General features: G+C 59.8%; 111 protein-coding genes, 2 tRNA genes and 4 pseudogenes (1 of these 117 cut by a window edge). 68 read left to right on the plus strand and 49 right to left on the minus strand.

The genetic code is table 11. From position 1 onward, the window contains the following. Positions 1-72: 72 nt before the first annotated feature. Genes M0808_RS24375 through M0808_RS24385 form a run of 3 tightly spaced genes read right to left on the minus strand, consistent with a single transcriptional unit; the run spans position 73 to position 3,276 of the window. A complete protein-coding gene (locus tag M0808_RS24375; protein WP_247842736.1) occupies positions 73-1,002 on the minus strand; it encodes an alpha/beta hydrolase fold domain-containing protein in 930 nt (309 codons plus the stop codon). Positions 1,003-1,039: 37 nt separating this feature from the next. Then, positions 1,040-2,296, minus strand: a complete 1,257-nt coding sequence (locus tag M0808_RS24380; protein WP_247842669.1) for an MFS transporter — start codon at positions 2,294-2,296, stop codon at positions 1,040-1,042. Between the two features lie 47 nt (positions 2,297-2,343). Beyond that, positions 2,344-3,276, minus strand: a complete 933-nt coding sequence (locus M0808_RS24385; protein ID WP_240795652.1) for a DMT family transporter — start codon at positions 3,274-3,276, stop codon at positions 2,344-2,346. A 99-nt stretch (positions 3,277-3,375) separates the two neighbouring features. Between M0808_RS24385 and M0808_RS24390 the strand changes: the two genes are divergently transcribed. Next, a complete protein-coding gene (locus M0808_RS24390) occupies positions 3,376-4,242 on the plus strand; it encodes a LysR substrate-binding domain-containing protein (RefSeq protein WP_098968353.1) in 867 nt (288 codons plus the stop codon). A 49-nt stretch (positions 4,243-4,291) separates the two neighbouring features. Here the strand turns inward: M0808_RS24390 and proP are convergent, their stop codons facing one another. After that, positions 4,292-5,794: a glycine betaine/L-proline transporter ProP gene (gene proP, locus M0808_RS24395; protein ID WP_027613786.1), complete on the minus strand. Its 1,503-nt coding sequence runs from the start codon at positions 5,792-5,794 to the stop codon at positions 4,292-4,294. Between the two features lie 230 nt (positions 5,795-6,024). Between proP and M0808_RS24400 the strand changes: the two genes are divergently transcribed. Beyond that, positions 6,025-8,229, plus strand: a complete 2,205-nt coding sequence (locus tag M0808_RS24400) for an OsmC domain/YcaO domain-containing protein (protein WP_247842670.1) — start codon at positions 6,025-6,027, stop codon at positions 8,227-8,229. Positions 8,230-8,401: 172 nt separating this feature from the next. Continuing rightward, positions 8,402-8,566, plus strand: coding sequence for a hypothetical protein (locus tag M0808_RS24405; RefSeq protein ID WP_247842671.1), 165 nt, complete (start codon positions 8,402-8,404; stop codon positions 8,564-8,566). Between the two features lie 347 nt (positions 8,567-8,913). Here M0808_RS24405 and M0808_RS24410 read toward each other — a convergent pair whose 3' ends face one another. Beyond that, entirely contained in the window at positions 8,914-9,195 is a 282-nt protein-coding gene (locus M0808_RS24410) for a hypothetical protein (protein ID WP_247842672.1), read from the minus strand. 88 nt (positions 9,196-9,283) lie between these two features. Here M0808_RS24410 and M0808_RS24415 point away from each other — a divergent pair, with 88 nt between their 5' ends. Continuing rightward, positions 9,284-9,772 carry an ATP-binding protein gene (locus M0808_RS24415; protein ID WP_247842673.1) on the plus strand — a complete coding sequence of 163 codons (489 nt, stop codon included), beginning with the start codon at positions 9,284-9,286 and terminating at the stop codon, positions 9,770-9,772. A 103-nt stretch (positions 9,773-9,875) separates the two neighbouring features. On the opposite strand, the gene M0808_RS24420 is transcribed toward M0808_RS24415, so the two are convergent. Then, the gene (locus tag M0808_RS24420) at positions 9,876-10,115 is read right to left on the minus strand and encodes a hypothetical protein (protein WP_247842674.1); all 240 of its coding nucleotides are present in this window, start codon (positions 10,113-10,115) and stop codon (positions 9,876-9,878) included. 65 nt (positions 10,116-10,180) lie between these two features. Further along, positions 10,181-10,657, minus strand: a complete 477-nt coding sequence (locus M0808_RS24425; protein ID WP_027613790.1) for a hypothetical protein — start codon at positions 10,655-10,657, stop codon at positions 10,181-10,183. A gap of 320 nt (positions 10,658-10,977) precedes the next feature. Between M0808_RS24425 and M0808_RS24430 the strand changes: the two genes are divergently transcribed. Beyond that, positions 10,978-12,897 carry a tyrosine-protein phosphatase gene (locus M0808_RS24430; RefSeq protein WP_247842675.1) on the plus strand — a complete coding sequence of 640 codons (1,920 nt, stop codon included), beginning with the start codon at positions 10,978-10,980 and terminating at the stop codon, positions 12,895-12,897. A gap of 539 nt (positions 12,898-13,436) precedes the next feature. Here the strand turns inward: M0808_RS24430 and M0808_RS24435 are convergent. The 7 genes from M0808_RS24435 to M0808_RS24465 form a co-directional block, all read right to left on the minus strand. Beyond that, positions 13,437-14,411: an AraC family transcriptional regulator gene (locus M0808_RS24435; protein ID WP_210559170.1), complete on the minus strand. Its 975-nt coding sequence runs from the start codon at positions 14,409-14,411 to the stop codon at positions 13,437-13,439. A gap of 1,093 nt (positions 14,412-15,504) precedes the next feature. Then, entirely contained in the window at positions 15,505-16,233 is a 729-nt protein-coding gene (locus M0808_RS24440) for a peptidoglycan recognition family protein (RefSeq protein ID WP_247842676.1), read from the minus strand. Beyond that, the gene (locus M0808_RS24445) at positions 16,233-16,775 is read right to left on the minus strand and encodes a PAAR domain-containing protein (RefSeq protein WP_247842677.1); all 543 of its coding nucleotides are present in this window, start codon (positions 16,773-16,775) and stop codon (positions 16,233-16,235) included. Before M0808_RS24445 ends, M0808_RS24440 begins: the two co-directional genes overlap by 1 nt. Before the next feature lie 214 nt (positions 16,776-16,989). After that, positions 16,990-17,352 (minus strand): hypothetical protein, encoded by a 363-nt coding sequence (locus tag M0808_RS24450; RefSeq protein ID WP_247842678.1) that lies wholly within the window; start codon positions 17,350-17,352, stop codon positions 16,990-16,992. A gap of 363 nt (positions 17,353-17,715) precedes the next feature. Then, positions 17,716-18,186, minus strand: coding sequence for a MaoC family dehydratase (locus tag M0808_RS24455; protein WP_247842679.1), 471 nt, complete (start codon positions 18,184-18,186; stop codon positions 17,716-17,718). A 26-nt stretch (positions 18,187-18,212) separates the two neighbouring features. Continuing rightward, on the minus strand, positions 18,213-19,055 hold the full coding sequence (gene panB, locus M0808_RS24460; protein ID WP_003224363.1) for a 3-methyl-2-oxobutanoate hydroxymethyltransferase: 843 nt from the start codon (positions 19,053-19,055) through the stop codon (positions 18,213-18,215). A 25-nt stretch (positions 19,056-19,080) separates the two neighbouring features. After that, entirely contained in the window at positions 19,081-19,698 is a 618-nt protein-coding gene (locus tag M0808_RS24465; RefSeq protein WP_098968506.1) for a LysE family translocator, read from the minus strand. Between the two features lie 179 nt (positions 19,699-19,877). Between M0808_RS24465 and M0808_RS24470 the strand changes: the two genes are divergently transcribed. From M0808_RS24470 to M0808_RS24485, 4 genes are all read left to right on the plus strand, one after another. Continuing rightward, positions 19,878-20,330, plus strand: a complete 453-nt coding sequence (locus M0808_RS24470) for an Lrp/AsnC family transcriptional regulator (protein WP_045122414.1) — start codon at positions 19,878-19,880, stop codon at positions 20,328-20,330. A gap of 55 nt (positions 20,331-20,385) precedes the next feature. Next, entirely contained in the window at positions 20,386-21,258 is an 873-nt protein-coding gene (locus M0808_RS24475) for an AraC family transcriptional regulator (RefSeq protein WP_098968368.1), read from the plus strand. A gap of 117 nt (positions 21,259-21,375) precedes the next feature. Further along, positions 21,376-22,644, plus strand: a complete 1,269-nt coding sequence (locus M0808_RS24480) for a DUF1479 domain-containing protein (protein WP_348773061.1) — start codon at positions 21,376-21,378, stop codon at positions 22,642-22,644. Between the two features lie 367 nt (positions 22,645-23,011). Further along, entirely contained in the window at positions 23,012-23,263 is a 252-nt protein-coding gene (locus M0808_RS24485) for a DUF2790 domain-containing protein (RefSeq protein ID WP_098968370.1), read from the plus strand. 45 nt (positions 23,264-23,308) lie between these two features. On the opposite strand, the gene M0808_RS24490 is transcribed toward M0808_RS24485, so the two are convergent. After that, positions 23,309-24,253 carry a LysR family transcriptional regulator gene (locus M0808_RS24490; protein ID WP_247842681.1) on the minus strand — a complete coding sequence of 315 codons (945 nt, stop codon included), beginning with the start codon at positions 24,251-24,253 and terminating at the stop codon, positions 23,309-23,311. Between the two features lie 87 nt (positions 24,254-24,340). On the opposite strand from M0808_RS24490, the gene mug reads away from it, so the two are divergent. The 7 genes from mug (at position 24,341) to M0808_RS24525 (ending at position 29,514) form a co-directional block, all read left to right on the plus strand. Then, positions 24,341-24,862, plus strand: coding sequence for a G/U mismatch-specific DNA glycosylase (gene mug / locus M0808_RS24495; protein ID WP_247842682.1), 522 nt, complete (start codon positions 24,341-24,343; stop codon positions 24,860-24,862). Positions 24,863-25,237: 375 nt separating this feature from the next. Then, positions 25,238-25,579, plus strand: coding sequence for a hypothetical protein (locus tag M0808_RS24500; RefSeq protein WP_098968373.1), 342 nt, complete (start codon positions 25,238-25,240; stop codon positions 25,577-25,579). A gap of 174 nt (positions 25,580-25,753) precedes the next feature. Continuing rightward, positions 25,754-26,149: a hypothetical protein gene (locus M0808_RS24505; protein WP_134786170.1), complete on the plus strand. Its 396-nt coding sequence runs from the start codon at positions 25,754-25,756 to the stop codon at positions 26,147-26,149. A 24-nt stretch (positions 26,150-26,173) separates the two neighbouring features. Continuing rightward, a complete protein-coding gene (locus tag M0808_RS24510) occupies positions 26,174-26,557 on the plus strand; it encodes a DUF1801 domain-containing protein (protein WP_247842683.1) in 384 nt (127 codons plus the stop codon). A gap of 137 nt (positions 26,558-26,694) precedes the next feature. Continuing rightward, positions 26,695-26,769 (plus strand) — tRNA-Gln (locus tag M0808_RS24515). Positions 26,770-26,942: 173 nt separating this feature from the next. Then, positions 26,943-27,323, plus strand: coding sequence for a RidA family protein (locus M0808_RS24520; RefSeq protein WP_202371273.1), 381 nt, complete (start codon positions 26,943-26,945; stop codon positions 27,321-27,323). A 202-nt stretch (positions 27,324-27,525) separates the two neighbouring features. Further along, positions 27,526-29,514 carry a U32 family peptidase gene (locus tag M0808_RS24525; protein ID WP_096796873.1) on the plus strand — a complete coding sequence of 663 codons (1,989 nt, stop codon included), beginning with the start codon at positions 27,526-27,528 and terminating at the stop codon, positions 29,512-29,514. 27 nt (positions 29,515-29,541) lie between these two features. Here the strand turns inward: M0808_RS24525 and M0808_RS24530 are convergent, their stop codons facing one another. The 6 genes from M0808_RS24530 to M0808_RS24555 form a co-directional block, all read right to left on the minus strand. Next, positions 29,542-30,510, minus strand: coding sequence for a Dyp-type peroxidase (locus M0808_RS24530; protein ID WP_247842684.1), 969 nt, complete (start codon positions 30,508-30,510; stop codon positions 29,542-29,544). Between the two features lie 68 nt (positions 30,511-30,578). After that, entirely contained in the window at positions 30,579-31,844 is a 1,266-nt protein-coding gene (locus M0808_RS24535; RefSeq protein WP_247842685.1) for an FAD-dependent oxidoreductase, read from the minus strand. Positions 31,845-31,846: 2 nt separating this feature from the next. Next, complete coding sequence (locus M0808_RS24540) at positions 31,847-33,424, minus strand: aldehyde dehydrogenase (NADP(+)) (RefSeq protein WP_247842686.1); 1,578 nt, start codon at positions 33,422-33,424, stop codon at positions 31,847-31,849. A gap of 58 nt (positions 33,425-33,482) precedes the next feature. After that, positions 33,483-34,430, minus strand: a complete 948-nt coding sequence (locus M0808_RS24545) for a dihydrodipicolinate synthase family protein (protein WP_027613817.1) — start codon at positions 34,428-34,430, stop codon at positions 33,483-33,485. A 50-nt stretch (positions 34,431-34,480) separates the two neighbouring features. Further along, a complete protein-coding gene (locus M0808_RS24550; RefSeq protein WP_247842687.1) occupies positions 34,481-35,407 on the minus strand; it encodes a 4-hydroxyproline epimerase in 927 nt (308 codons plus the stop codon). A 22-nt stretch (positions 35,408-35,429) separates the two neighbouring features. Continuing rightward, positions 35,430-37,058: an APC family permease gene (locus M0808_RS24555; protein ID WP_247842688.1), complete on the minus strand. Its 1,629-nt coding sequence runs from the start codon at positions 37,056-37,058 to the stop codon at positions 35,430-35,432. Positions 37,059-37,258: 200 nt separating this feature from the next. On the opposite strand from M0808_RS24555, the gene M0808_RS24560 reads away from it, so the two are divergent. Continuing rightward, positions 37,259-38,032 carry an AraC family transcriptional regulator gene (locus M0808_RS24560; protein ID WP_247842689.1) on the plus strand — a complete coding sequence of 258 codons (774 nt, stop codon included), beginning with the start codon at positions 37,259-37,261 and terminating at the stop codon, positions 38,030-38,032. A gap of 9 nt (positions 38,033-38,041) precedes the next feature. Here the strand turns inward: M0808_RS24560 and phnE are convergent, their stop codons facing one another. The 5 genes from phnE to M0808_RS24585 form a co-directional block, all read right to left on the minus strand. After that, the gene (phnE, locus tag M0808_RS24565) at positions 38,042-38,809 is read right to left on the minus strand and encodes a phosphonate ABC transporter, permease protein PhnE (RefSeq protein WP_003224391.1); all 768 of its coding nucleotides are present in this window, start codon (positions 38,807-38,809) and stop codon (positions 38,042-38,044) included. After that, a complete protein-coding gene (locus M0808_RS24570; protein ID WP_150367874.1) occupies positions 38,806-39,633 on the minus strand; it encodes an ABC transporter permease subunit in 828 nt (275 codons plus the stop codon). The genes phnE and M0808_RS24570 overlap by 4 nt, the downstream gene beginning before the upstream one ends. Beyond that, positions 39,627-40,424: an ATP-binding cassette domain-containing protein gene (locus tag M0808_RS24575; RefSeq protein ID WP_247842690.1), complete on the minus strand. Its 798-nt coding sequence runs from the start codon at positions 40,422-40,424 to the stop codon at positions 39,627-39,629. The genes M0808_RS24570 and M0808_RS24575 overlap by 7 nt, the downstream gene beginning before the upstream one ends. Continuing rightward, positions 40,421-41,284, minus strand: coding sequence for a putative selenate ABC transporter substrate-binding protein (locus tag M0808_RS24580; protein ID WP_223008582.1), 864 nt, complete (start codon positions 41,282-41,284; stop codon positions 40,421-40,423). Before M0808_RS24580 ends, M0808_RS24575 begins: the two co-directional genes overlap by 4 nt. Positions 41,285-41,441: 157 nt before the next feature. Continuing rightward, positions 41,442-41,840 carry a RidA family protein gene (locus M0808_RS24585; protein ID WP_247842691.1) on the minus strand — a complete coding sequence of 133 codons (399 nt, stop codon included), beginning with the start codon at positions 41,838-41,840 and terminating at the stop codon, positions 41,442-41,444. 122 nt (positions 41,841-41,962) lie between these two features. Here M0808_RS24585 and M0808_RS24590 point away from each other — a divergent pair, with 122 nt between their 5' ends. Next, entirely contained in the window at positions 41,963-42,907 is a 945-nt protein-coding gene (locus M0808_RS24590) for a LysR family transcriptional regulator (RefSeq protein WP_247842692.1), read from the plus strand. 74 nt (positions 42,908-42,981) lie between these two features. After that, a complete protein-coding gene (locus tag M0808_RS24595; protein WP_247842693.1) occupies positions 42,982-44,142 on the plus strand; it encodes a radical SAM protein in 1,161 nt (386 codons plus the stop codon). Here M0808_RS24595 and M0808_RS24600 read toward each other — a convergent pair. Beyond that, a complete protein-coding gene (locus tag M0808_RS24600; RefSeq protein ID WP_247842694.1) occupies positions 44,124-45,011 on the minus strand; it encodes a LysR substrate-binding domain-containing protein in 888 nt (295 codons plus the stop codon). The genes M0808_RS24595 and M0808_RS24600 overlap by 19 nt on opposite strands. A 135-nt stretch (positions 45,012-45,146) precedes the next feature. On the opposite strand from M0808_RS24600, the gene M0808_RS24605 reads away from it, so the two are divergent. From M0808_RS24605 to M0808_RS24625, 5 genes are read left to right on the plus strand one after another with little or no spacing between them, the layout of a single operon-like run. Continuing rightward, complete coding sequence (locus tag M0808_RS24605; protein ID WP_247842695.1) at positions 45,147-46,199, plus strand: agmatine deiminase family protein; 1,053 nt, start codon at positions 45,147-45,149, stop codon at positions 46,197-46,199. Between the two features lie 3 nt (positions 46,200-46,202). After that, positions 46,203-47,111 carry an N-carbamoylputrescine amidase gene (gene aguB / locus M0808_RS24610; protein ID WP_247842696.1) on the plus strand — a complete coding sequence of 303 codons (909 nt, stop codon included), beginning with the start codon at positions 46,203-46,205 and terminating at the stop codon, positions 47,109-47,111. A gap of 1 nt (position 47,112) precedes the next feature. Continuing rightward, positions 47,113-48,216, plus strand: a complete 1,104-nt coding sequence (locus tag M0808_RS24615; RefSeq protein WP_247842697.1) for an extracellular solute-binding protein — start codon at positions 47,113-47,115, stop codon at positions 48,214-48,216. 47 nt (positions 48,217-48,263) lie between these two features. Then, complete coding sequence (locus M0808_RS24620; protein WP_247842698.1) at positions 48,264-49,385, plus strand: agmatine deiminase family protein; 1,122 nt, start codon at positions 48,264-48,266, stop codon at positions 49,383-49,385. Between the two features lie 50 nt (positions 49,386-49,435). Beyond that, a complete protein-coding gene (locus M0808_RS24625; RefSeq protein ID WP_247842699.1) occupies positions 49,436-50,458 on the plus strand; it encodes a GlxA family transcriptional regulator in 1,023 nt (340 codons plus the stop codon). A gap of 25 nt (positions 50,459-50,483) precedes the next feature. On the opposite strand, the gene M0808_RS24630 is transcribed toward M0808_RS24625, so the two are convergent. After that, on the minus strand, positions 50,484-51,518 hold the full coding sequence (locus M0808_RS24630) for an alpha/beta hydrolase (protein WP_247842700.1): 1,035 nt from the start codon (positions 51,516-51,518) through the stop codon (positions 50,484-50,486). Between the two features lie 301 nt (positions 51,519-51,819). On the opposite strand from M0808_RS24630, the gene M0808_RS24635 reads away from it, so the two are divergent. Continuing rightward, entirely contained in the window at positions 51,820-52,233 is a 414-nt protein-coding gene (locus M0808_RS24635; protein WP_247842701.1) for a cupin domain-containing protein, read from the plus strand. Positions 52,234-52,239: 6 nt separating this feature from the next. Here M0808_RS24635 and M0808_RS24640 read toward each other — a convergent pair whose 3' ends face one another. Further along, the gene (locus M0808_RS24640) at positions 52,240-53,259 is read right to left on the minus strand and encodes an AraC family transcriptional regulator (protein WP_247842702.1); all 1,020 of its coding nucleotides are present in this window, start codon (positions 53,257-53,259) and stop codon (positions 52,240-52,242) included. Positions 53,260-53,349: 90 nt separating this feature from the next. Next, a complete protein-coding gene (locus M0808_RS24645) occupies positions 53,350-54,045 on the minus strand; it encodes an SDR family NAD(P)-dependent oxidoreductase (RefSeq protein ID WP_027613831.1) in 696 nt (231 codons plus the stop codon). Positions 54,046-54,484: 439 nt separating this feature from the next. Here M0808_RS24645 and M0808_RS24650 point away from each other — a divergent pair, with 439 nt between their 5' ends. From M0808_RS24650 to M0808_RS24660, 3 genes are all read left to right on the plus strand, one after another. Next, on the plus strand, positions 54,485-55,981 hold the full coding sequence (locus tag M0808_RS24650) for a sensor domain-containing diguanylate cyclase (protein ID WP_098968397.1): 1,497 nt from the start codon (positions 54,485-54,487) through the stop codon (positions 55,979-55,981). A 375-nt stretch (positions 55,982-56,356) separates the two neighbouring features. Further along, the gene (locus M0808_RS24655) at positions 56,357-56,578 is read left to right on the plus strand and encodes a hypothetical protein (protein ID WP_098968507.1); all 222 of its coding nucleotides are present in this window, start codon (positions 56,357-56,359) and stop codon (positions 56,576-56,578) included. A gap of 162 nt (positions 56,579-56,740) precedes the next feature. Beyond that, the gene (locus M0808_RS24660; RefSeq protein WP_247842703.1) at positions 56,741-58,867 is read left to right on the plus strand and encodes a TonB-dependent siderophore receptor; all 2,127 of its coding nucleotides are present in this window, start codon (positions 56,741-56,743) and stop codon (positions 58,865-58,867) included. Positions 58,868-58,934: 67 nt separating this feature from the next. On the opposite strand, the gene M0808_RS24665 is transcribed toward M0808_RS24660, so the two are convergent. After that, a complete protein-coding gene (locus M0808_RS24665) occupies positions 58,935-59,474 on the minus strand; it encodes a GAF domain-containing protein (protein WP_027613840.1) in 540 nt (179 codons plus the stop codon). 217 nt (positions 59,475-59,691) lie between these two features. On the opposite strand from M0808_RS24665, the gene M0808_RS24670 reads away from it, so the two are divergent. Together M0808_RS24670 and M0808_RS24675 are read left to right on the plus strand one after the other, a co-directional pair. After that, positions 59,692-59,922 carry a hypothetical protein gene (locus tag M0808_RS24670; protein ID WP_027613841.1) on the plus strand — a complete coding sequence of 77 codons (231 nt, stop codon included), beginning with the start codon at positions 59,692-59,694 and terminating at the stop codon, positions 59,920-59,922. Positions 59,923-60,005: 83 nt separating this feature from the next. Then, positions 60,006-60,245 carry a hypothetical protein gene (locus M0808_RS24675; protein ID WP_027613842.1) on the plus strand — a complete coding sequence of 80 codons (240 nt, stop codon included), beginning with the start codon at positions 60,006-60,008 and terminating at the stop codon, positions 60,243-60,245. A gap of 19 nt (positions 60,246-60,264) precedes the next feature. Here the strand turns inward: M0808_RS24675 and M0808_RS28600 are convergent. Continuing rightward, positions 60,265-60,409, minus strand: a pseudogene (locus M0808_RS28600) (LysR family transcriptional regulator); the annotation flags it as partial. A gap of 215 nt (positions 60,410-60,624) precedes the next feature. Between M0808_RS28600 and M0808_RS24680 the strand changes: the two are divergent. Together M0808_RS24680 and M0808_RS24685 are read left to right on the plus strand one after the other, a co-directional pair. Next, the gene (locus tag M0808_RS24680) at positions 60,625-61,047 is read left to right on the plus strand and encodes a hypothetical protein (protein ID WP_247842704.1); all 423 of its coding nucleotides are present in this window, start codon (positions 60,625-60,627) and stop codon (positions 61,045-61,047) included. Positions 61,048-61,727: 680 nt separating this feature from the next. Continuing rightward, entirely contained in the window at positions 61,728-62,177 is a 450-nt protein-coding gene (locus tag M0808_RS24685; RefSeq protein ID WP_247842705.1) for a hypothetical protein, read from the plus strand. Positions 62,178-62,359: 182 nt separating this feature from the next. Here the strand turns inward: M0808_RS24685 and M0808_RS24690 are convergent, their stop codons facing one another. Together M0808_RS24690 and M0808_RS24695 are read right to left on the minus strand one after the other, a co-directional pair. Next, the gene (locus tag M0808_RS24690; protein ID WP_247842706.1) at positions 62,360-62,650 is read right to left on the minus strand and encodes a hypothetical protein; all 291 of its coding nucleotides are present in this window, start codon (positions 62,648-62,650) and stop codon (positions 62,360-62,362) included. Positions 62,651-62,875: 225 nt separating this feature from the next. Next, a pseudogene (locus M0808_RS24695) lies at positions 62,876-62,989 on the minus strand (FAD-dependent oxidoreductase); the annotation flags it as partial. Positions 62,990-63,172: 183 nt separating this feature from the next. On the opposite strand from M0808_RS24695, the pseudogene M0808_RS24700 reads away from it, so the two are divergent. From M0808_RS24700 to M0808_RS24725, 6 genes and pseudogenes are all read left to right on the plus strand, one after another. Then, positions 63,173-63,461, plus strand: a pseudogene (locus M0808_RS24700) (TolC family protein); the annotation flags it as partial. 36 nt (positions 63,462-63,497) lie between these two features. Further along, positions 63,498-64,040, plus strand: coding sequence for a redoxin domain-containing protein (locus M0808_RS24705; protein ID WP_150370648.1), 543 nt, complete (start codon positions 63,498-63,500; stop codon positions 64,038-64,040). A gap of 11 nt (positions 64,041-64,051) precedes the next feature. Then, on the plus strand, positions 64,052-64,591 hold the full coding sequence (locus M0808_RS24710) for a thioredoxin domain-containing protein (protein ID WP_103367061.1): 540 nt from the start codon (positions 64,052-64,054) through the stop codon (positions 64,589-64,591). A 98-nt stretch (positions 64,592-64,689) separates the two neighbouring features. Continuing rightward, entirely contained in the window at positions 64,690-65,826 is a 1,137-nt protein-coding gene (locus M0808_RS24715) for a low temperature requirement protein A (RefSeq protein WP_247842707.1), read from the plus strand. Positions 65,827-66,017: 191 nt separating this feature from the next. Then, the gene (locus tag M0808_RS24720) at positions 66,018-66,320 is read left to right on the plus strand and encodes an antibiotic biosynthesis monooxygenase (protein WP_247842708.1); all 303 of its coding nucleotides are present in this window, start codon (positions 66,018-66,020) and stop codon (positions 66,318-66,320) included. 193 nt (positions 66,321-66,513) lie between these two features. Beyond that, positions 66,514-66,696: pseudogene (locus M0808_RS24725) on the plus strand (potassium transporter); the annotation flags it as partial. Positions 66,697-66,734: 38 nt separating this feature from the next. Here the strand turns inward: M0808_RS24725 and M0808_RS24730 are convergent. The 6 genes from M0808_RS24730 to M0808_RS24755 all read right to left on the minus strand — a co-directional run bounded on the left by M0808_RS24730 (position 66,735) and on the right by M0808_RS24755 (position 70,559). Next, the gene (locus M0808_RS24730) at positions 66,735-67,718 is read right to left on the minus strand and encodes an LLM class oxidoreductase (protein WP_247842709.1); all 984 of its coding nucleotides are present in this window, start codon (positions 67,716-67,718) and stop codon (positions 66,735-66,737) included. A 581-nt stretch (positions 67,719-68,299) separates the two neighbouring features. Beyond that, complete coding sequence (locus tag M0808_RS24735) at positions 68,300-68,554, minus strand: hypothetical protein (RefSeq protein ID WP_247842740.1); 255 nt, start codon at positions 68,552-68,554, stop codon at positions 68,300-68,302. Next, positions 68,551-69,096 carry an NADAR family protein gene (locus M0808_RS24740; protein ID WP_150368138.1) on the minus strand — a complete coding sequence of 182 codons (546 nt, stop codon included), beginning with the start codon at positions 69,094-69,096 and terminating at the stop codon, positions 68,551-68,553. Before M0808_RS24740 ends, M0808_RS24735 begins: the two co-directional genes overlap by 4 nt. 11 nt (positions 69,097-69,107) lie before the next feature. After that, entirely contained in the window at positions 69,108-69,908 is an 801-nt protein-coding gene (gene sseB, locus M0808_RS24745) for an enhanced serine sensitivity protein SseB (protein WP_247842710.1), read from the minus strand. Positions 69,909-70,072: 164 nt separating this feature from the next. Continuing rightward, positions 70,073-70,294 carry a hypothetical protein gene (locus M0808_RS24750; RefSeq protein WP_247842711.1) on the minus strand — a complete coding sequence of 74 codons (222 nt, stop codon included), beginning with the start codon at positions 70,292-70,294 and terminating at the stop codon, positions 70,073-70,075. Positions 70,295-70,471: 177 nt separating this feature from the next. After that, positions 70,472-70,559, minus strand: a tRNA-Ser gene (locus M0808_RS24755). Positions 70,560-70,682: 123 nt separating this feature from the next. Here M0808_RS24755 and M0808_RS24760 point away from each other — a divergent pair. Together M0808_RS24760 and M0808_RS24765 are read left to right on the plus strand one after the other, a co-directional pair. Continuing rightward, a complete protein-coding gene (locus M0808_RS24760; RefSeq protein WP_027613775.1) occupies positions 70,683-71,354 on the plus strand; it encodes a Bax inhibitor-1/YccA family protein in 672 nt (223 codons plus the stop codon). Between the two features lie 419 nt (positions 71,355-71,773). Next, a complete protein-coding gene (locus M0808_RS24765) occupies positions 71,774-73,132 on the plus strand; it encodes a hypothetical protein (protein WP_247842712.1) in 1,359 nt (452 codons plus the stop codon). A gap of 43 nt (positions 73,133-73,175) precedes the next feature. Here the strand turns inward: M0808_RS24765 and M0808_RS24770 are convergent, their stop codons facing one another. Together M0808_RS24770 and M0808_RS24775 are read right to left on the minus strand one after the other, a co-directional pair. Continuing rightward, positions 73,176-73,502 (minus strand): YceK/YidQ family lipoprotein, encoded by a 327-nt coding sequence (locus M0808_RS24770; RefSeq protein ID WP_027613773.1) that lies wholly within the window; start codon positions 73,500-73,502, stop codon positions 73,176-73,178. A gap of 60 nt (positions 73,503-73,562) precedes the next feature. Further along, positions 73,563-74,000, minus strand: a complete 438-nt coding sequence (locus M0808_RS24775) for an Lrp/AsnC family transcriptional regulator (protein WP_027613772.1) — start codon at positions 73,998-74,000, stop codon at positions 73,563-73,565. Positions 74,001-74,150: 150 nt separating this feature from the next. Here M0808_RS24775 and M0808_RS24780 point away from each other — a divergent pair, with 150 nt between their 5' ends. Further along, positions 74,151-75,047, plus strand: a complete 897-nt coding sequence (locus M0808_RS24780; RefSeq protein WP_247842713.1) for a DMT family transporter — start codon at positions 74,151-74,153, stop codon at positions 75,045-75,047. On the opposite strand, the gene M0808_RS24785 is transcribed toward M0808_RS24780, so the two are convergent. From M0808_RS24785 to M0808_RS24795, 3 genes are all read right to left on the minus strand, one after another. Continuing rightward, on the minus strand, positions 75,034-76,923 hold the full coding sequence (locus M0808_RS24785; protein ID WP_247842714.1) for an acyltransferase family protein: 1,890 nt from the start codon (positions 76,921-76,923) through the stop codon (positions 75,034-75,036). The genes M0808_RS24780 and M0808_RS24785 overlap by 14 nt on opposite strands. A 79-nt stretch (positions 76,924-77,002) precedes the next feature. Continuing rightward, positions 77,003-78,043, minus strand: coding sequence for an FUSC family protein (locus M0808_RS24790; protein WP_247842737.1), 1,041 nt, complete (start codon positions 78,041-78,043; stop codon positions 77,003-77,005). A 46-nt stretch (positions 78,044-78,089) separates the two neighbouring features. Continuing rightward, entirely contained in the window at positions 78,090-79,715 is a 1,626-nt protein-coding gene (locus M0808_RS24795; protein WP_027613768.1) for an NADP-dependent glyceraldehyde-3-phosphate dehydrogenase, read from the minus strand. 372 nt (positions 79,716-80,087) lie between these two features. Here M0808_RS24795 and M0808_RS24800 point away from each other — a divergent pair, with 372 nt between their 5' ends. The 14 genes from M0808_RS24800 to M0808_RS24865 all read left to right on the plus strand — a co-directional run bounded on the left by M0808_RS24800 (position 80,088) and on the right by M0808_RS24865 (position 94,289). Continuing rightward, positions 80,088-80,441: a c-type cytochrome gene (locus M0808_RS24800; RefSeq protein ID WP_139054499.1), complete on the plus strand. Its 354-nt coding sequence runs from the start codon at positions 80,088-80,090 to the stop codon at positions 80,439-80,441. Between the two features lie 76 nt (positions 80,442-80,517). Further along, entirely contained in the window at positions 80,518-81,846 is a 1,329-nt protein-coding gene (locus tag M0808_RS24805) for a D-arabinono-1,4-lactone oxidase (protein ID WP_247842738.1), read from the plus strand. Positions 81,847-81,920: 74 nt separating this feature from the next. Then, entirely contained in the window at positions 81,921-83,129 is a 1,209-nt protein-coding gene (locus M0808_RS24810; protein ID WP_247842739.1) for a DSD1 family PLP-dependent enzyme, read from the plus strand. A gap of 274 nt (positions 83,130-83,403) precedes the next feature. Then, positions 83,404-84,015: a transposase gene (locus M0808_RS24815; protein ID WP_098963896.1), complete on the plus strand. Its 612-nt coding sequence runs from the start codon at positions 83,404-83,406 to the stop codon at positions 84,013-84,015. A 57-nt stretch (positions 84,016-84,072) separates the two neighbouring features. Continuing rightward, positions 84,073-85,671 (plus strand): ShlB/FhaC/HecB family hemolysin secretion/activation protein, encoded by a 1,599-nt coding sequence (locus tag M0808_RS24820; RefSeq protein ID WP_247842715.1) that lies wholly within the window; start codon positions 84,073-84,075, stop codon positions 85,669-85,671. A 12-nt stretch (positions 85,672-85,683) separates the two neighbouring features. Continuing rightward, on the plus strand, positions 85,684-87,483 hold the full coding sequence (locus M0808_RS24825) for a MotA/TolQ/ExbB proton channel family protein (RefSeq protein ID WP_247842716.1): 1,800 nt from the start codon (positions 85,684-85,686) through the stop codon (positions 87,481-87,483). Between the two features lie 11 nt (positions 87,484-87,494). Next, positions 87,495-87,920: a biopolymer transporter ExbD gene (locus M0808_RS24830; RefSeq protein WP_003224462.1), complete on the plus strand. Its 426-nt coding sequence runs from the start codon at positions 87,495-87,497 to the stop codon at positions 87,918-87,920. 3 nt (positions 87,921-87,923) lie between these two features. Further along, positions 87,924-88,628 carry an energy transducer TonB gene (locus tag M0808_RS24835; protein WP_027613761.1) on the plus strand — a complete coding sequence of 235 codons (705 nt, stop codon included), beginning with the start codon at positions 87,924-87,926 and terminating at the stop codon, positions 88,626-88,628. Between the two features lie 39 nt (positions 88,629-88,667). After that, on the plus strand, positions 88,668-90,365 hold the full coding sequence (locus M0808_RS24840; protein ID WP_247842717.1) for a putative porin: 1,698 nt from the start codon (positions 88,668-88,670) through the stop codon (positions 90,363-90,365). An 18-nt stretch (positions 90,366-90,383) separates the two neighbouring features. After that, on the plus strand, positions 90,384-91,013 hold the full coding sequence (locus M0808_RS24845) for a DNA repair protein (protein ID WP_247842718.1): 630 nt from the start codon (positions 90,384-90,386) through the stop codon (positions 91,011-91,013). A gap of 17 nt (positions 91,014-91,030) precedes the next feature. After that, on the plus strand, positions 91,031-91,501 hold the full coding sequence (locus M0808_RS24850; protein ID WP_098963901.1) for a YbjN domain-containing protein: 471 nt from the start codon (positions 91,031-91,033) through the stop codon (positions 91,499-91,501). Continuing rightward, complete coding sequence (locus M0808_RS24855; protein ID WP_247842719.1) at positions 91,498-92,445, plus strand: peptidylprolyl isomerase; 948 nt, start codon at positions 91,498-91,500, stop codon at positions 92,443-92,445. Before M0808_RS24850 ends, M0808_RS24855 begins: the two co-directional genes overlap by 4 nt. A 161-nt stretch (positions 92,446-92,606) precedes the next feature. Continuing rightward, the gene (locus M0808_RS24860; RefSeq protein ID WP_139054509.1) at positions 92,607-93,587 is read left to right on the plus strand and encodes a LysR family transcriptional regulator; all 981 of its coding nucleotides are present in this window, start codon (positions 92,607-92,609) and stop codon (positions 93,585-93,587) included. 192 nt (positions 93,588-93,779) lie between these two features. Continuing rightward, positions 93,780-94,289: a GNAT family N-acetyltransferase gene (locus M0808_RS24865; RefSeq protein WP_134786273.1), complete on the plus strand. Its 510-nt coding sequence runs from the start codon at positions 93,780-93,782 to the stop codon at positions 94,287-94,289. Positions 94,290-94,309: 20 nt separating this feature from the next. On the opposite strand, the gene M0808_RS24870 is transcribed toward M0808_RS24865, so the two are convergent. Then, on the minus strand, positions 94,310-95,002 hold the full coding sequence (locus M0808_RS24870; RefSeq protein ID WP_247842720.1) for an aspartate/glutamate racemase family protein: 693 nt from the start codon (positions 95,000-95,002) through the stop codon (positions 94,310-94,312). Between the two features lie 205 nt (positions 95,003-95,207). Here M0808_RS24870 and M0808_RS24875 point away from each other — a divergent pair, with 205 nt between their 5' ends. Then, positions 95,208-95,699 carry a hypothetical protein gene (locus M0808_RS24875; RefSeq protein WP_247842721.1) on the plus strand — a complete coding sequence of 164 codons (492 nt, stop codon included), beginning with the start codon at positions 95,208-95,210 and terminating at the stop codon, positions 95,697-95,699. 133 nt (positions 95,700-95,832) lie between these two features. Here M0808_RS24875 and M0808_RS24880 read toward each other — a convergent pair whose 3' ends face one another. Both M0808_RS24880 and ccoN read right to left on the minus strand, forming a co-directional pair. Continuing rightward, positions 95,833-96,051: a CcoQ/FixQ family Cbb3-type cytochrome c oxidase assembly chaperone gene (locus M0808_RS24880; RefSeq protein WP_096797626.1), complete on the minus strand. Its 219-nt coding sequence runs from the start codon at positions 96,049-96,051 to the stop codon at positions 95,833-95,835. Positions 96,052-96,069: 18 nt separating this feature from the next. Beyond that, positions 96,070-97,497, minus strand: coding sequence for a cytochrome-c oxidase, cbb3-type subunit I (gene ccoN / locus M0808_RS24885; RefSeq protein WP_027613751.1), 1,428 nt, complete (start codon positions 97,495-97,497; stop codon positions 96,070-96,072). 353 nt (positions 97,498-97,850) lie between these two features. On the opposite strand from ccoN, the gene M0808_RS24890 reads away from it, so the two are divergent. From M0808_RS24890 to M0808_RS24905, 4 genes are all read left to right on the plus strand, one after another. After that, complete coding sequence (locus M0808_RS24890; protein WP_247842722.1) at positions 97,851-99,524, plus strand: nitrite/sulfite reductase; 1,674 nt, start codon at positions 97,851-97,853, stop codon at positions 99,522-99,524. Beyond that, positions 99,521-100,000 (plus strand): DUF934 domain-containing protein, encoded by a 480-nt coding sequence (locus M0808_RS24895; RefSeq protein ID WP_096797324.1) that lies wholly within the window; start codon positions 99,521-99,523, stop codon positions 99,998-100,000. Before M0808_RS24890 ends, M0808_RS24895 begins: the two co-directional genes overlap by 4 nt. A 306-nt stretch (positions 100,001-100,306) precedes the next feature. Then, on the plus strand, positions 100,307-101,281 hold the full coding sequence (locus M0808_RS24900) for a hypothetical protein (RefSeq protein WP_247842723.1): 975 nt from the start codon (positions 100,307-100,309) through the stop codon (positions 101,279-101,281). A gap of 328 nt (positions 101,282-101,609) precedes the next feature. Then, a complete protein-coding gene (locus tag M0808_RS24905) occupies positions 101,610-102,281 on the plus strand; it encodes a DUF3313 domain-containing protein (RefSeq protein ID WP_139054513.1) in 672 nt (223 codons plus the stop codon). 124 nt (positions 102,282-102,405) lie between these two features. Here M0808_RS24905 and M0808_RS24910 read toward each other — a convergent pair whose 3' ends face one another. Further along, positions 102,406-102,831 (minus strand): YciI family protein, encoded by a 426-nt coding sequence (locus tag M0808_RS24910; RefSeq protein ID WP_247842724.1) that lies wholly within the window; start codon positions 102,829-102,831, stop codon positions 102,406-102,408. Positions 102,832-103,402: 571 nt separating this feature from the next. Between M0808_RS24910 and M0808_RS24915 the strand changes: the two genes are divergently transcribed. From M0808_RS24915 to M0808_RS24950, 8 genes are all read left to right on the plus strand, one after another. Then, a complete protein-coding gene (locus M0808_RS24915) occupies positions 103,403-103,771 on the plus strand; it encodes a DUF6124 family protein (RefSeq protein WP_135295699.1) in 369 nt (122 codons plus the stop codon). Between the two features lie 50 nt (positions 103,772-103,821). Beyond that, a complete protein-coding gene (locus M0808_RS24920) occupies positions 103,822-104,523 on the plus strand; it encodes a PAAR domain-containing protein (RefSeq protein ID WP_247842725.1) in 702 nt (233 codons plus the stop codon). Further along, complete coding sequence (locus M0808_RS24925; RefSeq protein ID WP_123587948.1) at positions 104,523-105,221, plus strand: hypothetical protein; 699 nt, start codon at positions 104,523-104,525, stop codon at positions 105,219-105,221. Before M0808_RS24920 ends, M0808_RS24925 begins: the two co-directional genes overlap by 1 nt. Further along, on the plus strand, positions 105,208-105,672 hold the full coding sequence (locus tag M0808_RS24930; RefSeq protein ID WP_236645243.1) for a hypothetical protein: 465 nt from the start codon (positions 105,208-105,210) through the stop codon (positions 105,670-105,672). Before M0808_RS24925 ends, M0808_RS24930 begins: the two co-directional genes overlap by 14 nt. Before the next feature lie 230 nt (positions 105,673-105,902). Further along, positions 105,903-106,403: a thiol peroxidase gene (gene tpx / locus M0808_RS24935; RefSeq protein WP_003224497.1), complete on the plus strand. Its 501-nt coding sequence runs from the start codon at positions 105,903-105,905 to the stop codon at positions 106,401-106,403. Positions 106,404-106,578: 175 nt separating this feature from the next. After that, positions 106,579-107,886, plus strand: a complete 1,308-nt coding sequence (locus M0808_RS24940) for an MdtA/MuxA family multidrug efflux RND transporter periplasmic adaptor subunit (protein WP_027613731.1) — start codon at positions 106,579-106,581, stop codon at positions 107,884-107,886. Then, on the plus strand, positions 107,883-110,984 hold the full coding sequence (locus M0808_RS24945) for an MdtB/MuxB family multidrug efflux RND transporter permease subunit (RefSeq protein WP_247842726.1): 3,102 nt from the start codon (positions 107,883-107,885) through the stop codon (positions 110,982-110,984). Before M0808_RS24940 ends, M0808_RS24945 begins: the two co-directional genes overlap by 4 nt. Positions 110,985-111,120: 136 nt before the next feature. Further along, positions 111,121-113,809: the 5' portion of an efflux RND transporter permease subunit gene (locus M0808_RS24950; protein ID WP_027613729.1), read on the plus strand. It continues 419 nt past the right edge of the window; only the first 2,689 of its 3,108 coding nucleotides appear in the window; the start codon lies at positions 111,121-111,123; its stop codon lies beyond the right edge, outside the window.

Raw genomic sequence — 113,809 nt, forward strand, 5'->3', positions numbered from 1 at the left:
GAAACCCCAATTGCGAAAGCAGTTGGGGTTTTGTTTTGCCCGCAGGAAATTATTTTCCTGCCAATACAGGCCCTAACTGCTTGTTTTTGCCCTGATCTGACGCGAAATCCAAGCCCGACTGTAGGCCAAAACACGACTAGCCATGGTGGTCGGAAAATGGATAAAGCCATGGGCGGACGAGGGCAGTAGATGGATTTCAACCGGTGCTGACCGTTGCCAGCGCTCAGCCAGTTCCAGCGTGTCATCGCGCAGCGGATCCAGTTCACCGGTGAACATCAACGCCGGTGGCAATCCGCTCAAGTCGCCGTACAGCGGAGACAGTGGCGCCTGCCGGCGTTCATCATCGCTCAATCCTGGAGTCAACAAGCGTAGCGCCTCGACCATTCCCGGGCCGTCGAGTACCAGCGTTTCAGCAGGTGCTGCGTGCACGCTTGGGGTGCCGGCGAGATCGTAAACGCCGTAATAGAGCAGGGCGCCGCTGACCCGCTGCAGCAGATCGGATGATGCTTTGAGCGCTAACAGGGTGGCAGCTGCCAGATGCGCGCCTGCCGATTCGCCGACAACGATTACCGGCAGGCCGACGAACTCCGTGCAATCATCGCTCAGCAGCCAGCGTGCGGCGCACAGACAATCCTGCATGAGATCCTCAACTGGCGTATTGACTGCCAACCGATAGTCGACCGATACCACCGCCACGTTGCATGCCTTGACCATGCCGATATTAAGGTCGTCGTTCATCCGTGCATTGCCGATCACCCAGCCGCCACCGTGGTAATCCAGCACCACACCTTGAGCCTTTCCTTGCGGGCGGATGATTCGGACGGGTACTGACACACCTTGCGAATACACCACAGTGTTTTGCGCATGAAGATCATGCTTGAGCGTTTTATCCGCGCTGACAATCTGACTGGCACGCAGCAATGCCTGGATCAAACGCGGCGTCAGCCGATTGCGGATGCGAAAACGCGGCAGCCAGGCGAGCTTGCGATTGAAGCGTTGCATCTGTGCCAGATCACTATCGCTGAACTCAAGCACATTCTTAGCCAAATCTTTCCTCCTCAGGTTGCAGCACCGGCTCAATATTCCCCACCCGCGGCAATGTCTCAGGTACCGCCAGCCACAACAGCACAAACGCCACTCCGGCAATCACCGCCAGGGTCAGAAATGCCGCGTTGTAACCGGCCTCCTGCAGCACAATGCCCGCCACGCTGGCACTCAATGCTGCGCCCAGACCAAACACCGTCGAGAGAGCGCCGAGGCTGATGTTGAAGTGTCCAGTGCCCAGCGTCAGGTCTTTCACTACCACCGGGAACAGCGCACCGAAGATCCCCGCGCCGACGCCGTCGAGCATCTGCACCGCTACCAACCAGTAAGGGTCGGCGGATAACGTATAAAGCACGCCACGCAGCGGCAGAATCAGGAAGCCTGCGAGTAGCAGCGGCTTGCGTCCCCACACATCGGCTTTGGCCCCGACCAGCAAGGCGACCGGCACCATGACCAGTTGTGCGGTAACGATACAGGCCGAGGTCAGTGGCGTCGCCATCTGCAAGTTGACCTGCGCCAGTTTCTGGCTCACCAGTGGCAGCATCGCTGCGTTGGCCAGGTGAAAGAGGGCGCAGCAGATGGCGAACATCAGCAGCGCCCTGTTGGTCAGCAACACCGCCAATCCCGAGGGCGCTTTATTGTGTGTAGTGTCGCTGGGGTCAAGGCCCCGGGCCAGATCATGGTTGATCGCGTTGGCATCGACGAAGCTCACGGCGATAACACTGCACAGCGCCATGACCGCCATCAGATAAAACACCGCCACCGGCCCGAACAGGTACGCGAATCCACCGGCCAGCAGCGCCGCGCAGGCGTTGCCGGCATGGTTGAAGGTCTCGTTGCGTCCGGTGCGTCGGGTGAACGCGCGCGGCCCGGTGATGCCCAGGGTGATCGCCGAAATGGCCGGAGCAAACACCGATGCCGCGGCGGCGCTCAGCGCTTGGGTGATCGCTACCAGACTGAAGGACGTCACGAAGGGCAACACCACGCAACTGCCGGTCACCAGTAACGCGGCAATCGCGATCACTGCTCGTTTACTGCGTGTGTTGTCGACCAGGGCACCGGCGGGCGTCTGGGTGACAAGGGCGGCAATGCCAGCGAGGGTCATCACCAGCCCGATGCTGGCCGGCTCCCAGTGATGAACGGCCAGCAGGTAAATGGCCAGATACGGCCCGAGACCATCGCGCACATCGGCGAGGAAGAAATTCAGGCTGTCCAGCGAGAGGTTGTTGCGACGATTGGTATGAGTGACCACGCTGGCATCTTCAATAAACGAGGTTCGGCGAAATGCCTCAACCTCCGCTAAGTCAGTGACTTGTCGCCAGCGGATTTAGTTTCCTGGCGAATGCCGACGGCACACACTTTTTCGCTCGGCGCTCGCCCCAGCAATGGCAACCCGACCAGGGTCAGACCGATACCGAGTAGCGCGCTGGCACTCAGCGGATCGTCGAACTGCATCCACGCCCACAACAATGTCACCGGTGGCGTCAGAAACAGCGCGCCACTGATGCGCTGTATGCTGAATTGCTGCAAGCACAGCCAATAAAATCCGTAGCCACCAAACGTCGAGAAGATCACCAGCCACAGCACGCCACTGACGAAATCCGCAGTGATGGGCGGGCGCAATTCACCCTCAAGGCCAGCCAGCAGCGCAAATACAGGAATCACCGCGCATACCTGAATGAACAGCGCCGTGGTGGCCGGTATTGCAATGCCCGGCCGGGCTTTCTCAAACAAGGTGGCCGCCGCCAGCGACAATACCGCCAGTAACGGTAAGCTGTAGGCCCACAACCCCGCACCGGCCCATTCGACACTCGCGGCGCTGGCCAGCAGCATGCCGATCACGCACAGCGCCACACCCAGCCATTGCCAGCCACGTGTGCGCTGGCCTGGGACGCTGCCGGCCAGCAGCACGATCGTCAGCGGCAACAGATTGGCAAACAGTGACGCAGTGCCAGGCGTGACGCCAAGTTGAATCGAGGCGGCAATCGGTCCGATGTAGCCACCCATCGCGAATAGCCCAAGCAGTGCCTGATGCCACATGTCCTTGCCGCGTAAACCACGCAAGCCGGCCCAGGCGAACGGCAGCAACAGCAATGCCGCCAATACAAAACGCCACAACGAGGCCAGGTATACGCTGCCCTGATCGGCGACGTAGCGATAGCCAATGAACCCCGAACTCCAGCTGACCACCATTGCCATCAGCAGTAAAAAACGAACAGGCATGACGTTCATCGCATGGCACCTGACAGAGGAATGAGTTCGATGATATGAATCAAGCACTGATGCATTCAAACGATACGATCCGCACCACTGATGCAGGAATTCTCAAGCATGGCCGAAGCCCTTGATATCGAACTGTTGCGCACCTTTCAGGCAATCGTGCGCTTCGGGCAATTTCTCGCCGCCGCGAGTTTCCTCAACAAGAGCCCGTCAGCGGTCAGCCTGCATGTGCGGCGTCTGGAAGCGCTGGCGGGCGGGCGCTTGCTGGAGCGCGATAACCAGACGGTCAACCTCACGCCACTGGGTCGACGCTTCGCCCTGCAGAGCGCCGATTTGCTACGCCATCACGATCAATTGCTGGCGAGTTTCAGCACGCCGCTGGCCAGCGGGCGGGTTCGCCTGGGGATTTCCGAGGAATACGCCGGCGCGGTCCTGGGCTGTACGTTGCCGCACCTGTCGGCAGATTTTCCGCACATCGAGCTGGAAGTCGAAACGGGTGCCAGCGGTCGGTTGAGTGCGCGTCTGGAACGCGGGCAACTGGATCTGGCGTTGCTGGTGGTCGTCGCAGACGCGCCGCCATCGACGCGTTGCGTAAGGATGCTGGGCCTGACCCAGCCCGTGTGGGTCGCCGCGCACAATTACACGCAGGATCTCACCCGGCCGGTACCGCTGGCCTTGCACGGCAAGGGTTGTCCCTATCGCAGCGTTGCCGTGGATGCATTGAGCGAGCAGGGACGCCGGTGGCGCGCAGTGATTGTCAGCGCCGGTGCCAGCGCGCTGGAAACAGCCATCGAGGCCGGACTGGCGGTGGGCATTGTTGATCGTGCGCAAGTGCGACCCGGCATGCGCGTGTTGAGCAGTGAGGAGGGGTTACCCGAGTTGCCGCTGCACGAGTTGCGCCTGATGCAGGCACCGGGTGAATTGAGTGAGGCGGGGGAGGTTCTGGTGCGCTTGATCGGTGACGGCTTCGTGTTGTGACGCGTTGAGCGACGGCGGCCTCCGGGCAGGGCCGCCGTCAGTCATTACATCAGTTGATGCGCGGATGCTGCTGCACCAACTCCTTGCGCTTGGCTTCCAGCTCGGCGATTTCGGCGTCGATGTCTTCGATTTTCTGCTCGATGTTGTCGTGGTGTTCCTTGAGCAGTTCCTTGGCTTCCTCAAGGTCCGACGCCGCCGGTGCAGCACCGCGCAGCGGTTTGTTGGCGGTCTCTTTCATGGTCACGCCGGTGATCAGGCCGACCACGGCAATCACCATCAGGTAGTAGGCCGGCATGTACAGGTTGTTGGTGCTTTCCACCAGCCAGGCCACGGCCGTCGGGGTCAGACCGGCGATCAACACCGAGACGTTGAACGCGGCGGCCAGCGCGCTGTAGCGGATGTGTGTGGGGAACATCGCCGGCAGGGTCGAAGCCATGACGCCGATGAAGAAGTTCAGCAATACCGCGAGGATCAGCAGGCCGGAGAAAATCAGGCCGATCTTGCCGCTGTTGATCAGCATGAACGCGGGGATCGCCAGCAGGAACAGACCGATGCTACCAACCACAATGAAGGGCTTGCGGCCGATCTTATCGCTGATAAAACCAATCGCCGGTTGCACGAACAGCATGCCGACCATGATCGCGATGATGATCAGCACACCACGGTTTTCGCTGTAGTGCAGGTTGTGCGACAGGTAGCTCGGCATGTAGGTCAGCAGCATGTAATAGGTGACGTTGGTCACCGCTACCACGCCAATGCAGGTCATCAGACTGCGCCAGTGTTTGGTCGCGACTTCCTTGAACGAGACCTTCGGCCCGCCCGCCAGACCTTCGCGGTCGCCTTCTTCGAGTTTCTCGACGTGCTGTTGAAACGCCGGCGTTTCTTCCAGCGCATGCCGCAGATAAAGGCCGATCATGCCCAGCGGCAGGGCGAGGAAGAACGGCAGACGCCAGCCCCATTCAAGGAATTTCTCTTCGCCGATGATCGTTGAAATCAGCACCACCACACCGGCGCCGAGGACGAAACCGGCAATCGAGCCGAAGTCCAGCCAACTGCCAAGGAAACCGCGCTTGCGGTCGGGCGCATATTCGGCGACGAAAATCGAGGCGCCGGTGTACTCACCGCCGACCGAGAAGCCCTGAGCCATTTTCGCCAGCAACAGCAGGATCGGCGCCCAGATGCCGATCGACTCATACGACGGTATCAGGCCGATGGCGAAGGTACTCAGCGACATGATCACGATGGTCGCGGCCAGCACTTTCTGCCGCCCGTATTTGTCGCCCAGCGCACCGAAGAACAGCCCGCCCAACGGACGGATCAGGAACGGCACCGAGAAGGTCGCCAGCGCTGCGATCATCTGCACGCCAGGATCGGCGCCGGGGAAGAATATCTTGCCCAGTGCATAGGCGACGAAGCCGTACACCCCGAAGTCGAACCATTCCATGGCGTTGCCCAGTGCGGCAGCGGTGATCGCCTTGCGCATCTTGGCGTCGTCGACAATCGTGATGTCTTTCAATCCGATGGGATTGACCTTGTTTTTCCTTGATTTCATGCGGGTCACTCATAGCTGAACGGATTCGATGCCATTGTTTTGCTGGCATGGGTTCTTTCCGTCAGATACAAGAAGACACGAAAAAATTCACTGCTCAGGGCATTTTTGTCGTTCGCACCCGCCAAGACGCAGCAGAGCCCACCCGGCGGCGATTACGCAAAAGCACAAGACGTCAGGCTGAAAACCCGGATAATGGCCGCCAATTCGTTTCTGCTCTCTGGTAAACCCGCATGGAAATCAAGGTCAACTTTCTCGACAACCTTCGACTTGAAGCCAAGTTCGACGACTTCACGGTGATCGCCGATCAGCCCATTCGCTACAAGGGCGATGGCTCGGCACCGGGGCCGTTCGACTACTTCCTGGCGTCGTCGGCCTTGTGCGCGGCTTACTTCGTGAAGCTGTACTGCGAAACGCGCAATATCCCGACCGAGAATATTCGCCTGTCGCAGAACAACATCGTCGACCCGGAAAACCGTTACAACCAGATCTTCAAGATCCAGGTCGAACTGCCGGCGGACATTTCCGAGAAAGATCGTCTGGGCATCCTGCGTTCGATTGATCGCTGCACGGTGAAGAAGGTTGTGCAGACCGGTCCCGAGTTTGTGATCGAGGAAGTCGAGAACCTCGACGCCGATGCGCAGGCCTTGTTGATTCCGCATTCGACTTCCGAAGCCGGCACCTACATTGCCGGTAAAGATCTGCCGCTGGAGCAGACCATCGCCAACATGTCGGGGATTCTCGCCGATCTGGGGATGAAGATCGAAATCGCCTCGTGGCGCAACATTGTGCCTAACGTATGGTCGCTGCACATCCGTGATGCGCATTCGCCCATGTGTTTCACCAACGGCAAAGGCGCGACCAAAGAGGGCGCGCTGGCCTCGGCACTGGGCGAGTTCATCGAGCGCCTGAACTGCAACTTCTTCTACAACGACCAGTTCTGGGGCGAGGACATCGCCACCGCCGAGTTCGTGCATTATCCGAACGAGCGCTGGTTCAAGCCGGGCCCGAAAGACGAGCTGCCGGCAGAGATTCTCGACCCATACTGCCTGGACATTTACAACCGCGACGGCGAGCTCAAAGGCTCGCACCTGTTCGACACCAACTCCGGCAACACCCAGCGCGGCATCTGCTCGCTGCCGTTCGTGCGCCAGTCGGATGGCGAGGTGGTGTACTTCCCGTCGAACCTGATCGAAAACCTGTTCCTGAGCAACGGCATGAGCGCCGGCAATACCTTGGCTGAAGCCCAGGTGCAATGTCTGTCGGAGATCTTCGAGCGCGCGGTCAAACGCGAAATTCTCGAAGGCGAGATGGCTTTGCCCGACGTGCCGCAGGAAGTGCTGGAGAAGTACCCAAGCATTCTCGCCGGGATCAACGGCCTGGAAGAGCAGGGCTTCCCGGTGCTGGTCAAGGACGCGTCGCTGGGCGGTGAATTCCCGGTGATGTGCGTGACCCTGATGAACCCGCGCACTGGCGGCGTGTTCGCCTCGTTCGGCGCGCACCCAAGCCTGGAAGTGGCGCTGGAACGCAGCCTGACCGAACTGCTGCAAGGCCGCAGTTTCGAAGGCTTGAACGATCTGCCGCAGCCGACATTCTCCGGCCAGGCAGTGACCGAACCGAACAACTTCGTCGAACACTTTATCGACTCCAGCGGTGTGGTGTCGTGGCGCTTCTTCAGTGCCAAGTCTGACTTCGAATTCGTCGAGTGGGACTTCTCAGGTCAAGGCGAAAACTCCAACGCCGAAGAAGCCGCAACCCTGTTCGGCATCCTTGAAGACATGGGCAAAGAAGCCTACATGGCGGTCTACGACGACCTCGGCGCCAATGCCTGCCGGATCCTGGTGCCGGACTACTCGGAAATCTATCCGGTGGACGACCTGATCTGGGACAATACCAACAAGGCCCTGCAATTCCGTGCCGACATCCTCAACCTGCACAGCCTGAGCAAGGTCGGTCTGCGCAACCTTGCTCAAGGCCTGGAAAACAGCGAGCTGGATGATTACACCGACATCACCACGCTGATCGGTATCGAGTTCGACGACAACACGCCGTGGGGCAAACTAACGATTCTGGAACTGCGCCTGCTGATCTACCTCGCCCTGCAGAAATTCGAACAGGCCAAGGATCTGGTCGAAGCCTTCCTGCAATACAACGACAACACCGTCGAACGCGGCTTGTTCTACCAAGCGGTGAACGTGTGCCTGGAAATGGAACTGGACGAGGATCTGGAACTGTCCGATTACGAGGCCAACTTCCGCCGCATGTTCGGCGACGAGCGCATGGACGCGGCGATCGGTTCGGTCAATGGCAGCGTGCGTTTCTACGGTCTGACGCCGACCAGCATGAAGCTCGAAGGGCTGGATCGTCACCTGCGTCTGATCGACAGCTACAAGAAGCTACACGCGGCGCGCGCCAATGCGGCGGGTTTGAATCGCTGATAGCAGACGGTCACTTCTGCTGAGTAAACCTGTCGTGAGGGGATTTATCCCCGATGGCGCGCAAAGTGGGCCGGGCTTCTTCAACCAATAGAGAAGCGGGCCTGCTACGCAGTCCATCGGGGATGAATCCCCTCACCACAAGTGATTATTGTGGGGACATGGAGATTCAAGGATGGAAGAGAAGGTCGTGAAGTCGAAGCGGCTCAACTTTCTGGTGGCTGACGTCGAGGTGGATTATGAAGGTGTCGGCGATTTCTACGATGTTGCCGGCAGTGGCAACGTCGGTGCATTGGCCGGCGTGCTGGAAGGTTTCAAGGAGGTTTACGGCGGGTTGTAGGTGGGCGGCAAAATGACTCTCACGAATACTGCTGTGTACTTGAACGCCAACGCCATGAACCGCATGGTTCAGGGCGGCACACTGGACGCCAATCCCGTCTCCGCCGCAAAACCTGCGGGAACCCGCCGCTAATTCTGAGTCCACTGCACAACCCCATGTGGGAGCGAGCCTGCTCGCGAAGAGGGCGTGTCAGTCGCCATCGCTTTGGCTGACAGATCGCATTCGCGAGCAAGCTCGCTCCCACATTGGATTTCTGGCAGCCGCCAATCCTGAGTCCACCCAATAACCCTGTGGGAGCTGGCTTGCCAGCGATAGGGCCGTTTCAGCCAACATCATTATCGGTGCCGTCAGCGCTTGCACTGCGCCTGCACCACCTGGCAAGTGTTCGGCGTCCCTCCGGAGCGGCTCGCATAACGCATGCAGTTATTCATCGATTTCTTGCGCGCCATGCTCAAGGTGTCGCCCCAGGCCAGACCGCCTTCGCCGGAAGTGGGCACGGCTTTGGCGTAGCAGTTCGAGCCGTTGGTGGCGTAGCGCTTGCTCGAACAGCCGGCCGTCAGCGCCATGGCAGTGGCGAGCAGGGTAAGTAGCACCCAGGACGAGCATTGGCGTGCGGTGATTGTGGTCATCTGGGTTCCTCGTTGGGTCATGCGCATCAATTGCCTCGCCGACAGGCGTTGGGCATTATCCAGCAATCGACATAAGGAAGCGTCCCCAATGCGTGCACCCACACTACACCTGATGTGCGGCAAGATCGCCTCGGGCAAATCGACACTGGCCCAATTACTGGCTGAGGAGCAGCGCGCGCTGGTGCTCAGTGAGGATCAGTGGCTGGTGCGGCTGTATCCGGAGCAGATCAAATCCGTTGCGGATTACCTTCGATGTGCGCGGCAGATTCGCGGCGTGCTGGGGCCGTTGGTGATCGATGTGCTTACCGCGGGAGTGAGTGTGGTGCTGGATTTTCCAGCCAATACCGTGGCGGATCGGCAGTGGCTGCGAGGGCTGGCGGATACTGCAAAAGTGCCGCATTGCCTGCACTATCTCGCGGTGGATGACGATACTTGCCGCGCCCGGCTACATGCACGCAATGCGCTGGCCGAACATGAGTTTGCGGCGTCGGATGCAGAGTTTGATTTGATCTCCAGCTACTTTCAGGTGCCGGAGTCGGGCGAGGAGCTGGAGATCGTCATGCACCGCAATCGCTAGCAGGCTAGCTCCCACGTTGGATCTCTGGCAGCCGCCAACCCTGAGCTCACCGCAAAAAACTGTGGGAGCTGGCTTGCCAGCGATAGGGCCGTGTCAGTCGCCATCACTTTGGCAGGCTCGCCCCAATCGCCAGCAGGCCAGTTCCCACAATGATTTCCACCGCCTGATCCACGGAGAGACTCGTGGTGTCGAGCCGAAGGATCGGCTGCGTCCAGGCCTCATATTCGTGATTCACAACAGAAAACCAACTCGGTGATGTCAGCCCCGTGACGTCTGATTGCCGCTGCTCAACCCGACGACGATGCTCACGTCGATCCGAGCAAATCACTTCGATGTTGAGCAACGGCGCACCCGAGCGAGCCGCGATGTCGGCCCACGTCGCGTGCAGAAGTGGATGAAGAACTTGACCTACAAAGCCCACATCCGAACCAGGGCAAATTGCAGATCCACAGTGACGCATGTCCGGCCATCCACCCATTCATCTTCGCGAAGGCGACGTCCGGTATTGGTTTCGCGCTCGCCTTTAGCGATGACCAGGACGAACAGGCGGGTAGGGCACTCGAAAGAGCGCAACCGATCAACATCGGCCCGCACCGACCAATCGCCTTCCAGGCACTTCGCCTGCGAGACATCGCCCAGGCATTTGATTTCGGCGACCATCCTCGGCGCGCCGTTGTCGTCCAATGAGTACAGGTCCGCTTTGCGTCGGTCGCCTATCGGCAGATCCGTCCAGATCTCGATCTCATCTTCGAACCAGGCTTGCAGACTGATCTGGGCTTGAATCCAATGCTCGCGGCAACTGTTGAGTTGCAGCACTTGCTCAAGATTCTTCTCCATGCCTTGAAAGGCGCGCTCGAACAAACCGAGCCATTGAGTGGTGTCCATTTCACATTTCCTGTGTCAGTCCATTTGGGGGAGGGATTATGGACGGAATCGCCTTCAACCGAAAACTCCACATTCATCACCGAACCCTGTAGGAGTGAGCCTGCTCGCGATAGCGGTATATCGCTGACATTTGCGTTGTCTGACACACCGCTATCGCGAGCAGGCTCACTCCTACAGTGGCTCTCCGGCAGATACGGACAAAAAACGCAGCCCACGGCCCAATCGCGCAGGCATTTGCGTGCGCAGTCGTTCTGTCATATTCAGTATCAGTTGATTGCAGATAGTAGCCAGCCCAACGCTAATTCCAATGAGGCTGCACTGTGTTTCAACGTCTTGTGTGTTCGCTGTCCGTTCTGAGCCTGTCCATCGCCGCCGCCCACGCCGCCGAGCCTGTGGTGCTCGACACGCCGCGCCTGCAAAGCATCGACAATTTTCGTGATGTCGCCGGCCTGACTACTGCGTATTCCACCGCCCACGACGGCACCATGCGTAGCGGCGTGTTTTACCGCTCCAACGCGATCACGCCGTCGGCAGCGGATCTGGCGACCCTCAACAGCCTCGGCATCAAAGCCGTCTACGACCTGCGCACGCCGAGCGAAATCGCCGGCACGCCGGACACGATGCTGACCGGCGCGACCTACCAGAACATCGACATCATCGGCAGCACCACCTCGGGTGCGAACATCACCACCGTGTCGTTCAAAAGCGCCGCCGACGCCATCGCCATGATGGAGCAGACCAACCGCGCCTTCGTCAGCGACGCCGGGATGCGCGGTCAATTCGGCAAGCTGTTCAACGAACTGGCTACCACCGACGGCGCACAATTGTTCCATTGCACCGCCGGCAAGGACCGCACCGGCTGGACCGCCGCCGTGCTGCAGAGCATCGCCGGGGTCGACAATGCGACCATCATGGCCAACTACCTGGCGACCAACGACTACACCGCCGCCCGCGTCGCCGCGACTCTTAAAGCAATGCCGCCAAGCATGGCTTCGGTGTACGCGCCGCTGCTCGGCGTGCAGGCCAGTTACCTCCAGGCCGGTCTGGATGAGGTCACCGCCGAATACGGCAGCATGGACAACTACCTCAAACAAGGCCTCGGCCTGTCCCAGGAAACCATCTACGTGTTGCGCGGCAAACTGGTCGAGTACAACAGCCTGCCGGGTCAGGCGGGGTTGATCGGCAACGCCGCTGCCGGTGCCCAATTGCTCCGCGAGTTGCAGAACACCAGCCTGTCCGGCACCTACAGCGCCTACAACTACTACCTGCAATCGGCGATCGACGCCGGCACCCTCGGCGGTGTCGAGTCCCAGGTCGGCGGCCAGGTTCACGCCGACGCCGCCAGCTACCTGCTGCGGCAGAACGCGTTGATCGAACAAGCCGCCGCACCGTACGCCAGTGGCACCGATCTGAAAGTCGGCCAATACCGCTTGTGGACCACCGCACTCGCCGGATACCTCGGCACCGACGGCTCGTCCCACGCCGAGAGCAGCAACGAACACAGTCAGGGCCTGATGGTTGGTATCACCCAGCGCTTCTCCGAACAACTCAGCGCACATGGCGGCTTCGGCTACAGCAAAGGCACTGTTGGCGGCGCGGGCGGCGAGGCCGATACCGATTTCACCTTCTTCAACCTCGGCGCGCGCTACGGCTTCACCAGCCTGGAACGCGGGCTGTTCGTCGACGCCAACGCCAGCGCCGGCTACGTCGATTACGACAGCAAACGCGAACTCGGTGGCGGCCTCGGCACCGCGAAGGGCGACACCCACGGCAACCTCACCGGCACCACGCTGGCGCTGGGTTACCGCGCGCCGGTCAACGGCATGATCCTCGAACCAAGCCTCGGCTTGCGCGTCAGCCACCTCGACCTCAAAGGCTTCAAAGAGAACGGCAGCGAACTGGCACTCGACGTCGACGACAACACCGCCACCCGCCGCAGTGCCGTCGCCAACCTCAACGTGGCGTTCGCCCCGGTAGCGATGGGCGCGTGGCAACTGGTGCCGGGCGTACGAGTCGGCTACGAACGCACCCTGGGCAACAACGACGTCAACAGCCAGGGCCACCTTCTGGGCCTCGACATCGAACAACGCGCCACCTTCGACAACCGCGACCAGTTCAGCGGCGGCGTCAACCTGATGGCAAGCCTCGGCGCGGTCAGCGTCGGCGCAGAAGTCGGTGCCAGCGGCGGCGGTGACAGCCACGGTTTCAGCGGCAGCCTCAAGGCCAGTTACGCGTTCTAAAGCAGGGACAACCGCGCAAGGTCAAGGACGACCACCATTGACAAAGCACCAGCAAAATATGGTGGAGCAGGGAACGGCCAACCCTGAGTCACCGCAAAAACTTGTGGGAGCGGGCTTGCTCGCGAAGAGGCCGTGTCAGTCACCATCACCTCGCCTGACCCACTGCATTCGCGAGCAAGCCCGCTCCCACATTCAGATCCCGGCCAGCCGCCAAACCTGAGCCCATCACATCAGTCGTGTCACCGACCAGCGCCAGTCTTGAGTCCACCAACTAACCCTGTGGGAGCGAGCTTGCTCGCGAAGGCGCCATGTCAGCCAACATCACCTTGGCTGACCCATCGCATTCGCGAGCAAGCCCGCTCCCACATTCAGATCCCCGCCAGCCGCCAAACCTGAGTCCAGCACATCAGCCGTGTCACCGACCAGCGCCAGTCTTGAGTCCACTGCATAACCCTGTGGGAGCGGGCTTGCTCGCGAAGGCGCCATGACAGCCAACATCACCATCAACTGATCCACCAGCATCCCCGCCGATAAACCAATCAACCCCGCCCTCTCAGATGCGCCGGACTCACCCCATACGCCTGCTGAAAATACTGACAAAACCGCCCGACATTACTGAAGCCAAAGCGCAACGCCACCTCCGTCACCGACGCCGAATGCCGCTGCCCCAGCGCCTCGAAAGCGCGCTCCAGCCGCACCTGCCGCTGATACGCCACAATCGACATCCCGACAAACTGCCGAAACCCATCCTGCAATGCGCGCTGACTGGCATTGCTCAACCGCGCCAACTCAACCCCACTCACCAACTGCTCGGGATGCGCCTGAATAAACTCCATCGCCAACTTCACATGCCGCGGCGCCACCCTCGGCGCCGGCTGGCGCAACGCCTCGGTAAAATTGTGCGGCCACGCCTCCAGCACCGCATCAATCAACATCTCGCGCAACCGCGACGGCATCAGCGTCCCGCTGTTGAGCAACAGATCAAACTCCGTCCCCGTCGCCAGATCAATCAACGCCTTGATCCCGCCAAACGCTGCCGAGTGCAGATCCACCACCGGCTCAAACACAATCTTCTGCACAACCGGCCGCCCCAACAACGCCGCCAACCGCTCAGTCAACTGCCCCCGATTCACCGAAATCCCGTGCTGCGCGTGATTGTCGAGAAACCGCATCGAGCGGATATCCGCCTTATCAATCGCCAACCCCACTTGCGCCACACCGACGGACTCGGTGCGGTGGTTGAACACAATCTTGCCCGCCGTGGGAATCACAAAAGTGATCTCGTCCTGCGGGTCGGGGAAGGTGACGGTGAAATCACCGTGGTAATGCATACGCCGGAAACTGACCCCGTCGTGCCGCCCGTAGACGCCGCCGATGATGATGTTGGAGGGGATCGGCGGGGTGTCGGCGTAGCGATTGCCGAAGAGCCGGGAGAAGAGGGCGCCGAAGTCTTCGGAGTGGAGGTTTTCGGAGCGGAGGATGATTTTTTGGCGGGGTGGGGCGACGGAGTACACCTTGGGGCACCTTTTGTTGGGGCTCTTAAGTAAGTGGGGAGGAGGCGCAGGGGAGGTTAGCAGGTTGGGGGTGACAGGTTTGTGACGGGAGATTGAGCCACTGGAGGCAGGTTTCCTTTCGACCAATAACCCCCAGGTATATCCAGCAGCAGTCAGATACTTCAGGTTGTTCTTGCTTAGGTTTTATCTAAGGCTTCTTAAATATCTGTTCTGTCATTTTCGTGGTTGGAATGATCAATGACTTTGTGTAATAGGTTTTATATCCATACGCAGTAATGCTTACCTTGCAGGGTATGAAAGCCTTATTGGCTAGTAGCGGTCGGACGGCTTCGTAATCATTCAGATCGAGTTGCGTCCCGTAGGGTCTAGCGTTGTAGAAAACAAGCTCTGAGGTGAAAGTGTAATTTGGTCTGGTTTGGCTGCTCGCATTCACCAGGCCTTCAGCCTTTATATTGATTGAATGCTTGGACGAAAAATCCATATCGCCGTCTAGTGAGCAGATCAGCGTTGGCGTGAGCTGATTAGAGTTCTCGAAATCATTGAATGCGCTAGCCAAATCTACTGTTGAAGTGAATTTCACAGTAAAAAGATTATTCGGTCCTAATTCGAAAGACGATAAAGTAAGGTCGGCGGGCGGGATGTTGGCTGTTTTTACACAGCCAGCGCAGAGAAGTAATGTCAGGTAAACGAAGCCGCGATATAGATTCATTGGCCGAAAATACCATTGATGGAATCAAAAATCAGATCGAGCGCTGATTTTGCTTCCTGAACAGGTTGAATGAACATCCAGTTATTCGGCTTGTCTTGTTTTATCTCTTTGCGCACATTTCAATTTCAGCTTGTGTTGACACTTTTGTGTCAATACCTAATCTGTATTTGCAATAGTCAATGATGTCCTGCCTTTGCTCGTTCGTGAGTTTTTCTACTCGACGGTAATTCCCATCGTTTGCATGGATGTTTGTAAATTTCACACGCATGCTTGGATCCTTCTTAATGAAGAAAACTCGATTGAACTCACCATCAGATACTTCGTTATAGAAGCCCACGTTCAGGATGATTAAAAGCGAGACCAATCCTGCAAATATAAAATATTTCATTCCGCGCCTGGCTTCGGTGGTGGTAGAAGTCCGGTCTTGGTGCGGATGTTTCTGACAAGCTCCATGCCAATGTTGCCGGGACAGATTTTTCCTTCACTGACTTGGCCGGGGTACTCCCGGTGGCCGCCAAAATTCTTGATCAGAAAAACGCCTTTAAGCACTTTGATCAAGCGCAGTAAAGAGTCAATCTGTGCCGCAGGTATGACGTTTGTTGTGCTGACCCCGAAGTACTCCAGGGTTTCCCTGCCTTTCGCAACGATGTCTCCGCCTTCCTCTGCAGTAGTCAGGTTTTCCAGAAGCACTATCCCGATCACGCCTGTGTTGAATAGGTGAACGTTCGACCCTAGAAATCTGATGTCACGTCCTTCGAGAACCGTTCCGTCGCATGCGATTCCATAGTGGTAGCCGATATCATCAAAGCCGTTGCCCATGTGGTGGGATTGAACGCCTTTCATTTGCTTGCTTCCGCCAGGAGTACATTCGTATGAGCGCCCGGCATGGTGCAGAGCAATCATTGAATAATCCCAATCCTTTTCCATGTCAGGTTTGGCCTTGGCCGCTCCCCAACTGGAGCGTTCGGTAAAGATGCCGCCTTCCTTTCGGATATTTTGAATGATCGCCTCGCGTGTCGCCGCACGATCATCGACTTTTACCGGGATAGGGCACATGAACTCGCCGGGCTTGATTTTTTGAGCGGTCGCTTTCGTTGAGAAGTTGTCAGCCATTACTGCCCCTCCGACAGTTCGTCGAGTGTTCTTGCCGGAGCATTAAATATGACGTGCAGAGAGATTTTTGAGTCTTTCGATGGCGCCTTCACGTGAGCAACTCCATTTGCGTCCGTGACGCCCGTGACTTTTACCCCGTCGATGGTTGCAACAAAATCCCTGAGTGCCAATGGCTCACCGGTCTCGCTATTGAGCACGCTGAATGATTGACCAAAGGTATTAGGCAGGACTAACGGAAGTGGAGGCGTAAACGGCGCGGGAGTATGTGAGTTGCCAATGATTACGGTACCGGAGCCACTGATGACATTGTTGCCATGGGCTCCCGTGCTACCCAAGGTTGCTGCGGGCAAGCCATTGATGAGAACCGTGGAGGCGACGTTTCCGACAATTGCGCTCCCACATGCGCTCTTGTCAGTTTGTCGGGCGGCAGCCAAGCCATCGAAGAAAACGTCAGGAGACCCGGAGGCTATTGGATTGACTCCATGCCCTGGTAGTGGGCAGGACGTGGGATCGGTAATACGAGCGGCAGGTTTGCCCGACATCTTGAACATCCTTGTAGAAGTAACGGCAGTCGAAGTCTGGCATAGAGGCAGGCTGCAAACCATAGCAGGGCGATCTTGAGCTTTCGGAGCGAGATGTTGGGAATCTGAGAATTCGCCTATCGGTTCGTCCTGAAGGCAGATGCCTAACGCGTTCCTGTTTCTGGTTAGTCCCTCCGTGGCGGCCTATTTAACGCCGCCATGGAGAGAGCGTTCGTTATGCCATCGGCACAACATTATCCAACGCCTGATTCACCGCCAGTTCCCCCAGCATCACCACCTGCGCAATGCCCAGCAGCGGCTTGCGAATCGGCCCCTCCACCAGCGCGGCCACATCCCCCAACATCACCGTCGCCGAACCCAGCGATTCACTGGCGTTCGCCAGCAGTTCCTCGGTGGCGATTTTGGGGTTGGCGAGGAACATGGCGTTGGGTGTGTAGGGCATGGCCATGATTTGGCTGGCGGGGTTCAGGTAATGGTCGAGGGCGCGTTCGGCGGCTTCGCTGAGTTTTCGGGAATCGGGAGATTCGTAGGGGGAGACCGTTTCGGTTTCGGGCGGGTTTGGTGTGACTTTGAACATGGTGACGCTCCATATGTGGCTAAGGGAACCATCACATTCGCTACCAAACGAGGGTGGTGGCCATTACGAAGGTTGGTAGACCGGCACACATGGAAAAACCGGCGCGCTCGAAAGCGCCCTGCGCATGGCCACCATTAAGACAGGCGCCGGAAGGCATCTGCGTAAGGTGACGTTTTGCGCCATGTGTGAAACCGGGCTACCAAACCCGATCGCTGCTTTTCAGCGACCGACCCACGATAGAACCCGCACTCTGGGCGCACAAGCCGGCGGATTCTGGCGTAGTCGTAGGCAATGGCGCAAGGCGTTGTAGCCTCGGGGACGTAACACCGGGTGTCGTATAAACAACGCTGTTTAAACACGTCATCACGCGCCATTGGTAGGGTCGCCCTCGGCCAACATGTGTTTCATGTATTCGCGCTCGGGTGCGCCGGGCAGGACGCCGGTGGTGGTGGCTTCGAGCACGGTGATGTGTTGTTCGTTGACGACGCTGACTTCAGCTGTTGCGTGGCCTCGCTCGTCGATGCCGGTGATGAGCCAGTGGCAGGTGATGGTTTCGCCGGGATAGACGGGGCGTTTGAACTGGAGATTCATGCCGGTGGCGAGCCAGCCGATCTGGCCGCCGATTTCGGTCATCAGGCTGGCCGTTAGCAGGCCGTGGGCGATTGGCGCTTTGAATGCTCGCAGTTGCGCATAGTGCGCGTCGCAGTGGACGGGGTTGTAGTCGCGGGACAGTTGCGCGAAGTGATGGACGTCGTCGGGTGTGAAACGGCGGACGACGTTGAAGCGGTCGCCCACCTTGAGGCCGTCGGCGGCGCGTTGTCTCGGGGTTTGCATGGGGGCCTCCTGCTGCTGGCGGTTGGTTAAAAGGTGTGTTCGGGGCCGGGGAAGGTGCCGGCCTGTACGTCGTCGGCGAAGTCTCTGGCCGCCGTTTGCAGGACGCTGCGCAGGTCGGCGTACTGTTTGACGAAGCGCGGCAGACGTCCCTGGCGCAGGCCGGCCATGTCTTGCCAGACCAGCACTTGCGCGTCGCACTGATTGCCGGCGCCGATGCCCACAGTGGGGATCGCCACCGCTTGAGTGATCGCTGCGCCAACGTCGCCGGGCACCATTTCGATCAGCAGGGCGAACGCGCCGGCGGCTTCCAGCGCTTTGGCGCTGTCGATCAGGCGCTGCCCGTCTTCGCCCCGACCTTGTACACGATAGCCGCCCAATTGATGTTCCATCTGCGGGGTGAAACCGATGTGGGCCATGACCGGGATGCCCGAGACGCTGAGCTTGGCGATGTGTGGCAGCAATTCGACACCGCCCTCGATCTTCACCGCATGGGCGCCAGCCTCCTTCATGAAACGCACGGCGGTTTGCAGGCATTGTTCGGGTGAAACCTGGTACGAGCCGAAGGGCAGGTCGGCGATGACCAAGGCCCGCCGGGTTGATCGGGTGACGGCGCGCACCAGCGGGAGCAGTTCGTCGACGGTCACGGCCAAGGTCGAGTCGTTGCCAAACACGTTGTTGGACGCTGAGTCGCCGACCAGCAGGACGGGAATGCCGGCGTCCTCGAAAATTACTGCGCTGTACATGTCGTACGCGGTCAGCATCGCCCATTTGCGCCCTTCGACTTTCATCTGTTTGAGCTGCGGGATGCGCAGGCGTGTTGCCGGCTTGGTTAGGGCAGTGGTGTCGTAGGGTGAGGTGTGTTCGGTCATTGGCAGATCTCGTCAGGAGGAAGAATCAGGCGTGCAGCTGTTCGATCAGCAGCCCCAGCGCAATCGCAATCATGATCAGCCCTGAAACTCGACTGACCCTGCGTGCCGCTGCAGGCCGGGCGCGCAGTACCACCTGTGAGCCAAACCCGACCAGCAGATAGATCACCGCGCAACTGGCGGTATGCACCAGGCCGAGCGCGACCATTTGCAGCGGCACGGGCCACGGCGCGCCGGCGTCGGTGAATTGCGGCAACAGGGCGAGAAACAGCAAGAACACTTTCGGGTTGAGCCCGCTCACGCAAAGACCCTTCAAGGCCCAGCGCGCCCATGAGTCGCTGGTCTGGCTCGCTGCGGCGTGCGGAGTGGAAGGGCGGGCGAACAGATTGGCGCCCAGCCACAGCAGGTAACCGGCGCCGGCTACGGTCAGTGCTGTCAGGGCCAGCGGATGTCCGGCGATCAGCGTGCCTACCCCGGCCGCCACAATCAGCGTCGCGAGTAAGTGCCCGGACAGCAGACCGCCCACGGCGGGGAGTACGACGCGGTGCTTCAAGCCTGCGGAAATCGCGTAGGCCCAGTCGGCGCCGGGGGTGATCACAAACAGAATCGATACCGCCCAGAAAGCGGCGAATACGCTGAAGGTCATGGCGTCACCCATGGCCGTTGACGTGGCGTTGCTTTGCTCATGTTGGTTTTCCATCAATCAAGTGCCGCGCCGGTTGCAGCGGTGCGGCAGTTTTTGGTTGAGGGAGAATAAGCAAACTCGGCTAGAATATTTTTCCAAAGATGGTCGTCATGGCGCATCAGATTAGAAGGTTTTATTGCGTGGACAGAACTGATCGGAAGATTCTTGCTGAGCTGCAAAAGGATGGTCGGCTGTCGGTCACCGAACTGGCCGATCGCGTGGGCCTGAGCCTTTCACCCTGCCACCGCCGCGTGCGGGCGCTGGAAGAGTCCGGGGTGCTGCTCGGCTACCGGGCAAAACTCGACCCCGCCGCGCTGGGCCTGAACTTTTCCGCGATGGTCTTCGCCACGTTGCGCGAAGGCGACCGGCAAGCGGTGGAGGCGTTCGAGGCGGCGCTGGTGGAGATTCCGCAGGTGGTGGATGCGCAACGGTTGTTCGGCGAACCGGATTATTTGCTGCACGTCATCGCTCAGGATTTGCCAGCGTTTCAGCGCCTGTATGACGAGTGCCTTTCGACTTTGCCGAATGTGCAGCGGCTGACCTCGACGCTGGTGATGAAGCGCGTGGTGCAGGATCGACCGTTGCCGTTGTAAACAGAGTGATACGATCGGGGCGTGCCTCCCACGCCACAGAGCAGAATCGTCCACCATGAAACCCAGTTTCGAAAAAATCCCCACCGAAGCCACTGCCTCCTGGACGCTGCTGAACCGGCGCCTGCCAGGGGCAATTCCGTTTGAGTGGCACCACCACCCCGAGTACGAACTGACGCTGACCTTGAACAGTCGTGGCCATCGCTATATCGGCAATGACGTCGCGGCTTACGATGACGGCGATCTGATTCTGGTCGGGCCGAATGTGCCGCATAGCTGGTCGTCGGCGGAGCGGGTCGACGCCGGGCAACCGCATGTGGCGTTGGTGATCTGGTTTTCGGCGGCGTGGGCGGAGTCGCTGGTGACGTTGTTTCCGGAGATGGGGTCGCTGCGGCAATTACTTGTGGCGGCGCGGCAGGCGTTGAGTTTCAGTGCGGCAGCGTCGCGGGAGATTCGGCCGCTGATCGAGGCGATGGTTGAGCAGGAGCCGGCCGAGCGTTTGATCGCGCTGTTGACCGTGTTGAGCAAACTGACGCGGGATGTCGATGCCAGGCGAATCCTCTCTGCGTCGGACTCGCAGGCTGGCAGCCAGATTGTTGAAGACCCGCGCATCCACCGGGTTCTGGATTATTTGCATGGTCACTACGCCCAGGCCATCAGCATTCCAGCGTTGGCCGAGATGGCGTGCGTCAGTGTGTCGGCGTTCCATCGGATGTTCCGCCGTCATACGCGCTGCACGGCGTTGGACTACATCGTACGGCTAAGAGTCGGACACGCCTGTGCGTTGTTGATGCAGGGGAATACGACGGTTTCGCTGATTGCCGACGAAGTAGGGTACTCGTCGCTGGCGCTGTTCAATCGGCAGTTCAAGGCGTTGAAGGGGCTGACGCCTTCGGAGTTTCGTCGTCAGCACGGTCATCACTTTCAGTAAGCAGCGCGCCGCTACAACGCCACAATCGTATTACTTGACGCGGCAAATCAGGCTGCCGCCGACACCATCGGAAGTGGTCCCATACCTGCACCAACAACAAGGTCTGCAGGTCCCCCGATGAGCAAATACCAGGCATTCGAGAGCGCAACGCTTCCGGAGAATTACCGCGAAAGTATCGTCAAAATGAAACGCACCTTGCGCGCGCAGATCGGCGATGTGCAGGGGCTGTTTGCCGAGGTCAGTGAGTTTATTGCCGGCGAGATTGCGTCGATCAAAGCCCAGGAGGCGCAGACCGGGTCGGGCTGGCCGGTGCTGGAGTTCGCTGACATCGCCGCTGGCACAGTGACTGCCGAGCAACTGGCGTTGATCAAGCGTCGCGGTTGCGTGGTGATCCGCAATCACTTCCCCCGCGAGCAGGTGTTGCAGTGGGACCAGGGGTTACTGGATTACCTCGACAAGAACCGGTTCGATGCGTTTTACCGTGGGCCGGCCGACCAGTTTTTCGGCAATCTTGAGGCGTCGCGGCCGGAGATTTTTCCGATCTATTGGTCGGCGGCGCAAATGCAGTTGCGCCAGCATGAGCGGATGGGCACGGCGCAGGCGTTTCTCAATCGGTTGTGGAAGACTCATTCGCACGGTCAGGACTGGTTCAATCCGGACATCAACGCGCTGTATCCGGATCGGGTACGTCGGCGTCCGCCGGGCACGCACTCGAAAGGCCTTGGCCCGCACACCGATTCCGGGGCGCTGGAGCGCTGGCTGCATCCGGCGTATTTGAAGGTCTTCGACAAAATCTACAGCAACGACTTCGCGGCCTACGACCCGTGGGATGCGGCGTTTCGTACCGAGGTGGATGAATACGCCTACAAGGACACGGTGAAGTGTTCGGCGTTTCGCACGTTTCAGGGCTGGACTGCGCTGTCGGACATGCAGGCCGATCAAGGCGTGCTGCACACCCTGCCGATCCCCACGGCGATGGCGTACCTGCTGCTGCGGCCGCTGCTCGATGACGTGCCCGAAGACGAGTTGTGTGGGGTGGCGCCGGGCAAGGTGCTGCCGGTATCGCGGCAATGGCATCCGCTGCTGATCGAGGGGCTAAGTCCGATTCCGGATGTGCAGGCCGGCGATTCGGTTTGGTGGCATTGCGATGTGATCCATAGCGTCGCGCCGGTGGAGAATCAGCAGGGCTGGGGCAACGTGATGTACGTGCCGGCGGCGCCGATGTGTGCGAAGAATCTGCGCTATGCGCGGGATGTGTTCAGGGCGTTTGAGCGGGGTGCTTCGCCGGATGATTTTCCGCGGGAGGATTATGAGCGCTCGTGGGTGGAGCGTTTTGCTGTGGAGAGTCTGAATTCGATGGGGCGTGCGGGGCTTGGGCTGGAGTAGGTATTTGGAAATTGCGGCCGATTCGCGGCCCCTTCGGACGGTGTGATGTTTCGTTAAACCTTTCGCCATGGGTGTTGTGTTGTCTGATCGCTGGCGGTGGTCTCGGGTAGTTTGTTGGTTGAGCTGGCGCCTTCGCGAGCAAGCCCGCTCCCACAATGGTCTTGCGGTGTTCGCGAATGTGGTGGCGGGCACAAAACCTGTGGGAGTGAGCCTGCTCGCGAAAAGGGCACCCACGGTGTCTGGACTTATTCATCACCATTCTGGACACAGTGTTTGTCCAGCCGACCGATTTTTGCCGTGCGCTTGAACCCCTAACATCGTCTCCACTCCGTGAACAAACACGGTTCCCCACGAGACGGTGAACATCATGAAACTTGCAAAAATCGCTCTTCTTCTGGCCCTAGGCGGTATCGGCGCGCAAGCCTTTGCGGCGGATGAAACCGCACAAGTCGAGGCGTACAACTCCGCCAGCCAACTCGACATCGCTCACGTGGTGTCGATCTCCGACACTGCCAATCAGTGCGGCGCGGTGCCGGTGCAGATGACTTATGACGACTCAACCGGCGCGCAACACGTCGTGCAATACCAAGTGATGGGCAGCGGTTGCTCTAACGGTTAATGGTCGATGCCGGTGCTGGAGGGTCGACACTCCAGGTCTGCGGCACTAAGCATCAGCGAGTTGCTTGGCCCCAGCCATGTCTTCATCCGATGCCAACAGTTGCGGGATGGCGGTTTTCAGGAACTCCACCCAGGTCTTGATTTTGGCGTCGACGAATTTGCGCGACGGGTAGATCGCGAACAGGTTGTATTCCTCCAGGCGGTACTGCGGCAGTACCCGCACCAGTGTTCCTCCGACCAATCCTTCGACGGCTGATGCCAGCGGCTGAATGCCGATGCCCATGCCATTTCTGATCGCCGTGGCCATGCCGTCGGCGGTGTTGATGTGGAACGGCGAGTCGGGGATATTCTGGGTTTCCATGCCTTGTGGCCCTTCGAACACCCAGTTTTCTGCGGGCATCACCGTGTTGACGATGCGCAGGCAGTCGTGCGCGGCGAGGTCGGCGGGTGTGGCGGGGTGGCCGCGTTTGGCCAGGTACGACGGCGAGGCGCAAAGGATGCTGTAAGTGGTGCCCAGGCGTTGCGCGATGAAGCCGGAATCGGGCAGGTCGCGGGCTAGCACGATGGACATGTCGTAGCTTTCTTCCAGCAGGTCGGGCAGGCGATTGCTCAGGGTCAGGTCGAACATCACCGTCGGATGAATCTCGCGGTAGCGGGCGATCGCATTGATCACATAGTGGTTGCCGATGGCGGCCATGGCGTGGATCTTCAGACGCCCGACCGGCAAGGTCTGGGCGGTGCCGGCTTCGTCATCGGCCTCGCGCAGGTCATCGAGAATTTTCTCGGCGCGCTGCAAATAACGCACGCCGGCTTCGGTTAGGGCGAGGCGGCGGGTGGTGCGGTTGATCAGGCGCGTGTGCAGCCGGGCTTCGAGGCTGGAGACGGCTTTGGAGACGTTGGTCGTGGTGGTGTCGAGCACATCGGCCGCGGCGGTGAAGCTGCCGCTCTGGGCCACGGCGACGAAGCAGCGCAGGGTCTGAATGACGTCCATCGTTGTTGTTGGCTCTGTGGCTGGGATGGCCATTCTAGGGTTTGCCGTGGGGAGTGGTGCAAATGTTTGCGAACGAGGGGCGGGCGCATGGCGGGTGAAGGGCTTGAGGACATTCTGGCGCCGGGGCTGTCGGTGGTGTTCTGCGGGATCAATCCGGGATTGCTCGCGGCGGCGCAGGGGCATCATTTTGCCGGGCGCGGCAATCGCTTCTGGCGCACCTTGCATCTGGCCGGGTTCACCCCGCATGAAGTGCGGGCGGAGGACGATCGAAGTCTCCTGCAATTTGGCTGCGGTTTGACGGCGGTGGTCGAGCGGCCGACGGCGCGGGCGGATCAATTGGCGGCGCAAGAGTTCGCCGCTGCCGCCCTGAGCTTTGAGCAGAAGATCACCCGCCATGCGCCGCGCTTTGTGGCGTTTCTTGGCAAGGCTGCGTATGCGGCGTTGACGGGGCAGAAGGTGGTGGCGTGGGGGCCGCAGGCGAAGACCTTCGGTGGCGCGCACGTGTGGGTGTTGCCGAACCCGAGCGGGAGGAACCTCGCGTTCAATCTTCAGCAGTTGGTCGACGCTTATCGTCAACTGCAGGTGGCGTCGTCAGCGTCGAAAATATAAACACCACCACTGCGCAAAAAGTTGCGCAGTTGCTTCGCCAAATTCACCCGAGAATTCCCTTCAAGCCTCTCTAAATCAAGCCCTCCAGCCAAGTGCGCAAGAAGTTGCACAGTACTGCGCAACTTCTTGCGCACTTTTTTCTGTTTATCGAAATTTTAAACGCCTAAACGCAAAGGCATTGCCGCCAACCCCTTGATCCATAATGGCTAGGTGATGGCTGGCACGGAGTTTGATCTCTGAGCAGGCACCCGGACAGGCAATGGTGCCTGTCGGTTGTGTATTTTCAGGGTAGAAGAGCATCCCCATGGCCTAAAACAGGGTGGGCATACATCATCGTATTCAAAATGTATGAAAACCAAGCTGGGGATCTGATCAATGCAAAAGCCTGAAGCTGTTTATCCGGACGAAGCGCAGAAAGAAATCTGTAGTAAATATGGAATGCCTGTGCAACCGCCTGAAGAGCTGGTTGCGGTTGCTATCGAATCGCTTGGCCAGTCGCCTATCTACGGCACAAGAGTGCAATTGCCTACGGACGGCAATATCAGTTGGTTCATTCACTGCGGTGAGTACTCGGCGGCGGATGATTTTTACAAGCCTGTCCATGTTCACCACCTGAGTGAAATGCTGCCCCAGACTGTGAATTATCTTTGTTTGCCCACCGGCGCAAATTTCATCATCGATACAGCTGGCTATGGAGATGTCTGGATGGCCGATTAAGAAATATTGAAGCCGTTTGCCCACCGGTTCCACGTTTTAATTGATCTCGTGAATCAAGATTGGAAGATCAGAGGCTGGGTCAAAGGGCTGACAACATGAAGTCGCAATTGATCGCGTTCTCGTGGTTTGAAAATGACCTGATATCACTCTTCAATACTATTTAAAGGACTAAACATGAAAAACACCGCTGTGATCCTCGCACTGGCTGCCACTTTAGGCGCCTCTTCCCTGGCCCGCGCAGAAGCACCAGATCCAGCTACCCTGAAAAGCATGTATGACAGCGGTCGCAACATGTCGGGCCTGATCAAGCATTGCGTCGACAAGGGCTACCTGAAAGCGGACAGCACGGAAAACGCCAACAAGATGGTGGCGTTCGTTGCGAATATGCCGGGCGAGTTCGACAAGGCCGATGGCGACAAGAACGAAGGTCGCGGTCGCAAGGGCGAAGTGTTGGCCGACGGTCAATACAAGAGCCTGGAAGGCAACCTGCCGCCGGATCTGAGCCTCAAGCAATGGTGCGAGCAAGCGGATCAAGGGATGCGTGAGGGGCTCAAGCAAATCGGCTTGTAAACCACATCGAAGAGACCACTTGCCATGAAATCCGAAATACCACCCATCGACGCTTCGGCACTCATCGACGCTCGAATCGCCGAACTGGACGATTGGCGCGGAGCGATCCTCGGCGAGATTCGCAAGGTCATACACCAGGCCGATCCCGAGGTCATGGAGGAGTGGAAGTGGCGCGGCGTTCCGGTGTGGTCGCGGGGCGGGATCATTTGCACCGGGGAGACTTACAAGGCGGCGGTGAAGATGACCTTCGCCAAGGGCGCGGCGCTGGCTGATCCTGCGGGGTTGTTCAACGCCAGCCTTGAGGGCAACACCCGCCGGGCGATTGATTTTCATGAGGGCGACAAGGTCGATGAACAGGCCTTGCAAGCGCTGATTCGCGAGGCGATTGCGCTGAATTTGTCGAAGTGAATCGTTGCGCTTGCCTTGGGTCAGAAATAACTGGCTGTTTTAAAACAATTTTTTTTGCACTCAGGGCTTCCCAGATCAAAAAAAGGTTGGTAAATTGCGGCCCATTCTCGCAGAGCTTGTTACAGAGCTTGAGATACAGGGGCGTCGCCAAGCGGTAAGGCAGCAGGTTTTGATCCTGCCATGCGTTGGTTCGAATCCAGCCGCCCCTGCCATATTCAGAAAAAACGCCAGTCCGAAAGGGCTGGCGTTTTTTTATGCGCGCGATTTGTGGCTGGGGGCTGACAGTTGCCTGAGTCGGAGCGGGGGACTGATGTAAACTGCCCGCGCGAAAGTCCCGGTGCGTTGCTGGCCGGCGACCCTCAATCTCTCAAGACAAGAGACTTTCATGGCTAATCAAGACCTCAGCTTCACCCCTGATCCGGATGCAGATTCGATTTCCTCCGACGTCGTCGGTTTCAACGGCATTCTGGTTTCGACCCAGATCCCGACCCGCGCCGACGGCAGCCTGGAGCTGGGCGACATCACCCTGCAAAGCGAATGCACCCTGCAGGCGTTGAAAGTGGCGCTGGAACGGGCGGGCAGTTCGATGGATCGGGTCATGCACCTGACCATCTACCTCACCGACATGGCTGACCGTGCGGCATTCAACGAAGTCTACCAGCGCTTCTTCGCCAAGCCGTGGCCGGTGCGCGCCGCTGTGGGCGTGGCGTCGCTGGCGGTGGAAGGCATGCGCGTGGAAGTCACCGCAATGGCCGCCAAGGCCTGATCCTGCGGTAAAAAACTGTGGGAGCTGGCTTGCCAGCGATGGCGTCAGCACCGCCAACAGCTATGTTGACTGAACCATCGTCATCGCTGGCAAGCCAGCTCCCACAGGGTTTGCGGTTGCCACTTGGCAGCACAGGCGTGCCGCTCGGGCGTTTCGCGGCTACAATGCGCGCCTTAACCGTGACAGCCTGACTAAAAAAACTATGTCCTTGCCCAAGCATCATCTGGAATTGCTCAGCCCCGCCCGTGACGTGGCGATTGCCCGCGAGGCGATCCTGCACGGCGCCGATGCCGTGTACATCGGTGGCCCGAGCTTCGGCGCGCGCCACAACGCCTGCAACGAGGTGAGCGAAATCGCCGAGCTGGTGGAATTTGCCCGCCGTTATCACGCGCGCATTTTCACCACCATCAACACCATCCTGCACGACAACGAACTGGAGCCGGCGCGCAAGCTGATCCACCAGTTGTACGACGCCGGTGTCGACGCGCTGATCGTCCAGGATCTGGGCGTGATGGAACTGGACATTCCGCCGATCGAACTGCATGCCAGTACCCAGACTGACATCCGCACGCTGGAGCGGGCGAAGTTCCTCGATCAGGCCGGTTTCTCGCAACTGGTACTGGCCCGCGAGCTGAACCTGAAAGAAATTCGTGCCATCGCCGACGAAACCGATGCCGCCATCGAGTTCTTCATTCACGGCGCACTGTGCGTGGCGTTCTCCGGGCAGTGCAACATCTCCCACGCGCAGACCGGGCGCAGCGCCAACCGTGGCGACTGCTCGCAGGCCTGCCGTTTGCCTTACACCCTGAAAGACGAAAAGGGTGGGGTGATCGCCTACGAAAAACACCTGCTGTCGATGAAGGACAACAACCAGAGCGCCAACATCCGCGCGCTGGTCGAGGCCGGTGTGCGCTCGTTCAAGATCGAAGGTCGCTACAAGGACATGGGCTATGTGAAGAACATCACCGCCTATTATCGCCAGCGCCTCGACGACGTGCTCGAAGACCGCCCGGACCTGGCCCGCGCTTCCAGCGGCCGCACTGCGCACTTCTTCCTGCCTGACCCGGAAAAGACCTTCCACCGTGGCAGCACCGACTACTTCGTCACCGATCGCAAGATCGACATCGGCGCGTTCGACTCGCCGACCTTCACCGGCCTGCCAGTGGGCACCGTCGAGAAAGTCGGCAAGCGTGACATGCAGGTGGTGACGCAGGAGCCGCTGTCCAACGGCGACGGCCTCAACGTGCTGGTCAAGCGTGAAGTCGTCGGTTTCCGCGCCAACATCGCCGAGCCCAAAGGCGAGTTCGAAGAAGACGGCGAGAAGCGCTATCGCTACCGCGTCGAGCCGAACGAAATGCCCGAAGGCCTGTACAAGCTGCGGCCGAATCATCCGCTGAACCGCAACCTCGACCACAACTGGCAACAGGCGCTGCAGAAGACCTCTGCCGAGCGTCGTATCGCATTGAGCTGGGTCGCACGTCTGCGTGAAGAACAGCTGGAAGTGACCGCGACCAGTGAAGAGGGGATCAGCGCCAGTGTGACCCTCAACGGCCCGTTCGGTGTGGCCAACAAGCCGGAGCAGGCGCTGGAGCAATTGCAGGATCTGCTCGGCCAGCTCGGTACCACCCAGTACCACGCCACCGACATCAAGCTCGATGCGCCGCAGGCGTTCTTCATTCCGAACTCGCAGCTCAAGGCGTTGCGCCGTGAAGTGATCGAAGCGCTGACCGCCGCCCGTGTCGCGGCGCATCCGCGTGGCAGCCGCAAGGCCGAAACCACGCCGCCGCCGGTGTACCCGGAGTCGCACCTGTCGTTCCTCGCCAACGTCTACAACCAGAAGGCGCGCGACTTCTATCACCGTCACGGCGTGAAGCTGATCGATGCGGCATACGAGGCTCACGAAGAGGCCGGTGAAGTGCCGGTGATGATCACCAAGCACTGCCTGCGGTTCTCGTTCAACCTGTGCCCGAAACAGGCCAAGGGCGTGACCGGCGTGCGCACCAAGGTTGCACCGATGCAGCTGATTCACGGTGACGAAGTGCTGACCCTGAAGTTCGACTGCAAGCCGTGCGAGATGCACATCATCGGCAAGATGAAGGGCCACATCCTCAACATGCCGCAACCGGGCAGCGTGGTCGGCCACATCAGCCCCGAAGACCTGCTGAAAACCATCCCGCGCGCGCCACACTGAGTGACGGGCGGGCGTGGCGCTACGGTGTCACGCCTGCGCGGGCTCTCGCTCGGCGAGGTCTTCGAGCAAATCGGCTGACGGCACAAAGAACAGACCCCCGGTGACCGCGGTGCTGAAGTCCAGCAAACGGTCGTAGTTGCCGACGGGTTTGCCGACAAACATGTTCTCCAGCATCTGCTCGATCGGTTCCGGCGAGCGCGCGTAACCGATGAAATAGGTGCCGAACTCGCCAACCCCCGGACGACCGAACGGCATGTTGTCGCGCAGAATCTTCTGCTCCTGACCGTCCTTGGTGATGGTGGTCAGGGCGCTGTGGGAGTTGCTCGGTTTCACCTCTTCACCGAGTTCGATGTCGGCCAGTTTGGTGCGGCCGATCACCTTCTCCTGAGCCTCGACGCTCAGTGCATTCCACGCCTCCATCTTGTGCAGGTACTTCTGCACCAGCACATAACTGCCGGATTCGAACGCCGGGTCTTCGTTGCCGATCAGGGTGAAGTGGTCTGCCTTGCGGCCCACCGGGTTCTCGGTGCCATCGACGAAACCGATGATGCTGCGCATGTCGAAGTAGCGGAAACCCTGCACCTCATCCACCACGGTGATCGCGCCATTGAGTGCGCTGCACAACTGGGTCGCCAGTTCGAAACACAGGTCCATCTGATCGGCACGGATGTGCAGCAGGATGTCGCCCGGCGTTGCGACGGCACGACGGCCCTCGACACCGAACTCACGGAACGGATGCAGCGAGGCTGGGCGTGGGCTGCCGAACAGGGCGTCCCAGGCGCTGGCGCTGAACCCGCAGACACACGACAAGTTACCGCTGGGCACGCGTTTGCCAACCGAACGGGTGAGGGCGGCGATGTCGCCGCACCAGCCGCGCACCTGACTGGCGGCGCCGCTGCCGGGCAGCAGCGTGGCGACGATGAAGATCGCGCTGCTGGTGATCGGGTTGCAGATCGCTTGTGGCTCGGGTGTCTGGGTATCCATTGATGAGGTCATAGTCGGTTCCATATGCGCGGGGCGAAGGTCGGCGCTCAGTATGAAACCAAAAACGTTTCATCGGTATCTCAGAAGCGACCCAGTCGATAGGCATCCATCGTCGGCACGGCGGAATTGGCCGAGGGTGACGCCAACTGAGCAATCATCTCAGCAGTCACCGCCGCCTGCGTCAGCCCCAAATGCTGATGCCCGAACGCGAGCAGCACCTTGCCTTCACAAACCTGGTCGATGACCGGCAGCGAGTCCGGCAGCGACGGACGAAAGCCCATCCACGGCGTTGCGTCTTCAGCGTTCAAATCATGGCGGAACAAACCTTTGCTCAAGCGATGCAATTGCCAGGCGCGCTCCATGAACGGAGGGCGCTGCAGGCCGGCGAACTCCACCGTACCGGCCAGGCGCAGGCCGCCGGTCATTGGCGTCATGATGAACTTGCGCTCCAGCGACGTGACGGCGAACGGCAGGCGCCCTTGCTCATGCGGCAACATCAGGTGATAGCCGCGCTCGGTGTCCAGCGGCACGCGTTTACCGGTCAGCGCAGTGGTGAGCTTCGCCGAATGCGCGCCACAGGCGATCAGCACCTGCCGCGCGGTGAAACGCCCCTGATCGGTGATCAGCGACACGCCATGCGCCTGCAACTGGCCGCCCTGAACTTCCTGCTGGAAGAACTGCACGCCGGCCGTTTTGGCCGCGCTCGCCAATTCACAAACCACCTGATACGGGTCGAGAAAATGCCCGGTGCGCGGGTAGAACAACCCGCCCTGAATCTGTTCGCTGAGCTGCGGCGCGCGCTCCCTTACGGCGTTGGCCGACCAGAAATCCACCGGCACCTGCTGTTGACGCATGCGCGCCTGCAAGGCTTCGATGGCTGGCTGCGACTCGGCGCGCTCGAACACCAGCAGCGAGCCGTCCTCCTTGAGCAGGTCGGGGCGGGCGATGCTGTGCAGCAGGCGCTGCCAGGCGTCGAGGCTGCTTTCGTTGAGCGCGCGCAAACCGGCCACGGTGCGCTGAAACGGCGCCGGGCGCAGGTTCAGCAGCAATCGGCTGAACCACGGCACGGCGCGTGGCAGGTACTTCCAGTCCAGGCGCAGCGGTCCCATCGGGTCCATCAGCATTGCCGGCAGGCGCTTGAGGATTGACGCATCGGCAATCGGAAACACCTGCTCGGTGGCCAGATGCCCGGCGTTGCCGAACGAGGCGCCATGACCGGGCGGCTGCTTGTCGATGACCACCACCCGTTTACCCTGACGCGCCAGTTGCAGGGCGCAGGCGACACCGATGATGCCGGCGCCGATCACCGCGATATCGGCGTTGTCCGTTGTGAGGTTGTCGGGCATGTTCAGGCTTCCCTCTGGCCGTCGAGCAAGCGTCGTAACTGCAGCGGATTTGCCTGTTTCAGCGGCTGCGGTAGCAGGCTGTCGGGGAAATCCTGATAACACACCGGACGCAGGAAGCGCAGGATCGCCGCCGTGCCGACCGAGGTGCTGCGTGAATCCGACGTGGCCGGGAACGGCCCGCCATGCACCATCGCATCGCACACTTCGACCCCGGTCGGCCAGCCGTTGACCAGCAGACGTCCAGCCTTGCGCTCCAGTGTCGGCAACAAGGCCCGGGCGTGATCCAGATCGGCGTCATCCAGGTGCAGGGTGGCGGTCAACTGGCCTTCGAGGTGTTCGCAGACCTGACGGATTTCATCGTCGTTGGCGCACTGTACGAACAGTGATGCGGCACCAAAGATTTCACCTTGCAGGCGTGCGTCGGCGAGGAAGTCCTGCGCCTGAGTCATGAACAATTGCGTCTGGCACTGGTTCGGGCCTTCAGCCGCTAGACCGCTCGCCACGTGTTGCGCCTGCGGATGTTCGGCCAACGCGGCGACGGCGCTTGCATAGGCGCGGAAAATCCCCGGCGTGAGCATGGTCTGCGCCGGGCTGCGCTGGACCCCTTCGGCGGCGGTGGCGATGAAACTGTCCAGCGCCGGCCCTTGGTGAGCGATGACCAGCCCGGGATTGGTACAGAACTGCCCGGCACCCTGAGTCAGCGAGGCGACAAAACCCTGCGCCAACGCCTCACCGCGAGCAGCAAGCGCTGCGGGAAACAGCAGCACCGGATTGATCGAGCTCATTTCCGCGTACACCGGAATCGGCTCCGGCCGAGCCTGCGCCGCTTGGCTCAGGGCGAGACCGCCACTGCGCGAGCCGGTGAAGCCCACAGCCTTGATGCGCCAATCGCTGACCAGGGCGATGCCGACCTCATTGCCCGAACCGAACAGCAGCGAAAACACGCCGTCGGGCAAACCCGATTTTTTCACCGCGCGAGCCAGCGCCTGGCCGACCAGTTCACTGGTGCCGGGATGCGCGCTGTGCGCCTTGACGATCACCGGGCAACCGGCGGCCAGCGCCGAAGCGGTGTCGCCGCCGGCCACCGAGAACGCCAGCGGAAAGTTGCTGGCGCCAAACACCGCCACTGGCCCCAGCGCAATCTGCCGCTGGCGCAAATCAGAACGTGGCAGCGGCTGGCGCTGTGGTTGTGATTGATCGACGCGAACGTCCAGCCACTCGCCAGCACGCACTGTGCGGGCAAAGGTGCGCAGTTGCCCGCAGGTGCGTCCGCGTTCGCCCTGGATACGGGCGCGTGGCAGGCCGGTTTCGGCCACGGCACGGTCGATCAGCGCATCGCCAAGGGCTTCGATCTCATTGGCGATGGTTTCGAGAAATTCGGCGCGCGCCTCTAGGGAGGTCTCGCGATAACAATCAAACGCTTGCCACGCCAGTGCGCAGGCCTGTTCGACATGCTCGCTGCTGCCTCCGGCATAGGCCGGTTCCAGCACCGCGTCAGTGGCGGGATTGATCGCGCGGATCGCTTCACGGCTGCCGGCAATGGCTTGGCCGCCGATCAACATGTGGCCTGTCAGAGTCATGACGCTTCCTTGAAAAAACAGGTGAAGCCCCGGTATCACACCGGGGCAGGGGCTGCGGTCAGGCGAGGTTCTGTTCCGCGGACCAGTTTTTGTACCACTGACGGAACAGCGCGTACTGGGTCTCGGCGTAACGGCGCTGGGCATCGCTCAAGGCGTCGGTTTCGTTGAAGTGCAGGGCGTATTCGCGGTCGCCGTTGAGCACCATCAGATGCTTGTAATACAGCACCAGGTCGCAGCCTTCGTCGAACGACGACAGCACCGCCAGCGCCGCTTCCAGTTCGCGCGCCAGACGCCGGGCCTTGGCGTCGCCCTTGGCCGCTTGCTTGCTCAGCGCCACCAGTTGCAGCACTTCGCGGGGCAGGGCGTTGCCGATACCGGTGATCGCGCCGGTGGCGTTGCAGTTGACGAAACCGTGCACCACTTGGGTATCGACACCGACCATCAGGGTCACGGCATCGTCCTGCGAGGTGATGTTTTCGGCGGCGTAGCGCAAGTCGGCGCCACCGCCGAACTCCTTGAAGCCGATCAGGTTCGGGTGTTCACGGCGCAGTTCGAAGAACAGGTCGGCGCGGGTGGCGAAGCCGTAGTAGGGACTGTTGTAGATCACCGCCGGCAGGTTCGGCGCGGCGTTGAGGATCGCGGCGAAGTGGGCTTTTTGCGCGGTGGCCGAAGCACCACGGGACAAGACACGCGGAATCACCATCAGGCCATGAGCGCCGACTTTCGCCGCATGTGCAGCGTGGGACACCGCTTCACGGCTGTTGACCGCGCCAGTGCCGACGATGGTCGGAACCCCGGCGGCCACCAGACGCGCTACGCCTTCCTGACGCTCAGCCTCGGTCAGCAGCGGCCAGTCGCCCATCGAGCCGCAGTAAACCACCGCGCTCATGCCGATATCGATCAGCTCGCGACCCTTGGCCACCAGGGCGTCGAAGTCGGGTTTACGCGCGGCGGTGCACGGAGTCATCAGCGCGGGAATGCAGCCAGTGAAGATGTTATCGCTCATTGTTGTAGCTCCTCGGGACATTCATTCGGATCGTTAGAAAAGCGGGGCACTCAGATGCCCCAGGCGAAAGGATCCTGCTCGTCGATCAGCAGGGTGGCGTCGGCGCTCATGTAGGCGCGGCCGGTAATGAATGGGCGTACGCGTTCGCCTTGCCATTCGAAGCGCCCTTCGAACTGGCTGCCGGTGATGCTCGCTTGCGTCCAGACCTGGCCTTCGGCGAGTTTGCCGTCGGCGGCCAGGCAGGCCAGTTTGGCGCTGGTGCCGGTGCCGCAGGGCGAGCGGTCGTAGGCCTTCCCCGGGCACATGACGAAGTTGCGGCTGTCGGCGTGGGCGTCGTCGGCAAACAGTTCGACGTGGTCGATCAGCGCGCCGTCCTCACCGTGGATGCCTTGGGCCTCCAGGGCCTTGAGCATCGCCCAGGTGTACTCGGTGAGGGCTTCGACGTTGCTCATCTGCAGGTCCTGGCCGTGTTCGGAAACCAGGAAAAACCAGTTGCCGCCCCAAGCGATATCGCCGGACACGCGACCGTAACCGGGCACATCGACCGGCACCTGTTTGCGGTAGCGCCAGGCGGGGACGTTGCCAAGGGTCACCGCGCCGTCCTCGTGCAGGGTGGCGCTGACCGGGCCGACCGGGGTGTCGATCTTGTGCACGCCCGGTTCGATCTGCCCCAGGTAATGCAGCGAGTTGACCAGGCCGATGGTGCCGTGGCCGCACATGCCGAGGTATCCGGCGTTGTTGAAGAAAATCACCCCGCAAGTGGCGTCCGGCGACACCGGCGCGCAATACAGCGCGCCGACCAGTACGTCGTTGCCACGCGGTTCCAGCAGGCAGGCGCGGCGCCATTGATCGTGGCCTTCGCGCAAGGCATCGCGCTTCTCGGCGATGCTGTTGCCGGGCAGCTCGGGGAAGCCTTTCATCACCAGGCGCGTGGGTTCGCCGCCGGTATGGGAATCGATGATGTGCAGTCGTTTCATGGGTTCGTCCCTTGAGTGAAAGTCAGGCGTGAGCCGGGCGTTGGCCCGTTGCCGAATGGGTGGAGGATTCAGCGGCTTCGCTTTCGTCGTCCTCGGTTTCCAGACGAATCAGGTGTGCCGGTACGCCGGTGGCCGCGCCCCAGTAGTAGATGGCCAGCGCGCAGACCGCGACGATCACCGTGTCGAACGGATGGCTGAGCACGCCGATACCACCGAAACTGCCGAGCTTGGAGAGGACGATGGTCACGGCGTAGAAGCCGATCAGCCACGCCGACGAGCGCACTTGCTGGCCGAGGTTGAGGTGCGCGGTCGGCACCATACGCCCGCACAACAGGTAGATGACAAACATCAGGATTTGCAGGCCGAGCAACCACGACACGGTGCCCCAGCCCGACCAGTAGACAATCAGCGCGGCGATGATGAACGACAGCGGCCCAAGCACGCTCATGCCCTTGACCCGAAACGGACGCGGCATGTCCGGCGCGTTGCGGCGCAGTGCGGCCACCGTCACCGGAGCCACCGCATAGCTCAATACCAGCGCGGCGGAGACCACGTTGATCAGCGCTTCCCACGACGGGAACGGCAGGGTCCAGAACACCGACAGGCCAAAGGTCAGCCACAGCGCCGGGCGCGGGATGCCGGATTTTTCGTCGATGCGGGTGAAGATCTTGAAGAAGGTCCCGGTCTGCGCCCAGCCGTAGATCACCCGTGGCGTGGCGTTCATGTAGATGTTGCCGCAGCCGCTAGGCGAGATCACCGCATCGGCCACCACCAGATACGCCAGCCAGCCGACACCCAGTGCCAGAGCGATGTCGCGGTACGGCAGGGCCAGTTCCTTGGCGACGCCGGCCCAGCCATTGGCGAGCATTTCGGTCGGGATGCCGCCGAGGAAAGCGGTTTGCAGCAACACGTAAATCGCGGTGGACAGCAGCACTGACAGGATCAGCGCAATCGGGATTGTGCGTTGCGGATTCTTCACTTCACTGGCCACGGAAATGATCGGCGTCAGGCCCAGATAAGCGAAGATCACCCCGCCGGCCGACACGGCCATTTCGATGCCGGACAGACCGAACGGCGCAAAGCCATGCACTTCGAAATTGGCCGGTTTGAAGAAGGTGAACAGCACGCCGATCACCAGCAGCGGCACGATGAACTTGAACACGCTGACCAGATTGTTGGCCATGGCGAAGGTCTTCACGCTGCGGTAGTTGAGCAGGAAAAACAGGCACAACAGCCCGAACTGCACGAACCAGCCGAGCACGGTCGGGTCGCTGGAGCCGACCTTGGTCAACTCGGGAAACCACGCTGCCGCATATTGCCGCGAGGCGACCACTTCGATCGCCACCAGACTGGAAAACGCGATCAGCGTGATGAAACCCATCAGGTACCCGAGCAGCGGGCCGTGGGAGTAAACCGGGTAACGCACCACGCCACCGGCACGCGGCAACGCGGCGCCCAATTCGCAGTAGACAATGCCCAGCAGCAACACGGCGAAACCACCGAGCAGCCAGGAAAAGATCCCTGCCGGGCCGGCGATGGCCGACACGTGACTGGCGGCGAACAACCAGCCCGAACCGAAGATCGCCCCCAGTCCGATGAACGTGAGGTCTATCAATGAAAGTTGTTTCTTGAACTTGCCTTGGCCTGTCATAGCGTCGCCTTCTTGTTGGTTGTTGGAGGGGCGTGCAGTGGCGCTACAGTGAACTCATCGGGCGATGGGCGATTGATGTTTTTTGCCGGTGACGATGACGAAATCAGCACAGTGGCCAACGGCAAAGGCCCGGCTCGACAGGCTGTCGGCCATGGGGCAATCTGCGCGCAAGCCAATGCGCACCGTGGGGAGTGACAGTCATGACGCAGAACGCGTTTGCGATCCTGAGCCAGCAGAACGAGGCGAGCCGACCGCAATGCCTCGACGATCTGCTCGCCAGCATGGCGCTGCTGTTGCCGATGCTCGACGTGATTCCCAACGCGGCGATCTTCATCAAGGATCTGCAGGCGCGCTATGTCATGGCCAACCAGACGCTGGTGCAGCGCTGCGGTTTGAAAGACCTGCGACCGTTACTGGGCAAGACCAGCGCCGAGGTGTTTCCGGCGCAATTGGGCCCGGGCTACACCGAGCAGGATCGGCGCGTATTGGAAGAGGGATTTGTGCTGGAGGATCAGCTGGAGCTGCATCTGTACGGCAGCCGCGAACCGGGCTGGTGCCTGACCCACAAGCGTCCGTTGTACGACCGCAACAATCGGATCATCGGCCTGGCGGGAATTTCCGTCGACTTGCAGACCGCCAGCGAAACCCATCCGGCGTATCAGCGGCTGGCGGCGGTGGACGAGTACATCCGGGCAAACTTCAATCAGCGCGTCAGCCTGAGCGAACTGACGCGCATCGCCGGGATTTCCGTGGCGCAACTGGAGCGTTACTGCAAGCGCGTGTTCCACCTGACGCCGCGCCAGATGATCCAGAAAGTCCGTCTTGAGCACGCGCATCGGCTGTTGCACGGCGACTTGCCGATCACCGAAGTGGCGCTGCAGTGCGGCTATACCGACCACAGCGCGTTCACCCGGCAGTTCAAGGCGTCGACCGGATTTACCCCGCGGCAGTATCGGTTGGCGACGGCGCAGTGAGGGCGCCCGTCAAGCCTTGACCCAACGCTGCCGGCTCCAGGCACTCAGCGAATCCACGCCCAGCACCAGAATCAGCATCGCCAGAATCACCGTGCTCGCCTGCGCTTCCTGAAACAGGCTGAGGCTGACATACAGCATCTGCCCCAAACCACCGGCACCGACGAAGCCCAGCACGCTGGCCATGCGAATGTTGTTTTCCCAGCGATACAGGCAATACGCGAGCAATTGCGGGGCGAGGTTGGGCAGGGTGCCGTAGCAGAACGCGAGCACCGGGTTGCCGCCCTGCAAACGGATCGCTTCGGCCGGTTCCGGCGGGGTGTTTTCCAGCGCTTCGGCGAACAACCGGCCGAGCACGCCGGTGGTGTGCAGGGCCAGCGCCAGGGTGCCGGCGTTCGGGCCTAGGCCGGCGGCGAGCACCATCAGCGCCGCCCACACCAGTTCCGGAATCGCCCGCAGGCCGTTGAGCAACAGGCGCGAAGCGCTTTGCAGCGGCCAGCCGAAGCGTCCGGCGGCGGGCAGCGCGAGGAGGATGCCGAACACCGCCGCGAGCAGGGTGCCGAGGGCCGACATGGCGAGGGTTTCCAGCGAGCCTTTGAGGATCGCCTGCAAATGCGTGGCGCTCAGGTCCGGGCTGAGAAAGCGCTGCGCGTAGGCACCCATCTGCTTGAGGCTGGTGGCGCTGCCGAGTTCACCGAGATCGAGTTCGAGGTAACCGAACGAGGCGATAACCGCGACGCCAATGCCGACGATCAGCAACAGATTGATCAGGCGATTCATGTCAGCCTCCAGCGCAGCAGGCGGCTGAGTTGGTCGGCACCGAGCACCAGAATCAGGAACGTCAGCAACATGCTCGCCACTTCACCGCTGGCGAACATGCGCAATGACAGGTCGATCTGTTGGCCGAGGCCTCCGGCGCCGACAAATCCCATCACCACCGATGCACGAATCGCGCACTCCCAGCGATACACCGTGTACGACAGCAGCTCGGCCGCGACATTCGGCAGAATCCCGTAGGCAAACGCCGCGAGTCGTCCGCTGCCGGCCTGCATCAAGGCGTGCGCCGGGCGTTGGTCGGTGGATTCGAAAATTTCCGCGTAGACCTTGCCGAGCATGCCGCTGTAGGTGATGGCGATCGCCAGCACACCGGCCGCCGGGCCTAGGCCCACGGCACGCACAAACAGCAGTGCCCAGACGATCTCCGGCACGCTGCGCAAGAAGATCAGCAGCCCCCGCACCGGCCAGCGCAGCAAGCTTCCGACCCGACTGGGAATGCCGCTGCGGGACGCCGCCGACAACGACAGCGCGCGGCTGGCAATCAGGCTCGCCGGCACCGCCAGCAGCAGCGCCAGAGCCATACCGGCGGTGGCGATGGCCAGGGTTTGCAGGGTCGCCTTGAGCAGCAACTGGAGAAAATCGTGGTCATGCGCCGGTGGCCAGAATCCGGAGATGAAGCGGCCCATTTCAGTCTGGCTGTCGCTGTGCAGCAGCACGCCAAGGTCCAGTTCGCTGAGCTGGATGCCCGGCCACAGCAGGGCAAGTGCCAGCAGGGTCAGCAGTAATCGCGGCGCGGCAGCAGGGTCGCGTGAATCAGCCCTCAGCATCGCGGGATCTGCACAATCAGCGGCGCACTGGGCGTCGTCGGGCTTTGCAATTGCTCATTGGCGTACAGCGTGTCGAGCATCTCGCGGCTGACCTGTTCGGCCGGGCTGTCAAACAGGATCTGGCCGTCGCGCAAACCGATGATGCGCGGAAAGTGCGCCAGCGCCAGTTCCACTGCATGCAGGCTCGCCACCAGCGTGACGTTGTGTGTCCGGGCGTGCAGCGAGAGGATCGACAGGGTGTGCCCGGCCAGCACCGGGTCCATCGCCGACACCGGTTCGTCCGCCAGCAGAATCTCCGGCGCCTGATACAGCACCCGGGCAATGCCTACACGCTGCAATTGGCCGCCGGACAATTGCTGGCAGTAAGCGAAGAGTTTGTCGCCCAGATCCAGGCGGGCGAGGGCCGCACGGGCGCCGGGAATATCCGTGGGATGCAGCAGATTCAGCAGGCTCTTGCCCAAACTCCATTGGCCGAGTTTACCGGCCAGCACCGCCGTTACCACGCGCTGGCGCGGCGGCAGCGGTGGGGCTTGATGCACCAGGCCGATGCGCGCACGCAGGCGTTGCCGTTGACGGGCCGAGAGATGCCAGGGACGTTCGCCCAGCACCTCGATTTCACCGCTGCTGGGGCGCAACGCGGTGGCCAGCAAGTTCAGCAGACTGGATTTTCCGGCGCCGGACGGGCCGATGATCGCCACCTGTTCGCCCGCGCCAATCTGCAGGTCGACGCCGCGTAGCGCATCGACCCCGTTGACGTGGTGCAGTTTGGCTTGTTTGAGGCTCAGGGTCATTTCAACAGATCGGCAGCGCGAGCAGCTTCCTCGATGCCCTTGTAGTTTTCGGGCTTGGTGTCGATGAAGCGGCTGGCAGCCTGCAGATCAAGAATCTTCTTTTGCTCGGGGTTGGCCGGGTCGAGGTCAAGGAAAGCTTTCTTGATCTTCGCCGCCAGCGCCGGGTCGAGGGTGCCGCGCACGGTCCAGTTGTAATCGAAGTAGGCCGGGGTGGTGGCGAACACGTGGACCTTGCTGGTATCGACCTTGCCGGCGTCTACCAGTTTCTGCCAGACGCTGGCGTTCAGCACTCCGGCATCGACCTTGCCGGCCTGGACCCAGGCGACGGTGGCGTCGTGCGCGCCGGAGTAGGCAACGCGGCTGAAATAGGCTTCAGGCTTGATGTTGTCGTTCTTCAGCATGAAGTAACGCGGCATCAGGCTGCCGGAGGTGGACGACACCGAGCCGAAGGCAAAGGTCTTGCCCTTGAGGTCGGCCAGGCTCTTGACGTTCGGGTCGGCGGTGATGAATTTGCTGGTGAACTGCGCATCCTGCTCGCGCTGCACCAGCGGGATCACCGGGGTGGTGGCGTCGGTCTTCAGGCGTGCCTGAACAAAGGTGAAACCACCCAGCCAGGCCATGTCGAGGCGGTCGGTCGCCAGCGCTTCGACCACGGCCGGATAGTCGGCCACGGGAACGAACTGCACTTTCATGCCCAACTGCTGCTCCAGGTACGCACCGAGCGGCTCGAACTTGCGCAGCAATTCGGTCGGGGCTTCATCGGGAATCGCGCTGACCCGCAACACATCGGCGGCATGCGCCACCAGAGCAGAAAAAGACAGGGCCAGAGCAGCAGTCAGTGCCAGGGTTCGTTTGAGCATGGAAATCTCCGTTTCATGAGCGTCGCATTCTAAGCGCCGCCGGGCGCGGTGTCGCGCGCGGGCGCTCAATCAGGTTAGACGAAACGGCGAGGTTATACGCAGCCGCGCTGTCAAAGGCCAGCAGCGGTGTCCGACGATGTTTTACCCCGGATTACGATCATGGGGTTTTCGGGAGTCTGGCAATCACCTTGATCTCGAACTGAAACCCTGCCAGCCAGGTCACGCCCACCGCAGTGATCGTCGGATACGGTGCGCTGCCCCAGAACTCCGGTACCACTTCCCAGATGGTTTCGAAGGTCGATTGTGGATCGATCATGAACACCGTGACGTCCACCGCATCGGCGAAGCTGCAACCGGCGGCGTCGAGAATCGCATTGAGGTTATTGAACGCCAGGCGCACCTGATTCTGCAGATCCGGCTCGGGCGAACCATCTTCACGGCTGCCGACTTGCCCCGAGACGAACAGAAAACCGTTGGAACGAATCGCCGGCGAATAACGATGGCGCTCGTAAAGCGCATGGCGGGCTGGCGGGAAAACGACGTCGCGCTGGGTCATGGGTGTCTCCATCATTGTTTGCTGGTTGTTGATGGAGTAACTGTAGGGGCTTGCGCCGTGGCGATAAACGCGCAAGCTTGGCGTTCACTGTTTGCAGATTCCAAACAATCCGAGGGCGCAAAGTGGACCGTTTCGATGCAATGCAGGCGTTCGCCCGGGTGGTCGAGGCGGGCAGTTTCACCAAGGCTGCCGAGACCTTGCACATGAGCAAGACCACCGTGACCCAACTCGTGCAGCAACTGGAGGCACGGCTGCGGGTCAAGTTGCTCAACCGCACCACGCGCAAGGTCAACGTCACTGCCGATGGCGCAATCTATTACGAGCGGGTCATCAGGTTGTTGGCCGATATGGACGACGCCGAAACCAGTCTGTCCGGCGCCTCGGCATTGCCCAGAGGACGCTTGCGCGTAGATGTGCCGAGCCCGCTGGCGAGGCTGATTCTGGTGCCGGCATTGCCTGAGTTTCATGCGCGTTATCCGGACATTCAGATCGACATGGGTGTCAGCGACCGCATCGTCGACATCATCGATGAGAACGTTGACTGCGTGGTGCGCGGCGGCGAATTGCTTGATCAGTCACTGATGGCGCGGCGGGTGGCCGATCTTCAGCTCGGGGTTTTCGCCGCGCCGGATTATCTGGCCCGCGCCGGCACGCCGCAGCATCCACGTGAGCTGGAGGACTCGCATCATCGGGTGGTCGGTTTTCTCTGGGCCCGCACCGGCAAACCCGTGCCTTACGCCTTGCACAATGGCAGCGAACACCTGCAGATCAAGGGCCGCCACGTGCTCGCCGTCGATGACGGCAACGCTTACCTTGCGGCAGGTCTGGCCGGCATGGGCGTGCTGTGGTTACCCAGGTACATGTCGCACGCGCATCAGGCTCGGGGCGAGTTGGTGCCGCTGTTCGAGGACTGGCAACTCGAGCCGATGCCGCTCTACGTGGCGTACCCGCCGAACCGGCATATCAGCCAAAAGCTAAGGGTATTTATCGATTGGATCGTGGAATTGATGGCGCACCATGGCAATGGCCCGGAACTTGCTGAGCCGCGCTCCGGGACTGTCAAATAACTAACGAATAACGCCAACCATGACAGTCGCTTGCTCTGGATGCACCGCTATTCACTCAAGGAGCGTCACCCGTCATGAACATGTATATCGATATTGTCGGTGCGTGCAATTTAAGCTGCCCTTCGTGCCCGATGGGCAACTCGGAAAACGTCAACTTCAAGAAAGCCATGCAAGTCGACATGTTCCGCAAGATCGTCGAGAAGGCCCGCAACGAAGGGGTCGAGACGATCTTTCTGTACAACTGGACCGAGCCGTTGATCCATCCGCGAATCGGTGAGTTTGTCGAGATCATCAATGCCGCCGGTTTGCAGAGCGGTATCAGTTCCAACTTGAACCTGGCCAAGAACATGGAAACCGCCATGCTGGCCAACCCGTGGTTCTTCCGTATTTCGTTGTCCGGGTTTTACCAGGAGACTTACCGGCAGGGGCACGTGGGCGGCGACATTGAAGTGGTCAAAGCCAACATGATCAAACTGCATGAACTCAAGCAACAACATGGCTTGAGTACGCGCATCGAGGTTTACTACCACCGTTATCTGGACAACATGGAAGAAGAAGGGCTGATGCGCGAATTCAGCCAGAGTCTGGGTTTCGAGTTCTCCACCGGGTATTCAGTGATGATGCCGCTGGAGAAAACGCTGGCGCTGATCGAGCGCGACCCTTCGGTGACGGATACCGATCATGAAACCCTGAAAAGGCTGGCGCTGCCGCCCTTCGACGATCTGGTCAATCTGGTCCGTCAATATCCCAAGCAAGCGTGCTCGCTCAAGGATGACTGGCTGGTGCTCGACTGCAACGGCAATACCGTTTTGTGCTGTTCCGTTTTCAATCAGAGCGAATACCAGGTCGGCAAGTATCTGGACATGCCTCTGGCGCAATTGACCGGCCTGAAGTCCACGCAGAAAAATTGCGTCGACATGTGCAATCGCTGCGCAAAAAACGGCTTGCACATCTACTCGACCCAATCCAATCGGGGGCCGCTGGAAAGTCACGCCGTCAACCGCATTATCGACTTCCAGCGGCGCACGATCATGGGGCTGCCGGTCGAAAGCGAAAAGCTTGGGCGAACCGGCGAAGTCAGTGCGGAGAACTTCGACGAAGCGCAATACCTGCATATGAATCAGGACGTCAAAAACGCGATTTCCACGGGTGCGTTCACCAGCGGTTATCAGCATTACGTGCTGTTCGGTCGTCTGGAAGGCCGGCTCGGTGCGGGTTATCTCACGGTCGTCTGATCGTGCGGATCAGGTCCCGCCAGTTGGCTTGAAAGCCATTCACTGAAGCATCGCGCCATCGGGTCATTCTCGCTGTCGCGATGGGTCAGCAGCGCCCAGTTCGGGCCACGAATGGTTTGCTCCACCACGGGCTGTAACAGCCCGTTTTCCTGCGCCTGACGGCTGAGCAACTGGCTGACCAGCGCAATCCCCAGCCCCGCCGCAGCGGCATCGAGCAACAAGCCCGGATCGGAAAAATTCAACCCATGATCCTGCTGCCCGACATCGACGCCGGCCTCCACCGCCCAGTGGCTCCAGTCCATTTCCCGCTCACCGTGCAGGGTGGTGCGCTGCGCGGCGGGCTGCGCCAAAACGCTGGGATGACACGCCGGAAACAGGCGGTCGGCATGCAGCACCTTGAAGCTGCATTCAGCCTGGGAGCTGATGTCGTCGCGCACCGCCAGATCGATGGTTTGCGTGGCCATGTCCGGTACTTCATCGGTGCTGAAAATCCACAAATCGACTTGCGGATGCTGGCGCCGAAAATCCGCCAGACGCGGCAGCAACCAGTGCCGGGCAAACGCCGGCGTGGTGTTGAGCACCAGTTGATTGGGCTTCTGATATTGCCCCAGACGGCGGATGCCGACCGCCAGTTGCTGCAGCATCGCCTGGGTGGTGCTGAGCAGATCGTGGCCGGCATCGGTCAGCGCGACACTGCGACCGTTGCGAAAGAACAGCGGCTGTTCGAGGTACGCTTCGAGGCTGCGAATCTGCTGGCTGATCGCCGATTGAGTAAGGCTCAACTCATCGGCCGCCTTGTGAAAACTGCCGAGGCGCGCAGCCGCTTCGAAGCCGCGCAGGGAGCTGAGCGGCGGCCAGTGTTTGAGCATATTGATAAGTTCCTCTAATCAGTTGTGCGCTAAATCCATCGTTTGTTGCTGCGATTTCAGCGCCGTAGCATTCACCTCACGCCAAATCCCGGCAATTTCCATTGAACACAATGGCTTAATCGAGAGGTGCTTGTCATGCCGCGCAACGAGAATAACAACAACGCTTGGATGATGCCTGCCGAATGGGTGACGCATGCCGCGACCTGGATGGTCTGGCCGCACAACAAGGCGCTGTGGGAGTCAGGCTGGCGCGTGACATTGCCGCAGGTGCAAGAGGATTTCGCCCGGGTCGCCAACGCCATCGCCCGTTTCGAACCGGTGAAAATGGTCGTTGATCCTTCGGCGCTAGCGAGCGCCAAAGCGCTGTGCGGGCCGAACATCGAGCTGATCCCGCTGGTGGTCAACGACAGCTGGTGCCGCGACTCTGGCCCGAGCTTTGTCTGCCACCCGCAACAAGGGCTGGCCGGTGTCAGCTGGCGCTTCAATGCCTGGGGCGGCAAGTCGGCGCATGAGCTGGACGAAAGCCTGGCGCGGCGCGCACTCAATCATCTGGGGCTGGAATGCTTCGGCACGCCGTTGAGCAACGAGGGCGGGGCGATTCATGTCGACGGCGAGGGCACGCTGATCACCACCGAGTCGGTGCTGCTCAACCCCAATCGCAACCCGGGCATTGGCAAGGCCGAAATGGAGGAGATTTTCAGCCGTTTGCTCGGCGTGAAGAAAACCATCTGGCTGCCGGGCGACCCGGATTACGTCACCGGCGACATGACTGACGGTCACGTTGATGGCGTCTGCGCCTTCGCCCGTCCCGGCGTGTTGCTGGTGGATGCGACCCACGACCAAAGCTCGGTGTACGCCGAAGTGGTCCGCGAAAACCGTCGTGCGCTGGAGTTGGCGACCGACGCCCAAGGGCGCCGGTTCGAGTTGATCGAACTGTTCGAAGCCAGCGAAGCGGTGGACAGCGACGCCGAAGTGTTCTGCGCCTCGTACACCAATTTCTACATCGCCAACGGCGCGATCATCATGCCGGCCTACGGCATCGAGGCCGACGAGGTGGCCGCCAAAGTGCTGGCGCAGGCGTTCCCCGGACGCGAAGTGGTGCCGGTGCGCATCAATCATCTGGCTCATGGCGGCGGCGGGGTGCATTGCATCACTCAGCAGCAACCGGCCTGGCCGGTGGAGGGTTGAGTGATGAGCCATCTGACCATCGCCACCACCCAGATGTCGTGCACCTGGGATCTGCCGCGCAACCTCGATCAGGCCGAGCAACTGGTCCGCGACGCGGCCGCGAAGGGCGCGCAGGTGATCCTGTTGCAGGAGCTGTTCGCCACGCCATATTTCTGCATCGAACAGAGCCACAAACATCTGGCGCTGGCCGAGGAGTATCGCGACAGCCGCGTGCTGCAGCGTTTCGCTGCGCTGGCCAAAGAGCTGGGCGTGGTGTTACCGCTGAGCTGGTTCGAGAGGGCCGGCAACGCCTTCTTCAATTCGTTGAGCGTGGCCGATGCCGACGGGCGCCTGTCGGGGGTGTACCGCAAAACCCACATCCCCAACGCCATCGGCTATCAGGAGAAGGAATATTTCAGCCCCGGCGATAGCGGTTTCCGTGTTTGGGACACCGCGTTCGGCCGCCTCGGCGTGGGCATCTGCTGGGATCAGTGGTTTCCCGAGACCGCGCGTTGCCTGGCGTTGATGGGCGCTGAAGTGTTGCTGTTTCCCACGGCCATCGGCTCTGAGCCGGGTTGCGCGGCGCTGGATTCGCGCGATCACTGGCAGATGACCATGCGCGGCCATGCCGCCGCCAATCTGCTGCCGGTGGTGGCGGCCAATCGGGTCGGGCGCGAAGTGGCGAGCACCGATCCGTCGCTGCAGATGAGCTTCTACGGTTCGTCGTTCATCAGCGATCACAAAGGCCAGTTGCTGGCCGAAGCCGACCGCGACAGCACTGGCGTGCTGGTGCACCGCCTCGATCTCGACGCGATGCGCGAAGAGCGCCTGAGCTGGGGCATTTACCGCGACCGCCGGCCGGACATGTACGGCGCGCTGCTCAGTCAGGATGGTCGCCACCTTCATGCACGCTGGAACGCTCAAGGGGTTTGATATGGCTACGCATCACAAACGACTGTTCGGCGTTCTGGGCCTGGCGCTGACCTGCGTGATTCCGGCGCTGCATGCCGAGGACAAAACCCTGCGGCTGTACAACTGGGCCGATTATTTTGCCGAAGACACCCTGAGCCGCTTTACCGCGGAAACCGGGATCAAGGTGATTTACGACGTCATGGACGGCAGTGAAACCCTCGAAGCGAAGATGCTCTCTGGCGGCAGCGGCTATGACCTGATCTTCCCCGGCGACACTGTGGCCGAGCGCCTGATGCGCGCCGGCAGCCTGATGCCGCTGGCCCCATCGAAGCTGACGGCGCTGGCCGACATCGAGCCCGGTTTGCAGAAACTGCGCAGCCACTACGAGCATTCCAGCCAGGCCACCGTGCCTTACACCTGGGGCACCATCGGCCTGACCTACAACGCGGCGCAGATCCAGCAGCGCGTGGCCGACGCACCGGTCAACAGCCTGGACATGCTGTTCAAACCGGAGTTGGCGGCGAAGTTCGCCGACTGTGGAATTTCGCTGATCGACTCGCCGGATGAGGTGCTGGCGGTGGTGCTCAATTATCTGGGCCGCGATCCGCGCAGCGCGAAACCGGCGGATCTGGCAGCGGCCAGTGAGGTGCTGATGAAGCTGCGGCCTTACGTGCGCAAGTTCCAGTCGCAACCGGTGACCGATCTGGTCAACGGCAACCTGTGCCTGTCGCTGGGCTACAGCGGCGACATGACCCAGGCCCAACGCACCTCGGACAGTGCCGGCAAGACCACCCGGTTCGAGTACCGCATCCCTCGCGAAGGCACCACGGTGTGGATGGACACCATGGCGATTCCCGTCGATGCGAAACACCCGGAGTACGCCTACGCGTTCATCAATTTCGTGATGCGCCCGCAGAACATGGCGGCGATCAGTAACTTCACCGGTTACCCGACTTCCAACGCCAAGGCGCGGGACAGCGTCGACGCCGCGATGCGCAATAACCCGGACATCTACCTCGACGAGGCGACCTATGCTCGATTGATCCCGGGCAAGGACATCCCCCAGGCCGACATGCGCGCACGGATGCGCACCTGGACCAAATTCAAAACCGCCACTCAGCCATGATTCAACCGCCGGCGCCCGGTCGCCGGCCCTTTTCAGGAAAACCAGATATGTCGACGCGTCGTGAATTCATCAAACAGGTATCGGTCGCCGCAGGTATCAGCGCTGCGGTCATGGGCCTTGGCCTGACGCCGGGCAAATTGCTGGCGGCCAGCGCGGGGGATTGGTTTATGCCCGACGAGGGCGACAAGCACGAGCGCGCCTTCATCGCTTTCGGCGCACAGGATGCGATCTGGGAAGATATCACCGCCGATGTGCAGGCTGCGCTGGGCCGCATCGCCCGCACCATTGCCCGTTATGAGCCGGTCACGGTGTTGTGTCGCAGTGGCGAACGCAGCCTCGCCGAAGAGTATTGCGGCACCCGCAACGTCACCTACGTGACCGCCGCGCTCGACGACATCTGGATGCGCGATATCGGCGCCAATTTTGTCATCGATGACAAAGGCGGGCTTGGCGCGGTGGACTTCAATTTCAACGGTTGGGGCGACAAACAGCGGCACAGCAAGGATGCGAAAATCGCTGCGCGAGTGGCCGCCGATGCACAGGCGACCTACCTGCGCAGTGAACTGGTGGGCGAGGGCGGCGGCATCGAAGTCGACGGCCACGGTACCGGGATCATGACCGAAAGCAGCTGGATCAACAGCAACCGCAATCCTGGCTGGAGCAAGGCCGATGTCGAGGCTGAACTGAAGGAGCGTCTGGGCCTGCGCAAAATCATCTGGCTGCCGGGGATCAAGGGCAAGGACATCACCGACGCCCACGTCGATTTCTATGCACGGTTCATCAAGCCCGGTGTGGTGATCGCCAACCTCGACAGCGACCCTGAATCCTACGATCACCAGGTCACGCTGGCGCACCTGGAGATTCTCAGGAAAGCCACCGACGCTGATGGTCGCAAACTGCAGATCCACACGATTTCGCCGCCACTCAAGCCGCGCAAGAGCAAGTTCAACCAGAACAACCCGGACTTCGCCGCCGGTTACATCAACTACTTCGTGATCAACGGCGCGATCATCGCCCCGGAATTCGGTGACAAGAAGGCTGATAAAAAGGCTTATGACCTGTTATCGAAGCTGTACCCGCAGCGCAAAGTCGAGTTGCTGAACATCGATGCGATCGCTGCCGGTGGCGGCGGGATTCACTGCGTGACCAGTCATCAGCCGCAAGCGTGATTGACTCTTTGGCCCATCAAGCCAACTATCGGCGCATAACAACATGACCGATGGGCCAGACCTTGATCGAACGACGTCAATTCAGCGGAGGCATGAAGGGTAAAAACCTCCGCTATCTGAATGAGCAAGCCGCCGAGACCCGCATCACCCGCACCGGTTTCCTGTTGCTGGAACACTTCTCACTGCCGGCCTTCACCCAGGCGCTGGACACCATTATCACCTCCAACCTGTTACGCGCCGGACTGTTCAGCTCGCGCACGTTCGGGCTGGGCGAGGGTGAAGTGATCAGCGATCTGGGGCTGGTGATTCGCCCGGATGCGCGGATTGACGCCGCCAGCCTTGCGGATCTGGACTTGCTGGTGGTGTGCGGCGGCTACCGCACTGAGCTGAAGGCCAGCGAGGAGTTGAACAGCCTGCTGCGCTCGGCGGCGGAGCGCGGGGTCAGTCTGGCCGGTTTGTGGAACGGTGCGTGGTTTCTCGGCCGCGCCGGACTGCTCGATGGTTATCGTTGCGCGATCCACCCGGAACACCGTCCCGCACTCACGGAAATTGCCAAAGCCACTCAGGTCAGCAGCGAACCTTATGTGATCGATCGCGACCGACTCACCGCGTCGAGTCCGTCCGGGGCTTTCCATATGGCGCTGGACTGGATCAAGAGCCTGCACGGCAAGGCGCTGGTCGAGGGCATCGAGGACATTCTGGCGTTCGAGGAGTCGCGGTATCGGCGGATCAAACCGGATGAAAACCTCTGCGTCAGTGCACCGTTGCGCGAGGTGGTCAAGCTGATGGACGCCAACCTCGAGGAACCGCTGGAGCTGGAACAACTGGCGGTGTACGCCGGTCGCTCGCGGCGACAACTGGAGCGCTTGTTCAAGGAGCAACTCGGTACCACGCCGCAGCGCTATTACCTGGAACTGCGCATCACCGAAGCCCGGCGCCTGTTGCAGCACACCGAGCTGTCGCAGATGGAAGTGCTGGTGGCCTGCGGTTTCGTTTCGCCGAGCCATTTCAGCAAGTGCTACAGCGCGTTTTTCGGTTATCGACCGTCCAGGGAAAAACGCCTGGTCAAGTAGACCGAGGCGTTTTCTGCCTTCGACCTCAGAGGTGATCGGCGTCGATCACTGCCTGAGCAAACGCATGCGGATCCTCCTGCGGCAGGTTGTGGCCGATGCCGCCGTTGATCAGGCGGAACTGGTACTTGCCGGTGAAACGCTTGGCGTAATCCTCGGGCGCCGGGTGCGGCGCGCCGTTGGCATCGCCCTCGAGGGTGATGGTCGGCACGCTGATGGTTGGGGCGCTGGCGAGTTTCTGCTCCAGCGCCGCGTATTGCGGTTCGCCCTGCACCAGGCCCAGACGCCAGCGGTAGTTGAACACGGTGATCTCGACGTGATCGGGGTTTTCCAGCGCTTTGGCGCTGCGGTCGAACGTGGCGTCATCGAAGGCCCATTTCGGGGAGGCGAGCTGCCAGATCAGCCTGGCGAAGTCGTGGGTGTTTTTACGGTAACCGTCCCGGCCACGGTCGGTGGCGAAGTAGAACTGATACCACCACTGCAATTCGGCCTTGGGCGGCAACGGATTTTGCCCGGCAGCCTGATTGCCGATCAGGTAGCCGCTGACCGAGACCAATGCCTTGACTCGATCCGGCCACAGCGCCGAGACGATGTCTGCCGAACGTGCGCCCCAGTCGTAACCACCGAGCACCGCTTGCTTGATGTTCAGTGCATCCATGAAGTCGATCACGTCGCTGGCCAGCGCCGCAGGCTGGCCGTTGCGCAGTGTCTTGTCCGAGAGGAAATGCGTGTCGCCATACCCCCGCGCATACGGCATCAGCACCCGATACCCCTTGGCGGCGAGCACCGGCGCGACCTCGTCATAGCTGTGAATGTCGTACGGCCAGCCGTGCAGCAGAATCACCACCGGCCCCTGCGCCGGGCCGGTTTCGGCGTATGCCACATCCAGCAACCCGGCCTTCACATGCTTGAGCGGGCCGAACGGCGAGGGCGCGGAATAGCTGACGTTGTGGTCGCCGGTTGCCGGCTGCGCGGCGGCGGCCGCTGGCATTTGCGTCGCCGCCAGCGCGCCGAACAGCGCCACGGCGAGGATGTTCATACGGTTGAATGCTGCGTTTTTCATGCTGAAGTCTCCTTGGCAATCCTGTCGGGGGGAGGTGCGGGCTGAGCCCGGCAAACCTTGCAGGCATTTGAACGCCGGGACGTATCTGGTCCATGTCGAAAAAGCGCGATGATTCAAGTTCATGTATCGCCGGGGCATCTGTACACACTGTGATACACAGCCGGTGTGCTTTGTATGGCCGTGTATCCAGCTCCGCACGTGATACACGGCGAGACCAAACGCGGGTTTTTCGACACATGGCCGCTACACCCGGCAGTCACAGTGCAGGCCTTCACACCATGACTGTCGAGAGGGCAATTGCATGCAACGCACACTGATTCTGGCCACTGTGGCCGCACTGGTTTCATTCACCGGCCTGGCGCAGGCGGCAGACGCTCAAGCCATGAGCTGGCAGCAGGGCCTGAGCCGTACCGACCTGATTCGTCAGGACCTGGGCGACGCGGATCGCGAGGTGATACAGGCACGTATCGATTTCGAACCGGGTGTCACCGCGCCGCGGCATGCGCATCCGGGTATCGAGGTGGCGCACGTGCTCAGCGGCACGCTGGAGTATCAACTGGAGGGGCGGCCGGCGGTCACGCTAAAGGCCGGGGACTCGCTGTTCATCCCGGCAGGTGTGGCCCATGTGGCGAAGAATGTCGGCCAGGACCAAGGTGTGGAACTGGCGACCTATGTGGTGAAAAAGGGTCAGCCGCTGCTGCAGCTGAAACCGTGATCGGGCTTATCTGGCGCGCAGCAACTTGCGGTAATCCACCGGCGAAATCCCGCGGGCCTGACGGAAGGAATGGCTGAAAGAACTGGCCTGCGAGTAACCCAGCATCAGGGCGATGTTCATGATGCTGGTCTCGGTGCGGCGCAGGTAATGGTCGGCCAGTTCCATGCGCATAGTTTCCAGCACCTGATTGAAGTTTTCCCCTTCGGCCGCCAGTTTGCGCTGCAAGGTGCGCGGCGAAATCGCCAATTGCCGGGCCAGGCTTTTCAGGCTGAAATCACCGGTCGGCAATTGCTCGGTGAGCAGCGCGCGCAATCGATCTGTGACCGAAAACGCCGGATACGACAGGCACAACTGCCAGTCCGCCTCCAGCAGCATGCTGCGATGCATGCGCGGGTCGGCGCCCTGGATCCGCGTCGAGAGCGTCGACTCGGCGAACACCAGCGCATTGCATCCGGCCTCGAACTGCACCGGACAGCCAAAGAAGTGTTCATACAGCGCCGGTTCGCCCACCGCCGAATGCATCATCCGGACTTCCAGCATCGGCTGATTACTCGCGATCAACCAGCGACCGAACGCTGCCCAGCCGACCATCAGCGCTTCCTGATGCAGGGCGCAATAGGGCTCCAGTTCACTGATGCGTTGATCTTCGAGAGTCACGCGGCCGTCGCCGATGACGATTCGGGTCTGGCTGGACGGACTGTCGTAAACGATCTTGCCGAAACGCAGAATCATGTTCAGCGATTCGCCCAGTGTCGCGCTGGTCATCAGCACATAACCCAGCGCGCCATAAGTGCCCGGGCGCACGGCGGCGCCGACCAACAGGCCGAAATGCGGCAGGTTGCTGCTGAGCGCCGCCAGTTCCAGCAAGGCACGCAGTTGGCGCATGGGAATGCGCACGATCGAGTCGGACAACTGCTCGCGTGAGAGTCCGGTCTGCTGCAACAGCCAGTCGCCATCGCAGCCGTATTGTTCGGCGACATCAAGGACGTGGTTAACGAAGGCAGCGCTGGAAGTGGCGGGTCGCATGGGGGGAGGGGAAGTCCGGTAATCCGGTGATCTTGCTTTTCCGAAAGGTGAAGAAAGCGACGTCGCCAAGGCGCGCGGCGTCGATAGACCCTACATGCGCCCGATCACCGGAATACCGGTGCCAGTGACGGCCGACGCTTGTTCCGAGATCAGAAACAGAATGACCGCCGCCAGTTGAGCGGGCGTCACCCAGCGCTGATGCTCGGCGTCGGGCATGGCTTCACGGTTTTGCGGGGTGTCGAGCACGCTCGGTAACACGGCATTGACCGTGATGCTCATGTCCTTGAGTTCTTCGGCGAGGCTTTCGGTCAGGCGCAAAACGCTGGATTTCGACGCGGCGTAAGCGCCCATGCCCAGCCCGGCCTTCGCCGCCATGCTCGATCCGATATTGACGATGCGTCCCGCCGAGGATTGCAGCAGCAATGGCAGCAAGGCTTTGCTGGCGTTCAATGCGGTTCGAAGGTTCAGCGAGTAGAGCCGATCCCAGGCCTCTATCGCACTGCCCAGCAACGGCTCCCACGCATAGCCTCCGGCGCCGTTGACCAGGGCGTCGAGGCGTCCGAAATAGCGATTGATCTGGTGGGCGACTGCCTGGCAATCGGCAAGGGAGGTCAGATCGATGCCGGACAGGACCAGTCGATTGTGGGAACTGGGCATCGCCATCGTCGCCTGATCGATCAGCACCAGATCCGCGCCCTGGGCTGCGGCCATGTCCGCCAGGGTCTCGCCGAGATTCCCCAGGGCGCCGGTAATCGCCACAACGCGCCGTGAGAGTGACTGAGTCATCAAGAGTCCTTTCCTTTTTAAGGGCGCATACTCTAATGATATCGGTGGCCCGTGGCATGCTTTTGGATGTCAACTTGTTGTGCAAAAGTGCCAAAATTTTATGCTTGGCAACACATCACGAAAGGGTCGTGAAACAGGCGTCAGAAAGTTGGCTTCTGACGGTGGGCGCCAAGCGGATTCTGAAAGCCTGGCGATGGTTTGGTCTGGCATTCTTGTCGCTGTTTCGCCAAGCGCAAAGCCTGTCCTGAAGTCTTTAGCACGCTTTTTCCGGACGACGCAGCGCAAATCGGAAGTATGTCTTTTTTGCGCGACATAATCTGTTGCTGCAGCAAGCCAGTGCTGCTTGTATCCTTGCGCGCGACAAGGACACGCGGCTGCAGTCATCGAGTCGGTCGACCCGCCGCAGGAACGGAAACCGGACTTTCCCAAAGGTAGTAATGTGAAGCGTGATACCCGCCTGGTTGTGCTTTTGTTGTTGGTGATCGGTTGTTCCCTCGGGTCACTGACGGTGTGGAAAGTATTGGCCTCTCGAGAGCGCGCACTGGAGGAAGTCAACGTTCATGGCTTGAACCTGACCCAGGCGCTGGCGACTTATTCCGAAGGGATCGTCCGCCAGAGTTCGTTGCTGTTGCTCGGGATCGTCGAACGTCTGGAAACCGAAGGCAGTGGCCCCGCGCAGATCCAGCGTCTGAGCGCACTGGTCAATCGCCAGGAACCGCTGATGCCGCAGCTCAGCGGCATCACCATCTACGACAATCAGGGCCGTTGGCTGATGTCGTCCAACCGACCGATCCCGGCCGGGGCCAACAGCAGTGATCGCGTCTACTTCACCCATCATCGTGACGACCCGAGCCGCGAGACCTTTATCGGTCCGCCGATCCAGAGCCGCTCCAATCAGGAGTGGGTGATCACCGTCAGTCGCCGTTTCAATGACGCGCACGGCGAGTTTGCCGGTGTGGTGGCGGTGACCCTGGGAATCGAAAACTTCCTGCGCCTGTTCGGCAAGATCGACGTCGGGCAGGAGGGGGCCATCGGCTTGTCCTACACCGACGGCACGTTGCTGGTGCGCTATCCCTTCCGTGAGCAGGACATGGGCCGCAATTTTTCCAAGTCGCCCATCTATGCGAAGTATCTGGTCGATCGATCCGTCGGTACCGCGTCGTTTACCTCCAGCCTCGATGGCGTCGAGCGGCTCTACGCTTTCCGCAAGAGTGATCGGCTGCCGCTGATCACCACCGTCGCCCTCGGCAAACGCGAAGCCCTTGCTGCGTGGCGCATGGAAGCCTGGCTGTCGGCAGTGGTGGTCACGGGGCTGCTGGGGCTTACCGGGCTCATCGGCTGGTTTCTGATTCTCGATATTCGCAGGCGTACCAGGGCTGAAGATCAATTGCGCGGGACGCAGCAGCAGTTGCTTTCCTCCAATCGTCAGCTTGAGTTACTGGCGATGAAGGACGCCTTGACCGGTCTGGCCAACCGGCGCTGCTTCGATGAGAGCCTCGCCATGGAAGCCCGGCGCGCACAACGTGACGGCACGACGCTGGCGTTGCTGATGATCGATATCGATTACTTCAAGCTGTTCAACGACTCGTTCGGGCATGTCGCCGGCGATGCCTGCCTGCAGAAGGTCGGCACAATCCTCGAAGGTTGTGTGCGGCGCCCGTCGGATCTGGTAGCGCGTTACGGCGGCGAGGAGCTGAGCGTGATCATGCCGGCCACCGACAGTGACGGTGCTGCAGTGGTCGCGCAGTTGATCCTCGAACGCTTGGAGCAAGCGAACATCGCACACCCATCCAGCCCATTCGGCCGGCTGAGTGTGAGTATCGGCATCGCTACGGCCTCGGGGGCGCAACTGCAATCCTTGCAAGGGTTGATCGAGGTCGCCGATCAGGCGCTGTATAACGCCAAGACGCTGGGGCGTAACCGGTTTGTGAAGTGATCGGTGGGCGTTAATCCGATAGATCGCCGTCAGGCTGACTTTCATGCCGGGCGGGAACCCGCTGGGTGTCTTTTGATGGCGGACACCCAAACTGGCGACTGAATTGCGACGGGCTTTCGTAGCCCACTCGATAGCAGGCACTCGCCCCATCCAGCCCTTCGCCGAGCTCGCAGCCCGCGCTATCTCGGATGATTTGCGCCAGAAAACGGACAAGATCCGCGTCACGGTGGCGTGCCCGGGCGTCGTCGAGCCCGACTGGCCGCTTCATTTATCGAGGCCGCAACGAAAACCATCCGTCGCGCCATCAGTAGCCGCCGCTGAACACTCCAGAACCGCAGCCCTCTACCGACTTACAAGTCACCCGGGGTAATGACCATGAGCGACGATGGGAAAGAGCAGGCGTTGGCCGCCTGGCGAAAATTACTGGAAGAGCCAGCGATCCGTATGGACGCCGAGGATCAATACGACGAGTTGCTGAAAATGGCCGATAGCATGGAACAGCAAAGGCTGATTACAGCAACTGAATGGCGCCAGTTGGTGCGCAAGGCCGGGGCGAGGTTCGTCCAGGCGACCGAGGGGCTTTCGGGCGGAACATAAACATTCGCGGGGCAGGGTGCAGAGCGACGGTGTCTCCCTTACCAGGGATAACGCCGTTAATGGGAATATGTATTAATTGCGAATAATTTTGTATAGCATGCGCGGGAGTTTTTTGGCGGATTCACCCCCTGCATTGGCCTATTCGTAAAGGTTTCCCCCTCCATGCGTCGAACCCTGCTTTCCATTTGTGTGCTGCAAGCATTGTCGCCTGCCTCATGGGCTGATCAAACGGGGGCATCACCCTCAACGCTGGAGCTGGACGCAACCGATGTCATCGGTACGGCGAATTACGAAAGGGCGGACGGCCCGGTGCAGGGTTATCGCGCGACGCGCTCGGCCAGCGCCACGCGTACCGACACCTCGATCCATGAAACTGCGCAATCGATCAGTGTCGTCTCGAAGGATGCGGTCGAAGATCTGGGCGCCACCCGATTGCAGGACGCGCTGGACTACGCCGGCGGCGTGGGGCGGGCGAACAACTTTGGTGGTCAGGGCCTGACCACGTTTACCGTGCGTGGCTTCACCACCGGCGAGTTCTATCGCAACGGTTTCCCGATCAACCGCGGCTATCCGAACATGCCGGATGCCAACACAATCGAACGCCTCGAAGTGCTGCGCGGCCCGGCCACCATGCTCTACGGTCGGGGTGATCCTGGCGGCACCTTCAACGTGGTGTCCAAGCAGCCGTTGCCTGAAAGCAGCGTCACCCTGAGCAGCCAACTCAACGATCAGGGCATGAAACGCGGCACGCTGGACGCTTCCGGCCCGCTCGACGAAGAAGGGCGTCTGGCCTATCGCTTGAACGTTGTGGGCGAGGGCGGCGACACTTTCCGCGATCATGTCGAAACCGAGCGCTACGGCATCGCACCGGTGCTCACCTGGCAGGCAACCGACGCGACCAAGCTGATTTTCGAAGGCGATTTCATGCGCAACAACGCGCCTCTGGATCGCGGCCTTACCCGTTACGCGAAGCAGACCGGAACCGCCTCGCGCGACAGTTTTTTCGGCGAAAAAGACGCTGGCAAACTGCATAACGACAACAACATGGCGCAAATGCGTTTCGAGCACATGCTCAATGACGACTGGACCCTGGGCGGCGGTTTCCAGTGGCTCGACGGTTCGCTCAAGGGCAACGCAATCGAGGCCAATGGCATTGCCGATGACGGCCGCACCCTCGGGCGCAATTTCAACTACCGCAAGCTGGAGTGGACCGACAAGGATACCCAGCTCAATCTGACCGGGCATTTCGCTACCGCGGGTTTGCAGCACACGTTGCTCACCGGCATCGAGTACGAGGATTACGACTACAAGTCGATCATCCAGCGCTCCAGCGGCGCTGTCGGTGCGTACCCGATCGACATCTTCGACCCGGTCTACGGCCAGCCGCGCCCGGCGCTCACCCGCACGCCGACGCACGACAAGGAAAACCTCAAGACGTATGCCGCGTTCGTGCAGGATCAGGTGGCGTTGACCGATAAACTCAAGGTGTTGACCGGGGCGCGTTTCGAGCGCTTCGAACATGACTACGAAACTTACGTGCCCGGTGGCAAGAGCTGGCAGGCCAGTGACAACGCGGTGACTCCGCGCATCGGCGTGACCTATGACCTGACCGAGACATTGGCGATCTATGCCGACACGGCGCGCTCTTTCAAGCCGAACACCGGCGCCAGTCGCCAGGGCGGAGGGTTCGAGCCAGAGAAGGGCAAGTCCTATGAAATGGGGATCAAGTGGGAAGCGCTGGATCAGCAGTTGAGCGTCGACGCGGCGATCTATCAGATCGAAAAACGTAACGTGCTGACCACCGACCCGGTTGACTCGACCTTCAGCGTTGCGGCCGGCGAGGTGCGCAGCCGTGGATTCGACGTCAACGTGGCCGGCAACCTGACGCCCGAATGGCGGGTGATGGGTGGCTACGCCTATGTCGATGCCGAAGTGACCAAGGACAATGTGCTGCGCTCTGGCACGCGGCTGATGAACATCCCGAAGAACAGCTTCAGCCTGCTGAACATGTATGAGTTCCAGGACGGCACCTTCAAGGGACTGGGCCTGGGCACTGGCCTCAAGTACGTCGACGAGCGCGCCGGCCAAACCGCCAACACCGCGTTTTCGATGGGCAGCTATACCGTTGTCGACTTGCTCAGCTTCTACAAGATCAATGACAAGGTGCGGCTTAATCTCGACGTGCAAAACCTGTTCGACCGTGATTATGAAGAGGGCGCATTCGGCAACGTCTATGCCTACCCGGGGGCGCCGCGAACCGTGCAGGTCGGCGTTTCCTACACTTTGTAGCAGGGTGGAGCAAAATTCTCACAGGCCACAAATGAAACAGCCCTGAATATTCAGGGCTGTTTCTTGTTTATCCGATAACGCTTGAAACGTTCTTGCTGTAGCCGCTGCCGGCCTCCGTCAGATTCGCGTAAAAGATACAGCCGATCAGTCTCGCGAACAGGCCTAACGTATCCGCCAGATCCGGGTCGTCGAAAATCACCGCCCTGGAGTCCAACGCACACAGCGCGCCCCAAAGTTGTCCGTCAGGAAGGAAAATGGGCGCGCCTGCGTAGCTTTCAATCAAATATTGCTTCACCACGGGGCGTGTGGAAAACCTGCCGTCGCGACTTATCTGCGGCACGAAAAGCACCTGAGGGTCTCTGCGAAACTCACTGCACAGCGTGGTTTCCAATTCCAGCGTGTCGCCGGAGTTGATCCCAAGCTCGATCGGATCGTAGGCGGAACAGACGATCCAGTCAGTCTCGGTGAATTTCGCGATCGCCGCGAACCGCGTCCCGGTCATGCGTGTAACAAGCTGCAGAATATTGGTTGTAGCTTCAATTTCAGCGATAGAGGAACGTTCCTCTGCGCTTAGCAACGCTCTGTCAATGGTGTCACTGAGGGGCATGCATTGTTCTCCGGTCATGATTTTTTAAGTTGGCGACTGCTAAACGCTTTTGAAACTGCCCGTTTTGATACTAAACAAAATGGATTCGTTCACATCAAAGGTTCCTGATGGCTGCAATAGCGAAGCGTCATTGGCGTGCGGCTTGAGGCGCCGTTATCGGCGGCGTAGCCTTGATCTCATAAATGTTGGATGTCGCATTGAATGAAAGGTGAGGAAAGTGGAAGGCGTAGTGTTGAGCGAAAAGATGCAACGTGAAGCTGATCGGCTCCTGGCGCAGATTGTCCGGGCAGACTCGATGATCATCGCCGTGAAGGCGGGGGCTCGTGCGGATGGCTTCGTGCTTGGGCTGGAAACCAGCGAGGTTCTGCGTGCCGGCGATGCTGAAAAGCTGTACGTGATTTTTGAAGCGGCTTTGGTCGAGCGGCTGAAAACGCTTTCTCGCAGTTGAGCTGCAGAACATTTATCCGCTTGAACTAACGATTGACCGGTAAGTCAGGGTAGTTATCTGCCACTCTGATTTTGAGGTTATTAATGCGCAATTACACCATCGAGTACCTGTTCAACGGCGAGTCCCGTACGCATCAACTCGCGTTGCAGCAGTCGAAGCTCTCCATTCACGACGCTGCCATGCATCTGCTGGAACTGCATTTTGGGGATGCTGAGAACAGTCTGATCATGCCAACAGCTGACTCGACTGCTGAAGAGATACTGGAGCAGGCCAGTCTGGTGGGTATTACGCAAATCGACGTGAAGGATGCAGGCGCTGACTGATTTCTTCTTCGCTCGCCCCCGGCCCCTGCGCGATGCCCAATCCTGCGTTGACGATACTCACGTATACACTCAGGCGAGTTGACACGCAGTCGTTCGGAAATCGGGACATCAGCATCCTTGAACCCCCAGTTGGTTCCAGTGGACAGGAGGGTATAACTGAGGCAGGCGGCGAAGGCGTCCCAGGCCATGGCCGCGCTGTTGAAGGAGATCGCTATTGGTTTGATTGCTACAAAAAAGCGAGTTTGCTTGTGAGTGGCGGCTAATGGCCGATCTGTGGCGTTCGTGGAGGGCAGAAAACGGCCAAGAGCTGCCCATCAGTTGCGTCGACTGCTACTCTCTGCGGTCTCTGGACTCAGTGCTGCTTATAACGTGAGACTTTATGAATAACCAACTCGCCATTTTGATCAGCGACTACCAAGCAAGTGTTGGCTCCGCTGTGGACATGATGCATCGGTCTGGTATTCCGCGGCCCTTGACCAATATGGATTGGGTGGGCACTGACATTCCTCAGCGCGGAGAGTTAGAAGGCGGAGTTCGTTACTTCAAGCACGGCTATGGCTGCGCGGTTAGTCTCCCCACAGGTACAGTAGACTTTGACTTTGGGGCTCATGGTGAGGTCGGTGGCTTCGACGCGTGGCGACTTGCTAGTTTCGCAGGTGACAAGTTGTCGGGATACGGTTTTGCTGATGAGGATGCACTCACAGAGTGCTTCAAAGCGGAAGTTGCTGCCGGTTCTCTAGTGTATTCCGGGTACATTCTCTACTACGTAGCGGACGACACCTCACAATTTCTGTCGAAATAGTCCGTTCTATCCGTGCATTAAGTTCTCACTACAGGGCGCCTGCCTGGATCTGCCATTTTCGGCCACCTACCACCGCCAGGTTTGGCCGATTAATCCCGTTCCGACAGGCAAAAATCGACCCAAAGCGGACAATACGGAGAACCTATGTACACAGTGACCGTCGTTAGCGAACGGCCCGACTTCAGATGTTTTCTGGATTTGCTCTATGGCCCTGGGCGAAACGTAGACACGGATGGTGATTCATACCCTGTGAACAGCCGCTCTTGGACATACCTGTATGTGAAGGACAGAGAGAGCGATGACCCTTACATCGAAATCCATGCGAGCGAGGTAGATGTCTCAAGGTTTACCGTGCAGTCCAACTCGTCGAGGCTGGAGGCCCTGGCTGCGTTGTACTTGTACCTGACCTGTGGTGGGTCAATCTCCTCTTCAGATCAGGCACTTGATAAAGCCGCCATCGAAATGTTGTGCGACAGATATTCCGTTGAGCTCTGCCGAGCCCATGGATCTATTTGGCATCAGTCGGCAGATAACGCGCCTTACTCACAGTAGTGAACGACGACTTTCGACCCAAAGCTGACGGTGGCGACAGACAAAAATCGGCCAGAAGTGGTCATCGAGTATCAACAAAAGCTGAGGCAATTCAGGTAGGCTTCTAAGCACTGATTCGAGGAGCCAGCATGCGTATCACCCAAGATTTACGCGCAAACGAAATCCTCAGGCTTGAGCATCTCTTGGAGGGTTTCAACTATTCAGTCTGGGTTAACACCTACGGGCCCTTCGACCTAAATAGAACGCTCCAAGAGCAACTCGCTCATTGTACTGGTAACGAAGTGATCATTGGCGGGCAGTCCTGCGTGACTGCAAGCGAGGCACGCGGCGAGGTTGCCGAGCAACTGCTGCACGTCGGGGATGGCGGTTACGGCCCACTTGACCTAAATGCTAAGCGCTCCGAAATCCTTAGTCTTCTTGAAGACCTATTCGTGCATGTGCGCCTCGACCATGCAAGCACCATAACCTCATTTTGGCTAACCAAAGGCCATCCGTCATCCCCGGTGTTCTGGGACTTCGCTTTCGATATTCAGAATGGTGGGAAAAGATGGATTTTGATGGGCAGTAGCAGTGACTAGGCCGGGAAAGCCAAGCTTTCTAATGATCTCGCCGCGCGTGCTGTTATGACTGCTTTGGTTCGGCTGCGGCCCTTCGCGACAGGCAGAAATCGGCCAGAAGCAGCCGCTCATTGATAACCGTTTCCAACATGGTGGTTGTCTACATGCGTGCGGACTGACATTAACCAAGCGCCATGAAATGACTAGAGCTTCGATGCCTGAATGGCTGCTTCAAGCAATGGTCCTGTGATTTTTCTTTCGTTGTAATCACCGACGAAGTAATTGATTCGATTAGCCAGGCACTGAATGGATAACCAGCCCAGGCCGTGGTAGTCACGCAACTCCTCGGCGTTCAGCTTGATCAGACATTCGTAACTTACGAAAGACGCTTCACATTCGACGAGAATATAAACAGCGCCGTCCTCCGCTTTGAGAAGATGCCAGTAGTCGTCCGTTATGTGGTATGCCGCAGGTGCGATCTGAACCAAATCCATGTTTTTTCCGCAGGTTATTTTCGATTTCTGACCATGACATGGCTGCGAATGAATGATTCTACATGGTTGTTTCTTGCCGGAAACTGCCGCTCACGGCCGGCCGCTTCCGGCCAAAAGCGGTCAGTGACAATATTCGCAAAGGCTACCGCTCAGCTTCCCGAAGACCGATCTCGACTATTCGTTAGGTACAGCACCATCGCTGCACGAGCCGCATCTTTGATTACCTTCAGCCTCAACCAAGGTGATATTCGCGCCTTTATCAGCCAGGTGATACGCCAGCGAAGCGCCCACGATGCCGGCACTGATGACAACGACTCGTTTGCCCAGAGCATTTCTCATATCAACCTTTATTCTGTCGACCTGAAGGCGGTTCATTGTCTGCCACTGGTCGATTTCTGCTTGTCGTAACGGGCAGCAGTTGTCGTCCAGAAAGCAGATGTAGATTTGTCTGAAGTTGCGAAATAGCTGACAAAATCATCGTGTTAAAACGCCGCCTGAAATGGCAGCAAGATAAGCGCGTGAGTGTTGTTGGCACTGGAGGGTTCCGAAAATTCGTTCAGCTACTACGGCAAGCGTCATCAACGACTATAGTCATTGGTGAGCCAGAGCGAATCTGACCATTCCCCTGCCAACCTGGCCTAATCCAATTCCGCGATTACACGGCGGATCTTCTTGTGTTCCTTAATGCGGAACGTCAACGTTTCGCTGCCGAAATCACTCAGGCTCAGGCTGAGTTCGAGGCAGCGTTGTCTTTTTTGAACCCCTTGATGGTGGATGGAGTTATCCCGCCGGGCACGTCGCATCCCACTGAGCACGTCCCAACCACCCATCTATCAAGGTTCAAGCAATGAATATTTTAGAGTTCGATGATGCACAAAAAACCAATGGCGACCTGGTTCAGGGTCCGCTGCCGGCCGGTACTGTCGCGCCCGACTTCACTCTTCACGCAACCCCTGATCAACAGTTGTCGCTGCGTGAGCTAAAGGGAAATCCTGTGATATTGGCGTTTTATCCCGCTGACTGGACTTCGGTGTGTGGTGACCAACTGACCTTGTACAACCAGTTGTTACCCACCTTCAGAGAATACGGTGCGGTGCTATTGGGTATCTCGGTTGACAGCGCCTGGTGTCATCAGGCCTTTGCCAAAGATCGAAATTTCCACTTCAGCCTGCTGGCCGATTTCGAGCCCAAAGGGGCGGTGGCACGACAGTATGGAGCGTACGAGTCCCAGCTCGGAGTTTGTAAGAGGGCACTGTTCGTGATTGACAAGGAGGGGGTGGTCGCCTGGAGCTACATCTCACCAATGGCAATCAACCCTGGGGCGGACGGCATTCTGGATGCGCTGGATGCTCTGGCGAATTCACCACAAAGCACGCCAACCAAAAATTAACAGGTGATTACATGGCCACTCTCAAAGTCCCGGTAAGTGCCAACGACCATCGCCAGGGAAGTGCGCATGCCAAGGTCACCTTGGTGGAATTTGGTGACTATGAATGTCCTTATTGCGGTGAAGCGTATTGGATGGTCAAGAATCTGCAACAGCATTTTCGCGATGACTTGCTGTTTGTGTTCCGTAACTTCCCTCTGACCACCGCTCACCCCCATGCATTGGGTGCAGCGGTCACCGCTGAGTATGCCGGGAGTCGAGGATTCTTCTGGGAGGCCCACGACGAATTGTACGAAAATCAGGATCGATTGGGCCTGCCGCTGTATCGCGCCATCGTTCTCAAACACGGCCTTTCCAGGGAGGAATTCGATCTTGCAATGCAAGAGGATACTTACATTCCCAAAATACAAGCCGATTTCAATGGCGGTGTACGCAGCGGCGTGAATGGCACCCCAGCGTTTTACATTGACGGGCTTCGCTATGACGGGGTCCCAGAGTTCAACGAGATGAGTCAGATGATTGAGCTTCTGTTAGTGCGCGGACGAAATCGCTAAATTGCGACATCGGCCCGGCATCACCCACACCAGAGCCGAGGGCAAACCAGCGTTAGCTTCCTTCTACATTAAAGAGGTGTACACGGAGCCGGCAGCTAATGAAATCTTTGAAATATTATGAAAAAAATCGACATGCAACATGGTTGGAGTTGTTTTTTGACCTGACTTTCGTTGTTACGATTGGCCAGGTTACGCACACTCTCGGACATGTTCATGAAGGCCACTTTGAACATAAGCAACTATGGACATTCTTACTGCTTTTTGTACCGTTGTGGTGGATCTGGTCCAGTCACACGATTTACTCCAACAGGTTTGATACAGACAGCAATCTTCACCGTTTGGCAACATTATTCATAATGCTCCTGCTCATTGTGCTATCGGCACGGATCGGGGAAAACCTGGAAGTGAACTACCCGCTTATTATTGCCTGCTATTTTGGTATACGTGCGATCATCAGTGTTATGTATATTTCGTCCATTAGTAAACTCGATTCTCGCGGCGAACTTTCCTCAAGGCTCGGCTTCGCCCTATTAGTTAGCGCAGTTATTAGCCTTTCATCCGTTATTTTTGACCCGCCCTTGCGTTACCTTATTGCTTATATTGGGATTGTTCTTGATATTCTGTTTCCTGTATTTTTCTGGACTAAATTAAAGCCGTTGCCAGCACACACAGAGCACTTGGTTGAGCGCATAGGCCTACTCACCCTAATCTTATTGGGGGAGTCAATTATTAGCCTTTCCGGAGGCTTATCTAACATTCAATGGGGTTATTACAATGTGATGGCGGCCATCACCGGATTCATCATGATCTGCAGTATCTGGTGGATCTATTTTGATAGTTTTTACCTGCTGAGCAAAAATCACAGCAGTATGAGTGGGCACGCCTTGATCTACTCGCACCTTTTTCTTTTTATGGGGTTGGCGCTTCTGGCAAATTTGATCAGGCATGCGATCCTGAATGACATTGCGATGCGCGATTTCCAGATTATGTCGATCACCGGCATGGTCTTGTTTTTCCTGGGGAAGCAATATGGCTATATTCATAGCTGTGAGTCGAATAAGGAAATACATACTGCAAAACACCTTGATCGTGTTTTCTTTAGGTGGGTTAGTTATATTTCTACCGCGTGTCGAGTACATATTGGTCGGCTTGACAGTCACCATGATCTGTTATGTTCTCCTGAATTTCAGATATCGTTGAGTCTTGATTATCAGGCCACAGCTCGGGAAAAGTGATCAAGCGGCTGGTCTGCGGTTTGCGCGCTGCCTACTACGTCATTCTCAGTGTCCGAGCGACATGCGACGCTACCCTTGGTCTCTTTGGGTTTGTAATCGTGGTGTCGTCGACCATAGTTAACAGCCGGATGCCCCTTTTAGCTATTGCGACCAGATAGCACCAGCCGCATCGTAACAACAGGAGCCACGTCATGGTCAAAGTAGCGTTGTTCGTTCGTCTGGAAGCAAAACCTGGGAAAGAGAAAGAGGTGGAGCGCTTTCTCTTGAGCGGCCTTCCTTTAGTGGAGGAGGAGCCAGCCACTACAGCCTGGTTTGGAATCCGCTGGGGGCCGTCTACCTTTGGCATCTTTGACGCATTCCCGGATGAAGCGGGCCGGCAGGCTCATCTTTCGGGCAAGGTCGCGGCGGCGCTTATGGCAAATGCTGCCGAGCTGTTTGCCGAACCTCCATCAATCGAGAAGGTTGACGTCCTTGCGGCCAAGCTGCCCGGTTAAGCAAATCCAACAGGAAGTTCCATTCAGTTCGGGGAGGCCCAGGATGTATTTTGTGAAAATCAGGATAGCCTGGGCCTGCTGCTGTTCCGGGCGGTGATCAATCAAAACACCTGTATTGAAGATAAAAGTCATGGCTAAAGTGCCGTGTCAAGGATTCATACCATGCTCGCGCGCTCGGTTAAGTGAAAGGATACGCGCGCAAATCGTGTCCATGGACGGCGTGGAAGCCGCACAGAATCTGCAAGGCAACGTGCTCATCACGGGTTTAGGCTGGGTAGGGTAGATTGTTTGCCGGGCACCGGTCGCTCATGGCGCGAAGATCTCCATCAGTGATATAGAACCGGAGGTCATCCGCGCCGTGACACCTTATGGTTTCGTCAAGTGAGCATTCGTCGGCGTAGCAGTGACCGATGTTCAATGAGCTGCCTGACGCGGCTGCACTCCGAACTGCGCAACGATGTGCGTACCCAATTCCTCGATAACCTCCGCCGCAGGGCGCTTGCCATATTTGAGATTGAGAATGACGTGGTCCACGCCGATTTCCTCAAGCGACTCCAGCAAAAACCGTAGATGGTAACGTCCCAGTCTGAAACCCAAATGGATACGTGTGGGTGGCGTGGACGGATTCTCATCGAGATCGATGTACAGCGACTGAGTAAAGGGCTTGTACACAGAGCCACATTGCCTGGTGACCTCCAATCGCCAATCTTCCACGACCAGCCGCTGCATATTCGGAATGCGTGGATAGTTGATCCATCCGTTGCTCTCACGCGCGATCCAATCCAGTGACTGGCGACTGTTGCCGGTCACGAGCATTGGAATGAATTGGGTGGTAGGTTTCGGAATCAGGTCTGCGCCTTGCATTTCACCAGTGCTCCAGTGGATGGGCTCAAAACTGGTGCTGTGGGCGCGGCGAATCACTTCGTAGTGTTCTCGAAAGATCTCTCCACGCCTTTCGGGATCGACGCCAAACGCCGAAAACTCCACTGGCCGATCTCCCGAAGCAACCCCCAGAATCAAGCGACCAGTGCTCAACTGATCGACGCTGGCTGACGCCTTGGCCGTGTGCAGGGGATGGTGCAGCGGGATGGCGATGGAGGCGGTGCCAAGTGCAATCTCCGAGGTATGGGCGGCCATATAACCCAGGTAAACCCAGGGGTCGAAGACTTGGCCGACATCGCCGAAGCCAGGGTCGCGAAGCGGCACGTCGCGAAACCAGAGCGCGCAGAAGCCCAGCGCCTCGGCTTGTTTAGCCAGTGTGACCTGGTTGAGCATGCTCGGAGTGTCCCCGTCGAACGCCTCCATGGGAAAGAATAATCCAAGGCTCAAATGCCCCTGAGTGAAGGTTCGGCTGAACCCTCGATGCTGCTGGTAAGGAATCGTGCTCGGCCGATACATACGGATTGACCTCATGGCAGAACGTGAACAGCGCCCCCGTTTCCAGAGGTGCTGCGGCATCGGTCGCTTTTGAACGGCAGGTGGGGGGACTGGATCTGGCTTTTACCCGTTGCGCCGTACTGCTGGTCATGTGGACCGGATTCAAGGGCCAGTTACTGGCGATAGGCGCGGGTCGGTCCGGGTGGGTGTTAAGTGGACGGTCAAAGGAAGTCAGATCTCTCGGCTCTATACCACCAGATGGGCAAGGCGTTCGAGGAATCATTCTATAAGCGTAGGCGGTTTTGCAGCTCTCCGCCATATTCTTACAATCGAGCCGCTGCCGGGCGAAAGTTGCGTATCGAAGACAGTTATCGGTCGTTTCCTGCCATTCCAGAACGGCCGCTATTGGCCGAATGCGGTCGCTCCTGAGCGGCAGCCAGCGGCCCAGAGTGTGTAAAACATTCATGGACTTCATCGTCGTCGAGCAGTGACATTTGCTGACCGAGAGATCGCACGGTCATGTCACGCGCCATATCGTTCGTAGCCTGGAACACGCCAACGCTGTTTTTACAGCCTCTGGAATGGGCCGAAATTAGCCTTTTTCAGGCCATTAGCGCTTCCATCAAGCCGTAGGCACCGATGATTTTCATGACCCGTTTCAAGTTGTAGGCGAGAACATTCAAGTTCATCAGCGCACTCACTCCGGCCAGCTTTCGCGTCAGGAACTGCGTCCGCCCCCATTCATTGTTAGAGCGTCCCGAAGGAAAAGCGAGCATGAGAGGGCGGTCGCGTAAGTTGCCCGGCTTCTGTGCGGTACGCCCGTCGCGGTGTTCGCCACTGCGACGTGGGCGAATCATGTTTCGTCGCGGACCTGCATCAGCGCGAACCCCAGCAGATTCAGACCTTGCCACAGGTTGGGGTTATTCGCGTTTACGTGATCCTGGGCGAGTCCGATGCCCCAGATGCTGTCAACCGGGCTGGCCTCAACGATGATGCGAGAACCGGTATTCTTGAGGAATGCGTTCAACTCCGGGTTTTGCGAGAACTTGGCCTGGTTGGCCCGGACGACAATTGCATACCGTTGTTGCAACCAATCGTGTTCGTTGAATCCACGCACGTTGCGGCCAAGCGCCTTGGCCGCGTTGGGCGTAGGCGCCGTTAGCACTTGAGCGCGAATGTCCTGATCGCCGAACAAGGCTGCTTTCTCTGCCATCATGAAATGTTCGGCAGTCGCGTAGCGTTGCCCGTCGACAACAAATTCGGCTTCGAACCACTGGCTGAAGCACGAAGCGCTGACTCCGTGCCTGCTTCGCTGGTGTCCCCAGAAAAAGACATAGTTCAGCTCCTCTCCAGCGTTGAAGCGGGAGCGGAGGTCTTCCAGATATTTGGAGTCGTGCAATTGGACTTCCTTCATACTTTGTCAAAACCAAACAATGAACGCAGCCAGCCTGCCGACTTCCGTTCATAGAAGGGCGTGGTTTGCTTGAGCAAGTAATCGCTAAGGCCTGAATCTGCGTCATGAACGCGGTACAGGTCAACGGGTTCGCCATCCGGAGCCAAGTCCGCGGCAACGCTGCCCGCTTCGCGCATGACCTGTTCAAAATCGCCGTCCGCTTCGATCCCGATGATCAGATGAGGCTTTTGGTCAGACGAAGCGTCATGCATCAATGCCAGAAACGCGCGCTTCACATTGCGATGTCTGGCGAGTAGTTGCTTGAGCGAATGGACCATCTTCGAGGGATATTGCGACGGCTGCCCGAGCAGTACCTGAGTGTCCCTTTCGACCGTGCGCTGCACCGGTCCCTGGCCGATCTCATCGGAGAGCAGGTAGCGCACTTCCTCGGGGAAAAACTCTTTCCCGTAGGGAGACTTCGGATTGAGGAAAAGAGGAGTGCCCAGCGTGATTTCAAACAGCGATCTGGCCGGGATCTCTATATAGGACTCCTCGCTGTTTATGGATCTTCGTAGTGTATGCAACGAAGTGAAAAACGGGATGACAGCGGAGCCGTCGGGCTTTTGCCAGTGCGCAATGCTGATGTTGCTGCCTGCCTCAAGGTTGACTTGCCCTTCGCCAGTGCCGGCGGTGCCTAGGACGTAGATTTCCGAATTCAGCAGCGTCTTGAAAAAATCAGGTCGGTGGGCGGGTTCATCCGCCGCCAGTCTGAGTGACTTTTCGAGGGTGTTTTCTTGCTGGCTATCCATGATGTCCATCGGCCGTTCCATCAATGCAGGCAAAAAGTGGGTGACAAAGAACGCGCAGTTTTTCACGCTGCTGTGAAAACAGGAAGAACTGAAGCCTGATAAATCTGCCGCATCAGGAAGGCAACACCGCGTGATGACGCCGAGCCGCGTGGAAAGAATGCTCTACCTCGCCTTCAGTTCATTTGCGCACCGTAGAAGTGGTTGAGCAGTATCAACTCAATCACAGCTACAAAAACGCACAGCACGAGAAAGCCAGGACTGAAGACGCGCTTGCGGCCGGATGAGCTTATATCCATCCAGTTAGCGCCGGAATCGCCGGAAGTCAGCAGCAGAAACATTACCCAGGCACAAGCCCAAACTTTGCCCCAGAAACCAGCATTTCTGAAAGAAGTCATCCGGGTTTTTCCGTATGCCGTTTAATTCGGCAGATCTTTATTTGCTGGTTAAGCTTGGCGGGAGGGCATTTACGCCTCCCAGAGAATGCTTCCGTGCCAAACGAGACGGCCGATTGATTTCCTCAACCCCCAGAAACGACAAAGCCCTGAATAATCAGGGCTTTGTCGTACATAAGATGGCGGAGGCGATGGGATTCGAACTCATGGACCTGTTACAGTCGACGGTTTTCAAGACCGTTGCCTTAAACCACTCGGCCACACCTCCGTTTGCGTTGCGGGCGCCATAATACCTGAATGAAACACACTGTCAAACTCTGTGCATGGCTTGTTACAGAGCGTCTGTTATGATCTTTGCCACTGAACGTTTCAAACCAACAGGAGTGTCGCCATGCGCGAACAGGATTACGCAGTTCACAACAGCGTGCAGGCTGAGCAGCTAGAGGTTAGCCGCGTCCTGCGCAACACTTACGGTCTACTGGCGCTCACCCTCGCATTCAGCGGTGTGATGGCTTTCGTGGCCCAGCAGATGCGCGTCGGCTATCCGAACATTTTCGTGGTGCTGATCGGTTTCTACGGGCTGTTCTTCCTCACCAACAAACTCCGTGATTCTGCGTGGGGCCTGGTGTCCGCCTTTGCGCTGACCGGTTTCATGGGTTTCCTGCTCGGCCCGATCCTCAACCGTTACCTGGGCATGCAGGGCGGCGCAGAAGTGGTCAGTTCGGCATTCGCCATGACCGCACTGGTGTTCGGTGGTCTGTCGGCCTATGTGCTGATCACCCGCAAGGACATGAGCTTCCTCGGTGGTTTCATCACCGCCGGTTTCTTCGTGTTGCTGGGTGCAACGCTGGCGAGCATGTTCTTCCAGATCAGCGGCCTGCAACTGGCGATCAGCGCCGGTTTCGTGCTGTTCTCGTCGGTGTGCATTCTGTTCCAGACCAGTGCGATCATCCACGGTGGCGAGCGCAACTACATCATGGCAACCATTAGCCTGTATGTATCGATCTACAACCTGTTCATCAGCTTGTTGCAGATCTTCGGCATCATGAGCCGCGACGACTGATCGCTGTTTGTGAATCAACAAAAAACCCGCTTCGGCGGGTTTTTTGTTGCCCGTGCGAAAGCGTAGTGGCCTTTCGCCGACATTTTTTCAAGAAATCATGGCGCCTTTATGGAATTGGCCTACACCTAAGACAAGGAAGAACGGCAGGCGGTCGACAGGAGTCGGCATGCAGTAACACCTTCTACAGCCCCCGCATCCCATGTTTCTTCTTCTGTTCAAGCCCGCAGCTTCGCCCGGGTTGTCGTATTCGTTCATCCGGAAAACAGGAGGTCCTCCAAACCAGCCTACCCAGATTCAACCGTGAGTTGCTCTCGGCCCGCAAGCCGAGTCCCTGATTATCAAAAAAATAATGGAGGCCCTGGTGGTCGGACTCGATTCATGGGTCGCTGCAGGCGTTGTCCCAATCAAGGAGATCATCGATGAACCAGTCCCAAGGAAAGTGTGCCGTATTGGCTATCACGACAGCACTGTTCAGTGCCTCGACTCTTGCCGGTGTCTACCCCGATTTTGGCTATCAGCCACCCGCCAGCCAATATTCAGGCCCGTTGTTCGAACTCAGCCAGAGTTACCCGACCCAAGCTTCCCAAGGAGCGCTGCCGGACTTTTTCAAAAAACTTCCGGCCAAACCCGACAACAACTTTGAAACCTGGCGTGCCTACATGGAGGAGGTGAAGCACTATTGCCTGGAAGGCAATGTCGAGGTCGATTGGAATGTACAGAAGAACAAGCTGCGTCAGTGGTACCACATGCCTTGGCAGCACTATGGCCCGCTGGGGCGTGAAGGTATTCATGGTCTGACCAAGGAAGCGCAGATTCCGGTCAAACAACTGGCACAGACGCAGATCGCCAGTGGCCAGACCTACGCCGTGGGCATTTACAACGACATTGGCGCCTACACCATTGGCGAGGTCTGGAAAGATCCGAACAACCCGGATCCTGGCTTCACTTCGCAACCCAAAAGCTTTGCCAATGGCACCGTAGTCTGCAAGGCATTGTTTGCCGATATTGATCGCACCACCGTACCGTTCCTCGTCAACCCGGTGTTGTGGCAAGGCTATATCACTGAAACTTTCACGTCCGCAAATCGCAAGATCAAAGATGTTGCGCTCATTCAGATGGACATCGCCGTGCGTGATACCCGTATGAGCGACACAGGCTGGATTTTCGGCACCTTCCAGTACAACGGGGCTAAAACCGGCAAACCCGGTTGGGACAATCTCGTTCCGGTCGGGATCATGTGGGGTAACGATCCGAAAGAAACCGGCAATGACTTCACCAATCCGACGCCGACTGAAACCAGAATCAACCCGGCATTGCAGCAGACGGCAATCAACGCCAACACCAAAGAACTGCCGCCCACCCACCTGGGCTGGAACGGTCGCCTCAACGGGCCTGTAGACAACCCCAACAGTTCCTGCCTGAGCTGCCACGCCACGGGTGAGTCGCCACAGGTGGCGATCATGAATCCCACCTTCCAGCCCAAGGACAAAATACCGAGCCCGGGTTCTGCGGAATGGATGAAGTGGTTCCAGAATATTCCGGCGGGTCATCCGTTCACGCCAGGGACCAAGAGCACGGACTACAGTCTGCAACTGTCAGGCGGTCTGGTTAATTATTTCGAATGGAAATGTGACATGAGCGGGATCTACGCCGATGGCAAGAACGCCTGCGCCAAGGTTCAGAACCTCAAGTTGAAAATGCTCAAGACAGGCGACGACAATTCGCAGCCTCAGCAAAAAGTCATGCGTGACCCAAGCTTGCAGCAATTGCTCGAGTAAAGTGCAGCAGCCTCCAGACGTCTCGGCGTCTGGAGGTTTTCAATCAGTTGATCACGATGCTGCCATCGGCCTGTTGCTTGTAAATCGTGTAGGGCAGCAAGAATGTGTCCAGCACACCTGAGACTGCTGCATCGACCACCAGGCCAAGGGAGGCGTTGTTGTAATTGAACGCGTCGACGTCATCCGGCTTTTCGGCGTGCAGCATGCAGAAGTCGTAGGTTGCACCGCTGTAAATGCGCGGAACAGCGCCGCAGTAGCTCTTCTTGGTCTTCAGCTGGTCCACAGAAGCTTTGTCGCTGAGCACAACGGTCTGCACCGTCCCGCACCCGCCGAGCATCAACACTGTCAGCATCACTGCCTGAATTCTCATTACCGCCCAATCCTTTCGCCGGGAAAACCTCAATCTACGCCGAACAGGCGCAGAAAGCATTCACGCCATCGGCGGCAAACGGCGTTTGACCGGGGTTTTCTTGACGATCGCGGTGTTGGTTTCGGCCAGCGTGTTGAGGCGGTCGAGCAGGGTGTCCAGCTGTTCCATCGAGCGCACATGCAGGCGGGCGATGAAGCAGTCCTCGCCGGTGACTTTGTCGCACTCGGTGAACTCCGGGATCGACATGATTTGACGTTCCACCTCCTGCAATTGCCCCGGCAGTGGTCGCACCCGGACGATGGCCTGGAGTTGATAACCAAAGCATTTGGGGTCGATCTCGACGGTATAGCCCTTGAGCACGCCGCGCTCCTCCAGGCGGCGCAGGCGTTCGGCCACGCTGGGTGAGGACAGGCCGCTGATTTGCGCCAATGCCTTGAGCGAGCGACGCGAGTCGTCCATCAAGGCGCTGATGAGGATCTGGTCGATATCGTCGGTCATGGGGCAACTCCGGTATTAGGCATTTAAGGGAAACTACCCACGATAAAAAAGGCAGAAATCGAGTTTAGCCTGCTTTTTGCGCTGGAGGCGCTCATGGTCGGCTTGGCATACTTTTGCCACGCTTTCGTCAAACGCTTAGGGAGATCGATGATGGACAACACAATACGCCGTGGTTCATTGGAAATGACCGCCGCCATGCTGATTTCCGGGACCATCGGCTGGTTCGTGCTGGTGTCCGGGCAACCGGTGCTGGATGTGGTGTTCTGGCGCTGCGTGTTCGGCGCCGGCACCTTGCTGCTGATATGCGCGGCGTTCGGCTTCTTGCGTCCGGGCATCCTGACCCGCACCACGTTCCTGCTCGCGGTGCTCAGTGGGGTGGCGATTGTCGGCAACTGGGTGTTGTTGTTCGGCTCGTATTCCCGCGCCTCGATTGCCATCGGCACAGCGGTCTACAACGTGCAGCCGTTCATGCTGGTCGGTTTGGCGGCGCTGTTTCTCGGCGAGAAAATCACCTTGCAAAAGCTGTTCTGGCTGGCGATTTCCTTTCTCGGCATGCTGGCGATCGTCAGTGCCCATGGCGGGCAGGGCGAGGGCGGTAGCGAATATCTGCTGGGGATTGCGCTGGCGTTGGGGGCGGCGTTGCTCTACGCGATGGCGGCGCTGATCATCAAGCGTCTGACCGGTACGCCGCCGCATCTGATCGCGCTGATAAAGGTCTGCACCGGAGTGCTGTTGCTCGCGCCGTTCGCGCACTTCAACGGCCTGCCGCAAACCAACGGAGCCTGGGCCAGTCTGGTGACGCTGGGCATCGTCCACACTGGCCTGATGTACGTGCTGCTGTACGGCGCGATCCAGAAACTGCCGACTGCCCTGACCGGTGCGCTGTCCTTCATCTACCCGATTGCGGCGATTTTCGTCGACTGGTTCGCCTTCGGCCATCGCCTGCAGATCCTGCAATGGATCGGGGTGGCAGCAATTCTGCTGGCCGCCGCCGGGATGCAACAGGGCTGGGGCCTGAAAGCCCGGCGCCAGCTCAAATCGGTTTGATCAGATCCTTGAACAGGCCTTTGAGCTGTTGATTGCCGGCATCCACCAGATGATTGTCGTCAAAGTACAGCGGCACGCCGTCCATGGAACCCATGCAGTTGCCGTCGGGGCACAGGTACGGCGTCGGGTCGATCACCGTCGCGTTGCAGCGGCTGGCGGCGGCTTCGATGGTTGCGATGGCGATGCGGTTGCGCTTCTCATAGACCTGCAACGGCAAGGAAATGTCTGTGTTTTGCCGGAACAATCGCTGATTCAGGTTCAAGCCCTTGTAGACGCTGAAAGGCATCTCCGGGATCGGTTTGACGATATACACCGGATGGTTTTCAGCGATCGAGCAGACTGTGCTGACGTATTCTTCGGTATACGCTTCGGCAAACGTGGCCTGGCGCTCGGGAAAGGAAATCCGGTAGCTGTTTTCCCGGCCCGAATCCGCATACAGCGCTGCACGGCTGAACAGCACCACCGGCACGCCGGCGTACGCGGTTTTCAGTTGTTGCAGCTTTTCCTGATTGAAGCCCCGGCACTGGCTTTCGACGGTCTTGTCGTGCATGGCGAAGTGCGCCAGGGTCGGGCAACCGCCCCGTGACCACGACAGCGCCGCTTGCGGGTTGTGCATTTGCACCGCTGCTGCGGTGGATTGCGCATGACTGTCGCCATACAGAATTACCGACACATCACCCGTGCCCAGTTTGCAATCCGCCGCCGCATAGGCATTCGGGTAGCACTCCTGCGGATACAGCTTGCTGGTGTATTCCGGCTGGCCGAGTTCGACCAGTGCCGGGCGCCAGTCGGGGTGTTGCTTGACCAGCGACGACGTCGTTGCCGACACGGCTACCACCGCTACCGTCAGTGACGCGAACTTGATCACTGTTCGAGTAGCGCTCGTACCTTTCTTCACCTTCGATTCCACCAGGTAGAACGACAGGGTGCCGAGGGCGAACGAGGCGATGATTGCGCCGATCACGTGCGGCCAGCTGCTCAACAGCCCGCACAGGTAAAGCAGTACCACCAGCGGCCAATGCCACAGGTACACCGAGTAGGAAATGCTCCCGACAAATTGCAGCGCAGGATTGCCGCTGAACATCGACCGGGTGTTGGCGTGAATCACCAGCATCGTCCCCAGCACCGGCACCAGTGCCAGGTAGCCCGGCCACAGATCCGCCTCAGAAAAAACCAGCACGCTGACGGCAATCGCCAGCAAGCCGAATCCTTCGCAAATCGCGCCGCCGCGCTGGCTCAATCGTAGGGGAAACAGAAAAACCAGCCCGCCAGCGATCATTTCCCAGGCGCGGGTGGGCAGCATGTAGAAAGCGAACGTCGGGTTGACGCGGGTCACGACGATGGACGCCAGCAGCGAAATCAGCGCCACGGCCAGCAAGGCAAAGCGGGTTTTATCGGTGCCGAAGAACCGGTGCAGCCCAATGATCAGCACGGGGTAAAGCAGGTAGAACTGCCATTCGACCGACAGCGACCAGGTATGCAGCAACCAGTTTTCATGCAGCGGCGCCGCGAAGTAATTGCCGCTTTGGGCAAAGCTGAAGTTCGAGCTGAACAGCAGACTGCTCTTGATCGTACGGATGGTTTCGCGCAAGTCATCCAGCGGCAGATAAAAGTAGCCGAAGATCAGCAGCGCAACGCACAGGACCAGCAGGGCGGGAATGATGCGGCGGGCGCGGGAGGCGTAGAAACCGAGGAGGGAAAAGTTCTGCTGCTGCACGCCATTGACGATGATGCCGGTCATCAGGAAGCCGGAGATGACGAAGAACACGTCTACGCCGACGAATCCGCCTTCAAACCCTGGCACCTTGAAATGAAACAGCACGACCGAAAGCACGGCCAGTGCCCGCAGGGCGTTGATACTCTTCCTGAATTGCATTTATGCGTCCATGTCACATCCATTGTGCGGCGCATTGTAGTGATGATGTCGGCTTTGTTACATGGTTTTTTCCGCTGATTCAGATGTTCCAGCGCGGCGCCGTCATCGCCAGGCGTTGGCGCAGTTCGCCAATGTTCGCGGCCAGTTGTCGGGTCAGCAACCGGTAACCGTCCAGCGTGCTGTAGACCGGTGTGTCGAGGCTCGCGTCAGGCAATTCCAGCGGGCGCTGCAGGCGTTGCGTGGCGCCAGACTTCAAGGCCCGGGCCATGCCGATCAGTTGCACGCGGATCACCCGGTGCTCGGCCTGCAGCGCCGATTGCAGATGCGCCATGGCTTCGGGGTCGTTGGCATCCGGGCGGGTGTTGCCGAGGATTTCCAGGGTACTGACGCACATGCGCAGGTTGCGCTGAATCGCGTCCAGCTCGGTCATGGAAATCTTCACTTCCTTGGACACTGAAGGCATCAGCGAGCGCAGTTGCACCATCACCGCGGTCACCCGGCCCATCAGCTTCAGATGTTCATCGGCGCTGACCGGTTGGCCGCTGATGATCCGCCCGTACAACGTGGCGCAGTCGCGCAAGGCATCGGCCAGGTTGTAGCGCCACGAATACACGGCGTACAGCGGCAGGGCGAAGGAAAATGCCAGGGCCAGGGCGATGCCGATCAGAATGTCGACCCCGCGCCATAAGCCATCGGTGATCGGGTTGTCGCCATGCCCGGCGACAATGAATACGGTGATTGCCGAGAGCAGGGCGGTGTACCCGCCCTTGCCGATCGCGTGATAGGAGAAGAACCCGCAGACCACCGCCATGGCAAAGTAGGTCAGCCACGGCAGGCCCAGCCATGCCTGTTGCGCCACCAGCAGCAGACCGACGCCGGCACCGATCAGGGTGCCGGTGGCGCGTTCGGCGGCTTTCTTGCCGATGTTGCCGTGGTGTTGCAGGCCGCCGATCACCACCAGCATGGTCACCGAAGCCCACTCGCCGTGGGGCAGGTTGATGCCGGTGGTCAGCAGGATGGTCGCCAGCAGCCCCAGCGCTACCCGCACCGCGTGAATCAATCGGGCGTGCTGGTAGCGGCGGTACGGGTCCAGCAACGGACGCAGGATTCGCCGCAGCAGCGGTGGCAGTCGTTGGGTGCTGAAGGTGCTCAGTGCAAAGTCCTCGTCAGAAGATGTAATCGGTGGTCAGGAAGCTCGAATCGCGGCCGCGAATGATTTCGCTGATCAGGTCCTTGTTGCTGTCCTGGAACTTGGTTGCCACCAGTGTGCGGATCGAAAACACCCGCAGGGCATCGTGTACCGACAGCGTGCCTTCGGCGGAGTTCTTGCGCCCGTTGAACGGGTAGGTGTCCGGGCCGCGCTGGCACTGGGCGTTGAGGTTGATCCGCCCGACCTGATTGGCGAAGGTATCGACCAGTCGGCCAATCGCCACCGGATTGGTGCCGAACAGGCTCAGTTGCTGACCGAAATCCGATTCCAGCACGTAGTCGATCACGGTATCGAGATGACGGTACGGCACGATCGGCACCACCGGGCCGAACTGTTCTTCGTTGTACACGCGCATCTGCGGCGTCACCGGGTACAGCACGGCCGGGTAGAAGAACGACTCGCGACTCTCGCCGCCGTTCGGGTTGACCACTTGCGCACCCTTGCTCTGCGCGTCGGCCACCAGACCGTGCAGGTAATCGACCTTGCCCGACTCCGGCAACGGCGTCAGCGCCACGCCGCTGTCCCACGGCATGCCCGGCTTGAGCGTGGCGAGTTTGGCGTTGAATTTTTCGATGAAGGCGTCGACCACGTCCTCGTGCACAAACAGGATCTTCAGCGCGGTGCAGCGCTGGCCGTTGAACGACAGCGAACCGGTGACCGCTTCGCTGACCGCATTGTCCAGATCGACTTCCGGCAGGACGATGCCGGGGTTCTTCGCATCCAGGCCCAGCGCGGCGCGCAAGCGGTGTGGTTTCGGGTGCAGTTTCTTCAGGTCACTGGCTGCCTTGTTGGTGCCGATGAAGGCGAAGATGTCGATCTTGCCGCTGGCCATCAGCGCGCTGACGGTTTCGCGGCCGCTGCCGTAGATCACGTTGATCACGCCGGTCGGGAAGCTGTCGCGGAACGCTTCGAGCAACGGGCGGATCAGCAACACGCCGAGCTTGGCCGGTTTGAACACCACGGTATTGCCCATGATCAGCGCCGGAATCAGCGTGGTGAAGGTTTCGTTCAGCGGATAGTTGTAAGGCCCCATGCACAGCGCCACGCCGAGCGGCACGCGGCGGATCTGGCCGAGGGTGTCCTGTTCCAGTTCGAAACGGCTGGAGCGGCGGTCGAGTTCTTTCAGTGCATTGATGGTGTCGACGATGTAATCGCAGGTGCGGTCGAACTCTTTTTCCGAGTCCTTGAGGTTCTTGCCGATCTCCCACATCAGCAGCTTGACCACGGCTTCGCGCTGCTGGCGCATCCGGCCGAGGAACGCTTCGACGTGCTGAATGCGCTCGGCCACGCGCATGGTCGGCCACAGGCCCTGACCGCGATCGTAGGCGCGCACGGCGGCGTCGAGGGCGGTGAGGGCGGTGTCGGCGTCGAGCAGCGGGGTGCTGCCGAGAATCACTTGTTCATCGCCGTTTTCGCCGTGCAGATACACCGGGCTGCGCACGGTGGCGAGTGGGCCGTCCCAGCGCCGCAGTTGGCCATCGACGAGGTATTCGCGTTGCTCGACCTGACCGTCGAGGCGGTATTTTTCCGGGATGTCGCTGACAGAAGGGAACAGATTGCCAAGGATGTTTGCTGTGGTCATGTCGCTACCCCGTGTTGATGTCCGTATACAGATCAAAAAGTCTTTACAGGTTATACGCCTGAATGCGCCGACATTTAAACCCGCCAATGTCACGCGAATGTCACGCAGAGAGGCGGAACAGAGCTCTGACTGGTTTATGAAATCCAATGTGGGAGCGGGCTTGCTCGCGAATGCGTCCTTTCAACTGACATCCTCATGGCTGACACACCGCATTCGCGAGCAAGCCCGCTCCCACAGTTGAATCGGGTTGCCTGAACACTCTCTACTGGCCCCGTTTGGCCCCATCGTTGTCCGGCAATGCCCTCAACCCGCTGCCGTGCCTGCCTTAAGGTGTGATCACAACAAAAAGCGATGCCACCCTCGAGGATCGTTATGCGGGCAATCCCACTCACTTTACTGCTGGCGCTGATGATGACGCTGTGCGGCTGCGACGAAAAATCCGCACCGCCGGCGACCACTCACAATGCTACTCCCACCGACCCGGCCCTGGCGCAGATCTACGCCAACAGCTGCCAGCTGTGCCACGCCAACCCGGCCGCCAATGCGCCGCTGACTGGCGATCGTCAAGCCTGGGAACCACGCATCCGCCAGGGCGCCGACACGCTGCTCGACCACGCCATCAACGGCTATAACGGCATGCCGCCAATGGGCCAGTGCGTCGAGTGCACCGAAGAGCAATTCCTGCAACTGATCGGCTTCATGGCCGACCAGCCCCTCCCACAATAAGGGCGCGCGCATGAGTATGGATCTGACACGGCGTCAGTTGTTGCAACGGGCAAGCATCGTCGGCGCGTTCAGTGCACTGGCGGCCAACCCCGCGCTGGGGCAATTGATGCGCGCCCCGCGACTGATTCCCTGGCGCAACTGGTCGGGCGGGCAGAGTTGCCTGCCGGCGGCGCGGCTGGCGCCGAAGAATCTTGATGAACTAAGCGCTGCGATTCGTCAGGCCCAGGGCAAGATCCGCCCGGTCGGTTCGGCGCATTCGTTCAGCGCACTGGTGCCCACCGACGGCACTTTGCTGTCGCTGAGCTACTTCACCGGGCTGCTCGACCACGATCCGAACACCCTGCAGGCCGAATTCGGCGCCGGCACGCCAATGTCGCGCATGGGCGTGCCGCTGAAGGACGTCGGCCAAGCGCTGCAGAACATGGCCGATATCGATTACCAGACTCTCGCCGGGGCAATTTCCACCTCGACCCACGGCACCGGGAAAACCTTTCAGTCGTACTCGGCGCATGTCTGTGGCCTGCAACTGGTGACGGCCAATGGCGAGGTGCTGGAGTGCGACAGCCAGCGTCACCCTGAAGTATTCAACGCGGCTCGCGTTTCGCTCGGCGCTCTTGGCGTGGCCACCAGAATCCGTCTGCAAAATCGCCCGGCCTACCGCCTGTGCGAACGCCAGTGGATCGCCAAGACCGAAGAGCTGCTGGAAGACCTCGACAAGAACACCCGGGAAAACCAGCACTGGGAAATGCTCGTGGTCACCCATTCCGACTACGCGCTGTCCATCGCCCTCAACGAAACCAGCGTCCCGGCCACGCCGCCGATCCCGCCCGAAGAGGAGGGCGGCAATGAGTTCGTGACCCTGATCGAGAAGATCGACAAATACGGCAGCGACTTCCCCGAGCTGCGCCGCACGCTGCTCAACAGCCTGCGGCACCTGGCGAGTTTCGATGATCGGGTCGGCGACTCGTTCGACATCTACGCCAACGTGCGCACCGTGCGCTTCAACGAGATGGAATACTCGGTGCCCGCCGAACACGGCCCGGCCTGTCTGCGTGAAATCCTCAAGCTGATTCAGGACAAGGACCTGCGCACCTGGTTTCCTATCGAGTACCGCTACGTCAAGGCCGACGACATTCCGCTGAGCATGTTCGAAGGCCGCGACAGCTGTTCGATCTCGGTGCACCAGCATTACCAGATGGATCACCACAACTTCTTCGCCGCGGTCGAGCCGATCTTCTGGAAGTACAACGGCCGCCCGCACTGGGGCAAATTGCACACGCTCAACGCGAAGAATCTGCAACCGCTGTACCCGCGCTGGCGCGAGTTTGTCGACGTGCGTCAGGTGCTGGACCCGAGCGGACGCTTTCTCAATGCGCATCTGTCGTCGATTCTGGGGGTGAGCTGATGGCGGTCAATCGACGCAATTTTCTCCTCGGCACGCTGGGTGTCGGCGCTTTGTTAGTGGGCGTGGGCGCCTGGCTGCGACCGAGTGATCGTGGCGGCCCGTACAGCGAGTATTTTCGCGCGCTGAATAAAGAACTGAAGGACAAAGGCCCGATGCGCCCGGTGCTGTTGATCGATCTGGATCGCCTCGATCACAACATCGACGTGGTGATGCAGTCGGTCAAACGCGGCGGCAAGCAATTGCGTCTGGTGGAAAAGTCCCTGCCGTCGCCGGGGCTGTTGAGCTACATCGCGCAACGGGCCGGGACGCAAAAACTCATGTCGTTTCACCAGCCGTTTCTCAATCACGATGCGGTCACGTTTCCGCAGTCCGACATCCTGCTCGGCAAGCCGTTGCCGGTGCGTTCAGCCGAGCTGTTTTATCAAAACCACAAAGGCTCGTTCGATCCTTCCAGGCAACTGCAATGGCTGCTCGACGGGCCTGAGCGCTTGCAGCAATACCTGGCGTTGGCGCAAGGGCTGGGCACGCGGATGCGCATCAACATCGAACTGGATGTCGGCCTGCATCGCGGCGGGGTCAGTGATGTGAATGTGTTGGGGCAGATGCTCACGCTGATCAGCGCCAATCCACAGCATCTGCAGTTCGCCGGGTTCATGGGCTACGACCCGTTTGTGGGCATGGGCGTGCCGGGGATTCTCGGTTCGCCCGAGGAACTGTTCGCCAAGGTGATGGTGATTTATCAGCGCTGCGTGGATTTCACCCGCCTGCAGTATCCGACGTTGTGGAATGACAACCTGTGCCTGAACACCGCCGGCAGCCCGAGTTATCGCATCCATGAAAACGAGCAGTTGAGCACCGAGGTTTCGGTGGGCACGGCGATGCTCAAGCCGACGCATTACGACCTGCCTTCTCTGGTTGACCACGTGCCGGCGACCTACATCGCCACGCCTGTGTTGAAGAGTACGGGGGCGGTGAACATTCCGGCGCTGGATGACAATTCCAAATTGTTTTCGTGGTGGGACCCGAATCAGCGGCAGACTTATTTCATCTATGGCGGCAACTGGATGGCCGAGTTCGAATCGCCGCCGGGGTTACAGAGCAATGGTGTGTACGGACGCAGCTCGAATCAGGAGATGGTCAACGGCTCCAACGCCGTGGGCCTGACCATCGAAGATCAAGTGTTCCTGCGCCCGGCCCAGACTGAAGCCGTCCTCCTGCAATTCGGTGATCTGCTGGCGGTGCGTGGCGGCAAGATTGTCGATACCTGGCCGGTCTACACCTGACCCAAAAACACCTCAGATCCCCCTGTGGGAGCGGGCTTGCTCGCGAAGGCGTCCTTTCAGTCACCTTCTATTTGGCTGATACACCGCCTTCGCGAGCAAGCTCGCTCCCACAGGTTTCTGTGGTGCCCGATCGATCTCACTCCAATTCTGTAATGAAGCTTTTATGACAAAAGTTCGGTAGCACATAGCCAGTCCGGTCATGCCTATGTAACGCGCTTGAGGGGCCCAACGGGGCGCTTTTCACAAGCCGAGGCGGGACGCCGGGAGTGAGGCAATGGGGACTATGGAACGCTACTCGAAAGTGGGCATGCAGGAACTCGATCAGCGCCTGTCGAAGATCGTCGAAGCGGCGCGCAAGAAGCCGGTTTCGGTATATCGCTACGGCGCACCGTGGGTCTGGATCGTCTCGCAGGATGACTGGCAGGGCGCCTTGAAAGAGGTCTCCAGCTACATTCCGCCCGGCCATTCGCTGGTGTTGCTGCGCCCGCAGATCGATGACTTGCTCGACGCCCACCAAGGCCTGCTGCACGAGCTCAATGTCGAGCCGGGCATGCTCATCCCCGCGCAAACCGTCATGCACATCCTGCTCCTGCAACTGCTGTATTCGGTGCCCAGCGAGCAGCAACTGTATGAGCAACTCAATTACAACCTGCTGTTCCGCTGGTTCGTCGGGCTTGGCCTGAACCAGAAAGTCTGGAGCTTCAACGTCCTCAGTCGCGACATCGCCACGCTGCTCAACAACCCGCGTGCGGTGCAGCTCATTCAGAAAATCATCGGCGAAGTGTTCTGCGGTGCCTTGCTGCAAATGCCCGAGTTCTCGTTGAACTTCGCGCTGCTGCACACCTGGCTCGGCAAGCACAGCGGTGTCTCGACAGTCAGCAACTGACGCAACACACAAGGCGCGCGACAGCGCCACCAGGTCATCGCGAATTCAGGGGGTAGTGTGGATCAGATTTTCACGTCACGGCTGGCGCTGTGGGGCTGGCTGCTGGTGACGGCCGGCGCGCAACCGGCATTCGCCGAAGAGGCCGCCCAAGGCGCCGCGCCGCAACGTCTGGTGGACGTCAACGAATACTTCGTGCGCGGCAACACCGTGCTCGACGCACGGGCCATCGAAGAGGCGGTGTATCCGTTTCTCGGCCCGCAAAAAGCCATGACTGACATCGAAGGCGCCCGTGATGCCTTGCAGAAGGCTTATCAGCAGCGCGGCTACCAATCGGTGTTCGTCGAACTGCCGGAGCAAGCGGTGGCGGACGGCATCGTCTATCTGCAAGTCAGCGAAACCAAGGTCGGCCGCGTGCGTGTGGTCGGCGCCAAACACTATTCGCCGCTGGACATCCGCGACAACGTCCCGGCGCTGAAAGAAGGCGAGGTGCCGGACTTCGCCAAGGTTCAGGGCGAACTGGCGCAGCTCAATAAAACCCCGGGCCGCCAGGTCATGCCGCTGGTGCGCGAAGGTCAACGCCCCGGCACCATGGACGTCGATTTGCAGGTCGAAGACCAGAACCCGTGGAGCGCCAGCGTCGGCCTCAACAACGATTACAGCGCCGACACCGAAAAGCTCCGCGCCGTGACCAGCCTCGGCTACAACAACCTCTGGCAACTCGGCCACAGCATCAACCTGACGTACTTCACCGCGCCACAGGACACCGACAACGCCAAGGTCTGGTCGGCTTCCTACACAGCGCCGTTGAGCGAGCGCTGGAGCGTGCAGTTCTCCGGTTATCAGTCCGACAGCAACGTCGCCACCATCGGCGGCAGTAACGTGTTGGGCAAGGGGCACTCCTACGGCGTGTCGGCGATCTACACGTTGCCGTCCAGTGGCAACTGGTCGAACTCGCTGTCGGCAGGTATCGACTTCAAGGACTTCGACGAGCGCCTGACCCTGTCCGGCGAGAGCGACAAGGTGCCGCTGAAATACGCGCCGTTCACCTTCGCCTACAACGGTTTCCGCTACACCGAAAAAAGTCAGCTTGGACTCGGCCTGAGCCTGGTCGCAGCCACCCGCAGCATTTTCGGTTACGGCAGCTCCGACGAAGACTTCGACTACAAACGCTACCGGGCCAACCCGAGTTTCGCCGTGCTTAAGGGCGACAGCAATTTCACCTGGACTTTCGACAACGACTGGCAGAGCGCGAGCAAAGGCGCGTTCCAGCTGGCGTCGGGGCCACTGGTCTCCAACGAACAGTTTTCCGCTGGCGGCGCGACCTCGGTGCGCGGCTATCTGGCGGCCGAGCGCACCGGCGATGACGGCGTGCTGCTCAGTCAGGAACTGCGCACGCCGTCGCTGGCGAAATACGCCGGCAGCTGGATCCAGGAATGGCGCTTCTACGCCTTCGCCGAAGGCGCGCAACTGTACCTGCGCGACGAACTGCCGGACCAGGACGCCAGTTACGCCCTGGCCAGCGTCGGCCTCGGCACCCGTGCCAGCCTCAGCAAATGGCTGTCCGGCAGCCTCGACTGGGGCTACCCGTTACTCGAAGGGCCGAACACCTCGAAGCAGGAGTCGCGCCTGCACTTCAACCTTCAAGCCACTTTCTAAAGGAGCACGTTCATGCAGCGCCTCATTCTTTCGTTGTTGATCTGCCTGGGCTTCGTGCTCCCGGCCACGGCGCAGGCCTGGTGGCAGGACGACTGGCATTACCGCAAACAGATCGCCGTCGACACCACGCCGCAGGGCGCCGGGATTAATCAGGCCCTGGGCCGCACCGCGCTGCTGGTGCGCCTGCACACCGGCAACTTCACCTTCGATGGCGTCAAGGAAGACGGCGCGGATTTGCGCTTCGTCGCCGCCGATGACAAGACCGTGCTCAACCACCAGATCGAAAGCTTCGATGCGCTGATGGGCATGGCGCTGATCTGGGTCGATGTGCCGAATGTCGAGGGCGGCCAGCGTCAGGACATCTGGATGTACTACGGCAACCAGAAGGCCCCGGCCACCGGCAATGGGCAGTTGACCTTCGATCCGAATTACACCGCGCTGTACCACTTCGACGGCGCCACCGGCACGCCGGCCAAGGACACCACCGCTTACGGCAACACCGCACAAAGCGCCACTGGCGCGGCGATTGACGGTGTGATCGGACGCGCCTTGCAGTTCAGCGGTCAGCCGCTGCTGCTGCCGGCCAGTCCATCGTTGCAGCACAGCGCTGGCAGTGCGTTCACCTTCAGCGCCTGGCTGCGTCTGGATCAGGCCAATGGCGAGCAACTGATCCTTGCCCGCCGCGAAGGCGCCAACAGCCTGCTGGTCGGGGTCAATCAGGGCGTGCCGTTTGTGGAGATCGACGGCCAGCGCGCCGTGGCCTCTCAGCCGCTGAATCCGGGGCAATGGCAGCATGTTGCGCTGACTGCCGAAGGTTCGAAAGTCAGCCTGTACATCAACGGTCGTGAGAGTGCGACCCTCGCGCAAGCGATGCCGGCGTTCAATTCGGTGATGGCGATTGGCGGCGATCTGACCGCTGGCCCGTTCCAACCGTTCGTGGGCGCCATTGACGAACTGCGCCTGTCGAAAGTCGCGCGTCCGGCGCCGTTGCTGCTGGCCGACGCCACCGCACAGGGCGCCGAATCGAAACTGGTGGCCTACGGTGTCGACGAAGAACAGTCCGGTTTCGGCTTCGGCAGCCTCGGTTTCCTGCTCAACGCGGTACCGGTGGACGCCTGGGTGATCATCGCCGTGCTGGTGCTGATGATGTTCCAGTCCTGGATCATCATGCTGCGCAAGAACCGCACCCTCAGCCGCGTGAGCAAGGCCAACGAGGATTTCCGCGAGCAATTCGCCAAGGTCGGTACGCGCCTGGAGATGTTTGCCGACGACGCGCAACTCGCCCAGCGTCTGCAGCATTCGCCGCTGTGGCGCCTGTACTCGGTGGCGGTCAAGGAAATCCGTACCCGCCGCGAGCAGGGCGCCGATACCTCTTCGGTGTCGGCGGCAACCATCGAAGCGATCCGCTGCTCGATGGACGGCGTGCGTACCCGTGAGAACCAGGCGCTCAGCTCGAAACTCTCGACCCTGTCCAACGCTATCGCCGGCGGGCCGTACATCGGCCTGCTCGGCACCGTGCTGGGGATCATGGTGGTGTTCCTCGGCACGGCCATGGCCGGCGACGTCAATATCAACGCCATCGCGCCGGGCATGGCCGCCGCATTGCTCGCCACCGCCATGGGCCTGTTCGTCGCGATCCCGGCGCTGTTTGGCTACAACCGCCTGATCACCCGCAACAAGGAAGTCAGCGCCGACATGCGCGTGTTCGTCGACGAGTTCATCACGCGTCTGGCGGAGATGCACGGCGAAGGCCAGTCCAGCGAAGCGGCGCATCAGCGCGGCCATCACGCCAACCACTCCGTACCGGCCTGAGGAGCACTGCCATGGCGTCCGTAAATGCCTCCCACGACGATGACGAAGATGCAGCGGTGGACAGCATCAACATCACCCCGCTGGTCGACGTGCTGATGGTGGTGCTGGTGATGTTCATCCTCACCGCCACCGCGCAGGTCTCCGGGATCCAGATCAACCTGCCCAAGGCCAGCGCCTCGGTGTCGCTGTCGGAGGCCAAGACCAAGGCGATTTCGGTCAACGACGGCGGTCAGGTGTTCCTCGACGCCTACCCGGTGACCCTTGCGGAGCTGGAAGAGCGCCTGCGTATCGAGAAGGCGCAGAGCCCGGACTTCCCGGTGATCGTGCGCGGCGACGCCACGGTGCAGTACCAGAAGGTCATTGAAGTGCTGGATCTGTTGCGCCGGCTCGAACTGTCTCAGGTCGGTCTGGTGACCGGCAAACCGACGCAGGGCTGAGTGATGACCGCACAACTTCCGATCGAGCCGCTGCCGGTGAAAAGGTCGCCGATGCGCTTTGTAAAGTGGGGCGCCGGGCTGCTGCTCGGCGCGCTCGCCGCGTGGTTCCTGTGGCAGTGGGCCAATGACATGAGCGGCGTGCGCCGTGAAGCGCCGAAGGTGCCGACGATCATTCCGTTGCCGCCACCGCCGCCGCCACCTCCGGAAAAACCACCGGAGCCGGAAACCCCTGTGGAAGAAAAAGTCGTCGAGCCCGAACCAACGCCCGAGCCGCAAGAGGTCAAGCCCGAGGAAGAGGCGCCGCCATCGCCGGCGGACGATCTGGCCAACCCGATGCAAATGGACGGTGACGCGCAGAGTGGCAACGACGCTTTCAACATCGGCGCCGGCAAGGGTGGCGGCATGGCCGGTGCGGGTGGCGGACGCCTGGGCACCGGCACTTACAGCCAGTTCCTCGCGTTCACTTTTCAGCGCTTGCTGCGCGAGAACCCCGATCTGCGCAACCTCGCATTCTCGCTGCAGGCCGATGTGTGGCTGAGCAGCGTCGGCGAAATCACCCGGGTCGAGCTGGTCAAGTCCAGCGGCAAGCCCGAGATCGACACTCAGGTGCTGGCCGCATTGCGTAACGCGCCCCATCTGAGCGAACGGCCACCGGCCTCCATCACTTTGCCTGTGCGCCTGTCCCTGCAAGGGCGGCGTCCGGGTTAACCGAATTCATAAAGCTGTATGAAAAGGAGTTGTGTGCAGATGATTTCCAACGTGAATCGATTGTCCCTGGCGGTCGGCATAGTCATCGCGACCCTGGTCGGGCAGGCCGCGGCAGCGCCTGCGCCCTCGGAGAACGCCACGATCAATCTGATCCGCTTGCTGGTCGAGCAGGGCATTCTGAAACAGGACAAGGCTGACGCGCTGATCGCCCAGGCGCAGAACGAAGCCGCCCAGGCCAAGCAGGCAGCGGCTTCGACAGCCGTAGCGGCCGGACCGGTGGCGGCACCGGGCGATGTGCGCGTGCAGTACGTGCCAGCGGCAGTGCGCGACCAGATCCGCGATCAGGTCAAGGCCGAGGTCATGGCCACCGCCAAGCAGGAAAACTGGGCGGCGCCCAACACCTTCCCGGACTGGGCTTCGCGCATCAGCTTCGATGGCGACATCCGCCTGCGCGATGAATCGCGCTACTACTCGGGCAGCAACAGCAACGAAATCGTCGACTTCGCCAAACTCAACAACAACGGTCCGTACGACGTGAACCCCAACAGCAGCACCAGTCTGCCGCCGTTGCTCAATACCCGTGAAGACCGCACCAACCAGTTCCGCCTGCGCGCCCGCCTGGGCATGAAAGCGGTGATTTCGCCGGAATGGACCGCCGGCATCCGCATCGGCACCGGCTCGGACAACAACCCGGTGTCGACCACGCAGAACCTCGGCGGCGGTTTCGCCAAGAAAGACATCTGGCTCGATCAGGGCTACCTGAACTGGAAGCCGACCGATGAGCTGACCCTGACCGGCGGGCGCTTCGCCAACCCGTTCATGTCCACCGACATGCTCTATTCCAACGACCTGAATTTCGATGGCGTGGCGGCGATTTTCGACCACAAGCTCAACCGCGACTGGGGTGTGTTCGGCACCGTCGGCGCGTTCCCGGTGGATTACACCAACGACACCACCACCAGCAACGGTTTCGACAAGGAAGAGAGCGACAACAAATGGCTGTACGGCGCGCAGCTCGGCGCCAAGTGGGCGATCAACAGCAACAACCGCCTCAAGGGCGCGTTGGTCTACTACCGTTTCGACGACATTCAAGGCCAACGCTCCAGCCCTTGCGAACCGTGGGCCGGCGCTCCGGGTTGCGACACCGATGGCACTCGAGCGGCGTTCATGCAGAAGGGCAACAGCGTGTTCCTGCTGCGCGACATCACGCCGAACCCGGCCAACCCGACCACCACACCGCAGCCGCAGTTTGTCGGCCTGGCATCGGAGTTCAACCTGCTCGACCTGAACCTGGTGTGGGACGCCGACCTGCCAGAGGACTTCAAGCTGCGCAGCCAGGGCAACTACATCCACAACCTCGGTTACGACGAAGGCGACATGCGCAAGCGCTCCGAGGGGCAGATCGTCAACAACCTCAACAGCAACGGCGAGATCGAAAGCGGCGCCAATGCGTGGATGGTGCAGTTCACCCTCGGCAACGCGCTGGACCTGAAGAAGCAGGGCGACTGGAATATGTTCGCCGGCTACAAGTACATCCAGCCGGACGCCTTGCCCGACGGCTTCAACGATTCGTCGTTCCACCTCGGCGGCACCAACGCCAAGGGCTATTTCCTCGGCGGCAATTACGGTCTGGCGAAGAACGTCTACGCCACCGGCCGCTGGCTGAGCACCGAGGCGGTGTACGGCGCGCCGTTCGACATCGATGTCTTGCAGCTTGAGATCAACACGCGCTTCTAAGGCGCCGGGAGTACGGTCATGCACGCACGAGTTTTACTGTTGGGGCTGAGTTTTTTCATTGCACATGGCGCGCACGCCGAAGGCATGGAGGAGCGTCTGCGTACCCAGTTGCGCAGCACCACTCAGCAGTTGCAGGCCCTGCAAAGTCAGCAGGCTCAGGCCAGCGCCGCGCAACTGGCGGCGCAGAACGAGGCCAAGGCCGCGCAGGCGCAGATCAAGCAATTGACCGCTGAACTGGCCAAGGCCAAAGGCGTCGCCGAGCAGTTGGCTGGCCAGCAGCAGAACCTGCACAGCCAGGCGCAAGCGCAAGTCGCCGCCAGCAGCGAGCAGGTCGGCAAGTTCAAGAAGGCCTACGACGAGTTGCTGGTCATGGCGCGTGCCAAAGAGGCAGAACGGTCTAAGCTTCAAGCGCAATTGGCTGAACGTGACACACAAGTGCAGCAATGTTCAGTCAAGAATCAGCAGATGTACGGCGTCGCCAAGCAGATCCTCACAGCCTACGAAAACGTCGATGTGGCCGAGGCGATGAAGATCCGCCAGCCCTTTGCCGGCAGCGCCCGGGTCAAGTTCGATGAGCTGGCCCAGGGGTTTGGTGACGAGCTTTACAAGACTCAATTTGACGCGCCGCAAGCTGCGCTCTCGCACTGATAAACAAGGAAGAAGTCATGACTCAATTGATCAGCCATGTGTCCCCACAATCCCTGACCGACGTCCTGCAAGCGGCCGGTTATCGCGTCAACCAGACCGAACAGAACGGCATCGTGCAGTTGCTCAGCGCCAGTCAGGGCATCGGTTATGCCGTGCGTTTCGGCAACCCGGCGGTGGAGCAGGGCAGCTACGTCGATTTCACTTTCAGCTGTGCGCTGCGGGTGCAAGGTGAGTTGCCACAGGGCGTGGCCGAACAGTGGAACGCCACCCGGCGTTTTGCGCGGTTGTCGTTGCAGGGCGAGTTTCTGGTGATGGAAATGGACGTGGTGCTGGCGGCCGGTGTGAGCCACGATCACCTGCGCGGCAATCTGGAATTGTGGGATCGCCTGTTGCAGGAGTTCATCGTCTACCTGCGTGATTTCAGCCAGGCCGCACAAGCTTCGACGGCAAAAGTCGCCACCGCTGAGCAAGAGGAAGTCGCGCTGTGAAAAAGCCTGCCATGGTGATCGGCGCCGGGGCAGTGGCGCTGTTGGTGGTAGCCGTGGCGCTGGTGCTGCGACCGGGTGCTGACCCGGTCGCCGCCCAGCAATCGTCGCCGTTGGCGGCGGTTGCTGCGGGGCCTGCGGTAGCGCGGTTGGGCAATCAGCAGGTGACGCCGCAGGAATTGCAGGCGCTGCTGGCGACCGTCCCGCCGGCGACTCGCGAGCAATTGCGCGGCAACCGTGAAGCGCTGGAGCGCTGGATTCGTACGCGGTTGGCGGAGAAAGCCGTGCTGGAACAGGCCGATGCTCAGGGCTGGGCGCAGCGTCCGGACGTGGTGCGGCAAACCCGCGCGGCCACTGAGCAGATCGTCTTTCGCGATTACTTGCGCTCGGTCAGCACGGTGCCGGCGGACTACCCGAGTGCGGCCGAGTTGCAGCAGGCGTATGACGCTGGCAAGGGCAACTGGCAGACTCCGGCGTTGTACCGGGTGAGCCAGATTTTCCTCGCGGTGCCGGATGCCCAGAGCGCAGATACCGTGCGCAAGCAGGCGACCGAGCTAAGCAAGAAGGCCCAGAGCACGCCGGGGGATTTTGCCGCGCTGGCGACTCAGTATTCGCAGGATCGCCTGACCGCCGAACGCGGCGGCGACACCGGGCTGCAACCGTTGCAGCAACTGGTGCCGGAGGTAAGGGGTGCGGTGGCGAAATTGAAGGTCGGTGCGGTGTCCGATCCAGTGCAGAGCGCGGCGGGTTTCCATGTGATCAAACTCACCGAACAGCAACCGGCACGTACTGCGACCCTCGACGAACTGCGCGACCAATTGACTCAAGCCTTGCGTGCGCAACGTCAGGAGCAGATTGCTCAGGCGTATCTGGACGGGATGCTCAATACCGCGACGTTGAGTATCGATGGGGCCGAGCTGAACAAGTTCCTCGAAGAGAAACGCTGATGGTGATTCACCGCAGATCCCGGGTGGGAGCGGGCTTGCTCGCGAAGGGGCCATGCCAGACAACTTGTTTGTTGAATGACACACCGCCTTCGCGAGCAAGCCCGCTCCCACATTAGAATCGTGGCGTTTTCCAAAATACAAAGATCGACAGGGAGTCATCGATGTCATTCACCGAACCCGCAGGACGACAGGGTAGCGCCGACTACCGCTGGGCACAGGGCGAGCGCGAACCGTGGCTGGCGCAAGCCGCGACCATTGATGCCGAGGTCGCGCAATATTTTCTGGTCAGTGCCCGTTGCGGCTGTTTCATGCAGGCCGCGCGCAGCCTCAACGTGCGCTCGACCTTGCTGCGCAAGCAGTTGGCGCAGCTTGAGCAGGAGCTGCAGCACTCGCTGTTCAGCTTTCAGGGCAGCGCCCTGAGCCTGACCCGTGAAGGTCAGCAGTTGCAGGCGCAACTGGTCGCGCTGGCCCACGAACGCAAACTGCCGGTGGTCGAGCAGCCACTGGTGCGTTTGGCGGTAGCCGAATCGATCCTGCATGACATTCTCGGTCGCGACCTGATCGCGTTGCTGCGGCGCAATGCCAGCGTGCGCCTGGAGATCATCGCGCTGGACAGCGAACTGGCGTTGCGCGCGGTCAGTGCCGACGTGGTGCTGTGGCTGGCCCACGGCGAAACCCCCAGCCCCGGCCCGACCTTCACCACCAGTCAGCCGCAGGCCCTGGCGCGTCTGGATTACCTGCCGCACATCGCCAAACGCTATTCCCGGGTCACCGCGCGCCCGGCGAGTGCCGACGACCTCAGCGATTTCATGCTGGTGCAATGGCAGCACGACCGGCAGATCGACAGCTTTCGACCGTGGAATGAGCTGGTCGAACAACGTCTGGCGGGCGTGGTGCAGATGCAGTCCTATGAACTGATGCTGGAAATGATCCGTTGCAGCGCTTGCATTGGTTTATTGCCGGCGTACATGAGCCGTTTCGATCGCGGGCTGATTGCGCTGCCGGGGCTGTTTGACGAGCCGATGCAGCTGCAGGCATGGCTGGCGGTGAATGCTGAATCCCGGGACGTCGCCGAAGTGCAAGCCCTGGTCGAGCTGATCCAGCACACCTTCAATGAGCGCCAGGAGTGGTTCCAGACCTGAGCCAATCCTTCCAACACCCCCAATCCCCTGTGGGAGCGGGCTTGCTCGCGAAGGCGGTGTGTCAGGCAACAGAAGTGCTGAATTTCAGACCGTATTCGCGAGCAAGCCCGCTCCCACAGTTTGAAACCTCGCCAAATTGATAACCGGCAGTTTAGAGTGATCAGCCACACATCGATCCAGGAAGGATCCGCCATGCCCGACCACAACCCCGCCATCACCCTCGAACGCTTCAACGAATCCCATATCGAGGCCGTTACCGCGCTGTACAACGATCCGGCCGTGACCCGGCAGGTGTTGCAGATGCCGTTTCAGTCCACCGAGATCTGGCGCCAACGGCTGCTGGCGGAGAACGAGCGGATGGTCAAACTGGTGGCGCTGCACCAGGGCGCGGTGGTCGGTCATCTCGGGCTGGAAAACTATTCACGAATTCGCCGCGCCCACGCCGGCAGTGTCGGCATGGCGGTCGCCGTGGCCTGGCAGGGCAAGGGTGTCGGGTCGAAACTGCTGGCGGCGGCGCTGGACGTCGCCGACAACTGGATGAACCTGCACCGGGTCGAACTCTCGGTGTACGCCGACAACCAGGCGGCTATCGGTCTCTACCGCAAGTTCGGCTTCGAGAACGAAGGCCTGTTTCGTGACTACGCCGTGCGCGACGGGCAATGGGTCGACACCCTGAGCATGGCCCGTCTGCGTCGTCGATAAGCCAAAAAATCCTGTGGGAGTCAGTTGCCCAGAGCGAACGCCACCGCCGACTGCGCATGCAGCTCGGTGGTGTCGAGCAGGGGCAGGGCGCTGTGTTCGGGTTTGACCAGCAGGCCGATTTCCGTGCAGCCGAGGATGATCGCCTGGGCGCCGCGCGCAGTCAGCGCTTCGATCACCCGTTGATAGATTTTGCGTGATTCGTCACTGATCACTCCGACGCACAGTTCGTCGTAGATGATCCGGTGCACGTCCTTGCGCTCGGCGTCGTCCGGTACCAGTACCGTCAAACCCTGCGCAATCAGGCGCTGCTTGAGAAAATCCTGCTCCATGGTGAACGCCGTGCCGAGCAGACCGACCGTGCGCGCATCGATGGCCAATGCTGCCTGCGCCGCCGGTTCGGCGATGTGCAGAAATGGAATGCTGATCGCTGCCTGAATCTGCGCCGCGACCTTGTGCATGGTGTTGGTACACAGCACCACGCATTCGGCGCCGCCGGCTTCGAGCCTGCGTGCGGCATCCACCAGGATCGCCGCCGCATCGTCCCAGCGCCCGGCATGCTGGGCCTGTTCGACCGGGCCGAAGTCGACGCTGTACATCAGGATTGGCGCCGAACGCAGCGGGCCGAGTCGGTCACGAACCTGTTGATTGATGAGACGATAATATTCCGCGCTGGATTCCCAGCTCATGCCGCCGATCAGGCCGATGGTGCGCATTGAAATTCCTCGAACAATGGCCCGTATTGGAAAAGTCGGGCTCCGGCCGAGTGTCCATCGGTTCAATGACGGATGCCAGTACAAAGCAACTGTACCGTTGATCCTGTTGCCAAGTGTCCCGGTGCCGGCGATCGAGGTTTAACGTACGCCGGCGCCTCGATCTGTCACTATCGACTATCGCAGGCTCTCCCCGAGGAACGTACCGATGAACGACGTACAACAACTGGGCGAAATGCTTCGTCACTATGCCGAGAGTGAAGCGCACAAGAAGCAATTGTTCGAAACGCAGTCACAGGCGTGGGCCAGCCGCATCACCGAGCTGTTCGGCCAGATCCAGCAATGGCTGGAACCGGTGCAGGCACCGAACCTGCTGGAGGTGAGCCGCGAGGCTTACGTCGCATTCGGGCCGAGCACGCCGGTGGAAACCTCGACCTTCAAGACTGAAAAACTGAGCATCGTGATCGCCGGCAAAGCGGTGGAGTTCGTGCCAGACGTGATGGGCAGCACCGGGCAGATTTCCCTGGCGGTGATGGGCCTGACGGCGGCGCGCTACGGCAGCATTTCGCTGGTCGGGCTGCCGAACGGCGAGTGGCAATGGCGCAAGACCAATGGCTTGAAGGATCCGGACACCTTCGTGTTTGATGCGGATTTTCTCGCACAGCAGTTGCAGAGCCTGATCCCGCGCGATCGCAGCTGATATCCAGGGCTTCAACCATTTCCTCCTGTGGGAGCGGGCTTGCTCGCGAAGGCGGCAGCCCATTCAACATTGATGGTGACTGACATACCGCTTTCGCGAGCAAGCCCGCTCCCACAGTGGATTGAGGGTGGTTCTACATATCGAGGTTGATCCAGCCCGGTTTCGCCTCTTCCGGCGCCACCGCCTTCACGGTTTTGCCGGTCGCCAGTTCCACCCGCCGTGCCACCTCCGGATCATCAGCAAACGGCACCATGCTCGCATCGTCGAGGCTCTCTGAAGTCTGATGGCGCAGGCAGTACTCCACCGCCAGCCACAGAAACACCACCCCCAGCACATTCAAGAAAATATCCATCCTCTGCGGCTCCCTGCCTCAGGCGATCTGCGCCTGGCTGCGTGCCAGCGCCACGTCGGCGACCCGCACCGTGCGCCAGACGTTGTAGGCCATCAGCAGCATGCCGCTGAGGAAGAACACCCCGCCAGCAAAGCGCACGATGAACCCCGGATGACTGGCCTGCAGCGCTTCGACGAAGGAGTAGGTCAGCGTGCCGTCCTCGTTGATCGCTCGCCACATCAGGCCCTGAGTGATGCCGTTGACCCACATCGACGCGATGTACAACACGGTGCCGATGGTCGCCAGCCAGAAGTGCAGGTTAATCAGCGGCGTGCTGTACATCTGCTCGCGGCCAAAGACTTTCGGCACCATGTGATACGTCGCGCCGAAGGTGATCATCGCCACCCAGCCCAAAGCCCCGGCGTGAACGTGGCCGATGGTCCAGTCGGTATAGTGGGAGAGGGCGTTGACCGTTTTGATCGCCATCATCGGCCCTTCGAAGGTCGACATGCCGTAGAACGCCAGCGACAGCACCAGAAAGCGCAGAATCGGGTCGGTGCGCAACTTATGCCAGGCACCGGACAAGGTCATCATGCCGTTGATCATCCCGCCCCAGCTCGGCGCCAGCAGGATCAGTGACATCGCCATGCCCAGCGACTGCGCCCAGTCCGGCAGTGCGGTGTAGTGCAAGTGGTGCGGGCCGGCCCAGATGTACAGGGTGATCAACGCCCAGAAATGCACGATCGACAACCGGTACGAATACACCGGGCGGTTGACCTGTTTCGGCACGAAGTAATACATCATTCCGAGGAAGCCCGTGGTCAGGAAGAAACCCACCGCGTTATGGCCGTACCACCACTGCACCATGGCATCGGTGGCCCCGGAATACACCGGATAGGATTTGAACCAGTCCACCGGGATCGACAGGTGATTGACCACGTGCAGCATGGCGATCACCAGAATGAACGCGCCGAAGAACCAGTTGCCCACGTAGATGTGTTTGGTCTTGCGCTGCACCACGGTGGTGAAAAACACGATGGCGTACGCGACCCAGACCACCGCCATCCACACCGCGCCGGAGAATTCGATCTCGGCGTATTCCTTGGTGGTGGTGTAGCCCATTGGCAGGGTGATCAGCATGATCACGATCACCGATTGCCAGCCCCAGAAGGTGAAGGCCGCGAGCTTGTCCGAATACAGCCGCACCTGGCAGGTACGTTGCACCGCGTAGTAACTGGCGGCGAATTGCGCGCTGCCGGCGAAACCGAAAATCACCAGGCTGGTGTGCAATGGCCGCAAGCGGCCGAAGGTGGTCCAGGGCAGGTCGAGGTTCATGTCCGGCCATACCAGTTGCGAGGCGATCCAGACCCCCATCGCCATGCCGACAACACCCCAGAAAACCGTCGCGATAACGAATTGGCGGACGACCTTGTAGTTATAAGCCTGTCCGATTGTTGCTGTGCTCATGGTCAGTTCATCCACGGTTGCAAAGTCTTGCCAGGCCACCCTGGTCTGGCACGAGCTGCACTGTAGGAACAGCGTCGGAAACAAAACAGGCTCAGGAATCTTTCATTTGTACGGATCAGATTGAAGTGCTGCCTGCGGCGTTCTGCCGCGCCCTGATATGGTTTTTATGACTTCAGGTGAATCTGTTGCGTGCTGCGCTGCTCGTCCATAGTCGGGGAAAATCCTGTGGGAGCGGGCTTGCTCGCGAAAGCGGCGTGTCAGCCAACAAGTCAGTTGCCTGACACGCCGCTTTCGCGAGCAAGCCCGCTCCCACAGTTTTGATCTGGGATCAAACCTGATGGGGTAGCCGCTGCATGTATCAATACGATGATTACGACCGGGCGTTGGTGTTCGAGCGCGTTGCGCAATTTCGCGATCAGGTCGAGCGCTTCATGGCCGGAGAGTTGAGCGAGGAAGAGTTCCTGCCGCTGCGTCTGCAAAACGGCCTCTACCTGCAGAAGCACGCGTACATGCTGCGGGTGGCGATTCCTTACGGCACCCTGAGTGCCGAGCAGATGCGTACGCTGGCGAGCATTGCCGCCGATTATGATCGCGGCTACGGCCACTTCACCACGCGGCAGAACCTGCAATTCAACTGGATCGAACTGGCGCAGGTGCCGGACATCCTTGAACGCTTGGCGCAGGTCAACATGCACGCGATCCAGACCTCCGGCAACTGCGTGCGTAACATCACCACCGAAGCCTTTGCCGGGGTCGCAGCGGACGAGATGATCGACCCGCGCCCACTGGCCGAGATCTTGCGGCAATGGTCGACGATCAACCCGGAGTTCCTCTTCCTGCCACGCAAGTTCAAGATCGCCATCTGCTCGGCGAAGCAGGATCGCGCGGCGATCATGATGCATGACATCGGCCTGTATCTTTATCCGGGGCGAGACGGGCAGATGCTGCTGCGGGTGATCGTCGGCGGCGGGTTGGGGCGCACGCCGATCCTCGGTCTGCAGATCCGCGAAGGCTTGCAGTGGCAGCATCTGCTGTCCTACGTCGAAGCGATCCTGCGGGTCTACAACCGCCATGGCCGGCGCGACAACAAGTACAAGGCGCGGATCAAGATTCTGGTCAAGGCGCTGGGCATCGAGGCATTCGCCAAAGAGGTCGAGGAAGAATGGCAGCACCTCAAGGACGGCCCTGCGCAGTTGACCGAGGCCGAGTATGAGCGAGTCGCCCGGGCATTCGTGCCGCCGATCTATCACACCCTGGCCGATACCGATCTGGATTTCGGCACGCATCTGGCTGAAAGCCCGGCGTTCGCCCGCTGGGTCGCGCGCAACGTGCAGCCGCACAAGAAACCGGGTTATACCAGCGTGGTGCTGTCGACCAAACCGGGGCTGAGCGCGCCGCCAGGGGATGTCACCGGGTTGCAGATGCTGGCGGTGGCCGACTGGTCGGAGCGCTTCGGTTTTGGCGAAATTCGCATTGCCCACGAGCAGAACATCGTCCTGCCCGATGTACGAAAGTCTGACCTGTACGAACTCTGGCGACTGGCCTGCGAGCGCAATCTGGGCAGCGCCAACGTCGGCCTGCTGACCGACATCATCGCCTGCCCGGGCGGCGATTTCTGCGCGCTGGCCAACGCCAAGTCGATCCCGATTGCCCAGGCGATTCAGGCGCGTTTCGACAACCTCGACTACCTGCACGACCTGGGCGACATCAGCCTGAACATCTCCGGCTGCATCAACGCCTGCGGCCACCACCACATCGGCAATATCGGCATCCTCGGCGTCGATAAGAACGGCAGCGAGTGGTATCAGATCACCCTTGGCGGCGCGCAGGGCAAAAACAGCGCCTTGGGCAAAGTCATCGGCCCATCGTTCAGCGCGGCCGAAGTGCCGCAGGTGATCGAGCGGATCATCGGCACTTTTGTGCGATACCGCGAAAGCGAGGAACTGTTTGTCGACACCGTGGCGCGCATTGGCCTGGAGCCGTTCAAGGAGCGGGTCTACCCGAAAGTGCTGGAGGCGTCGGCATGAACAATCTGCTGCGTCTGGAGCAAGGTGTCGCACGCCTGATCGAGGACGACCCATGGACGCTGGTTCGCGAGCCGGAGCAGGGCAGGCCGCAAGGATTGTTGATCCTGCCGCTGGCGCACTGGCTGCAATCGCCCTCGACCCACGCGGTGTGGCTGGGGCCTGACGATGAGGTCGAAAGCGTGGTGCCGTGGCTGGCCTCGCTGCCGCTGATTGCCCTGGATTTTCCGAGCTTTCGCGACGGTCGCGCCTACAGTCAGGCGTATCTGCTGCGTAGCCGGTTTGGCTGGGCTGGCGAGCTGCGCGCGATTGGTGATGTGTTGCGTGATCAGCTCAGTCATATGCGCCAGTGCGGGTTCGACAGTTTTGCGGTGCGCGAGGACAAGTCGGCTGAGGATGCCCTGAAGGGACTGGCCGGCATGAGCGTGCTGTACGGCCGCTCGGTGATCGAGCCACGGCCGCTATTCCGCAGACGCTGAATATCCATTGCTTGATAGATACTTTGTGGTGAGGGGATTTATCCCGATGGGCTGCGAAGCAGACCTAAAATCTGCCGAAGCATTTCTTCAGCTAAAACCTGTTGGCTGGTTCTGCGGCCGCTGCGCAGCCGGTCGGGGATAAATCCCCTCACCACAATTGCCTAGCGGCCCCTTCTCTACAGGGGAAACCCTTACATCCCGCACCATTCCCGGATTTTTCCTTGGGTCGATGCTGGCCTTTTGGTAGAGTCCCCGTCGCCAGCGGGTTTTCGGCTGGACGACGGAACGAAGAAGGGAGTCTGGGTAGTGAGTGCGGGCAAAAAGATTTTGGGCCTCACGGCGTTGCTGTTGATGCTGACGCTGTGGGCCAGTTACTTCTATGTGTTCAAGGAAAACCGTGACGGCCAGTTGGGCGGCGCCGGTGAAAGCACCGCGTGGTGCGGCGCGCCGCCGTCCACCGAAGCGGCGCTGTTGGGCAAGGATCAACTGACCTTGCGCGTCACCAACAACCTGCGCGGCGAGTTCATGCTCAGTGGCTCGCTGGTGGTCTCCGAACGCACCTTCAACCGTTACGATCTGGGCCGCAACGAACTGCGTCTGCGCCTGGAGCCGTTGCAGTGGTCGTACGGCGTGACGCCGATCTTCCTCGAACAGGTCAAGGTTCAGCCGCTGAGCCGCAACCTCGCGTCGCCGACCAAAAGCGCCTACGCCGAGCTTGAGCCACGGCCCATCGGCGTGCAGGGTCAGGTCACCGACTTTCCGTTCGACACCTATCGCTACGGCTATAAACCGGTGCTGTATTACCTCAAGGGCAGCGAGCGCATCGACCTGCGCTTCAAGAACATCACCACGCTGATGGATATGTCCAATACCTTCACGCCGATCCAGAAGTACAACCGCGTCGAGTACATCAACGAGAAAAACTCGATGATCCGCGACGAGGACTACAAGGCCTACGCCCCGCACGAATGCGCGTTCAGCGTCGAGCGCAAAGGCTCGTTCAAGGTCGTGGTGCTGTTGTTCCTGCTGGTGCTGTGCCTGCCGCTGTTGCACGTGTTCTATCGCGACGAGCCGGGGATCGATTTCCTCGCCACGCTGGTGACGATTGCCGTGGTGCGGGTGCTGCTGGTGGGGCCGGTGCAGGACTTCCAGCTGTACAACATCGACTTCCTGTTCGGCGCGGCGATTCTGCTGGTGGGCTCGGTATCGCTGATCAAGGCGATGCGCGCCAACAGCCGGCGCGAGATGGCCTTGAAGAGCGGGGCGACGTCTTCCTGGTAATACTCAGTGTTCGAGACCAACACTGACCCTGTGGGAGCGGGCTTGCTCGCGAATGCGGTACATCAGTCACCCTTGATGTTGGCTGAGGGAATGCATTCGCGAGCAAGCCCGCTCCCACAAGGGATCAGCGATCACTTCAGCGCCGGATCCCCCATGTTCATCTTCTTCCAGCCTTAAGTCGTATCTGCATCTGTGGCTTAAATGAGGTTTGCCAAGCCGCGCGGGGTCTCGTATGAATTTTGTGGTTTTGCAACGCAATCGCCGCACTTTTAGCTATACCTGTAACTCCCCCATACGCACATTCAGGCCTTCTGACAGGAGTTACAGCATGAAGCTAGCAGTAATGATGGGCACCCTTTGCATCGCCACCCTTGGGGTGGTGGGTTGCTCCAGCAAAACCGTCGCTCCCGATGAGTATTCCGGCTTTCTCAAGGACTACAGCCAGCTCAAGGAGGCCAAATCGCCGTCCGGCGCCGAGGTGATGCGCTGGATCGATCCGAAGGTCGACATCAGCAAGTTCACCAGCGTGTACATCGAGCCAACCCAGCTCTATCCAAAGCCGCAACCGACCGCAAAGATTTCGCAGCAGACCCTCAACGGCATCACCTCCTATTACGATCAGGCGCTCAAGCGTGAAATCAGCAAGGATCTGCCGTTGGCCAACGGCCCCGGCCCAGGGGTGATTGTGGTGCGGGCGGCGATCACTGCCGTGAGCAGCAAGACCGAAGGCCTGCACGCGTATGAAGTGATCCCGGTCGCTCTGGTCGCGGCAGCGGTCAGCACCGCCAGCGGTATCCGCGATCAGGAAACCACCCTGGCCACCGAAGCGGTGTTCCTCGACGGTGCGAGCAACAAGGTGGTGGCGCAAGTGGTGCGCAAAGGCACCGGTAAACCGTTGGAAAATGAAACTCAAGCGATGAAGGCCTCCGACGTCAAACCTGTGATCGACGGCTGGGCCAATGACATGCGTCAGATGTATGTGAAGCTCAAGTCCAAATAAGCTGGGGCCTTTGTAGGAGCTGCCGCAGGCTCGGGCCGCGATCGGACGATCTTTTGACTTTGAATTTTTTTAAAAGCCAGATCAAAAGATCGCAGCCTTTGGCAGCTCCTACAGGGGGCAGGGATTACAGGTTTTTCTTCGCTTGCTCGCGAACACGTTCTTCCTGCGCCCGCGCCTCAGGCGTGAATTCGGCACCGAAATCCTCGGCGGAGAAGATCTGGCGGATTTCTATATCAGAGTCGCCCGGCATGGGGTTCGGGCAGCGTTTGACCCATTCGATGGCTTCTTCCTTCGACTTCACTTCCCAGATCCAGTAGCCGGCTACCAGCTCCTTGGTCTCGATGAACGGGCCGTCGATGACCGTGCGTTTGTCGCCGGAGAAATGCACGCGGGCGCCTTTGCTGCTCGGGTGCAGGCCATCGGCGTCGATGAGGATGCCGGCCTTGACCAGTTCTTCGTTGAAGTTGCCCATGGCGGTGATCAGTTCTTCGCTGGGCATGATGCCGGCTTCGGAGTCGACGCTGGCTTTGACAAGGATCATGAATCGCATGGTGATGTCTCCAGGGAATGGGGGGATTCACTGCATAGTCGAGCGGGCAGGGCGTGAATCGACAGGTCTCTGAATAAAAGATGCAGTCCGGCGTTTTAACAAACGCAATCCGACACACTGCAACTGCCAATGTAGGAGCTGCCGCAGGCTCGGGCCGCGATCGGACGATCTTTTGATCTTGTCGTTAAAAACCAACATCAAAAGATCGCAGCCTGCGGCAGCTCCCCGTGCGTATTTCAATTCAGGATGTTTAAACGTTGTTTCGATTTTGCGGAACGTTCCCACAAGGTTTTCAGGTTGTCCGTCGGACGTAGGGTCTCTAGCCTGTGTTCGTCGCTGCCAATTCAGCGACCGGGACTGGAAACCCCGATGGGTATTAGTGGCGCGTACACGCCTTTCATAACGTATCCTTGCGCACTTCGAATGTGTGCACTCCGTTATGGCGGCTGTGCGCGGGGGACCTTCGGGTCGTCCGGGTCGCCGCTGCCCGGGTTTCCAACCTGCGTACAGCTGCCACCTCTTCGTCCGGAAACCGAAGGGGGCAGCTCCGACTATTCAGTGGAGTTACACCATGAAAAAACCAACACCCAACCCCCCAGAATCAGGCGCCGACACCACAACCCCTTACGCCTCAGTCGACAGTAAAAAACTCCACGAAGCCGCCGACCGCGCCCTCGACTACTACCTCAATCCCGCCGCCCGTATCATGTCTAGCGCCAACGAGCCGGAGTCCATGTACCTCGCCAATCCCAGGTTCAACACCGAATCTCTTTTAGCCAACGCCAGCGAAACACTCGGCTCGGCCAGCGAGATGCTCATCAACTTCGCTGCCTCGCTGGAAACCTCCCAGCGCAAAACAGCACTGGGCATTGCTCAGGTCGTCATGCTGGGGGAGTTAGCGGTAAATCAAGCACTGGATCACGTAGAACTTAAAGACTGATTGATCATGACCCTTCCCGCGCGCAGCAAAGCAATGAAGCCCTTGAGGCAATGCGTCAGATTCGTGAGTTGGCGCACAGAGCTCTCTTGTTACATTCCTTTACCGCGCGTTGGAACGGTCAACGACCAACCAAAAAAGACTCTAGCCGGTTGTATTTTCTATCCAGTCCGCAGGTGCCATGGATACCCTGTTTTCCAAAACAAGATCGGGTAACATCCGCAGGTCGTGATATTCAATGGAGAGAAACGATGGCAGGAAAGCCAGTCGCAAGGCTCGGAGATCCAGGTAGTCATGGTGGAAATATCAGCACTGGATCAAGTCCTATTTTTGTTAACTCGACTCCCGTAGCTTTGGTAGGAGATATCTATTCCTGCCCGATTCACGGCAGTAATCCCATAACAACGGGCGCCCCCCATGTTTTTGGATTGGGAAAGGACGTTGCCCATGTCGGTTCCCAAACGGCATGTGGAGCGACGATTACTGCTGGATCACCCGACACCTTCGTCGGTGATTCTGGTAGTGCTCCCGCCAGCTTCTTCTCGCAGTTTCTGAAAGAAAAGACGTTCGTCGAGTTTCAGTTGCTTAATGAAAGAGATGAACCTGTAGCTAACGAGGCGTATGAATTGACGCTTCCCGATGGAACCTTGATGACTGGCGTCCTCGACGAAAATGGCTTTGTGCATGTTGCAAATATTCCCAGGGGGAGTTGCAGCATAAAGTTTCCGAAACTTGAAGATACGGAACATCTTTAATGGTTCAGTCTACTAAAACTACCAGCACAACCCAGGCAGCAAAAAATACAGGCGCATCAGGGAAAACCACGAAAACCAATCAGGTGGTCGTATCCGGTGCGTATATGGAAGTGCTGGTGGGTGGTCCCTACACCCGCGATAAAGAAGAACATCCTTTCGGGCACGCTGCTTTACACGTGGTGGTCGGTAGCAAAGACATTACTTATGACTTTGGTCGCTATGGAAAAACCTGGGGCACGTTCGATAGCGAGGGCGAAGGCGTGTTGAACGTCTGGACGTCCTTCAAAGCGTATATCTCTGGTGAAAACAGTTTGGGGCGTACAACAACAGGTTTTGTTTATTTTTTGGAAAATGCAAAAGCCGAGGCTGTGATCGCTCATTTCGACGGTATTGTCGCCCAGCAAAAAGAACAGCGAAAAAAGACTGCCTCATCAGCTCGGTATGTCTTGCCATCGAACTATCATCCGACCACGAATAACTGCACAACCGTGACAATCGCAGGAGCAAAGGTTTCGGGAAAGTCAATTGTGCAGAACCCGGCGAAATTCAATGAGATGCGAGGTCTTTCTTTTATCGAAAGACAGGCAGCGCGTACGCAAAGTAGTCCGAAGGACGGTATTTTCATGCCTGCGGATTTACAAGCCATGCTCGAAGCGAATACCGAGGCCCCCTATGATAAGAAAAATGTTTACAAATAGACGTCTTGGCCTATGGCTGGTGGCAGTTTTATCCGTCAATGCGATTTTTTTGGCTTTTCTGATTTTTGGCGATATTGCGAAGGGGCACAATATGAAAATGATCAAAACTAAAGAACCGTTGCTGATTGAAGGGCCAAATGGTGACGAGAATTACTATGTCCTGCCTTTGGGTACTACCCTTTATCACGATAAAAGCTTTCCTGAAGGGCATGACCGTTATGTGGTGTATCTCAATCATAAAGGTGCAATTGCACACGAAGAAGTACCCATGAAGCCTGAGTATGGCGGTTCATTTATAGATCCGCTCTGGCTGGCCAATGTTGATGAGGAAACCTTGAAAGAAATTTTCAAACGGTTTCCGCTCTCCAAAACCGATATTGCCGCTGCTATCAAGGCCAATGAAATAACCAAGGATGATCTAGCCGACATCATCCGATCCATGCCCGACTGACCCATTCTTTTAGCTGTCGGTGAAACGAAGCTGCGATCTTTTGATCTTGATGAAAAGATAAAGTCAAAAGATCGCAGCCTGCGGCAGCTCCTACAGGGGGGCTTGGGTTGTATACAATTTTTTGCGCAGGCCCCTGACAATTTTCAGTCAGGGCATAGGTCGTCGGACAATTTCGTGGTTAACTTCGGCCTCTTGCATGCTCAATAACCACGTTAAGAAGGACTAAAGTCATGGCTCAAGTCACCCTCAAAGGCAACCCGGTTCAAGTCAACGGCCAGTTGCCACAAGCCGGTTCCAAGGCGCCAGCCTTTTCCCTGGTTGCCGGCAATCTGTCCGACGTCACTCTGGCGAGCTTCGCCGGCAAGCGCAAAGTGCTGAACATCTTCCCAAGCGTTGATACCCCGACCTGCGCCACTTCGGTACGCAAGTTCAACGCTCAGGCCAACGAACTGGCCAACACCGTGGTGCTGTGCATCTCGGCTGACCTGCCATTCGCTCAGGCACGCTTCTGCGGCGCCGAAGGTCTGGAAAACGTGCAGAACCTGTCGACCCTGCGCGGTGCCGAATTCATCGAAAACTACGGCGTAGCCATCGCTGACGGCCCGCTCAAAGGCCTGACCGCCCGTGCCGTGGTAGTGCTGGACGAGAACGACAACGTCCTGCACAGCGAACTGGTCAAGGAAATCGCTGAAGAGCCGAACTACGACGCAGCACTCGCCGTTCTGAAATAAGCGCTTTTACAATTGTTAACGGCCTGGCCCTGTCCAGGCCGTTTTCATTTGTGTATCAGTGTTTTGCCTCACACCTTGAAACGTAAGTTGAAGGTAAATTGCCGGTAAAGCTGCTTTGCTTAAATCCGATCAGTGCTTATCGTTCAGCCTCCCGTAAAAGAAGCCCACGCGCCCAATGGTTAATCAATCCATGCAATCGTCCCCTCGCAACTCCCGTCGCTGGCTGATCAGCCTGCTCGTCCTGTTGGTCATCGCCGTCCTGTGCTGGAAATTCTGGCCCGCCGGTTCGGCCCACAAGGAGGGCGCCGACAAGGCGGCGAGCGGCCATGCCGGACGTTCGGGGATGATGCGGCCAGGCTTCGGCGGTGCGGCCGGGCCGATTCCGGTGCGTGTGGCGCCGGCGGTCACGGGCGACTTCCCGCTGTATTACAAGGCACTGGGCACGGTGACTGCGCTCAACACCATCAACGTGCGCAGCCGGGTCGGCGGTGAACTGGTGAAGATCAATTTCGAGGAAGGGCAGATGGTCAAGGCCGGCGACCTGCTGGCAGAGATCGATCCGCGTCCGTACCAGAACGCCTTGCTCCAGGCTGAAGGCACCTTGCTGCAGAATCAGGCGCAGTTGAAAAACGCACAGGTCGACGTCGAGCGTTATCGCGGCCTGTACAAGGAAGACAGCATCGCCAAGCAGACCCTGGACACCGCCGAAGCGCTGGTCGGCCAGTACCTGGGCACGGTCAAGACCAATCAGGCGGCGGTCAACGACGCCAAGCTCAATCTCGAATTCACCAAGATCCGCGCACCGATTGCCGGTCGCGTCGGTCTGCGTCAGGTCGACGTCGGCAACCTCGTCGCGGCCAACGACACCACGTTCCTTGCGGTCATCACTCAGACCCAACCGATCAGCGTGGTCTTCACCCTGCCGGAAAACAGTCTCGAAACCGTATTGGCGCGCTACCACAGCGGCGCCAAACTGCCGGCCGAGGCATGGGATCGCGGCGATACCAAGATCCAGGCCAGCGGCGTGCTGCAAAGCCTCGACAACCAGATCGACGTCGCCACCGGCACCCTGAAATTCAAGGCCCGTTACGATAACCGCGACCAGTCGCTGTTCCCCAATCAGTTCGTCAACGTCCATCTGCTGGCCGACACCCTGAAAGGCGTGGTGCTGGCACCGTCGGCGGCGATTCAGTTCGGCACCAACGGCACGTTCGTTTACGCATTGGACGGCGACAAGAAAGTCACCATCCGCCAACTGAAGATCGGCGCCAGTGACGGCACCAACACTGTGGTCACCGAAGGCCTCGCCGCGGGCGATCGCGTGGTGCTGGAAGGCACGGACCGCCTGAAGGAAGGCAGCGAAGTGGAAGTGGTCAACGACAGCAATGACGTGCCGACCACACCGACCGGGCACCTGCAGGGCAAACCCGCCGCCAGTGCACCGGACGCCGCCGCGGCTGACAAGGCCAAGAAGGGCGCATGAACATTTCGCGGCTGTTCATCCTCCGTCCGGTAGCCACCACCCTGAGCATGCTGGCCATTGTTCTGGCCGGCCTGATTGCTTATCGCCTGCTGCCGGTCTCGGCCTTGCCGCAGGTCGATTATCCGACCATTCGCGTCATGACCCTGTACCCCGGCGCCAGTCCGGACGTGATGACCAGTGCCGTCACCGCGCCGCTCGAACGTCAGTTCGGGCAGATGCCGGGCCTGACGCAAATGGCCTCGACCAGCTCCGGCGGCGCTTCGGTTCTGACCCTGCGTTTCAGCCTCGACATCAACATGGACGTCGCCGAACAGCAGGTGCAAGCCGCGATCAACGCCGCGACCAACCTGCTGCCGACCGACCTGCCGGCGCCGCCGGTGTACAACAAGGTCAACCCGGCGGATACCCCGGTGCTGACCTTGGCGATCACCTCGAAAACCATGCTCCTGCCCAAGCTTAATGATCTGGTCGATACGCGCATGGCGCAGAAGATCGCCCAGATCAGCGGCGTCGGCATGGTCAGCATTGCCGGCGGTCAGCGGCAGGCGGTGCGGATCAAGGTCAACCCGGAAGCCCTCGCGGCGAACAGCCTGAACCTGGAAGACGTGCGCACCTTGATCGGCGCGTCCAATGTCAACCAGCCCAAGGGTAACTTCGACGGCCCGACCCGGGTCTCGATGCTCGATGCCAACGACCAGCTGACGTCGCCCAAGGACTACGCCAACCTGATCCTCGCCTACAAGAACGGCGCGCCGCTGCGTCTGAAGGATGTGGCGGAAATCGTCGACGGTGCGGAGAACGAACGTCTCGCCGCGTGGGCCAACCAGAATCAGGCAGTGCTGCTCAATATCCAGCGTCAACCGGGCGCCAACGTGATCGAGGTGGTCGATCGGATCAAGGCGTTGCTGCCGAGCATCACCGACAACCTGCCGGCCGGCCTCGACGTTACCGTGCTCACCGACCGCACCCAGACCATCCGCGCCTCGGTCACCGACGTACAACACGAACTGCTGATCGCCATTGCGTTGGTGGTGATGGTGACGTTCCTGTTTTTGCGGCGTGCCAGCGCGACGATCATCCCGTCGGTTGCGGTGCCGCTGTCGCTGATCGGTACGTTTGGCGTGATGTACCTGGCCGGCTTCTCGGTCAACAACCTGACCTTGATGGCGCTGACCATCGCCACCGGTTTCGTGGTCGACGATGCGATCGTGATGCTGGAGAACATCGCGCGTTTCATCGAGGAGGGTGATAGCCCGATGCAGGCAGCGCTGAAAGGCGCCAAACAGATCGGTTTCACTTTGATTTCGCTGACCCTGTCGCTGATCGCGGTACTGATTCCACTGCTGTTCATGGCTGACGTGGTCGGGCGGCTGTTCCGCGAGTTCGCCATCACTCTGGCGGTGGCGATCCTTATTTCGCTGGTGGTCTCGCTGACCCTGACGCCGATGATGTGCGCGCGCTTGCTCAAGCGTGAGCCGGAGGCCCACGAACAGGGCCGCTTCTACCGGGCCAGTGGCGCGGTCATCGACTGGATGATCGCCGCGTACGGGCGCAAGTTGCAGTGGGTGCTCAAACACCAGCCGCTGACCCTGTTGGTGGCTATCGGTACGTTGGCGCTGACGGTGTTCCTTTATATGGTGGTGCCCAAGGGATTTTTCCCGGTGCAGGACACCGGGGTGATCCAGGGCATCTCCGAAGCGCCGCAGTCGATTTCGTTCGCGGCCATGGGCGAGCGCCAGCAGGCGCTGGCCAAGGTGATTCTCGAAGATCCGGCGGTGGAGAGCCTGTCGTCCTACATCGGTGTCGACGGCGACAACGCCACGCTCAACAGCGGTCGCTTGCTGATCAACCTCAAGCCGCATGGCCAGCGTGACCTGAGCGCCACCGAGGTGATCGCGCGCCTGCAACCGCAACTGGACAAACTGGTCGGCATCCGCCTGTTCATGCAGCCGGTGCAGGATCTGACCATCGAGGATCGGGTCAGCCGCACCCAGTACCAGTTCAGCATGTCCTCACCGGATGCCGAACTGCTCAGCCAGTGGAGCGGGCGTCTGGTCGAGGCTTTGGCCCAGCGTCCGGAGCTGACCGACGTCGCCAGCGACTTGCAGGACAAGGGCTTGCAGGTCTATCTGGTGATCGACCGCGATGCGGCTTCGCGCCTCGGTGTTTCGGTGCAGAACATCACCGATGCGCTGTATGACGCCTTCGGTCAGCGGCAAATCTCGACCATTTACACCCAGGCCAGCCAGTACCGCGTGGTGCTGCAGGCGCAGGCCGGGGAGAAGATCGGGCCGGCGGCGCTGGACCAGATTCACGTCAAGACCACTGACGGTGCGCAGGTGCGCCTGTCGAGCTTGGCCCATGTCGAGGAGCGTCAGGCGCAACTGGCGATCACCCACATCGGTCAGTTCCCGGCGGTGATGATGTCGTTCAACCTGGCGCCCGGTGTGGCGCTGGGACATGCGGTGGACATCATCGATCAGGTGCAGAAGGACATCGGCATGCCGATTGGCGTGCAGACCCAGTTCCAGGGTGCGGCCGAAGCGTTCCAGGCGTCGTTGTCGAGCACCTTGCTGCTGATTCTGGCGGCGGTGGTGACCATGTACATCGTGCTCGGCGTGCTTTACGAAAGTTACATCCACCCGATCACCATTCTCTCGACCCTGCCGTCGGCGGCGGTCGGCGCCTTGCTAGCGTTGCTGCTCAGCGGCAATGACCTGGGCATGATCGCGATCATCGGCATCATCCTGTTGATCGGTATCGTCAAGAAGAACGCGATCATGATGATCGACTTCGCCCTCGACGCCGAACGCACCCAGGGCATGGCGCCGGAGCAGGCGATCTATCAGGCGGCGCTGCTGCGCTTCCGGCCGATTCTGATGACCACTCTGGCAGCGTTGTTCGGCGCGGTGCCGTTGATGCTCGCCACCGGTTCCGGGGCGGAATTGCGTCAGCCACTGGGTCTGGTGATGGTCGGCGGCTTGCTGGTGAGCCAGGTGCTGACCCTGTTCACCACGCCGGTGATCTATCTGTACTTCGACCGTCTCGGTCGGCGCTTTGGCAAGACTAATGCCGACCGCGAAGAGGTGGTGGTATGACTTTGCACCGCCACATAACCTGTGGGAGCGAGCTTGCTCGCGAAAGCGGTAAGTCAGTCACTGACAATGTTGGATATGCCGGCCTCTTCGCGAGCAAGCTCGCTCCCACAGGGGTTGGTGGTTGGAGCTGGCCTGAATGAACCTGTCCGGTCCTTTCATCAAGCGCCCGGTCGCGACCATGCTCCTGAGTCTGGCGATCATGCTGCTGGGTGGTGTCAGTTTCGGTCTGTTGCCGGTGTCGCCGCTGCCGCAAATGGATTTCCCGGTGATCGTGGTCCAGGCCAGTCTGCCCGGCGCCAGTCCCGAGGTGATGGCGTCCACGGTGGCGACGCCGCTGGAGCGCTCGTTCGGGGCGATTGCCGGCGTCAACACCATGAGCAGCCGTTCCAGCCAGGGTTCGACCCGGGTCATTCTGCAATTTGACCTCGACCGTGATATCAACGGCGCGGCGCGGGAAGTGCAGGCGGCGATCAACGCTTCACGCAACCTGTTGCCGAGCGGGATGCGCAGCATGCCGACCTACAAGAAGGTCAACCCGTCGCAGGCGCCGATCATGGTGCTGTCGCTGACGTCGGATGTGCTGGAAAAAGGCCAGCTCTATGACCTGGCCTCGACCATCCTCTCGCAGAGCCTGTCCCAGGTGCAGGGTGTCGGTGAAGTGCAGATCGGCGGCAGTTCGCTGCCGGCGGTGCGCATCGAACTTGAACCGCAGGCGCTTAACCAGTACGGCGTGGCGCTCGACGATGTGCGCAAGACCATCGCCGGGGCCAACGTGCGCCGGCCCAAGGGCTCGGTCGAAGACGGCGAGCGACTGTGGCAGATCCAGGCCAACGACCAGTTGGAGAAAGCCAAGGATTACGAGTCGCTGATCATCCATTACAAGGACGGCGCAGCCCTGCGCCTGAAGGACGTGGCCAAGGTCAGCGACGGCGTCGAAGACCGTTACAACAGCGGTTTTTTCAACGATGACGCGGCGGTGCTGTTGGTGATCAACCGCCAGGCTGGCGCCAACATCATCGAGACGGTCAACGAGATCAAGGCGCAGTTGCCGGCGTTGCAAGCGGTGCTGCCGGCCAGCGTCAAACTGAACCTGGCGATGGACCGCTCGCCGGTGATCAAGGCCACGCTGCACGAAGCGGAAATGACCCTGCTGATCGCCGTGGCGCTGGTGATTCTGGTGGTGTTCCTGTTTCTCGGGAATTTCCGCGCCTCGCTGATTCCGACGCTGGCAGTGCCGGTGTCGCTGGTCGGCACCTTTGCGGTGATGTACCTCTATGGCTTCTCGCTGAACAACTTGTCGCTGATGGCGCTGATTCTGGCTACCGGACTGGTGGTGGACGATGCCATCGTGGTGCTGGAGAACATTTCCCGGCACATCGACGAAGGCGTGAAACCGATGCAGGCCGCCTATCTCGGGGCCAAGGAAGTCGGTTTCACCCTGCTGTCGATGAACGTGTCGCTGGTGGCGGTGTTCCTGTCGATCCTGTTCATGGGCGGGATTGTCGAGAGCCTGTTCCGCGAGTTTTCCATCACCCTGGCAGCAGCCATCGTGGTCTCGCTGGTGGTCTCGCTGACGCTGACCCCGATGCTCTGCGCGCGCTGGCTCAAGCCGCACACGCCGGGCCAGGAAAACCGCCTGCAGCGCTGGAGCCGCCGCGCCAACGACTGGATGGTCGGCAAATATGCGACCAGCCTCGACTGGGTGCTGCGCCACCGCCGCCTGACCTTGCTCAGCCTGATCATCACGGTCGGGGTCAACGTTGCGCTGTACGTGGTGGTACCGAAGACCTTCATGCCGCAGCAGGACACCGGCCAGTTGATTGGTTTCGTCCGGGGTGACGATGGTCTGTCGTTCAGTGTGATGCAGCCGAAAATGGAAACCTTCCGCCGCGCCGTGCTCAAGGACGAAGCGGTCGAGAGCGTCGCGGGATTCATCGGCGGCACCAACGGCACCAACAACGCGTTCATGCTGGTACGCCTGAAGCCGATCAAGGAGCGCAACCTGTCGGCGCAGAAAGTCATCGAGCGCCTGCGCAAGGAAATGCCCAAAGTGCCCGGCGCCCAGTTGATGCTGATGGCCGATCAGGATCTGCAATTCGGCGGTGGTCGCGAGCAGACCACCTCGCAATACAGCTACATCCTGCAAAGCGGCGATCTGGGGGCGTTGCGCGAGTGGTACCCGAAAGTGGTGACCGCGCTGCGCGCACTGCCGGAGCTGACCGCCATTGATGCCCGCGAGGGGCGCGGCGCGCAGCAGGTGACGTTGATTGTCGACCGTGATCAGGCCAAACGCCTCGGGGTCGACATGAACATGGTCACGGCGGTGTTGAACAATGCCTACAGCCAGCGGCAGATTTCGACGATCTACGACAGCCTCAACCAGTATCAGGTGGTGATGGAGGTCAATCCGAAATATGCGCAGGATCCGGTGACGCTCAATCAGGTGCAGGTGATTACCGCTGACGGTGCGCGGATTCCGTTGTCGACCATCGCCCATTACGAAAACAGCCTGGAAGACGACCGCGTCAGCCACGAAGGCCAGTTCGCCTCCGAAAGCATCGCGTTCGATATGGCTGAAGGCGTGACCGTGGAGCAGGGCAGTGCTGCGATCGAGCGGGCGATTGCCAAGGTCGGTCTGCCGGAAGACGTGATCGCGAAAATGGCCGGCACCGCCGATGCCTTTGCCGCGACGCAGAAGAGTCAGCCGTTCATGATCCTCGGTGCGCTGCTCGCGGTGTATCTGGTGCTGGGTGTACTGTATGAAAGCTACATTCACCCGTTGACGATTCTCTCGACCTTGCCGTCGGCCGGGGTCGGTGCATTGC

This window comes from Pseudomonas sp. MWU12-3103b (assembly GCF_023100615.1).
Lineage (GTDB): Bacteria > Pseudomonadota > Gammaproteobacteria > Pseudomonadales > Pseudomonadaceae > Aquipseudomonas > Aquipseudomonas putida_A.

Excerpts from the sequence above, each read along its gene's own strand:
- M0808_RS24720 (WP_247842708.1), top strand. The coding sequence starts at position 66,018 with ATGGTCAAAGTAGCGTTGTTCGTTCGTCTGGAAGCAAAACCTGGGAAA.
- M0808_RS24770 (WP_027613773.1), bottom strand. The coding sequence starts at position 73,502 with ATGAGAATTCAGGCAGTGATGCTGACAGTGTTGATGCTCGGCGGGTGC.
- M0808_RS24390 (WP_098968353.1), top strand. The coding sequence starts at position 3,376 with ATGGCCGAAGCCCTTGATATCGAACTGTTGCGCACCTTTCAGGCAATC.
- M0808_RS24785 (WP_247842714.1), bottom strand. The coding sequence starts at position 76,923 with ATGCAATTCAGGAAGAGTATCAACGCCCTGCGGGCACTGGCCGTGCTT.
- M0808_RS24680 (WP_247842704.1), top strand. The coding sequence starts at position 60,625 with ATGAATAACCAACTCGCCATTTTGATCAGCGACTACCAAGCAAGTGTT.
- M0808_RS24775 (WP_027613772.1), bottom strand. The coding sequence starts at position 74,000 with ATGACCGACGATATCGACCAGATCCTCATCAGCGCCTTGATGGACGAC.
- M0808_RS24465 (WP_098968506.1), bottom strand. The coding sequence starts at position 19,698 with ATGACCTTCAGCGTATTCGCCGCTTTCTGGGCGGTATCGATTCTGTTT.
- M0808_RS24630 (WP_247842700.1), bottom strand. The coding sequence starts at position 51,518 with ATGAAAAACGCAGCATTCAACCGTATGAACATCCTCGCCGTGGCGCTG.
- M0808_RS24865 (WP_134786273.1), top strand. The coding sequence starts at position 93,780 with ATGCCCGACCACAACCCCGCCATCACCCTCGAACGCTTCAACGAATCC.
- M0808_RS24500 (WP_098968373.1), top strand. The coding sequence starts at position 25,238 with ATGCAAAAGCCTGAAGCTGTTTATCCGGACGAAGCGCAGAAAGAAATC.
- ccoN (WP_027613751.1), bottom strand. The coding sequence starts at position 97,497 with ATGAGCACAGCAACAATCGGACAGGCTTATAACTACAAGGTCGTCCGC.
- M0808_RS24585 (WP_247842691.1), bottom strand. The coding sequence starts at position 41,840 with ATGACCCAGCGCGACGTCGTTTTCCCGCCAGCCCGCCATGCGCTTTAC.
- M0808_RS24385 (WP_240795652.1), bottom strand. The coding sequence starts at position 3,276 with ATGAACGTCATGCCTGTTCGTTTTTTACTGCTGATGGCAATGGTGGTC.
- M0808_RS24875 (WP_247842721.1), top strand. The coding sequence starts at position 95,208 with ATGAACGACGTACAACAACTGGGCGAAATGCTTCGTCACTATGCCGAG.
- M0808_RS24520 (WP_202371273.1), top strand. The coding sequence starts at position 26,943 with ATGGCTAATCAAGACCTCAGCTTCACCCCTGATCCGGATGCAGATTCG.
- M0808_RS24640 (WP_247842702.1), bottom strand. The coding sequence starts at position 53,259 with ATGCGACCCGCCACTTCCAGCGCTGCCTTCGTTAACCACGTCCTTGAT.
- M0808_RS24655 (WP_098968507.1), top strand. The coding sequence starts at position 56,357 with ATGAGCGACGATGGGAAAGAGCAGGCGTTGGCCGCCTGGCGAAAATTA.
- tpx (WP_003224497.1), top strand. The coding sequence starts at position 105,903 with ATGGCTCAAGTCACCCTCAAAGGCAACCCGGTTCAAGTCAACGGCCAG.
- M0808_RS24830 (WP_003224462.1), top strand. The coding sequence starts at position 87,495 with ATGGCGTCCGTAAATGCCTCCCACGACGATGACGAAGATGCAGCGGTG.
- M0808_RS24815 (WP_098963896.1), top strand. The coding sequence starts at position 83,404 with ATGGGGACTATGGAACGCTACTCGAAAGTGGGCATGCAGGAACTCGAT.
- M0808_RS24525 (WP_096796873.1), top strand. The coding sequence starts at position 27,526 with ATGTCCTTGCCCAAGCATCATCTGGAATTGCTCAGCCCCGCCCGTGAC.
- phnE (WP_003224391.1), bottom strand. The coding sequence starts at position 38,809 with ATGAATCGCCTGATCAATCTGTTGCTGATCGTCGGCATTGGCGTCGCG.
- M0808_RS24440 (WP_247842676.1), bottom strand. The coding sequence starts at position 16,233 with ATGGCTGACAACTTCTCAACGAAAGCGACCGCTCAAAAAATCAAGCCC.
- M0808_RS24595 (WP_247842693.1), top strand. The coding sequence starts at position 42,982 with ATGAACATGTATATCGATATTGTCGGTGCGTGCAATTTAAGCTGCCCT.
- M0808_RS24600 (WP_247842694.1), bottom strand. The coding sequence starts at position 45,011 with ATGCTCAAACACTGGCCGCCGCTCAGCTCCCTGCGCGGCTTCGAAGCG.
- M0808_RS24765 (WP_247842712.1), top strand. The coding sequence starts at position 71,774 with ATGAACCAGTCCCAAGGAAAGTGTGCCGTATTGGCTATCACGACAGCA.
- sseB (WP_247842710.1), bottom strand. The coding sequence starts at position 69,908 with ATGGACATCATGGATAGCCAGCAAGAAAACACCCTCGAAAAGTCACTC.
- M0808_RS24485 (WP_098968370.1), top strand. The coding sequence starts at position 23,012 with ATGAAACTTGCAAAAATCGCTCTTCTTCTGGCCCTAGGCGGTATCGGC.
- panB (WP_003224363.1), bottom strand. The coding sequence starts at position 19,055 with ATGACCGAACACACCTCACCCTACGACACCACTGCCCTAACCAAGCCG.
- M0808_RS24550 (WP_247842687.1), bottom strand. The coding sequence starts at position 35,407 with ATGAAACGACTGCACATCATCGATTCCCATACCGGCGGCGAACCCACG.
- M0808_RS24925 (WP_123587948.1), top strand. The coding sequence starts at position 104,523 with ATGGTTCAGTCTACTAAAACTACCAGCACAACCCAGGCAGCAAAAAAT.
- M0808_RS24735 (WP_247842740.1), bottom strand. The coding sequence starts at position 68,554 with ATGATTCGCCCACGTCGCAGTGGCGAACACCGCGACGGGCGTACCGCA.
- M0808_RS24620 (WP_247842698.1), top strand. The coding sequence starts at position 48,264 with ATGTCGACGCGTCGTGAATTCATCAAACAGGTATCGGTCGCCGCAGGT.
- M0808_RS24730 (WP_247842709.1), bottom strand. The coding sequence starts at position 67,718 with ATGTATCGGCCGAGCACGATTCCTTACCAGCAGCATCGAGGGTTCAGC.
- M0808_RS24545 (WP_027613817.1), bottom strand. The coding sequence starts at position 34,430 with ATGAGCGATAACATCTTCACTGGCTGCATTCCCGCGCTGATGACTCCG.
- M0808_RS24400 (WP_247842670.1), top strand. The coding sequence starts at position 6,025 with ATGGAAATCAAGGTCAACTTTCTCGACAACCTTCGACTTGAAGCCAAG.
- M0808_RS24870 (WP_247842720.1), bottom strand. The coding sequence starts at position 95,002 with ATGCGCACCATCGGCCTGATCGGCGGCATGAGCTGGGAATCCAGCGCG.
- M0808_RS24905 (WP_139054513.1), top strand. The coding sequence starts at position 101,610 with ATGAAGCTAGCAGTAATGATGGGCACCCTTTGCATCGCCACCCTTGGG.
- M0808_RS24800 (WP_139054499.1), top strand. The coding sequence starts at position 80,088 with ATGCGGGCAATCCCACTCACTTTACTGCTGGCGCTGATGATGACGCTG.
- M0808_RS24535 (WP_247842685.1), bottom strand. The coding sequence starts at position 31,844 with ATGCCCGACAACCTCACAACGGACAACGCCGATATCGCGGTGATCGGC.
- M0808_RS24505 (WP_134786170.1), top strand. The coding sequence starts at position 25,754 with ATGAAAAACACCGCTGTGATCCTCGCACTGGCTGCCACTTTAGGCGCC.
- M0808_RS24860 (WP_139054509.1), top strand. The coding sequence starts at position 92,607 with ATGTCATTCACCGAACCCGCAGGACGACAGGGTAGCGCCGACTACCGC.
- M0808_RS24795 (WP_027613768.1), bottom strand. The coding sequence starts at position 79,715 with ATGACCACAGCAAACATCCTTGGCAATCTGTTCCCTTCTGTCAGCGAC.
- M0808_RS24570 (WP_150367874.1), bottom strand. The coding sequence starts at position 39,633 with ATGCTGAGGGCTGATTCACGCGACCCTGCTGCCGCGCCGCGATTACTG.
- M0808_RS24760 (WP_027613775.1), top strand. The coding sequence starts at position 70,683 with ATGCGCGAACAGGATTACGCAGTTCACAACAGCGTGCAGGCTGAGCAG.
- M0808_RS24375 (WP_247842736.1), bottom strand. The coding sequence starts at position 1,002 with ATGCAACGCTTCAATCGCAAGCTCGCCTGGCTGCCGCGTTTTCGCATC.
- aguB (WP_247842696.1), top strand. The coding sequence starts at position 46,203 with ATGAGCCATCTGACCATCGCCACCACCCAGATGTCGTGCACCTGGGAT.
- M0808_RS24530 (WP_247842684.1), bottom strand. The coding sequence starts at position 30,510 with ATGACCTCATCAATGGATACCCAGACACCCGAGCCACAAGCGATCTGC.
- M0808_RS24425 (WP_027613790.1), bottom strand. The coding sequence starts at position 10,657 with ATGGACACCACTCAATGGCTCGGTTTGTTCGAGCGCGCCTTTCAAGGC.
- M0808_RS24645 (WP_027613831.1), bottom strand. The coding sequence starts at position 54,045 with ATGACTCAGTCACTCTCACGGCGCGTTGTGGCGATTACCGGCGCCCTG.
- M0808_RS24780 (WP_247842713.1), top strand. The coding sequence starts at position 74,151 with ATGGACAACACAATACGCCGTGGTTCATTGGAAATGACCGCCGCCATG.
- M0808_RS24615 (WP_247842697.1), top strand. The coding sequence starts at position 47,113 with ATGGCTACGCATCACAAACGACTGTTCGGCGTTCTGGGCCTGGCGCTG.
- M0808_RS24410 (WP_247842672.1), bottom strand. The coding sequence starts at position 9,195 with ATGACCACAATCACCGCACGCCAATGCTCGTCCTGGGTGCTACTTACC.
- M0808_RS24555 (WP_247842688.1), bottom strand. The coding sequence starts at position 37,058 with ATGACAGGCCAAGGCAAGTTCAAGAAACAACTTTCATTGATAGACCTC.
- M0808_RS24930 (WP_236645243.1), top strand. The coding sequence starts at position 105,208 with ATGTTTACAAATAGACGTCTTGGCCTATGGCTGGTGGCAGTTTTATCC.
- mug (WP_247842682.1), top strand. The coding sequence starts at position 24,341 with ATGGCGGGTGAAGGGCTTGAGGACATTCTGGCGCCGGGGCTGTCGGTG.
- M0808_RS24415 (WP_247842673.1), top strand. The coding sequence starts at position 9,284 with ATGCGTGCACCCACACTACACCTGATGTGCGGCAAGATCGCCTCGGGC.
- M0808_RS24910 (WP_247842724.1), bottom strand. The coding sequence starts at position 102,831 with ATGCGATTCATGATCCTTGTCAAAGCCAGCGTCGACTCCGAAGCCGGC.
- M0808_RS24540 (WP_247842686.1), bottom strand. The coding sequence starts at position 33,424 with ATGACTCTGACAGGCCACATGTTGATCGGCGGCCAAGCCATTGCCGGC.
- M0808_RS24510 (WP_247842683.1), top strand. The coding sequence starts at position 26,174 with ATGAAATCCGAAATACCACCCATCGACGCTTCGGCACTCATCGACGCT.
- M0808_RS24945 (WP_247842726.1), top strand. The coding sequence starts at position 107,883 with ATGAACATTTCGCGGCTGTTCATCCTCCGTCCGGTAGCCACCACCCTG.
- M0808_RS24660 (WP_247842703.1), top strand. The coding sequence starts at position 56,741 with ATGCGTCGAACCCTGCTTTCCATTTGTGTGCTGCAAGCATTGTCGCCT.
- M0808_RS24835 (WP_027613761.1), top strand. The coding sequence starts at position 87,924 with ATGACCGCACAACTTCCGATCGAGCCGCTGCCGGTGAAAAGGTCGCCG.
- M0808_RS24715 (WP_247842707.1), top strand. The coding sequence starts at position 64,690 with ATGAAATCTTTGAAATATTATGAAAAAAATCGACATGCAACATGGTTG.
- M0808_RS24580 (WP_223008582.1), bottom strand. The coding sequence starts at position 41,284 with ATGCTCAAACGAACCCTGGCACTGACTGCTGCTCTGGCCCTGTCTTTT.
- M0808_RS24635 (WP_247842701.1), top strand. The coding sequence starts at position 51,820 with ATGCAACGCACACTGATTCTGGCCACTGTGGCCGCACTGGTTTCATTC.
- M0808_RS24445 (WP_247842677.1), bottom strand. The coding sequence starts at position 16,775 with ATGTCGGGCAAACCTGCCGCTCGTATTACCGATCCCACGTCCTGCCCA.
- M0808_RS24840 (WP_247842717.1), top strand. The coding sequence starts at position 88,668 with ATGATTTCCAACGTGAATCGATTGTCCCTGGCGGTCGGCATAGTCATC.
- M0808_RS24940 (WP_027613731.1), top strand. The coding sequence starts at position 106,579 with ATGGTTAATCAATCCATGCAATCGTCCCCTCGCAACTCCCGTCGCTGG.
- M0808_RS24475 (WP_098968368.1), top strand. The coding sequence starts at position 20,386 with ATGAAACCCAGTTTCGAAAAAATCCCCACCGAAGCCACTGCCTCCTGG.
- proP (WP_027613786.1), bottom strand. The coding sequence starts at position 5,794 with ATGAAATCAAGGAAAAACAAGGTCAATCCCATCGGATTGAAAGACATC.
- M0808_RS24825 (WP_247842716.1), top strand. The coding sequence starts at position 85,684 with ATGCAGCGCCTCATTCTTTCGTTGTTGATCTGCCTGGGCTTCGTGCTC.
- M0808_RS24490 (WP_247842681.1), bottom strand. The coding sequence starts at position 24,253 with ATGGACGTCATTCAGACCCTGCGCTGCTTCGTCGCCGTGGCCCAGAGC.
- M0808_RS24895 (WP_096797324.1), top strand. The coding sequence starts at position 99,521 with ATGAACAATCTGCTGCGTCTGGAGCAAGGTGTCGCACGCCTGATCGAG.
- M0808_RS24665 (WP_027613840.1), bottom strand. The coding sequence starts at position 59,474 with ATGCCCCTCAGTGACACCATTGACAGAGCGTTGCTAAGCGCAGAGGAA.
- M0808_RS24890 (WP_247842722.1), top strand. The coding sequence starts at position 97,851 with ATGTATCAATACGATGATTACGACCGGGCGTTGGTGTTCGAGCGCGTT.
- M0808_RS24850 (WP_098963901.1), top strand. The coding sequence starts at position 91,031 with ATGACTCAATTGATCAGCCATGTGTCCCCACAATCCCTGACCGACGTC.
- M0808_RS24915 (WP_135295699.1), top strand. The coding sequence starts at position 103,403 with ATGAAAAAACCAACACCCAACCCCCCAGAATCAGGCGCCGACACCACA.
- M0808_RS24845 (WP_247842718.1), top strand. The coding sequence starts at position 90,384 with ATGCACGCACGAGTTTTACTGTTGGGGCTGAGTTTTTTCATTGCACAT.
- M0808_RS24560 (WP_247842689.1), top strand. The coding sequence starts at position 37,259 with ATGACGCAGAACGCGTTTGCGATCCTGAGCCAGCAGAACGAGGCGAGC.
- M0808_RS24405 (WP_247842671.1), top strand. The coding sequence starts at position 8,402 with ATGGAAGAGAAGGTCGTGAAGTCGAAGCGGCTCAACTTTCTGGTGGCT.
- M0808_RS24690 (WP_247842706.1), bottom strand. The coding sequence starts at position 62,650 with ATGGATTTGGTTCAGATCGCACCTGCGGCATACCACATAACGGACGAC.
- M0808_RS24750 (WP_247842711.1), bottom strand. The coding sequence starts at position 70,294 with ATGACTTCTTTCAGAAATGCTGGTTTCTGGGGCAAAGTTTGGGCTTGT.
- M0808_RS24625 (WP_247842699.1), top strand. The coding sequence starts at position 49,436 with ATGGGCCAGACCTTGATCGAACGACGTCAATTCAGCGGAGGCATGAAG.
- M0808_RS24450 (WP_247842678.1), bottom strand. The coding sequence starts at position 17,352 with ATGTTCAAAGTCACACCAAACCCGCCCGAAACCGAAACGGTCTCCCCC.
- M0808_RS24710 (WP_103367061.1), top strand. The coding sequence starts at position 64,052 with ATGGCCACTCTCAAAGTCCCGGTAAGTGCCAACGACCATCGCCAGGGA.
- M0808_RS24605 (WP_247842695.1), top strand. The coding sequence starts at position 45,147 with ATGCCGCGCAACGAGAATAACAACAACGCTTGGATGATGCCTGCCGAA.
- M0808_RS24480 (WP_348773061.1), top strand. The coding sequence starts at position 21,376 with ATGAGCAAATACCAGGCATTCGAGAGCGCAACGCTTCCGGAGAATTAC.
- M0808_RS24880 (WP_096797626.1), bottom strand. The coding sequence starts at position 96,051 with ATGGATATTTTCTTGAATGTGCTGGGGGTGGTGTTTCTGTGGCTGGCG.
- M0808_RS24575 (WP_247842690.1), bottom strand. The coding sequence starts at position 40,424 with ATGACCCTGAGCCTCAAACAAGCCAAACTGCACCACGTCAACGGGGTC.
- M0808_RS24920 (WP_247842725.1), top strand. The coding sequence starts at position 103,822 with ATGCGTCAGATTCGTGAGTTGGCGCACAGAGCTCTCTTGTTACATTCC.
- M0808_RS24705 (WP_150370648.1), top strand. The coding sequence starts at position 63,498 with ATGAATATTTTAGAGTTCGATGATGCACAAAAAACCAATGGCGACCTG.
- M0808_RS24685 (WP_247842705.1), top strand. The coding sequence starts at position 61,728 with ATGCGTATCACCCAAGATTTACGCGCAAACGAAATCCTCAGGCTTGAG.
- M0808_RS24455 (WP_247842679.1), bottom strand. The coding sequence starts at position 18,186 with ATGCAAACCCCGAGACAACGCGCCGCCGACGGCCTCAAGGTGGGCGAC.
- M0808_RS24675 (WP_027613842.1), top strand. The coding sequence starts at position 60,006 with ATGCGCAATTACACCATCGAGTACCTGTTCAACGGCGAGTCCCGTACG.